This is a genomic window from Deltaproteobacteria bacterium (assembly GCA_016235345.1).
Classification (GTDB): domain Bacteria; phylum Desulfobacterota; class Desulfobacteria; order Desulfobacterales; family Desulfatibacillaceae; genus JACRLG01.
Genome location: JACRLG010000007.1, coordinates 173,015 through 261,074 on the forward strand (window position 1 = coordinate 173,015; position 88,060 = coordinate 261,074).

The window sequence follows — 88,060 nt, forward strand, 5'->3', positions numbered from 1 at the left end:
CTTGTGATCTGCCTTTGCGTGGCGGGATGAAAAAAGTACAAACTTTAAGGAATCACAAAATTTTCAGTAGGTTTGGTGGGTTAAGCGCGGTCGCGCAGGTTCACCAAACATCTTTTTTAGGACCTCCCTTTTAAATTACCTTGGATTTTACCTGAGGGTTTTACTTCATGAGCAATTTTGTACATCTCCACGTTCATACCGAATACAGCCTGCTGGACGGGGCCATAAGGCTCGGTCCGCTAATGAAAAGGGTGAAGGCCCTGGGCATGGATTCCGTGGCCATTACCGACCACGGCTCCATGTACGGCATCGTGGAGTTTTACGAGAAGGCGAAAAAGGAGGGCATAAAGCCCATAATCGGATGCGAGTTTTACGTGGCAAGGGAGAGCCGCCGCGACAGGATACCCAACGAGAAAAACTTCCACATGGTCTTGCTGGCAAGGGACCGCGAGGGCTACGAGAACCTGTGCTATCTCGCCTCCATCGCCTGGCTCGAGGGACATTACTACAAGCCCCGTATAGACAGGGAAGTCCTCGAAAGCCACGCGGGCGGCCTCACCTGCCTCACGGCCTGCCTCCAGGGTGAGATTCCCCAGCTCATAGGGGCCGGAAGGCTGGATGACGCCGACAGGGCGGCCCTCTGGTACAAGGAGCTTTTCGGGGCCGATCATTTTTTCCTGGAGATTCAGAACAACGGAATCCCGGAGCAGGAAAAGCTCAACCGGGCGCTCATCGAAATGGGCCGCCGCCTGGATATCGGCCTTGTGGCCACCAACGACTGCCATTACCTGGCCGCAGAGGACGCCGAAGCCCACGAGGTGCTGCTCTGCGTGGGCACCAAGACCACCATGAACGATCCCAACCGGTTCAGGTTTTCCACCACCGAGCTTTATCTCAAAAGCCCGCAGGAAATGGAGAGCTACTTCAAAGACGTTCCCGAAGCCATTTCAAACACGAAGCGCATAGCCGACTCCGTGACCCTGGAACTCGATCTCGGAAACCACTACCTGCCGGTTTTCCCGGTTCCCGAGGGCGAGACCCAGGCCGGCCTTTTCGAGAAGAACGCGCGCGCGGGCCTTGAAAAACGGCTGGCCCAGGCGCGGGCCTTGAACCGCCCGCTGGATGAAGCCGCATACCGCAAGCGCCTTGATTACGAAATAGGCGTAATAAAGGACATGGAGTTTCCGGGATACTTTCTCATCGTGGCCGACTTCATAGGCTGGGCCAAGGCAAACGACATACCGGTGGGGCCGGGGCGCGGCTCGGCGGCGGGAAGCCTCGTGGCATGGTCCCTTGAGATAACCGACCTAAACCCCATGGCCTACGGGCTTCTGTTCGAGAGGTTCCTGAATCCGGGCCGCAAGAGCCTTCCGGATATCGACGTGGATTTCTGCACCGAAAACCGGCACCGGGTCATTGAGTACGTGCGGCAAAAATACGGCGAAGACAGGGTGGCCCAGATAATCACCTTCGGAAGCATGAAGGCCAAGGCCGCCATACGCGACGTCGGCAGGGCTCTGGGCATCCCGCTATCCGAGGTTGACGTAATAGCCAAGTTGGTGCCCGAAGGCCCCAAAGTGAATCTTGCCGAGGCCATTGAAAAGGAGCCTCGAATCAAGGCCCTCGCAGGCGCCGACCCAAGGATCGAAAAGCTCCTGAAATACGCCCTCCTGCTGGAAAACATGCCCCGGCATTCCTCGGTGCACGCGGCGGGCGTGGTGATCTCCGACCACAGGCCCCTTAAGAGCCATCTGCCCCTGGCACGGCCCGGAGACAGCGAAACCGTCACCCAGTTTGAAATGGGCTACGTGGAAAAAATAGGGCTGGTGAAGTTCGACTTCCTGGCCCTCAGAAACCTCACCGTGATAGCGGCCACCCTGCGCCTCATAAGGGAGCAGGGCAAGACCCCGCCGGACCTTTCCATCCTCGATTTCGACGACAAGGACACATACCGCCTGATACAGAAGGGCGACACCACGGGCGTTTTCCAGCTTGAATCGAGCGGCATGAAAAACATGCTGGTGAGATTGAAGCCCGAAAACTTCAACGACATCATTGCCGCAGTGGCCCTCTACCGGCCCGGCCCTTTGGGCAGCGGCATGGTGGAAAATTACATCGCGGGCAAGCACGGGGAAATGAAGGTCACCTACCTTTTCCCCGAACTCGAACCCATCCTTAAAGAAACCTTCGGCATAATCCTCTACCAGGAACAGGTCATGCAGATCGCCGTGGCCCTGGCCAGGTTCAGCCTGGGCGAAGCCGACAACTTGAGAAAGGCCATGGGGAAGAAAATCCCCGAAATCATGGCCAAGCAGAAGGTGCGCTTCCTGGAGGGAACCGACGAGGCCAGCTTCGATCACAAGATGTCGTCCACCCTTTTCGATCTCATGGCCCAGTTCGCCGAATACGGGTTCAACAAGAGCCACAGCGCCACCTACGCGGTGGTCACCTACCAGACCGCCTATCTCAAGGCCCACTACCCCGTGGAGTTCATGGCGGCGCTTTTGACCTCGGAATCGGGCAACACCGACGGCGTGGTGAAGTTCCTGGCCGAGTGCAAGGTCTGCGACGTCACAGTCGCCCCCCCTGACATCAACCACGGGGCCAAGGATTTTTCGGTGTCCGGCGGACGCATCCTCTTCGGCCTTGCTGCGGTGAAAAACGTGGGCGAGGGCGCGGTGGAGTCAATACTCGAAAGCCGCAAAAGCGGCCCGTTCAAGGACATTTTCGATTTCTGCGAGCGTGTGGATACCAGGAAGGTCAACAAGAGGGTCCTGGAAGCACTGGTGAAATGCGGGGCCTTCGATTCCCTGCACGCCAACCGGGCGGCCCTGTTCGACTCCCTGGATGCGGCGGTGGAGCACGGCCAGCGGGTTCAGAAGGAAAAGAACGACCCCCAGATGAGCCTTTTCGACATGCTTTCGCCCAAGGACGCCCAGGCCTTCAAGCCCTCGCTCTCGAAAATCGGCGAGTGGCCCAAAGACCTCCTCCTGGCCTACGAAAAAGAGGCCCTGGGGCTTTTCGTCTCAGGCCACCCCCTGGACGCCCATGCGGAAATCCTCGACCAGTTCACCGACGCCGACACCCTAAGCCTCAAGGACAGCCAGGACGGAGCCATGGTGCGCATCGGCGGGCTCATCCGCTCGGTCAAGCACCACACCACCAAGAAGGGCGACCCCATGGCCTTCGTCACCCTGGAGGACTTCAAGGGCGCGGTGGAAATGGTGGTCTTTCCCCAGTCATACGCAGCCGCAGGACCGCTCCTGGTCCCGGAGACCCCCGTAATCGTCCAGGCCCTGGTCCAGAAGGAAAAGGAGGATGACGCGGCCAAGCTCATCTTGGACCTTGAGCGCGGAAGCAAAATGGTGGCCATGGAAGACGCCGAAAACACATGGACCTCGGCTGTCCACATCCACGCCGACCTTTCAGCCACCGACAGAACCGCCCTGGAAAGCCTGAAATCGATTCTCGTCCGTTACCCCGGAGTCCGCACCTGCCACCTGCACCTCAAAGCCAGGAGGAACGAGCTTGTCATGGAGCTTCCGCCCTCCTTCCGGGTGAACCCGGACCGCCCCCTCAAAAAGGCGGTGAACGACCTTCTGGGCTTTTCCGCCTTCCGCCTGAGCTGCGAGCCCGCCAAGGCCCTTGAGAGAAAATCCAACGGTTTCCGAAACAAGAAAAAGCTGCACTGAGAGGATAGTCGGCAGTGGGCAGGGAAAGGCTGGTAACTCTTTCCGCAATATGGAAATGGACGAAATAAAGGAACAGTTGAAGCGCCTCACCCAGGGGCCCGGCGTCTATCTCATGAAGGACGAAGCCGGAACGGTGATCTACGTGGGAAAGGCCGTGAACCTGAAACGCCGGGTTTCCAGCTATTTTTTGAAAACCCGGCGGGACTTCAAAACCGCGACCCTGTCGTCCAAGATCGCAAGTTTCGACACCATCGTCACCGCCTCGGAAAAAGAGGCCATAATCCTCGAACACCTCCAGGTCAAAAAGCATAACCCCCGGTACAACATCCAGTTGAAGGACGGCAAGCTCTACCCCTCGCTCCGCATCAACGTGAACACCGCGTTTCCGCGGATAGAGGTGGTTCGCAAGGTGAAAAAGGACGGCGCGCTCTATTTCGGCCCCTACGCCGCAGCCGGGGCCGCGCGGGAAACCCTGTGGCTCCTTAAAAAGACCTTCCCCCTGCGCCTTTGCAAGGGCGACAACCCGCCAAAACGCAGTAGGCCGTGCATAAATTTCCAGATGGGACGCTGCCTTGGCCCCTGCTGCAACAAGGTGGACCCGGCCCTTTACAGGGAAATGGTGGACCAGGTGGTGCTCTTTCTGAAGGGCAGAACCGACGATCTGATAGTTCAAGTGAAGCGCCGCATGATGGAGGCGGCGGAGGCCCAGGATTTCGAGCGGGCCGCCGTGCTCCGGGACCGCATGTTCGCCCTTTCCCAGACCGTGGAAAAGCAGAGCGTGGTGAACCCGGACTTCGTGGACCGGGACGTGTTCGGTCTGGCCATGCGCCCGGGGCTTCTCATGATCTCCATACTTTTCGTGCGGGGCGGGGTTCTCACCGGAAGCCGGAACGAGCCGTTCACCGAGATTCTGGGGGACGAGCCCGAAGCCCTGGCCTCCTTCATCAGCCGCTACTACGGCGGCGAGGTCTTCATTCCCAAGGAAATTCTTGTACCGGTGGAGATGGAGGGCGCGGATTCGCTTTCCGAGTGGCTTTCGGACGGAAAGGGCGAGAAGGTCGCCATCCATTTTCCCCAGCGGGGTGAAAAGGTCCGGCTTCTGGCTATAGCCAGGGCCAACGCCGACGAGGCCCTGGCCCGTCACGAATCCGGGGCCGAGGAGGAGGAGCGCCTGCTTGAAAGGCTGCAAAAGCGCCTCCGCATGGACAGGATTCCGCGCAGGATTGAGTGTTACGACATCTCCCACACAGCAGGCGTTAAAACGGTGGCCTCGATGGTGGTGTTTTCGGGGGTGAGGCCCGAAAAAGGGTCGTACCGGAGATTCAACATCCGTACTGTTGAAGGCCCGGACGACTACGCTTCCATGAAGGAGGTCATAACCCGGAGGTTTACCGGAAAGGAAAAGGACCTGGTCCCGGACCTGGTTCTTGTGGACGGAGGCAGGGGCCAGCTTTCCATGGCGACGGCGGCGGTGGGGGAACTTGGCCTTTCGGGCGGCTTCGCCCTTGCCGGAATCGCCAAGAAGGATGAAAAACGGGGCGAGACATCGGATAAAGTCTATCTTCCGGGCCAGGCCAACCCGGTGATTTTCGGCAGGGACGCAGACCTTCTGCTAATGCTTGAGCGGGTGCGGGACGAGGCCCACCGCTTCGCCATCACCGGGCACAGAAAAAGCCGGGGGGCGGAAATAAGGCGCTCGGTGCTGGACGACGTTCCAGGTATCGGCGAAAAGCGCAAAAAGGCCCTTTTGAAGCACTTCGGAAGCGTCAAGCGCATAATCGCGGCAAGCGCCGAAGACGTGGCCAAGGCCCCCGGCATGACCCGCGCCCTGGCCGAAACAGTCCTTGCCGCACTTCAAAACAACGCTGCAAAAAAGCAGTAACCGCTTACCCGCCGAATCGCTTCCTATTTCTTCTGAACAGCCCTCGTTTTTTTTCTCATCCTGATGTTCAGCATTTCCACGAAGGTTGAAAAGGCCATTGCGAAATAGAGGTAGCCCTTGCTGATGTGGAACTCCAGGCCCTCGGCCATGAGAGCCGTGCCGATGAGAAGCAGGAAGGCCAGCGCCAGTATTTTTATGGTGGGGTGGCTTTCCACGAAATTGGCCAGGGGCCCGGAAAGGAACATCATCACGATAACAGCCGTGATTATGGCCCCGGCCATGACGAAGATTTTATTGGAAAGCCCCACTGCGGTGATCACGGAATCCAGCGAAAAGACGATATCGAGGATCATGATCTGGGTGACCACCCCTGAAAACGAGACCTTGGGCAAGGTTGAAGAACCCGGTATGTGATGCGGGTCTCCCTCCACGTTCTTGTGTATCTCCACGGTGCTCTTGGCCAGAAGGAACAGGCCGCCAGCAAGCAGGATGATGTCCCGGCCCGAAATATCCATGCCCAGGACCGAAAAAAACGGTGCGGTGAGCTTCATGATAAGCGAAAGGGAGAACAGAAGGCCGATCCGGGTTACCATGGCCAGCGCAAGCCCCACGGTGCGGGCCTTGGCGCGTTTTTCCTCCGGCAGGCGGCTGGCCAGGATGGCGATGAAAATTATGTTGTCTATGCCTAAAACGATTTCGAGAACCGTGAGAGTTAAAAAGGCAAAAAAGATATCGGGCGAAAAAATGGCTTCCATCAATTCCTCTCCGTCTGTTTTTTATCAATGAGGTCGCGGGCCGTTGCGATGTCCCGGTGAATGCCTGTGTCGGTGGGCGACAAAAGGGCGGCCCTCGAAAAGGCGGTCAGGGCCTCTTTGGGCCGACCGAGTTTCATGAGTATGCGCCCCAAGTCGCGCTGGGCTTCCGGGTTTTCGGGAAAATCCAGCGCTGCTTTGCCGAAAATTTCAAAAGCCCTGTCATAGAGGCCCCGTGCGGCAAGCATGGAGCCCAGGCCGAGCCTTGCGTCAATGTCGGTTGGGCTTAAGGCCGCCGCTTTTTGAAGTTCTTCGCCTGCCTTTTCGAACTGCTTCATCCGTGAAAGGGCCAGAGCCAGATTTTTGTGTACGGCGGTCCTTTCGGGCGCAAGGAAAACCGCGCTGTAAGCGCCGGGAGCCGATCTGGCCTTTAAGGCCAGCGCCTCCTTTTCCATTAGCCCCAGAGCCTTCCTGTACTCCACTATGGCCTCCAGGTTGCGGCCCTGGGTCGTTAAGGCCACGGCGAGGCTGTTTACGGCGTCGGCGTTTTTCGGATCGAGCGAAACCGCCTTGCGAAGGCGGCTCACCGCTCCCACGGTATCACCGGAGTGGAGCAGGGCGTTACCCAACTGGGAAAGGGCCTCGGAGTTCCCCGGCTGGTCCGAAACCGCCTTTTCCAGAACAATGGCGGCTTCCTTCGCCTTGCCCTGCTGAAGGAGCACGATCCCCAGGTTGATCCTGGCCTGGACGAATCCCGGCGCGACTTTGAGCGCTTCCCGAAACATGGCCACCGCGTCCGAGAAAAGGCCCTTGCCCAGTTGGAGCGTGCCAAGGTTGTTCAGGGCCTTGGCGAAATAGGGGTTCCAGGCCAGGGCCTTTCTGAAATGAAGCTCGGCCTCCCTCATGCGCCCAAGGTCCATGAGGGCGAGCCCTAAGTCGTTGTGGGCGAACACGTAGTCATCCCTTATTGCAAGGGCGCGGCGGAACATGGCGAGCGCGTCCTCGGTGCGGCCCATTTCCCTGTACGCGAGCCCCATGTTGTAGGGGGCGTCCATCAGCGAGTTGTCGGTGGCCATGGCCTGGGCGAACCTTGAAATGGCCTCCCTGGTTTTTCCCCTTTTCATCAGGGCGATGCCAAGGTTGTTGTGGGCGATTGCGTCGTTAGGCGCTTTTTTTGCGGCGTCCTGCCAAAGGGCCAAGTCATCGGCCCACACCTGGTTTCGCATGAAGGCGGAAAAACCCAGAAGAAGCGAAAGCACCGTGAGAATCGCCGTGGCCCGCCGTGGAAATTTCGAAAAGATCCATGAAGCGAAAACAAGGCAGAGGAAAATCATGGGCAGATAGGCACGGTGCTCGAAAACCATGTGCAGGGGAAGAACCGAGGACTCTATGGCAAGGTTCCCGAAATACATGAAAACGGCGAAAACCAGCACGGGCCGCTTTCCCCTGGCCTTTACGGCGTAAACGAAAATTCCGGCCAGGGCAAGGATGGCCGCAATCGTTGACGGATGTGAAAAAAGGCCGGTGGAAACCGTCACGTCGTGGCCAAGGCTAAGAAGATCGGGCAGTGGAAGAAGAAAAAGGCCCAGGTACAGGAACACCACCCTGGCCTCGGTGAGAAGGCGCTGATAGCAGGTGACGGGGGCGATGTTCTTGTAATCGTGAATTATGGTTGCAAGGGGCCGGCCCTCCACCCAGACGGCCAGGGCCACAGCGGCCAGGAAGGCCGTGAGGATGATTTCCATTCGGCGCGTGCTGGCCTTTAAAGGGCCTGCCTGCGGCCTTTTGAGGGCCATGTAGATGGCCACTGGAGCCAGAACGGCCCAGGCTGCGAAAAGTCCCGGATGGACCTGTCCTCTCCCCACAACGGCGGCGGCAGCCGCAGTCATGAGCAGTATCCCCCAGGCGATGGGCATTGACTGGGCCGCCAGCCATTTTTCGTCGGCGCGCCTGAAAAAAAGGCACTCGTATAAAAGGATGAAAAAGGGCAGGGTGGCCGCGTTTTCCTTGGACAGAAAGGCGGCAAGGCCAGCCGCTGCGCATCCCGCGTAAAGAAACGTCCGTCCGGTTCCTGGCCCTTTCGTCCTTGCCCCGGCGAAAAGGAAGAGGGACAGGATGAAGAACATGCCGCACATGGCGTTGGCCCGCTGGGAGATATAGCTCACGGACTGGGTGGCGAGCGGATGGCACAGGAAAAGGAGCGCCGCGAAAAAGGCGGCCTTTCCGGCGTTTTTGCCGTAACCCGCTAAAACGAGGGTTCTGTTTGCCAGGAAAAGGAAAAAAAAGGCCGCAAGCGCGTGAATCGTCGTGTTCACCGCGTGAAAGCCCGCAGTGTCGTAGCCGTTTGCCAGGTGGTTTAACGCGAAACTGAGCGTGGTGAGGGGCCGCCCGGATGTCGCGGCGGCAAGGACTCCGCGTAAGGAAAGGCTCTCAAGGGCGATATTGGGGTTGTCCAGTATGAAGTAGATGTCGTCGAATACGAAGGGGCCTTTTAACGACGGGAAATAGAGCAGAAAGGCGACGGCCAGGAAAAGCGCGAGAATCCCGGCTGCCGTTTTCCGGGAAAAGGCGGCCTCGACGGCGGGCTCAGGATTCATGGGCCGGTTCCCGGTGAAAGCAGTCGCCGTGGATCACCCTTTCGACGCTTCCGTCGGAAAGGCGGAGGATTAGCGCGCCGTCCTCGTCAACGTCAAGGGCGGTTCCGGTCAGGGTAATCGATGTGGTGGAAATGGTCACCTCCCGGCCCGGTGTAAGGGAAAGGGCCTTCCAGCGGGCCATGACGCCCTTGTCTTCAATGCGGGCGAAGCCTCTTTCAAATTCATCCAGAAAAGCCTTCAGAACTTCCATCGTGTCGATCTCGCGGCCCAGAAGAAGCCTCAGGGACGTGGATTCGGCAAGGGCTGCTGTGGGGTCGTTGTTCACGTTGACGCCGATTCCTATATTCAGGAAGGATACCTCGTCTCCCTCTGCGGAAAGCTCCGAGAGCATTCCGGAGATTTTTTTCCCCTCGGCCAAAAGATCGTTGGGCCACTTGACCGAAGCATTCACGCCGAATTTTTCGCGCAGCACGGTGCAAAGGGCGAAGGAGGCGGTGAAAAGAACAAGGTGGGCCTTCGATACCGGAAGCAGGGGCCGGGTGACCAGGGTGAAGTAAAGGCCGCCGTCGCGCGATTCCCAGGTCCGGGCGAGCCTGCCCCTGCCCTTGGTCTGACGCCTGGCCACAACAATGCTCATGTGGGGTGCGCCGCTCTTGGCGAGGCTTCGTGCCTCGTCCATGGTGGAGCCGGTCTCGTCGAAAATTTGCGCCAGCCCCGACCATTTGCCCAGCACGCCTGAGCCGTCAGGGTCCGGGTGGCTCAGGGAGGGCTTGCCGGGGATCGGGGTTTCCTGCGCTGCTGTTGTCTGCTTTTCGATCATCAGTCCCGTTGGCAGTTCGCTTTTCAGGGGGTGAGGGCTGAGATTTCAAGGCCCCCGCAAAGGCGGCCCTCAAGGGGGGCGATGGCCTTTTCAAAGGCGTCCTTGCCCGTGGGGGCGCTTCTCCTGATTTTGCCGTCGGCGAGTATTATGCCGAGCTCCCAGGTGCGAGCCTTGGGGTTGGCCAGCTGTTTCACGGATTTTTTTATGGACTCGCAGGGCCAGGATTCCTGGCGGGCCGGAAAATGGTAGTGCAGGATGACGTTTTTGCCGTCCGTTTCAAGGGCGTAAAAACGGGCGAAGGTCATGTTCCACCCTCCTAAAACGAAGCTCAACAGGATGGCCCCTCCCAGGAATTTGCCGGTGCGGGGTCGCGGTCCCCATTCACGGAACTGGGCACGGCGCATGTTGGGATAGCGGCAGATGAGATAGGCCATTGCGGCGAAAACCGTTCCCAGTCCGGCCACCAGCATGAACAGGTTGAAGCCTTTGGAGAAGAATGAAAAATAAACTGGCGCCAAGGTTCCACCTCAACCGCTGTAAGTAAAGGAGACAAGGACCGCCGTGGCTGCGGTATAAAGGCAGGCGAGCTGCCAGCGCCTTTTTGGGGGTCGGCTGAAGACCCGCCCGTACGATAGGCCGATGACGGTTCCAGAGGCGTAGCCGAAAAAATGCGCCGCAAGGTCGGCCTTGGGGCTGTTTCCCAAAAGGGCCAGAAAGAGAATCCCCACCCCAAGGACCATCCAGGCCGAAGGGTTTTTGGGACTGAAGGGCAGGCCCGGAGGCCCCAGCCGGAAGCCGCCCAGAAGCCCTATGGCCCCGAAAACGGCGGTGGACGCCCCGCCCGAAAGGTGGTTTCCGCCGTAGACAAGGGCTGTTAAAAAGTTGCCGGAAACGCCGGTCAGAAGAATCAGAAGCCAGCCCGCGCCATAGCCCGCGCCCTGGCACACTGCGGTTCCGAAAACCAGGAAACCCGCCATGTTGCCGATAAGGTGCAAAAAATCCCCGTGAAGAAATAGCGCGGTTACGCAACGCCACCATTCGCCGCCAAGGATGAGGCCCGCGTCCGCTCCGAATCTGAAAAGCTGCGAAAGGTTTTCGTCAAAGGGACCAAGTGCCGCGTAAAAGGCGGCGAGCACCGCCGCCGCCGCGAAGCCCGAATGGCCGGTGGGCGCTTCCACGGCCTCGATTTGAGGGAGCCTCGGGTTTTCCTTCCTGAAGGCCGCTATTTCCGACTGAGCCCGGTCAAGATCGGCCTCCTCAACCAGAATTTTCCAGCCTCCCTCGCTTTTTTTAAGCCTGTAGGCGATGCCTGCGGCGGCCAGCACCAGGGCGTAGGTGTTGGCCCGCTTTTTTTTGAAGGTTCCGGCAAGGGGTGTTTTGCCGGATTCCGTCATTTGAGAAACCGCGCCAGGGCCTTGGCGAACTCTGCGGGCTTTTCCAGGGCCATCATGTGACCGGCCCCTTCGATTATAACAAGTTCGGCGCGGGCTATACCTTCGGCCAGGAATTTCCCGTACTTGACCGAGGTCAGCACGTCCGCGCCGCCCGAAACCACCAGGCAGGGGACTGAAATCTTTCCCAGTTCCTTCATAACGTCGAACTTGTCGCAGGCGGTGAAATCGGCGATGGAGACGGAGGGATCGGTTCTCTCCCCCACCGCCCGCATGGCGGCCTTGGCTTCTTCCGGGGCGTCCGCGCTGAAAATCACCGAGTCCATCATGGCTATCGCGCCCTTGGGGTCTTTGTTCAAGGCCTCGAAAATCATGGGGTTCACGCGAAGTTTTGCGCCGGTGCCCACCAGGATCAGCCCTGAAAGCCAGGAAGGGGCGGCGATTCCTATTGTAAGGGCGATGCCCCCCCCAAGGCTGTGCCCGGCCACATAAACATTTTCAAGGCCGAGCACCTTGATGAGGGCCGTCACAACGGCGGCGTACTCCGAAACGTCGCTCCTCGCGTTTCCGCCGGATCCGCCGTGGCCCGGAAGATCGACGGAATAAATGTTCGCCCCCGTTGTTTCCAGTTTCGCAAGGGGCCAGCAGGTGGAGTCGCCGCCCGATCCGTGGATCAGCACCAGGTTTTTTGAGGAACCCTTATCCGTATGGTCGTAGTGAATTTTTTCGCCGCTGATTTCGATGTGGGGCATCTTTTTTCTCCTGTGGCGGACGGATCAGTCTTGGTGGGTGGGAAACAGGATATAGCGCAGCCATGTTTTGATGGAGTTGTTCTTGTGCGCGTCCTTGTCGGCAAGCTCAAGCATCCACTTGGTTTCCTCGTAATTGGCGAAAATGGCCCCCCGGCCCTTGACCGGTTCATTGGGGTCCAGCTCCCTTACCGCCACGGCGGGGTTTCCCGCCGCTATGGTGTTGGCCGGGATGTCCCTGGTCACCACGCTGCCCGCGCCAATTATGGAGTTTTCCCCGATGGAGACCCCCTTGCACACTATGGCGTGGTCCCCCACCCATACGTTGTCGCCTATCTCCACCGGCGCGGTCTTGCCCACCGGAAGGCAGCGGTCGTGAATTCCGTGCCAGTCCGAATCCGTGACGTACGACCCGTGGGCCAGCATCACCCCGTGGCCCATCTTGATCCTGGTGGCCGCGTGAATGCGCACGCCGGGGCAGATGAGGGCGTAATCACCTATTTCCACGATGCCCTTGCCCGCCCATTTTTCGGCCTTCTCGGCCTCGTCCATGGCGGTTTTGCCGTTGTTTTTCCCGGCGTTCTGTATGATCTCGGAAAGGTCTGCAAGATCGGCCTGGGCCCAGGATATGATGTTCACCCTGGCGTCCGGGGCGGCTATTATCATCGCGTAATCGCCCACCCGTACGGAGTAGCCGAAAACGTTGACGTTCCATGGCCTGATGACGGCGGGGCTTTTTCCGAGGTACTGAAACTGGGGCCGGAGCCTCTTATCTGTGTACCAGTCGGCATAACGCAGTTGAAGCTGTTTTACGAAGTACGGCCTATGGTCCTTACGCAAGGATCGATCTCTCCTGCTTTATATTGAAGCCCGCCGGATGGCCGGGCTGAAAGAAGCCGCGTGACGCCGGTCACCCGGCAGCAATTCTTTCCCGCTGGCTGGAAAGCCCCGCGTCCCCCCTGGGGATTTCCCAGAAAGCGTGGGAGAACACGTCGGAACCCGCAGTCCAGCCGTAGAGGGCGTCCCCGGCCAGGATGACTGCAGCGGTGGTCCAGCTCGTGCGCTCCTCCGGCCAGATCACGGAATCGGGCACGGTGAGCCCGGTCCAGTAGAATCCGTCCTCGTAGCGGCTGCCCCTTATCCATGAGAATATCAGCTCTGCCTCCTCGTGGCGGCCTGCGGCGGTGAGGGCCAGGACCAGCTCCGAGCTTTCGGCCATGGTGACCCAGGGACGGTCGGAAACGCAGCGCGATCCCCAGTTGGGCACCACGAAGGCGTCCCAGTGGCCGTCGAAGCGGTCGTGGGCCTCGGCTCCCGTGACCGCGCCGCAGAGGATGGGGTAATACCAGTCCATGGAGTAGCGGCTCTTGGTTTCATCGAAGAGGTGCGCCCTGTGCCTTATTGCCTTCCCCAGCTTCCTTAGCGCGAACTCCCACTGGGGACGGGTCTTTTTAAGGCGGGCCGCGATGGCCAGGGCGCAGCGGATGGATAGATATATGGAGGACGAACCCGTCAGAAGCGCCACCTTGTCCACCACGCCCTTTTCGTCCATGCTCCAGTAAATCTGGCCGTCCGGGGCCTGGAGGCTCACGGCGAAATCCACCGCCCGGCTCACGCAGGGCCACATACGCTCCAGAAAGGATTGGTCGCCCGTTACCAGGAAGTGATGGAAAACCCCCACCGCCACGTAGGCCGTCATGTTGGCGTCCTTGCGGCGGTCGTCCGGCTGGCCGTCCTTGAAGGAGGCCCAGAAAGCGCCGTCTTCGAGCTGGATGTCGCAGAGCCATCCGTAGGCATGCCGGGCCTCGCGGTCAAAGCCCGCCACGGAAAGCCCCATGGCGCTTTCCACGTGGTCCCAGGGGTCTGTCTTACCGCCCTCGGACCAGGGGATTTCCCCGCTTGGGCGCTGGATGCTCAGTATTGCGCGGGCCATTTGCTCCACCTCGATGGTCTCGAAGCGGGGGGTTGGGTCGGGTTTATGTTTCATGTCCGTTTTTTTTCCTTAGGTACAGGACCATGCTTTTTGCCGCAACAGGGGCAAGGAGTTTTTCCGTGAATACGAGAAAAGGCGGCTGCCTTATGGTGTACCAGTCCAAAAACTTTCGGTATTGTTGTGTTAAGCGCGAAAAAGCTGCGTCTCGCCCGGAAAGGCAGCAGAGCCACCAGTAGGGCGTGTGCAGGCCGTGGGCGAGCGTGAGCCTTTCAAGCCGGAAACCCGCGTCCCCGCAGAGCCTTAAAAGATCGCGCTTGCGGTATATCCTTATGTGTCCCTCGGAAAGGGCCTCGTAGCCGCCGGGAAAAAGTTTGAAGCAGACCCTTTCGGGAAAACTTCTCGGAACCGACAGGGCCAGTATCCCTCCGGGCGCGAGAACCCGGAAAAATTCCGAAAGGGCCTTTTTATCGTCCGGCACGTGCTCCAGAACCTCGGAGCAGATGACTGCGTCGAAGCTGTTATCACGAAAGGGCAGGGCGCAGGCGTCGGCCCTCACCAGATGGGCGCTCCCCTTGCCGTGTATGCCCTGGTTGATCATTGAAAAGAGCATGTACCGGGCGCAGCGCAGGCGGTACTCGTCCATGTCCGTGGCCACCAGAAACACCCGGTCGTAATGGAAGGCCTCCCAGCTGTGCCGTCCGAAACCGCAGCCCACGTCCAGAACCCGCGAGCCCGGTTTCAGGTTCAATCGTTTGATGTCTATGGTCAGCAAGTTCAAATCCGCGTGAAAATTCAACCCGTCAAGAACCCCTAACAGTCCGGGCCCGCCAATGGCGGCCATATCAGGGCTGAAAGAGCGCCTGAACCGCGACTCATATCATGACGCAATGCATTAGTAAAGCCGGTGACGGGCAAATTCAACCGGCATTGATTCACAGGCGTTCATAATTGTGTTGACAGATGCCGATGGTTCTGTCTTAATAGCCCCGGTGGAATCGTTCTTGGAAGAAAACGAGTTAATCGTAGGCTCCGGAATTTTTTCGGAGCCTTTTTTTATTGCACAACGAGGAATAAAGCACTTCATGGATTTTAAGGATTTCAATCTCAACCCCGCCATTGCCGCCGGTATCGCGGCAGCCGGTTACAAAACCCCAACACCGATACAGTCGGAGGCCATCCCCACAGTAATGTCGGGCCTTGACCTCATGGGCCTCGCCCAAACGGGTACGGGCAAGACCGCCGCCTTCGTGCTTCCCATATTGCACGCCCTGATGCAGGGCAGCCGCAACCGGCCCAGGGCCCTCATCATTTCCCCCACCAGGGAACTTGCCGAGCAGACCCATCAGGCCATCGAAGTACTTGGAAGAAATACCCGCCTTCACTCCGTGACGGTTTACGGAGGAGTCAGCATCAACACCCAGATCACCAAGCTAAGGCGCGGACCCGAAATCATCGTGGCCTGCCCCGGACGACTCCTGGACCATGTGGGCCGCCGCACGGTGGACCTTTCGAACGTGGATTTCCTGGTCATCGACGAGGCCGACCAGATGTTTGACATGGGCTTTCTGCCCGACATAAGGCGGATTCTGCAGCAGGTGCCCAAGAAGCGCCAGACCATGCTTTTTTCGGCCACCATGTCCCCGGAGATCAAGCGCCTTGCCCAGGATGTTCTCGTTAAGCCGGTAACGGTCAAGGTGGGCGACACGGCCCCTGCGGATACCGTAAGCCACGCCCGTTACCCGGTCAGCCCGAACCGGAAAACCCCCCTTCTCCTGGAGCTTCTGCGCCATTCGGACATGGGCTCGGTTCTGGTGTTCACCCGCACCAAGCATCGCGCCAAGCGCCTTGGTGAAGCCCTGGCAAGGGCAGGGCACAGGTCCACCTCCATTCAGGGGAATCTTTCCCAGTCCCAGCGCCAGGTTGCAATGGACGGCTTCCGTTCGGGCAGGTACCGCATTCTGGTGGCCACCGACATCGCGGCCAGGGGCATAGACGTGAACGGCATAAGCCACGTCATCAATTACGACATCCCGGCCACCCCGGAAGCCTACATACACCGCATAGGCCGCACCGGCAGGGCAACCTGCACCGGCGACGCCTTCACCCTGGTCACCTCCGAGGACGCCTCGATGGTGAGGGCCATTTCAAAGATTCTGGACTACCAGATAGAGCGCCGCACCCTGCCCGGTTTCGACTACAAGGCCTCCGTGCGTGATGACGACGTGCCGCCCATCCCGCAGGCGCGCAAGCCCTACAGCCCCTCGTCCCGGAAACCCGCTTTTGCGGCGTCCGAACGCGCGTTCCAGCCAAGGGCCGAGCACGTGTTCCAGCAGAAGTCGGAGCGCCCGTCCCAGCCGAGGGCGGAGAACGCTTTCCAACCCAGGGCCGAGCGTCCTTCCCAGCAGAATCGCTTCTCAGCCGGAGAGCCGGGACGCCGGAAACCCGTTCGCCAGCATGCGGGGCGGGACTTCATGCAGAAATATTGATGGCTTGACGGCACTTGATGTCACTATGGCGGGAGCAGGCGAAATGGCGTGCTCCCGCTTTTTTTTCGTGCGGTGTCGCCGGAAACCCGGCAAGGCGCTCCCATAGATTTTTTCAATCGGCCCGGCTTGTTCCATATGGCCAGCCTGTCCTGTTGCCTGGCCTTTTTCTCGCCTGCGAATTTCAGGAATTGCGGTTTTTGCCACAGCCGCCGTACAAGAATTGATCGTCCGGTTTATTTGTCTTTGACGCACCTTCCGTTTCCGTGCTATCAAAAATTTTTGATCAGGAGGAAGGTGTTATGGGGATCATTTCCAATGCAGTTCTTGTGGGGGACGTTCTGGGGGACGCGGCTCAAAGCTCGCCCGACGCCACCGCTTATATTCATAATGGCCGGGAAATCCGTTTCAGAGAGATGGACCTGGCGTCCGATCGTGTGGCCACAGCCCTTTTGAAGCTCGGAGTGGAAAGGGGCGACAGGGTGGCGGTGCTGGCCTTAAACCAGCCGGAATGGCTGATGGTCTATTTCGGCGCAGCCAAAATCGGCGCGGTGACGGTGGGGCTTTCGGTGCGCTACAGGCCCACCGAGCTGACCAAGCTTCTTGAGCAGTGCCGGGCCAAGGTCGTGGTGAGCCTGGACCGGTACGATCACACCAATTACATCGAATTTTTCGATTCCATTTCCGATTCGCTTCCCAGAAAGCCCCTGCTTTTTTTCATCAACCCGCCGAAAAGCGAGGCGCGCAGATCCTTCGACGTTCTTCTGGGGCACGAAGTCGAACCGGCCCTCTTGGCTGCCGCCAAAGACAACCTGGAGCCGGACGACGATCTTTTGCTTTGCTTCACTTCCGGCACAACAGGCGTTCCCAAGGGGGCGGTGCTCACCCACAGGAGCCACCTCGCTTCGGCCCGTTCCCAGGCCCGTCACATGCGCATTGGGGAAAGGGACCGGATCATGACCCTTGCCCCCTTGAATCACGTGGGCGGAATCACCATCAGCGTAATGGTGGCGCTTCTTGGAAGGGCCTCGTGCATGCTGCTTCCGAGATTCACCCCGGAGGACGCCATCCGCGAGGCTTCAATCTGGAAGCCCACGGTGTTTTTCGGCTTTCCCACCATGCACATCATGCTTTTCCTGCACGAGCAGTTCGCTGGCCTGGACACCAGGAGCTTCCGGGTGGTGGTGACGGGCGGCTCTGCGGCCACGCTCGATCTTGTGCGGCGGCTCAAGGACGCCTACCAGTCGGCCACCATAATGAACCTCTACGGCCTTACCGAAACCTGCGGCGCAGCGGTCATGAGCCCCTGGAACTGCGACATGGTGACCATCTCGCGCACCGTGGGAAAGCCCCTGGAGGGTTTTTCCGTAAAGGTGATCGATTTTGCCGACAACCCGGTATCTACGGGCGAAATAGGCGAGATATGCATAAAGGGCCCCGCCGTGGTGGCTGGTTATTTCAGAAGGCCGGAAGAGTCACGCGCTACCTTTGACCAGGACGGCTGGCTAAGAACAGGTGACATGGGATACCTGGACGAGGAGGGCTTCATCGTTCTTCTGGGAAGAAAAAACGAGATGTACATCCAGGAGGGCTTCAACGTCTATCCCGTCGAGGTGGAGGACTGCCTTGCCAGCCACCCCAAGGTGGAGATGGCGGCGGGCATCGGCATCCCCGACCCGGTTCTGGGCGAGGTGGGCCGCTACTACGTCGTTCCCAAGCCCGGCGAGGATATCGACGAGGACGAGCTTTGGGACCAGTGCGTGATGCACCTTGCCGACTTCAAGAGGCCCAAGCAGATAGTCATCCGCCAGGAGCTTCCCTTCACGGCCACCGGCAAGATCAACAAGTCCATTCTTCGCAAGGAATTCGAGGAAAACGGCAAGTAAGCCGGAAGCCGGAAATTTTCGATTTTACTGCCGGGCCGGGGGAAGCGCCATTCCTCCGGCCCGGTTTGTTTCGATCAGAACCGGACCTCCCTCAGGTTTCGTTCCGGTATGCGCCCGAAAATCACCGCAACCTTAAGCCCCCCGTGGAACACATGCTTTACGGAAAGGCCGTGGGTCCAGGGCATCTTGGCCAGAATATCCTCGTGGGGCGTGATGATGCCAAGCCCGAAACCGGCCCACAACTTCCCAAGCCGCTCCCCTGCCTCGGCGAGAAATGTTCGCGCCGATTCAACCGTGCCCATGCGTTTTCCGTAGGGCGGGTTCAGCACCACCACGCCCTTTTCATCCGTAAACCTTCGGGGGTCGAGGGACAGAAAATCCGCCCGGCCCACGAAAACCGCGTCATCAAGGCCAAGGCCGGAAAGACGCCTGGAAAGGGATTCCAGGACCTTTTGGTCCCTGTCCGTGGAGATGATCTGAGGCGCTTCAAAGGTTGTGGATTGTTCCAGGCGGGTTTTTTTGATGTGATCGAAGGTGGAGGCGGAAAAGGCGGGCCATCTTGAAAACGCGAAATTCCGGTTCATGCCGCAGGGCATGTTTTTGGCGATAAAGGCCGCCTCTGTGGCGAAATTGCCAGATCCGCAAAGAGGGTCGAACAGGGGCATGGATCCGTCGTAGCCCGCAAGGCGCAGAATGGCCGCAGCAAGGGTTTCACGCAGGGGGGCGCGACCGGAAAGCGAGTGATATCCGCGCCTGTGCAGAAGCTCGCCGGATGAATCAAGGGAAACAGTGAACCGGTCCTCGTAGACCCGCGCAAAAACCGCCTGAACCGGAGCATCGGAAGTTTGCCCGCTTTCGTCCGAATCGATTTCGGCATCTTCGGCCATCACCACCATAAGGCCCGCCATGCGCTCGGAAATGGCCCCGTAGATGCGTTGGGCAACGGCGTCCTTGTGGTAGAGCCTCGATGAATGGGAACTCACCTTGAAGGAAACCTGACCATCGGCAGGCAGGTAAAGTTCCCAGGGGATTTCGGCGATTTTTTTTTCAAGGCGGGGAAAGTCGCGGGCCTCGAAGGAATCGATCCGCATCAGAATTCGGCTTGCCGTGGAAAGGCAGAGGTTGGCGGTATAGAGATCAGGGAGCTTTCCCGAAAAAACAACCCCGCCGGGCACTGCCTTGGGCCTGACGTCGTCAAGCCCAAGGCAGCGGATTTCGGCCTCGCACACGTCTTCAAGGCCCGGAGTCGTCACCGCGAAAAATTCATGCGTCCGGGCCTTTACGTGGCGCTTCACCCTCTTGTCGAGCATTCGGGAGTCATCCCTTCAGGGCGTTCAAGCGCTCGATTATTTTGGGCACAACCTTGGCCACGTCGCCGACGATTCCATAATCCGCAAACTTGAAGATGTCTGCGTTGGCGTCTTTGTTTATGGCGATTATGGTCTTGGCCCCGCTCATTCCGGCGGTGTGCTGAACCGTGCCGCTTATTCCGCAGGCGATGTAGAGGCTTGGGCGGATGGTTTTTCCGGTCTGGCCCACCTGGCTATCGTGGGAAATCCAGCCGGCTTCAACCGCAGGCCTTGTCCCTGCGACTTCCGCTTCCATAAGCTTCGCCATTTCGCAGACCATGTCGAAGCCTTCCCTGCTTCCGGCTCCCATGCCGATGCCCACCACCTTTTCGGCCTCCAAGAGGTTTCCGCCCTCGCTTTCGCGGAGTTTGCTTTCAAGCACCCTCACCTTGGGGGAAACGGAGGAAAGATCGACTCCGAGGTTTTTTATCTCGCCAATGCGGGCGGGGTCGGGGTCGGGAAGGGGCATGACTCCGGGGCGCACCGTGCTCATCTGGGGACGGTGATCCGGGCAGATGATGGTGGCCATGACGTTTCCGCCGAAGGCGGGCCTTGTGGACACCAGGAGCCGCTTTTCAAGGTCGACGTCCAGGTGCGTGCAGTCGGCGGTGCAGCCGCCCGTGAGCCGGAACGAGAGGGTGGGGGCCAGGTCGCGCCCCACCGGGGAGGCTCCCACCAGGAGTATCTCCGGCTTTTCGTCGAGGGCCGCTTCGGCGATGATTTTCGCGTAAAGCTCGGTGGAGTATTCCGCAAGTTTGGGGTCATCCGCCATAAGGACCCGGTCAGCGCCGCTGGCAATGGCGTCCTTAGCAAGGGCTTCGACCCCGCTTCCCAGGACCAGGGCGGTTAAGGGAACTTCCAGCTTGCCCGCCAGCTCGCGGCCTATTCCAAGAAGCTCGAAGGAAACCCGCGCAGGCTTTCCCTTGTATTGTTCGATAAAAACCCAGACGCCGCGCCAGGCGTTTACATCAACTTTCGATCCCATCGGTCATCCCCTAGAGATAGTAGAGTTCCTTCAATTTCGCCACCAGCTTGTCCGCCGCCTCGTCAACGGTTCCCGCAAGAATCTCCACCTGCCCGCGCGTCACCTTGGGCGAGAAAATCTTTCGAAGCCTCGTGGGGGAACCCTTCAGGCCGCAGAACTCCTCCTCTGCGCCGATTTTTTCCGCCTTCCATACGGGGATGTCCTTTTCGCAGGCTTCCAGAACGCAGTCCATGGGGGCGACCCTTGGCTCGTTGGCCTCCTTTTCCACGGTGATGACGGCGGGAAGGTCGGCTTCCAGAACCCTTTCCACGTCGCCCAACTTCTGCTTGATGCGGACAACAGAGCCTTCCACGTCAACTGAAAGGGCATAGGAGAGGATGGGAAGCGAGAGGGCCTCGGCCACTTCCGGCCCCACCTGGGCGGTGTTGCCGTCCATGGCCTCGACTCCCAGAAGAACCAGGTCCGCGCCGCCGAGCTTTTTGATGGCAAGGGCCAGGGTATAGGAGGTGGCCCAGCAGTCGGCCCCGGCGAAGTTCTTGTCGGAAAGCTGCACGGCCTCGTCAGCGCCCATGCCCAGGGCTTCCCGAAGGGATTCCTCCACCTGGGGAGGCCCCATGCTGATCACCGTCACCTTGCCGCCGTGCTTTTCCTTCAGCACCAGGGCGGCTTCTATGGCGTTCTTGTCGTTCACGTTTATGATGCTGGGAAGCCCGGACCGCATGAGGTTTCCGGTCTCCGGGTCCCATTTGACTTCCTTCACGTTGGGGACTTGTTTGATGCAGACGATGATGTTCAACTTCCACCTTCCTTGATAACTATTGACGGGAGCGCCATAAGCCCTGAGGGCTTTTCGGGTTCGCACCAGGCAAACGTAGGTTGGGTGTATCCGGGCCGAAGGCCCGGATACACCCAACAATTGCGGAATAACAAGATGTTGGGTGAACCCGCTCTTCGAGCGGAACCACCCAACCTACGTTAGGATAGTTGCCGGGGTAACACAAACAAAATCAGGACATTAACAGAGCCATTCCAACTATCGTTTTGTTTATCTCGGTTGAAGAGGCAACCACTCCCGCGTGGGCCGCCATGCGGTAGAGCTTCTCCACCTTGTACTCCTTGGAATAGCCGTAGGAGCCGTGAACCTGCATGGCCATGCGGGCCACTTCCTGCATCATGGGGGAAACGAAAATCTTCAAGCCTGCGGAATCCACCTCGAAGCGCTCGCCCTCGTCCTGGATGGTGACGGTCTTGTAGACAAGCTGGCGGCAGGCTTCGATCTTCATCTTCATTTCGGCGAACATCCAGTAAAAGCCCTGCATGTAGGCCATGGGCTGGCCGCCCACTATGCGTTCTTTGGAGTATTTCAGGGATTCATCCAGGGCCGCCTGTCCGCCGCCCACCATTGACGCGGCCTGCTGAATGCGCTCGCCAGCGATCCACCGAAGAAGGATGTTGAAGCCCTTGCCCTGGACCCCCAGGATGTTCTCCTTGGGCACGCGAACGTCTTTGAGGAAAACGTCGCAGGTGTCGGCGTTATCGAGGCCCATGAACTCGTAGTGCTTGGAAAAGGTCATGCCGGGCGATGTCTTGTCCACGATGAAGGCGGTGCAGTTCTTGCGCGGGTCGGTGCAGGAGAGGTCCTTGCAGTAGAAGATGCCGTAGCCGGGCTTATTTGCCATGCTGATGAAGCGCTTGGTGCCGTTTAGGATGAAAAAGTCGCCGTCCGGCTCCGCTGTGGTCTGGAGCATGGTGGGGTCCGAGCCCGTGGCGGGCTCGGTGAAGGCCGTGGTGGCCCAGGCCGTGCCGTCGCACAGTGGCGGAAGGAACTTTTTTTTCTGCTCCTCGGTGGCGTAGTGATGGATGGACTCCGCCACCGAGATGTTCATGATGAGGGGCAGGAAGCTGGTGGAGCCTGTCTTGCCGAACTCCTCGCACATCAGGACGCAGTTAAGGTTCGATGAGCCAAGCCCGCCGTATTCCTTGGGAATGGTCATGCCCAGCATCCGGGCCTTGGCGAAGGTCTGCATCAAATCCGCCGGGTAGTCCTTGATTTCCGCCATCTTTGCGTCGATCTTGGGAATTTCCCGGTCGCAGAATTCCTTGGCGGTCTTCTGGATCATCTTGTTGGCTGCCGAGAGCTTGAAATCCATGATCTGTCCTTTCGTGATGGTTGTCTTTTACACTTATGTTTAAAGTCACGCTTTAACTTAAATCGTAAATCCCGCACAGTAGGCCGATCACAAGCGATGAAGTGCAAGGAAAACGAGCCGGGCGCGGGCGTAAGCGTATCGCGATACGTGCGCACCGCGCCCGGCGAAGTTTGACACAGCAATTCGCGCTTGTGGGCGGTCTCTCATTTGCCTTTGAAGACTGGGGTACGTTTCTGCATGAAGGCCGTCACCGCCTCCATCAGGTCCTCGGAGGGAAGGTTGGCCGCGTTTTTCTGGGCCACGTAAGCGAGGCTGGCCGGGACCCCGTAGTCTTTCGTGAAATTGGCAACGTCCTTCACTCCCTGCACCGTAAGCGGAGGAAGCGCGGCGATTTCGGCGGCGAGCTTTCCGGCTTCGGGGAAAAGGGCTTCCTTGTCTGGAAGAACCCTTGTGACGAAACCCATCTGCAGGGCCTCGTCGGCGAAGAAATCCCGGCCCGTGAGGGCGAGCTCCCGGTACCAGCCCTGGCCCACTATGGCGGGAAGCCTTTGAAGGGTGCCCAGGTCGGCGATTATGGCAAGTTTCGTCTCGCGGATGGAAAAGACGGCGTCTTTTGTGCAGAGCCTTATGTCGCAGGCCGCCAGAAGGTCGATGCCGCCGCCTATGCAATGGCTGTGAACCGCCGCGATGAAGGGTTTTAGTGAGCGCTCGATGACGTTGTTGGAGTTTTGAAGGGCAAGGATGCCCTTCCTGAGCTTCTCCCGCGCGTCCGGGCCGCCGCCTTCCATTAAAAGCGCCCCGGCCCAGGTGAGATCAAGCCCTGCGGTGAAGCTCTTGCCGTCGCCCTTGATCACCGCCACCCGGATTTCCGGGTCCTTGTCAACAAGGCCAACGACCTCCACAAGACCTTCAAAGAAGTCGCCGTCCATCACGTTTCTCTTGTCGGGCCGGGCAAGGCTTATGAAGCCCACTCCGTCTTTTACCTCTAAAGTGAAGCGGTCACGTATGTTCATTGCTGCTCCTTGTATTTTCAGCTGGCGAGCCTTTTTACCACCGCCTCGGCCTCAGCCATCATTCTGTCGAAAAGCTCCCTGATGGGGGGGATGTCATGGGTTAAGCCCAGGCACTGGCCGGCCGAGACTATGCCCATGTCAACCTCGCCGTTGTCATACATTTTCTTGGCGTTTTCGCCCTTTATGACCTCGTATATCTCCAGGAATTCGGCCTTGGCCTCTTCGAGTTCTGCGCATTTTTTGGCCGCCGCATTGGCGTAAACCCGATGTGTTGCGCCGATCGAGCGCATGATCAGCATGGTATCGAGTTCCGTTGCCGAAAGAAGAGCCTTTTTCAGGTCGAGATGGAGGGGAGCCTCTTTCGTGACCAGAAGCCTTGTCCCCATGATCACGGCCTCGGCCCCAAGGGCCATCAGCGCAGCGATTCCGCGCCCGTCCGCAACCCCGCCGCCGCCGATCACGGGCAGCTTCACCGCGTCCACCACCGCAGGCACCAGAACCATGGTGCCTATGTCGAGCTTTCCGGTGGCTCCGCCGTTTTCGTAGCCAACAACCGTTATGATGTCGGCTCCAAGCTCCTGAACCTTCAGTGCGTAGCGCACGCCAACGCACTTGTGAATCCAGGTCATGTCGTGTGCCTTGAAACGGCCTATGAGCTCTACCGGTGCGTGGTGGCCGGAGGTCTCTACGATTTTGAGGCCCCTCTTTTCCATGACGTCGAGGTACTCGTTGTTGTCTATGGCTCGCATGGCGGGAAAGAGGTTGATGTTGACGCCAAAGGGCTTGTCCGTGAGATCGAGAATTTTATCAACGGCCTCGGCGAATTTCTCCTTGGTGTCGTAGGTGGCCGAGGACAGAATCCCAAGCCCTCCTGCGGCGGACATGGCCGCGACGAATTCTGCGGTGGAAATCCACATCATCGCCCCGCCCACGATGGGGTAGCGGATGCCCAGCTTTTCGGTGACCCTGGTCTTGAACATGGCGCACTCCCTGGCATTTGGTGAATTATGCGAACGCCCGCTTTTTTATGATGAAGCCCTCATTACTTTCCCAAAAGTTCCGGGTAAAGTCAAGAAAGCACGAGTTGGTGGAAAAATAAGTCATCGACAGGCTTTTGGGGAATTTCCGGAAAATCAGAAAAGGAGGGGGAACACCACTGCGTAGGCCAGGGCCGGAAGGAGGTTCCCGGTGCGTATCCGCTTGATGTCCAACAGAATGAGGCCGATTCCCATTATGAGCACCCCGCCCGTGGCGGCTATGGAGGCCAGTATCACCGGGTTCTGGGCGAATTTGAGCCAGGAGGCGGCAAGGGTGATGCCGCCCTGGACCAGGAGCACCGAAAGCGCCGAGAAGATGACGCCCACGCCAAGGGTGGAGGCCAGTGCTATGGAGGCCACGCCGTCTAAGAGGGACTTGATGTAAAGGGTGGATGCGTCACCGGAAAGGCCGTCCGTGAGGCAGCCCAGGATGGCCATGGGGCCGGTGAGATAGAGCACCGAGGCGGTGACGAAGCCCTCCACGAAGCGGGGCGAGCTTGATTTGAGCGACCTTTTGAGCCGCCCGGCAAGCCGCTCCATGTGCTGCTCGATGCATAAAAGCTCGCCCGTGAGCCCGCCCAGAATCACGCATCCGGCGGCCATGAGGGCGTTGGCGCTTTTGCCGTCCACAAGGCACATGCGGATGCCGAAGAAAAAGGTGACAAGGCCCAGGGACTGCATCAGGATGTCTTTGACCCGCGCGGGCATCCTTTTTCCCACGGTGAGGCCGATGAGGCTTCCCAAAAGCACCGTTCCGGTGTTGACCAGTGTTCCTGTCAAGATTTCATTCTTTCGGCGTTCATGCCTGTTCGGGAAGTATCCGCACCACTTTTCGGCCTTTTTCGCCCGTTGCGATCGAAAGGCGGCCCTGGGCGAAGAGGTTTATGCACTCGGGGTAAAGCTCCCACTCAAGGGCCAGGCCCTTTTTTTTCACGGCCTCCAGGGTGTCGGAGGGCTCTATGGGAAAGGCTCGCTGGCCGATTATGGGGCCGGTGTCCTCGCCGTAATCCACGAAATGCACCGTGCATCCGCCCACCTTGCAGCCGTGGCAAAAGGTGTCGCCGTAGCCGTCCGTGCCCGGAAAGGCCGGAAGAAGGGCCGGGTGGATATTCATGATCCGGGGAAGAAGCGGGTCGGTGTTCACCCGGTCTATGAACCAGGGCGACAGGATGCGCATGAATCCGGCCAGTATGAGAAGGTCGAAGGGGTAGGCGGCCATCGTATGAAAAAGCTCCGCCTCACAGGCCTGCCGCACCCTGTCCGAAAAAGACGGAGAACCCGACCTTCTGGCGGCGGGGTTTGCCGCTGATTTTTCGATCCGGGCGGCTCCGGGTGCGGTTGCGGCGTATATCCCCCTGGCGGACGGTGCGAGGGAGGATATGGACTGGGCGCTGGGAGGGGGAGGATGATGGCTTGCCTCGGCCTTCATCCTGGCCCGGATATCGGCGTAATCCACGACAAAGGTGGGTATCCCCGATTTTTCGGCGCGGGAAAGGCCGAAAGCCGCCGGGTTGTCCGAGCCGACAAAGACCACCCTGCCCGGAATCCGCCCGTCGGCGCAGGCGTCCAGCACGGCCTGGAGGTTGGTGCCGCCGCCTGAAACGAGAGCGCCGATGCGGAGGGGCGATTGAATCATAAAAATCAGCTTTCCGGCAGAGTCAATGCCGTCACCCGGCAAGGTTCTTTTCGGCAAAATCCCAGTTTACAAGGTGGTCCAGCCAGGCCGCAGCGTAATCGGCCCTTTTGTCCTGGTAGTCCAGGTAGTAGGCGTGCTCCCAGACGTCCAGGCAAAGGAGCGGGACGGCCGATGACGTGACCGGGGTGTCGGCGTTTTGGGTCTTCGCCACCACGAGTTTTCCACCGTCGTTTACAAGCCACACCCAGCCGCTTCCGAACACCGATGAGGCCGCGTCCAGGAAGGCCTTTCTGAAGGCATCTTGGCTACCGAAGGACTTGTCGATGGCCTTTTTTACGGCCCCGCCCGGAACGCCCCCGCCTTTCGGCTTCATGGAAAGCCAGAAAAAGGCGTGGTTATTCGCCTGGGCCGCGTTGTTGAAGATGGCCGCCGCCCTGGGGTCCTTGTGGGATTTCCTGATGATGGCCAAAATATCCATTTCGGAATATTCCGTGCCCTTGATCAGTTCCCCAAGTTTTTTGACGTAGTTTGCGTGATGGCGGCCATGATGAAAATTGAGGGTCTTCTCGCTCATGAACGGGGCAAGGGCGTTCGCGGGGTAGGGCAGGGGGGGCAGGGCCAGGGACGAAAGCGCCTCTTCCGCCCCCTTTTTCCCGCATCCCGAAAAAAGCGCGGTTCCGCCCCCGGCGGCCAGGACCAGGGCTCCGGCCATCGCCGCCTTTACGAAGGCCCGGCGCGATTCAGCAAAAGGCTCATCCTTCATTGCTTTTCCCTTTCCGGTTTTCCGTCAGACCGCCAGATAAGGCTCTCATTGTCGCTTCATTTGCCTTGGGGGGGCGAGACCGGAAGTTGTTTCACCGCCGGGAAAAAAATGTCGCCCTGGACCTCCACCCGCAGGGACTGGCAGGTTTTGCTGTCCGTGTCGAGGTAGATTGAGCCGAAATACCCGCCCTTGGAGGGCCACAGGTTTTCGATGGTGAGCACCCAGCCGTTGGGGGTCTTTTCCAGGGCGTGCCTGAACTGGCTCGTGTTCAGAGGTACCTGCCGTGTGCCCTTTATCCTGAACGGATACTTGGGATTGGGCGCGATGGTGACCTTCTGGATCATTTTCTGGCCCGCCGGGCCGCTGAACCTTACGAATTTCGGGCTTATGGTGGCGCAGACGTCCACCGGGCCCTCCATGTAAAGGGTCGTTTCCCTGTTTTTGGGGTCGTTGGTCTTGACCACCACCGCCTTGTTCATGCGCATGCCACCGTAACCGAGCGTTTCCACCGACAATGTTATGGTTCCCTCGCCGCCGGGAGGGATGCTCCTCGAATAAGAGGAGGCAGTGCAGCCTCAGGCGGTTTTTACCTGCTCGATGATAAGCTCTGCAGCTCCCCTGTTGCGGACGGGAAAGGTGTGCTTCACCTTTTCCCCCTCAATGGCCGTGGTCCACGAGTATTTTACATGGCCGAATTCCGCCTTGGGGGTTCCGGGCCCGGCCAGGGCCGCTCCCTGGTCCTCCGGGGCCGCTGCGCCTATCAGGAAGGCCAGCGCGGCCAGTGCAAGGCAGCCGTAACAGAATGTTTTGATCTTCCTCATGTTTTGGCCTCTGCGAATGTTTGTGTTGTGCGTGAATAAGGTCGTTATGGAGCCGAGTTCACATATGCAAAATAGTAATCATCATAGGGGCTTGTCAAGGACGCCGATGATCTTAGCAAAAACGGACGATTTTCAAGGCCGCGTCGGTTCACCGCCCGGCCACAACACCTCGCGCCGGAATCCCCCGGTTATGGTGTCAACAAGGCAGAAGCCCGCTTGTTCGTCCTTCCCCATTATCTCGCCGGGGTTGAGAAGGAGCGTTCCGCCCTCCTTGCGGGAGAAATGCTGATGGGTGTGGCCGTAGCACACCAGCCGGTATTTCCCTTCGGAAAAAAGCCCCAAGGCGGTTTCCCGGTAATGGGTGAAGGCCGCCGCAAATCCGTTTCCATCGTCGATTCTGCCCCACTCGCCGTGAAAGGTGATGTTGTGAAACTTTGTGAGGGAAAATTTGGTGAGCAGAAACCGGTCGCCGTCGTTGTTGCCGAAAACAGCGTGAACCGGCAGGCCCGATCCTGCCAGAATCGGCAGCATGAAGGGGGCCACCAGGTCGCCGCAGTGGATTATCATGCCAGCGCCCTTTTCCACGGCTGCGGATACGGCTCTTTTCAGGTTTTCCATGTGATCGTGGCTGTCGCTCATGACCGCTATGATCATAGCCTGACTCCTCCGGCTGCTACCTGCGCCTTGACCGTTTCCTGGCCTTTTTCGATTTCTTTGCAGATTTTTTTACGGATTTCCTTACCGGCTTTTTGACTGACTTTTTGGCCGGTTTCTTGGGCGTCCCAAGGGCTTTTCCCGCCTTGTCCGACTGGTTCGGATCGGGTATCACAAGTATCATGGCGGACTGGTCGTTTACAAGCCAGCTTGCGGCCATGCCGGAAATTTCCTGGGCGCTTATGGACTCGTAGTCGGTGAGGATGGTGCGGCTCCAGTCGATCTGCTCCGGGTGGCGGCCCGACCCGGACAGCACCGTGCCGAGCCAGTAAGAGTTGGTGCGCAGGGTCTCCTTAACCTCGGTCACGGAGGGAGCCACGGCCCTTTGAAGCTCATCCTCCGTAACCCCGTCCTTTCTCAGTTCCTCGGCTATGGCCTTCACTTCTTCCGCCATCTGCCGGGCCTTTTCCCCATCCACCCGGACAATGGCCGACAGGTAGCCGTAATCCTTGTATGCCCGGCTTGCCATGTTCCACGCGCCGGGGGAGTACGTGGCCCCCATCTTCTCCCTTATCCGCTCCCTTATGCGGTCGGTGAAGATGTCGCCCAGAATGTTCAGCCTCCTGGTGCGACCTATCTCCCACACGTCCGAGGTGGGGTAGGCCACCATGCAGAGGCCGGTTTCTATGGATGTATCCACCATGACCACATGCTCGCCCCCCTTGGGGAAGGTGAGAGCCCTGGAACGGGCCGGTCCAGGAAGGCCGGGGCGGGCGGGGAGGTTCCCCAGAAAGCGCCTGGCAAGGGTAAGCACGGTTTCCGGGTCGAAATCACCCACCACCGAAAGCTCCAGGGGTTCGGCGGCAAGGGCGGGAGCGATCCACTGCTTTACGTCGTCAAGCGTAAGACCCATGAATACTTCCCTGTCGGGAAGCCCGAAACGTTCGTCGCCGCCCGCCAGAAAACGAAGGCCGGAAAGCTGGAGGGCCCCGTCCGTCTTGTGGGCAAGGGAGATATAGGTCTGATCGAAGCGCTCCTGCGCCCTGTCATACGACTTTTCGCTGAAGGCCGGAGCCGCGATCTGGGCGTAGAGAAGCTGGAAGGCCGTTTCAAGGTCCTTGGGAATGGCGGAGCCCTGGAAGGAGAAATCATCCTCGTTGACGGAAAAGCTTAAAGACACGTTTTTCCCGGCAAGGGCCTTTTTGAGGTCCTCCCCGGAGAGATCGCCCACGCCGGAATCGTTTATCACCGAGGCGGCCAGGGTGCCGAGGCCCGGTTTGTCTTCCGGGCAATCGGCCCTGCCCGACCCGAATCTTAGGGTGAAAATGATTTCGTTGGCCTTGAAGTCCGTGGGCTTCAGGTTGACCCGGACCCCGTTTTCAAGAAGCACGCGAGTGACCCCTATATCGGCAAGGTCCTCCCTTTCGACCACTGCGCACGGCGCGGCGGGGTCGGGCAGAAAGGGAAACACGGGCTTCACCTCTTTTTTGGGCCTGGCGACCCTGCGCCTCTTGGCGGCCAGGTAGGCGGTCTTAACGTCCTTGGAGCCGCGCGGAAGAGGGGTGTTCCCGGTAACCTGGACCAGCCTGTTTTTCGGGGACCAGGATTTTTTATAGGCTTCCCAGAGCATCTTAGGTGTTGCGCCCTGTATCACCGGCGCGAAAAGGCGCATCTTGTCGGAGGCCGCCAGAAACACCTTGTCGTCGTTCAGCTCGTCTATGATCTCCCCCGCAAGGGCGGTGGAGTTTCGGGTTCCGGCCTTGAGCACCTCGGCTTCAAGGCGGGTCAGGTAGTCCTTGCGCACCCTTTCGGCTTCATCCTCGGAAAAGCCGAACTTGAGCGCCCGGCGAAGGGTCTCGTCGATCAGAAAAAGCGCCTTCTTCCAGTTTTCCGGGCTCGCCTTGGCTGTCACGTTTGAAAAGGACACCGTGTTCAGGAAAACCCCGCTGGTGGCGTAAGCCGCAGTGAACGGGCAGCCCGGCTCCTCCTTCAGGGCCGCCAGGCGGTTAAACACCACGGTGTCGGCCATGTCCCGGAGCAGGTACTCGGTCTGGAGGGCTAAGCTGTCGGGCCGGGCGGGCTTCTGGTCCATCGCCTCGATTACGATTTCTGTGTTTCCGGCCTCTTTTTCGTAATGGTGAAAAAACTTGTCGCCTAAGTGATGAACCCGTCCCACATAAGGCTCCGGCAGGGCCGCGCTGCGGGCGGAAATGCCCTCGAACTGTTTTTTGATGAGTATTTTGGCCGCTTCCGGGTCAAAATCGCCCACCATGATGACCGCCATCTTTTCCGGGCGGTACCACTGGTCGTAGAAACCCTTCAGAAGGGCCTGGTCGGCCTTTTGGATGACTTCCTCGACGCCTATGGGCATCCTCCCGGCGGCCAGTGTTTTAGGCATGAGAAAGCCGATCTGCTCCAGAAAGGTGCGGTAGGTTACCGAGTCGCGCTCCTTTTTTTCCGAAAGGATCACGCCTCGTTCCCGGTCGATCTCCGAAGGGGGCAGGAGCGCGCCAGCCGCGTAGTCGGCGATGACTGTAAGGCCGTCCTCGATGCGTTTTTCGGATCCGTCGGGCAGGATCACGTGATAGACGGTTTCGTTGAAACCCGTGTGGGCGTTGACGTCCGGGCCGTAGGCCATGCCTATGGACTGGAAGTAGCGGATCATCTCCCCCGGAGGATAGTGGGTGGTGCCGTTGAAGAGCATGTGCTCAAGGTAATGGGCCGCGCCCCGCTGGCCTTCCTCTTCGTACAGGGAGCCGGCCTGGACGTTCAGGAATACGGCCACCCTGTCCTTGGGCTCGGTGTTTTTGAGAAGTACGTACCGGAACCCATTGGCCAGGCGTCCGTAAATCACCGCCGGGTCCGGGGGAAGATCGCTTGTTTCGTGGGGCCATGCGGGCGTTGCGAATACCTTGGGCGGAACCTGGTATGCGTTTGCCGGGGCCTTGCGTGCCTTCCGGGTCCTGGCGTGGGCGTCGGGGCTCAAAAGGAGAAGGGAGGCAAGCAAAGCGGCAAGTAACACCGCGATTCCGAATATGGCCCGGGGGGCGGAGGGTCTCATTATGGTGATGCCTTTCATCGGGAAAGCCTTGCGGAAACCGATGGAAACCGTGTGAGGTCGGTGTGCGGGTAGAACTTGGCCGCCGAGAAACGGTTCATGAATTCCTGGTTCACGTTAAGCTCGATGTAGGTGATTTTTCGGGCCACCTCGTTCACCCGGCTCATGGCCTTAGGGGATGAAAGCACCAGGGCCGCGCCCTTAAGGCTGGTGTTTCCCACAGCCTTGTACACCGAAAGGGGAAGGTCCGGGATCATGCCTATGGCGATGGCCGAAACGGGCCTGATGTTGCTTCCGAAGGTTCCGGCCACCAGGAAGGACTCCAGGTCGGAAAACGGAAGGCCCACGGTGCGCATGATGGTGACAAGAATCGTGTACATGGCCGCCTTGCTGCGGGTGAGGCTGTCCACGTCCGGCTGGGTGAAGCACAGGGCGCGGCCCGTGGCTGATTCGTGCGCCGGAACTAAACGATAGGCGGGCAGCCCGTCCTCTTCCACCAGGTTTTCCCCGCAGGCGTCGGGCGCGAACTTGCCCCGAAGGTCTATGCGCCCGGTGAGAAAAAGGGCGGCTGCAAGATCGATCACCCCGGACCCGCAAATGCCGGTGGGCGGAAGGCCGCCTATGGTCTTGTACGCGAGTTCCCCGGTCAGGGGGGCGAAATCCACGTATTCGATGGCTCCGGGAGCTGCCGTCGAGCCCATTTTGGACACCCCGCCCTCAAGGGCGGGGCCTGCGGCCCCGGCGCAGCCCACCATCCAGTCGGCGCATCCCACTATGACCTCTGCGTTGGTGCCTACGTCGGCCATCATCACGGGCCTTTTCGACTCGTGGATGCCGGTGGCGAGAATCCCCGAAACAAGGTCGCCCCCGAAATAGCTTCCCACGTTGGGGAACACGAAAACGCGGGCGTTGGCCGCAAGATCGAGCCCAAGGTCGGCGGCCTTGAACGTTCCGGGCCTGTTCACCACCGGTATGTAGGGCTCCCTGATGAGGTTTTTGGGATTAAGCCCCAAAAAAAGGTGGGTCATCACGGTGTTGCCCGCCAGGGCCGCGCAAAAGATGCGGCTTGAATCGCTTCCCGCCTTTCGGGCCAGTTCCGTCGCCTGCGCGCTTATGGCCTCCGTAACCAGGCCTTGCAGGCGCTCCGATCCCTCCGGGCTTTCCGCGTAATGGACCCTTGCCAGAACGTCCGGTCCGGCCTCTGTCTGGGGATTGTCGAAGGAGGTTTCGGCCAGTTCCAGGCCCGTTTCAAGGTCGATGAGGCTCATGACGATGCGGGTGGTGCCGAGGTCCACCGCAAGCCCAAGGGCCGGTTCGGGATCGTCGGGCGGCAGAACGGCCACAAGCTCTATTCCTGCTCCGTTCGGGAAAAGGACGGCCTTTGCCGAGAATCCGCAATCCCTGAGCGTCTGCGAAAGCCCATGAAGGGCGTGAAGTCCGCAGGTTACGGGCCTTTTGTCGAACCCTTCGGCAAGGACCGCCGCCATTCTTTCAAAGTCGGCGGTGTTGTCGCCGGGGCCGGGCGGGACAAGGTTCACCCGGCGGACCCAGCCGCTGTTTTCAGATATTTTTTCGTAAGGCATATAAGGCGGTTTCCAGGGTCATGGAGGCGGTGCCAGCCTGTCTAAAAACGCGAACTGCTTTGTTGCGCTTCAAAGCCAATTCCGTCACGTACCTAAGTACTCGTGACTCTTGGCTTTTAGCGCGCCGTGTTCATCGCCAATATTCAGACTGGTATCCAGGCTTTGCATCTTGCCTTTTTCAACAGGCTGCTAAGAAACCCCGCTCCAGTGGTTTTTGGGGCAAAACGGGCGCAGGCTTTCGTAAAGGGCGATCCCTGCGGCGGTGGAAAGGTTCAGGCTTCTTATCTCCCCGCTTATGGGGATGGAAAAAACCTGTTCACCATACCGGTTTGTGATCCCTGAATCAAGCCCTGCGGTTTCCGAGCCGAAAACCAGGAAGATGCGCCCGTCCTTTTCCATGTCCCAGAAGGAGCGGCTGCCCAGCTTGGAAAAAATCCGCACCTCGGTTGTCTTTACGGCCATGCCCCGTTCCAGTTCCTCGAAGGATTCCCATACTTTAAGGTTCACCTTCGGCCAGTAGTCCAGGCCAGCTCGTTTCACCTGTTTTTCATCGAGGGAAAAGCCAAGGGGCCGCACCAGGTGAAGGCAGGCCCCGACCGCTAAACAGGTGCGGCCAATGTTGCCCGTGTTCCAGTGGATTTCGGGTTTCACCAGTACAAGGTGCCGTTCAGGGATCATAATATTACTGAGAGCAGGGTTTAATTCCATTTTTCGAAATCCCAAAAACGGCGGAGGAGCAGGCTTCCGGCATTTCGCCCCTCGGCCAGGTTTCCTTAAAAACGGAAAAGAACCATGCTCCGCTTAATATAAGTTCGGCAGGCAATCGAAGGCAGGGCCGTGAAGGGCCGGTTCCGCTTGGAAGAATAAACCTTTTGCCCTTTTCGCGCAAGAAGCGCTTATGGTGGAAAGGCGTGACCGGTGCCGGATGAACCGCAAATCTGAAGCCCTCTTTTACTGCCCGTGAAATCGGCCCAGGGGATGCTGAAGGCTTGAGAAGAGTTCGGCTGCGGCCTTCACCATGTTTAGCCGCACCGGGTCGAAGGCGTCGGTAAGGAACCGGTTTTCCAGGTAAAGCGCGCCTTTTTTCCAGTCCGTTTCAAGAGGGCCGCACAGGATCGAGCGGGCTTTCGCGGAACCCGATCTCCTGTATTTATGAGGCAGGTCGGCTTTTGAAAGATCGGGCACCAGCACCCAGTCGGAAAGGCTTATTGCCTTTCGGGCGAAAAAGCGGTCCGGCTCCTCGGCGGTTATCGAATCATATTTTTCTTCATCCGCGCCTTCCCCCCTCCACAGGGCCTTCACGGCCAGCGCCCTGTGATCCCTTATAAAAATCACCCCCGCGCTTGCGCCTGCCAGCGGGCAGATGAGCCTCAAAAACACATCCGCCCGATTCTGCGGGGGAGCGGCTTTCAGTTTTTCCTTAAGGCCGGCCAGAACCCTTGTGGTGTCGGCCAGCCCGGACAGGGAAGGGCGCTCGCTGCGCAACGGCGATTCCGCCATTCGCCCGCCGGGTCGCAGAAAAAGCGCGCCGTACTTTTCATCCAGGCTTTTCACCTTGGCCTTTGCCCCCCAGGCCGCGTAGGCGCTCCGGGCCTGGGCCATCAGCCTTGTTCCTTCGCCTATTTCATCATTTATGAGGCAAAACTTGGCGAAAAGCTCAAGGCCAAGGGCCTCGAAGTTCATGAAACCGTTCTCCTTGGCGCTTTCGACGGCTCTTGCGTACAATCGGCGGGCTTCGCCGTTACGCCCTTTTACCCGAGCCATCTCGGCGTTTACAAGGTCGATTTTATGGCTGTTGTTCGGGGGGCAGTTTTTCGCCCAGCCCGAAAGACGCGCGATTTTTTGGTTCAGGCGCTTTCTGTCCGCAAAAGGCTCAGGCGAAGCGAGCATGGAAAGGCAGTCGAGCAGCTCGGTTACCGGAAGTGCCTGTGTTCCCACCATGCCGTTTGGGTATTTATCCAGACTCCTGCCGCAAGCGGCGGCGCTTTCATAATTTCCAAACAGATAATCAATCAGAAGCTTGTTCGCGTAAAATATGCAGAGGGCTATTTCTTCTCCGGCTTCAAGGAGTTTGCTTTCCTCGTCCGGATTCCCGCAGGCTTTCCTTTCCTCGCAAATTTCCTTTTCCGAAGCACCGTTAAGGGCCATAACGCATAAAATGTCCATATCCAGATGGAGGCACCACTTTTCCTGGCCCATTGCCTTGACCTCATCCCGCAGCTTGCGCATTTGTCGGTCCACCTCGGAAAGCGCAATACCGGCGTAGAAAAGCTGGTAACATTTTACCCATGCACCCATGGTTCCCCAGTAAAAGTTGCCTGCCCTCATACCGGTATCGTAGGCTTGCGCAAGCCCGGTGTAACTTTCCCGTAAGTGCTGCTTCCATGGTTTTATAATGGAATTTACAATGCACAAAGTGGTTGCTTCGGATTGATGCCCCGGCCACCGCTTTTGTAATTTTTCGGCCAGAAGCCCTAATTCGTATGATTCCCCGGCCTTGCCCACCTGGCCCAGCATAAGGGCGTAACCGGCAAGAGCCGCAGCTGCCTGCGGGCACAGTCTGCCTCTGGAAAGCAGGGCGACTTGCTGCAAACCCGCTGCTACTGTCAGGTTGGGTCTCAAGCCGAAAGCCGAAAGCCCCAAATCAAGAGAGATGGACATGGCAAGCGCCTTGCGAGCCGGACCCTTATCGGGCCGGGTAAGGAGTTTGTTCCATTTTCGCCTTGGAAGGGCCAGCCTGGCCTTCAAATAATAATATAACAGATGCGCTTTCCCTGGGTTTGCAGGCATCTTGATCCCAAGCGTCCGGAGTGCTTTAAGCCCAGTCTCGATGGCCTCGGCCTGTCGGTTTTGGGCCACCAGGGCAAGAAAGGCCACCCAAAGGGCCTTGGCCAGGTCCATGTCGCTTCTGGCCTCTTTGATGATTATGGCTGAAAGCCTGGACGCCACATCCTTGTCGGCTACTAGATAGGCGGCCTCGGCTGCTGCCGTATATATTTCAAGAGTGGTTTTGTAATGCTTTTTCCAGGCGTTTTCGGGCAAAAAGGAAATGGCCGCCGAAAGGTAGCGCCATGCGGGGCCGAAGGCGGCGGCTTCCCGTGCGAGGCGTCCTGCTTCGAGGTTTTTCAGAGCCGCGTCCATGCGCTCTTTTTCACCGGTCAGAAGGCCCGCCGAAAGATTTACGTGGTCAGCGGCGAAATAGGCTGCTGAAGCCGGGTCCAGGCCTGGAATATCAAGCCTTGAAAGGGCAAGGTGCATGGCGGCGGCCCTGCCTGGAGGCAGAAGGGAGTATGCTTCCTCGCGCACGTGGTCGTGGGAAAAGTCGTACCAGTATCCGCCCGCCATGCCGCTGACCGGCCTTACAAGCTCCCTTGCCGCCGCTTCGGCCAGATGCTCCGTCACCATTCCTGGGGGCTTGTCCAAAAGGAGCGCCACGGTTCCCGGACTGAAGACGTTTCCCACGGCAGCCGCGACGCAGAGCATTTCCCGGCATCTTTCAGAAAGGGAAAGTATCTGGCGTCGAAGGATTGCCCTCTGATCGGGCAACGCAACCCGATTTCCGGCCTTTTGGGCGTTGAAGGAAAATCGTTTGAGCCCGTGATCGAAGAAAAGACATCCGTCCTCCACAAAGGAGTGAAGAAGCTCCCTTGCGTAAAAGGGATTTCCTGAAGTGCATGAAAAAACATGCTCCAGAAGTTCCCGGCCTTTGGGCGGAGCGCCTCCGCAGATTTCCTCAATATATGACGCAAGACTTTCCCTTCCAAGAGGGGCGAGGTTGAAGGCCCTGCAGTTTTTCCCCTGCCGAAGGCAGGCCGCAATTATTTCATGCAAGGGGCTCTCCGGGGCGATCTCGTTGTCGCGGAAGGCTCCAAGCAGGAGAAAACGCCCAGAAATGGAGCCCGTGGCCGCCTGGGCAAGAAAAGAGAGGGTGGATTGGTCGGCCCATTGAAGGTCATCCAGGAAAAGCACAAGGCCATCTTTCTCGGCTATTGCGGAAAAGAACCTTGAAAGGGCCAGAAAAAACCTGCCCTGGGCCTCCCTTGGCGGGAAATCCGGCAGGGCTTCCGCCTCGCCGAAGAGAAATGCCGCCTCAGGGGCAAGGTCCGCGATGATCCGGCCAAGACCGCCCATGGCCCGGCCCAGCCTTGCCATCCAGTCTTTTTTTCGGCTTTCGTCCTCCCAGTTGATGGATATGGCCCAGGCCGAGACAGCCTGGCAGATGCCGGCATAAGGCCGGTTGTCGGTCACCGGCTCGAACTTGCCGGACAGGAGCGCCATTTTATGCGCTGCGATCAGCGAAAATGTTTCGGAGACAAGGACGGTCTTTCCCACTCCCGGAAGGCCCGACACGAAACACGCCCCGTGTCCGCCTCTGGCAGCCTTTTCAACGGCCCTTGATAGGCCCCGTATTTCGTCGTCTCTTCCAACCAGCCTTCCGGGTGGCCTCAGAACCGGGCACACATCGTGCCTTCCGGGCGCAAAAGAAGCAATTTTTCCGCTTTCCCGCAATTTATCAAGGCAGGTCTGAATATCCGCCGAAAGCCCACCGATGGTCTGGTATCTCTCGTCCGGCTCCTTGGCCAGGCATTTTTCCACCACTGCGGCAATGGCGGGAATTACCTTCAAGCCCTCGCTTTTCAATTTCGGCTGGCCCGTAAGATGAAAGGCCATGATGTCATGGGAGCTTTCACTTTCGCACACCGGGCGGCCCGCAAGCATTTCAAAAAAGATGCAGCCCAAGGCGTAGATGTCCGTGCGCCCGTCCATGAGCCGGTTGATCATGCCGGTCTGTTCCGGGGCCAAGCAGCACAGTCCGCCCTCCCTTATGCGCAGGTCGAAGGCTCCCCGCGCCTTGCTGAAAAACGGCGACGCATGGACCAGGCCTATGAGGCATGATTTGAAACTGGCTGAGTTTATTAAAAGATTGTCCGGGGTGAGGAACTGGTGGATCAGGCCTTTGAGATGCAGCCTCTCCACTTGTGCGCAGATTTCAGCGGCAACCCGCAGGAAACGTTTCGGCTCGGCGAACGACAGGGGCTCGTGGCGGGAAAGCGGCATGGCTCCGGTGTCGGCCAGCACGAGAACGGGCACGCCGTTCCACGTTTCAAGGCATGGCGGGTCCCCGGCCCCATCTGCGCCCAAATCCTTCAATATACCGTATTCCCCCTCCCAGGCGCTTTTGGCCGCCGGGTCGCCGGGGTCACGGGCGATCTTCAAAAGAACCGCGCTCATGCGGCTGGCCGAGCGGGCCCGCGCCAGCACGGCCTTGGGCTGGGTCCATAAGGCTTCAACATCCGAGTAGTCGGGATCGAAAACAAAATTCCGGGTCATACCGCCGAAGCCTCCATGGCTATGCGCCGTCTGTAAGGGAAATCACGAAAAACGGGCGGTCAGCCGGTATCCGGCCAATAAGACCTGCAAGGCGACAATCCATATTACCGGGAGCGCAATTTATTTTCATTTTTCGTTTTTCGAAAATGACGGGGGGAAGAAGACCTGCGCCTTTCTTCCCTTTGCCGGATTCCTTGAAAATTGGAAAAGAACCATGCTCCGCTTAATATCGAAAACACCGGTCATCCCATGAATAATCGAAACTTATCTTAAACATTCAGCAATTCAAATATTCAAGCAAATCTTGAGATGGATATGAAGATTTGTTTGATTTTTGGGCAGGAAAACGGAGCGTCCGCTTGCAAGGTTCGGGAAGCGGCAGAACCCTTAAACGGACCGGCCCGTGCCGGTAATTTTCCGACACGGGCAGAACCGGATTTTGCGGGTTGCTGTAAGGCGTTGCCGGGCGGCGGCCGCCTCTCGTCAGGTGGGCGAGCCTTCCAGAAAAGGCCTTATGATGAAGTAGACAGCCAGGAACCCGACAAGGATTCCGGCGGCTTTTCGGAACCACATTCCTCCCTGGTGAAAAGTATTGCTTTCTAGTATCCGGCGAACCAGGGCCGCGCTGGACCCGGCCACGGCTATGGGTATGCAGTGTCCTATGCCGAAAAGAACGATGTAGAGGAGGCCCGTTGCGATCTTCTGCTGGATGGTGATTACCGCAAGAATGGGCGCGATGAATCCGAAGGTGCAGGAGCCGGAAAGAACCCCGTAGGCAAGGCCTAAGATGAAGGCCCCTTTCACTCCCTTCACCCGCAGTTTTGATATGGGGCCGCCCGACATGGAGCATGCCTTTACGCCCAGCATGTCCAAGGCCACCCACATCAGAAGCATTCCCACCGGAATGGTCCAGTATGGGCTCACGTCCCCCATCATGCGGCCAAGAAGGGAGCAGACCACCCCAAGCGCCGCAATGGTGATGAACAGGCCCAGGGTGAACGCCACGGCGTATTTGGCCGCGCTTCTGGCCTCGAGGAGTTTTTCCTGGCCCGCCACGTAGCCGACGATTAGCGGTATGGAGGCCATGTGGCAGGGCGAGAGCATCACGCTTATCATGCCCCATATAAGGCAGCCCACGGCGGCAATCGCCACGCCCCCGCTCATCCACTGGTTGACCGCGAGAAAGAGATCGTCAAGCATTTAAACCTCTTTCTATTTGGCTGGTTTTTTGGAGGGCGGCGCGGGAATTCCCAGTTTTTTCAGGGTTTCCATAATGCTCGCCTTGTCCATGAAGCCCATGTGGCGGCTCACCTCTTTTCCTTTTTTATCGTAGAAAATCTGGGTGGGTATTCCACTTATTCCGAACCTGGCCGCCTGATCCCTGTTTTCCCACACGTCGATGAAAATGATGGACGCCCGGCCTGCGTATTCCTTTTCAAGCTCTTTGATTATGGGGGCCATCATCCTGCACGGGATGCACTTTTTGGCCCCAAGGTCCAGCATTGTCACCATGCCGGGCGTGGGAACGGGAGGAATCGTTTCAGAGCCTTCCTCTGCTTGCAAGGCGGTTAAGGCCAGTATCGAAAAAATGACCGCCGCAAGGACCGGAATGATTCTTTTCATGTGTTTTTCCTTGTGTTTCAGCTTGTTGCCTTGTTCCACGGGCTCTCCGGCATCAGTAGACCAGTGAAGCGGAGGCCGTAAGTATCTCTTGATTGAGCGCTGCGGCGGCGGTCAGCTCAACGCCGTCAATCAGCTGGTCCTCTTCGATTTTGCGGGCCTTGATGCAGGGTACGCAGACCAGTATCCTTCCTCCTGCCTCACGAAATCCTTCCATCAGATCGCCCAAAGGGGCGAGATTCGCCGCGAACACGTGTCCGGCGTAGCCTTTTTGGGCCAGATAGACCCCGTTTCCCTGCAATACGATCACCGGCTTGACGTCCATTGCAAGCCCGGCTGTCGCCATGACAAAAGGGAGGGTTGCGCGCTCGGTGTCTTCTCCGGCGTGGGTGACGAAATAAACGATCTTGTTTTCCTTTTCCATGAGGCCCTCCTTTTTAAGGTTTGCACGTAACGTGGCAGACGCCGGTGGGGGTTTCCACGGTGAATGGAAAGTACTTCCGCTTGAACCAGAGGGCGGCGTTGACCAGGGTTATCAGGACCGGCACCTCCACAAGGGGGCCTATTACCGCCGCGAAGGCCTGGCCGGAATCGAGCCCGAAAACCGCCACCGCCACCGCTATGGCAAGCTCGAAGTTGTTGGACGCGGCAGTAAAGGAAAGGGTGGCGCTCTGCTCGTAGGTTGCCCCCGCCTTCATGGATAAAACAAAGGAGGCGAAAAACATGATAACGAAATAAATGCACAGGGGAACAGCTATGCGCAGCACGTCCAGGGGAAGGCGCACGATGTATTCGCCCTTTAGGGAAAACATCACAAGAATCGTGAACAGAAGGGCGATCAAGGTTATCGGGCTTATTTTCGGAAGGAATTTTTCCTCGTAGCGTTTCTCCCCCACGGTTTTGAGGCCGATGACGCGGGAAAGGACGCCTGCGATGAAGGGAATGCCCAGGTAGATGAAAACGCTCTCGGCGATCTGGCCCATCGAAATATCCACCCTCATGCCGGACAAACCAAGCCAGCCGGGGGCGACGGTGATGAAAAACCAGGCGTAGACCGAGAAGAAAAGGACCTGGAAAATGGAGTTGAAGGCGACAAGCCCCGCGCAGTATTCGCGGTCCCCGCTTGCAAGGTCGTTCCACACTATGACCATTGCTATGCACCGGGCAAGGCCTATCATTATGAGCCCCACCATGTACTCCTGATGCCCGGACAAAAAGGCCACGGCCAGAAAAAACATGAGGATGGGGCCGATTATCCAGTTCTGGACCAGGGACAGGGCCAGTACCTTCACGTCCCGGAACACGTTGCCGAGCTTTTCGTACTTCACCTTTGCCAAGGGCGGATACATCATAAGTATAAGGCCGACAGCGATGGGGACATTGGTGGTTCCCACCGAAAAGCGGTTGATGACATCCTTTATCCCCGGAAAGAGCCAGCCCCCGCCAACGCCGATGAACATGGCGAGAAATATCCACAAGGTCAGGAACCGGTCCAGGAAGGAGAGTTTTTTTATCGCGGCGTCGCCCATTAGAGCCCCCGTAATAATTGGTTGTCAGGCTTCGAGATCGAATCCCGCCAGATAATCCTGGAGTTTGCGCCTGTTTTCTTCTGTCATTTCCGGGCAGGATTCGATGCCCCTGCCGCCGTCTCGCACCTGGGCCGCAAACACCATGCAGGTTGGAAGTCCGCACTTTTTGCAGTTGGTCTTGGGCAGAAGCCTTAAAATTTCCATGAGAAGCGGCTTGACCTTGCCCGTGAAGCATGGGGTGATGGAATCCCGCTTTTCCCAGGCATCGTTGATCTCGTTTTTGAGCCACGAAAGGACCCTGTCGGCCTCGTTCTCGTCCGCCAGGGCGTTGATGGCGATTTCGTTCGCGCCAACCTTGATGATCCTGCCCTGATGGTGAAACATCACGAAAGGCGGGTCTGCGCAAAACTGGCTTCCGCCCAGCACTGCGTTCAAGTAGGGCAGGGCCTCGCCCACGTCCTCGTTAAGGTGCGCCACGCAGTGAACCGACTCGAAGGACGGGTTGCATTCGGCCCGGAAGATTTCCTTGGTGTAACCGGTTAAAAGCATGTTCACCGCCTTTTCGAAAACCCGAATCAGGTATTATTTAAGCCAGCCCTTCACCTCGTCCTTTTTCGGAACCTTGCCCACGCATTTGACTTGGCCGTTCACCACCACCGAAGGGGTGCCGAACACCCCGAACTTGCTTATTTCAAGCAGGTCGGTCACCTTTTCGATTTTTGCGTCAACCTTGGATTCGGCAACGGCCTCACGCACGATTTCCTCGGTCTTTTTGCACTTGGCGCAGCCAGGACCCAACACCTTGATTTCCATGTAATAATTTCCTTTTCAGAACAAAAAGTTGAAAAGATAGCCCACAAGCAGAATCCCTGTGCCCACCACCCCCACGAAGACGCCTATCAGGCGCGGTTTCAACACTTTGCGGAGTATGATGATCTCCGGCAGCGAAAGGGCGATCACAGCCATCATGAAGGCCAGCACGGTTCCCAGGGCCGCCCCTTTTCCAAGCAGGGCCTGTACTATGGGGATGATGCCCGCCGCGTTGGAGTACATGGGAATGCCGATTAAAACCGACAGGGGCACAGACCACCAGGCTGATTTGCCCATGAAGGAGGCCATGAAGCCTTCGGGAACGTACCCGTGGATACCTGCCCCGACGGCGATTCCAAGCATGACCCAGGGCCAGACCCTGCCCACGATGTCGCGCACAGCGTCAAGGCCATACCGGATGCGGTCGGCCCAACCCATTGGGCCTTCATCAATGCCGAGGCTTCCTGACTGAATCTGGAAAACCCAGTCTTCCAGGTGTTTTTCCATTTTGAGCCGCCCGATCACCCAGCCCGCGACAATTGCAATGGCGAGGCCGGTGCCCATGTAAATGGCGGCCACCTTCCAGCCGAAGAGCCCGTAGAGAAGAACCACGGCGATTTCGTTGACCATGGGCGCGGATATCAGAAAGGAGAAGGTGACGCCCAAAGGTACTCCGGTTGTGACAAAGCCCAGAAAAAGCGGAACCGCCGAGCAGGAGCAGAAGGGGGTGACTATTCCAAGAAAGGCCGCCAGCACGTTTCCCACGGACTCGCGCTTCCCGGCCAGAATGGCGCGGGTGCGCTCCGGGGTGAAAAAGCTCCGCACGATTCCCACGCCGAAAACCACCAGGGTGAGCAGCATCAGCACCTTGGGGGTTTCAAACACGAAAAAACTGATGGCACTTCCCAGATGGCTGTTTGGCGCAAAACCGGCGACACCGGCCAAAATCCCGGTGAAAAAATCCGCAGCAGGGGCAAGGTTTCTGTAAACCAGGAACCAAGCCACAAGGGCTGCCATGCTTCCTGCAATGTAAACTACAAGGCCGGGCCGACCTGTTTTGACAGGTTCGTCGGGGTCGCTGGCGGCCTTTTTTTCTGTTGCGCAGGCGCATTCCATGCCGGTGGGTTCCATTCGCGTTCTCCTCCAAAAGAGCCGGTTTGCCCGGCAACCTTTTTTATAGTTCGGAATATGGCGATATAGCTCGCCAAAAATTTTTTTGTTCACCTGTTTCTGGAGCAGATATCCTCCCGGCGTATTCCGGGAAGGCGCGCCACAACACCCCTTACGCCGGGGTCGTCATCGAGCCAGTGGCGCAGGTTGCCCAAGAGGCTCGAAGCATAAGGGTTTTGAGCGCCGTCCGCCAGGGAGTAATTCACCCACAGGCCCTCCTTGCTGAAATTGACCAGTCCGGCGTCCTCAAGTATCTGAAGGTGCTTGCTGGCCGTGGACTGTGCGATTCCGAGCGCCTCCTGAATTTCGCACACGCACATCACGCGCTTTTGGAGCATCTTCAACATTTTGACCCGGCTTGGGTCTGAAAGGGCCTTCATTACCTTTACAAATGCTTTCATGGCGTCCTCCATATCGCTGATTTGGAATATATTCCCGGCGAGTCACGCTGTCAACAGTTTTTTGCCCAAAAACGCCGACCCTGAAAATCTTTGACGTGAGGGGAGAGAGCATCTTTTTGCCGGAGTCCGGTTATCGGGCAGGAATTGGCTTTTTAAGGCTATACGACATTTTGTCCTTCTTGATACAGGAAAATGTTTGACACGATTAGTGTATCCGGTTTACTATAATAAAAGGACGCCATGTCGGGCTCGATGATCCTGCCTGTATCGCTGTCGGACGCTCCACATATAAGGATATCCGGCCCGTTTCAAAATCGGGGCCGGCGGGCGAAGGAGGCTTTTCATGGGAAAAAAACTCACTGTCAAAACTCTTATGACGGCTTTTTGTCTTTTGGCCGCCTGCATCCTCGCAACCCTTGCCTTTGCCGCCTCTTCCATCGTAACGCCCAAGCCTTGCGAACTCGTTGCGAACCGCAACAATTTTCCGGTAAGGGTGGGGGTCGAAGGCGCGGAAAAGGGCGCCCAATATTGGGCGGCCATAGCCACCGTCCAGACCGACAGCCGGGCGTGGGCGGAAACACTGGAGCTTTTCGAAAGGCTGAAGAAAAACCCCAAGGATAAAGGCGTCAGAAGCTCCCTGGAAAAGGCGGTCAAAGCCTGGAAGCCTGTCCAGTTCTGGCCCAAGTTTCTGGTGTCGAAATCGCCCCACACCTACAGGCTCTACGATGGCGGGCAGAACCCCCTAAGCGGCGTCGAGCCTCAGCCAATGCTGATTCTCGTAGTAAAGGTGGATCAAAATCTTCATGAAAGAATAAAGGCATGGTTCCGCGACGGGGAGAAAAACAAATGGCCCGGCTTCAGCGCGGACGACTTCGCCGCCCAATATGAAATCGTCGCCAGGACCGAGATATTTTTACCCTGAATTTCTGGGCCGTTACGCAGGTTTCCGTCACTTGGTCCAGTCCACGAGGCCCCAATAGGCGGTTCCCAGAACCAGCGCGCCGAAGGCTATGCGGTACCAGGCAAAGGCCGAAAAATCGTGCTTCGATATGTAGCGCAAAAGCCCGCGAACGGCCACTATGGCGCAGACGAAGCTCATGATAAAGCCCACGGCCAGAAGGCCCGCCATGTCCGAATCCAGGACCGCCCGGTGTTTGTAAAGGTCGTATACGGCGGCTGCCGAAAGGGTGGGGATGGCCAGGAAAAATGAGAACTCCGTGGCGGCCCTGCGCGAAAGCCCGAAAAGAAGGCCGCCTATTATTGTGGAGGCCGAGCGGCTCATTCCGGGGATGAGGGCGAAACACTGGGCTATGCCTACAAGAAGGGCGTCCCTCACCGACATCGAATCAACTTCCGAAACCCTCACCGTGTGCCTGCGGCGCTCCACCCACAGAATCACGAGCCCCCCGAATATGAAGGCCCCGGCCACGGGACCCGGAAAAAAGAGATGAGCCTTTATGGCGCTTCCGGCCAGAAGCCCGATCACCGCAGCCGGAAGAAAGGCCACGAAAAGATTTAAGGTGAAAAGCTGCGCTCCTTTTTCCCTTAAAAGCCCCCCGGCCACGCCGCAGAGTTTCACCCGGTATTCCCAGCAAACCGCAAGAATCGCCCCAAGTTGTATGAATATCTCGAAAACGTCCCTCTGGTCCTTTTCCAGGAAATCCAGAAGCGAGCCTGTGATGATGAGGTGTCCGGTGCTGGAGATGGGCAGAAATTCGGTGAGCCCCTCCACAACGCCCATGATGAGGGCCTTTAAAAGAAGAATGATATCCATTAAAAATCGGTTCCTTATCCGAGATGGTTCAGAATATCCTTGACGCCGATGAGGCTTTCCACGTGGAAATCCGCAACAAGGACGGGGTTCCTGTAGGCCACGAAGGGGACCCTGGCCGCGTGGCTGGCAAGCTCGTCCATCTCCGTGTCACCAATATATATTGCGCGCTCCGGGCCCAGGCCGAAGTGATCCAGAACTTTTTCAATGGGGTCGGGAAAGGGCTTGGGCCGGGGAACGTGAAGGGAGGTCACCACAAAGTCGAAGGAGCCGTCAAGGCCGTGTTCTGAAAGCACCCGGTTCATGGTGTCGCTGCGGTTGGTTGCGATGGCGGTATAGTAATCGGGGCGGATGATGGACAGAAGCTCCATCAGGGTGGGCTCGATCCGCATGAGCCCTATGAAGCGCGAATAGCCGATTTTCCGCCTCAGGGCCTGGGCGCGGAAAAGCTCGTCCGGATCCGGAAAAAGATTCTCCATGGTCTGGTCGGCGGTGGCCATGTGGGCGAAATTGAACTGCTCCGGCGTCATGGGGCTTTTGCCCATGTGGGCCAGGATCGCGTTGTAAAAGGCGGTGTTGGCCTCGGTGGAATCGAACATCACGCCGTCGCAGTCGAACACCACGGCCTTTATTTTTGATGCAGGAGCCATTGTCTTTCCTGTTTCCGAAAAGGCTTGTGAACGCAAGTTGAAACCCGTTCCGTCTTACTTCTTCAGCCGTCCAAAAACAAAGCATTTCTTGAGACCCCGAAAAAGCGAAAGGCGGAAGGACACGGTTTTTCGCCGCATCCCTCCGCCTTTTGGCCGCAATTTTTTACGAGCCAGCAGCCTGTTGAAAAATTCAATTTTGACAGGCTGATGAAAAACGATGAGCCGTGAAGGCGGTGCGAAAATCCAATGAGTCAAGCGTACCCGCCCAAGAAATCACGGAGTTCTTGGGCTAATTCAAAATTGTTCGTACGTGACGGAATTGGCTTTGAAGCGCGAACACTGCCGGATCGCGTTTTTCGACAGCCGTCTATGATGCTCTTCTGCCGTGCCTGGTGGTCAGTACATAGCCGAATTTTTTGGATTTGCCCGGTTCCAGGCCCACAACGTATTTCACGGTGTCCTTGTCCACTTTTTGGTGCGTGACTTCCTTGTCCGTATCTTTCACGGTCCAGTCGTTGGTGGAAAAGTTGCGGGTGATCTCGACCTTTACCGGGATGTCGCGGGTGTTTACGACCTCGATCTCGAAGGTTCTCACCTCGTCCCAGCCCACCGGGTTGTTCTGTGTGTCGAAGAGGAATTTCTCGGTTTTGAATTCCATCAGAACAGGCTTTACAAGCACGTTTTCAGCAGGCCCAAGGGACAGCTCGGCGTCCTGCTCCACCGGGATGTACTTGAAGGACGAGCTTCCCTCGTAGGCGAGATTGGCCTTTTCATCCAGGGCGCGGAAAACCTTGATGGTTCCGTCCGGGATGGGTGTCATGCCCAGCTTGTGCTCCCTGTCGTTTTTAAACTTGAGAAACCTTATGACCGATCCGCCGTAGCGCTCCTCCTCGTACTTGTAGAGGCTGACCACCGGCACACCCTGGGCCTCGAAACTGGGCATGAGCTTGCTCCAGCCCGTGGGTATGGTGTCCCGGCCCTCGATTGTATAGAGGTAATACTCGGAGACGCCCTCCTTTTCGATCTCCCTTGGCCTGGACCAGCCGGATTCGGCCACGGCCATGTCCATGGCCTCGGTCATTGCGGCCTTGGCCTGCCGGGCCGCTCCGGCAAAGCGGGGGGCTGGCAGGGGAGGGGCGGCAGGCCCTTCTGGCCTGCCGTAGGGGGCCTCCCTGCGGGCAAGGTCCACTATCCGGTCCACCAGGGAGATGGTCCCCACAACGAGCCTTACCTGGGCGTTTTCGTAGTCTTCGCCGCTTGCGTTCTCCACCCTCACGTTGCCGGAAAGCAGCATGGTCTTTTCGTCGGCTGAAAGGGTTGCGGTGTAGAAGGCCCGCCAGGAAAGGCCGCTTGTGAGATAAGTCAGCTCCATTGGAACGTCGCCGGAAATCCGGCTCTCCAGCCGCCAGATGCCCGCGTTCTGGATTCTTGGGGGATATTCCAGGCCCAACACGCTTATCTTGTCGGCGAATTTTTTGGGGTACATCTCAAGGCTCGTGGGGTCAATCAGGGTGTTGGCCCAGGCGAACTGAAGGGCGTTTTCCCCGGTTTTGAAGGTGAGCCCGCGTGCCTCTCGCACGAAGGTGAGATCGGCTGAATTGTAGATGGTGAGCTGGACCGAGTCGCGGTCTGGCAGGGTGACCAAGTCCACCTTGGCGAAGGCGGGCGGCGTGCCGACAGCAAGAATTATAAGGATCGACGCGAATTTTTTCAGCATGGAGGCCCCCCGATCATTCCCGGATGTTTCTTCTGTGATAGTGCATGGAAAGCTCCTGTTTTGAGCGGGGAGCGAGCTTCACCGAAAATTCCAGGGTTTCGGAATCCTTTTTCACGTATTCCATGTTGCAGGCTTCCATGTCCCACTGGCCGGGGATGTGCTGTATGAGGGTTAGGACGGCGGGCCGGTCCTTGAAATTTTCCACCTTCGCGGTGACGATTTCATCGGTGTCGTAGAGCACTACCCTGCCGGAGCTGTTCCTTCTAATATTTACCCGCTCCTCCTTCATCTTGCGCTGTGTGACCACCACGTCCCGGCTCTGGCCCACGTTGACTTCCATGCGCTTGCCCACCGGAACGAAGCCGGATTCGTCCTCGCCAAGAAACATGGCGCTTCCCTTGGGATCGATCTGAAAAACCCGGACCTTGCCCGCGTCTAAGGGGCCAAGCCCAAGGCCCGCCGCCTGAGTGTTTTCAAGGCGGTAGCTCACCGGGATACCCACATTTGCTTCCTCCTTTTCCGGGTCCCAGGGAAGATTGGCGGAATCGAAGGTCCATACCTTGACCACCGGCAGGGCGGCCTTTTCCATGACCAGCCTCTGAAGGGTCTCCTCGTGGCCTATGGAGCGGGTGAAGGCGGGCCTGCCCGGAAGCGCCACGGTGGCGGACGCGAAATCCTCGCCCGAAAAATTGCGGACAACCGCGTACTCGGAAAGGGTCATGCGGGCCTCATCTGCGTCCAGCACGCCCTTGTAGACGGCGAGCCTGTCGATTAAGGCGAGAAGGTAGCTTATGCGGACCGTGGCCTCGGAGGGGGCGTCCGCCCACACATCCCATATAAGTGCGTTTTCGCCTGGCGGGTAGCTCACCGAAATGAGCCTTACGCCGGATTTGGGGGAAATGACCGCAAGCCTGATGGAATCTGCGTCAACGAATACGCCCTTCCAGGCGAAGTCCACGCGGTTTGCGCCCTTCCGCAGAGTCAAAACCCGGTCTTCCTGGATGAGGGTGGCGATAGGGTTATCCATGCGGATCATGGTCCGCCCGCGTTCGGGAAGGGTGGTGAGCTTGGTGCGGGCGTAAGCCGGATGGGCCGTGCAAAGGACGAGGGCCGCGAGCGCCGCTGTCATCATAAATGTCTTGCGCATTTTTCGGACCTTTGAAGTAGTTTCCCGTGAAGTATTGGGTTGTTAGGCAAGGGCATAACAGCCTGTTGAAAAACTCAAATTTGACAGGCTGATGAAAAACGATGAGCCGCAAGGCGTGCGAAAAGCCAATGAGTCAAGCGTACCCGCCCAAGAAATCGCAGAGTTCTTGGGCTAAATCAGTATGTTCGTACGTGACGGAATTGGCTTTGAAGCACGAACACTGCCGGGTCGCGTTTTTCGGCAGCCTGATAAAAAGAAACAGCCGGAAACACCTCCCCCTTGCCGGGGTTGTGCTCGGCTTCTGGTGAATCACGTTTCCTAAAAACGCACTATATGGCCACCACCGAATTTTCCGAGCCGGTGAACGGGCTTGGAACGTAGCGGTCGGCCTCCCAGTCGTTTTCCCACACGTCGCCGTTTATGAGATAGCGGTACTGGTACTCCCGGCCCGACTGAAGCTCCAGGGTCACCTTGAAAGACCCGTCCCTGCCTTTTTTCATGGGAGTTGCGGTGATGTCCCAGTCGTTCATCTCGCCCACCAGATTGACGCTTTTCGCCATTTCTGCGGCGGCTGTGGGAAGGATGAAGGTGATCTTGCAGGTGCCCTTTTTTTTGAGGTACTGCTTGATTACGCTCATATATGGCCTCCTTTTGGCGGTACTTGCCTGTGTAGAGCCTTAAGGGAAATGGCGTTTTTGGCGCGGAGCCGTTTGAAAGAGCGTTTTGAAGGGCGTTTCATGTGCCGGGCCTCCCGAAGGAAGCGCCGCTAATGCTGGGTTCCGGGGCTTTCCATGCGGATGGAAAGGTTGATGTCGCCTTTTTTGGGGCCTGATTCCAGCTTGCGCTTGGCCAGAACGATTCCGGTGCCCCAGAACATGACGAAATGCGAGAAGAATTGGAGCTTGTTGAGCCGCTGGCCCACTTCCACGCCCACCACGTAGTCTGCGTCCTTGGCCGGGACCGAGACGTGTATCTTGTTGCTGGTCTGGGCCGTAACTTCCAGTTCTATGGGCTTTCCGGACTTGGGGCCGGATTCGGGTGTGATTTCTAAGGAGCAGATTTCGATCTGGTCCTCGCCCGCAGCCTCTTCGGCGGCCGCTTCAGCCGCAAGCTGAATGGCGCTGGGCGCGGCCTTCAGGCCGGTAACCTCTCCGGCATCCGGCTCGTAAACGGGTTCGGGCGCTTCCCTTCTGGGAAGAACCACGTTCACGCCCTTTTTGCGCATGAGGTCTTCAAAGAAGGCCGCCATGCCTTCCAGCTGTTCGTTGGAGAACATTTCGGAGCGCAGCCACTGCCTGTACTGGTCTATGGCGGCGTCCACCGAGGAAATGGCTATGTGGCACTTCAGAATGTTTTTCGCGGCCTGGATTCTAAGGGTTTCGTCGGAAAGAAGGCGCTGGAACTCGGCCAGGGCGCGGTCGAACTGCCTCATCTGGGCAAGGGCGATGGCCCCCTTGAAGGCGTTGGCGGCCTTTTCCTTCTCGTCCCCGCCCGCCGTGAAAAAGCCTTTGACCAGGTCCTGAACATTGGCCGAGGCCACCTGTTCGGGGCCCAGGGCCTCTTCGAGGTCTGAAGCCTCCCTGTCGACGGCTTTGATTTTTTTCTGGATGGCGTCTAAAAGCTGGTCGCGGTTTTTTATGTTGGGGTTTTGCTCAAGAAGACCGGTTACTTCAATATACTTGTCCCGCGCCTCCTCCAGGAGGCCCTGCTGCCTGTATATTTCCGCCTCCTTGAAAAGCGTTTGTATGCGGGTTCTCAAATCCATCAAAAATGGCCCGTGGTCTTTTCAAGTTTAGCCGCGCCACCCGGCGGAGAGGTGAGAATGGAAAAAAGGCGGCAAGCGCTTTCGGTCCTTGAATATGGAGGAAGGCTGTGTGATCGAAAGGAAGCCATCTTTTTCCACGCCGATTTCATATAACACGGATCATGGCTAAAATCCAACTTTTATCACCCAGCCCCGAAACCAGGATCGCCGCGATGCGATTTGGCGTCGGTCTGCCACGAACGCCAACCCTGCCTCCTCATTGGCTTTTCGCGCCGCATGGCATTTTTGCCAAAGCGTAAAAGTAGCCTTTCAGCGGGATGAAAGCCCCGGAAAACGTCTGCAAAACCACTTATTGCCTGACTTTATAGAAAAGCAGGGGGTAATGTCAATAATTCCAGCACAGTCTTAAGAGCCTACCCATAAATAATATTTGCATCCGATTGAGGATTCTCCCGGCAAGCTTTGTTGCGCCCTTATGGAATACAATAAGTATTACTCAGTCGCGCGCCTTGCTTTCCGGGCGAATCTTCAATCCCGGTGCGACAATCTTATTTACGGACATGCTCTAACAGCCTGTTGAAAAAGGCTTGATATGAAGCCTGGATACCAGTCTGAATATTGGCGATGAAGTGCAAGTGGTGCGAAAAGCCAAGAGTCACGCGTACCCGCCCAAGAAAGCGCAGAGTTCTTGGGCTAAATCAAGATGTTCGTACGTGAAGGAATTGGCTTTGAAGCACGGGCACTGTCAATTCGCGTTTTTATACAGGCTGCTAAGGAAAGTTTGCGCCGGATATCCGGTAAACCGTGACGGTTTCGTTTACCCCCTTGAATTGAACGTCTTCCATCTGCTCCGAACTGACGCAGCTTTCGACTTTTTCTATGGTGTGGCGGGTGGTGAGTATCTGGCCCGGCTCGGCGTGGGCGCAGAGACGGCGCGCCAGGTTCACCGCAGTGCCGATAACCGTGTATTCGTAACGCGAGGCGCTGCCAACGTTTCCCGCCACAACGAGCCCGGTGTTTATTCCTATGCCCAGGCCCAGGCCTCCGAAAAACGGCGAGCGCCTTGTGAATTTTTCCTTTAAGCTCTCGAAATAGGTCATCATTTCAAGGGCCGTTTTTACGCCGTTGACCGCTGCGTTTTCAAGAGGAAAGGGAGCGCCGAAAAAGGCCATGACCTCATCGCCAATGAACTTGTCTATGCTCCCCTCGTTTTCGAAAACAGCCTTGTTCATCACCGAGTAGAACTCGTCCAGAAAACCCATGATGAGTTCGGGATCGGTCATGGAAAGCATGGCCGAAAAGCCCCTTATGTCGGAAAAAAGAACCGTGAGATCGACCTTTTCCCGCATTATGTTGGGGCTTCCGCCGTCTCCCACCTTCTCCATGAGCTTCTGTACCACTAGGGGGGAGTGAAGCTGGCCCAGCATGGTCTGAAGCTGAATCCTCCTGCTCTTTTCCTTTAAAAGCAGCGAATTGTGAATGGCCACGGCGGCGTTGTTGGCGAATATGGTGATGAGCTTGAGATCGCTTTCCTCAAACCTCCGTCCGGGGTTCATGAGGTTTACGTTCAAGACGCCTATGCTCTTGTCTGCAAGTTTTAAGGGCACGCATAGGGACGAGCTTATGGGGGCATTTTTCTGGGTCAGGCCGGGAAACCTGGCGGAATCAACCTGGCCGTTCAACAGGAGCGGCTGGCCGTTTTGGGCCACCCATCCGCTGATACCCTTGCCCATGGCGATTCTGGCGTTCTTGGCGTATTCGGAGCCCAAGCCGTAGCAACTTTCGGTGGTGAGCGTCTGTCCGGCCTCGTCGAGAAGCATGATGGAGCTTCTGTCCGCGTGGAAGCAGGCCAGCATTTCCCTTGTTATGATGTCCAGGATGTTCGGCAACTGTTGCTGGCTGTTGATGCTGGAACTGACTTCCAGGAGGGAGCTAAGTATTTCAACGTCGCGTATGAGCTTTTCGCTTTCGCGCCGCTCCTGTTCCACGGCAACGAGGTACATCCTTATTTTGCGCTGGGTGATTATCACGTATGCGCAGAAAAGAAGAACAAGAATGGTTACCGAAACGGTATAGACGTAGAAATCTTTTGAAAGCGTGGCGACTTCGGAATTGCTTATGATGGCGTCGTAGGAGATGCTGAGAAGTACAAGGGTCAAATACAAAATGATGGCTATGGCGATGAGGAGAAGCTGCCAGTTCTTGCTTTCCGGCACAATATGACTGTTTTTGTCGGGTTTCATGCCGTATGGAAAATCCCTGCATTATTCGTGGCGCGCCGGAGAGAGCGTTTCCGGGAAGGCCTTTTCGGGCCGCTTTTCATAAACCTGCCCGGCCAGCAGACGCCTTGCGGATTGATTTCGACGGGCCTTGCGCTAAGCCCTCACGGGGAAACGATGAACATTTTCATCGAGGTTTCCATAAAAAATAACATTTATCATACGAAGATGAAAAAAGGTAGATTTTTTTGTAATGCCACCGGGGGAATAAGGCTGCGAAGTTTGGGGGCCTTGCCATGAGAACCGGAAAGCGCCTCCCGTGGTTTCAATCGAAGGATTGCAGAACGCGCGCGAAATTGGCCACAAGAAAGGGGTCGAACTGGGAGCCTGTCCTGTTCTGGATGAGTTTTAGGGCCGAGGCTATGGGGTGGGCCGGGCGGTATGGTTTTCTGGTTCGCAGGGAGTCGTAGGCGTCGGCCAGGCCCACCATCTGGCTTACCGCGTGAGGGTGGGAGATGCGGCGCTGGCGTGGGTAGCCGCGTTCCCCCCTGTAGTGGACGTGGTGCTCGTAAGCGGCCACCACGGCGATGGGCGGAATTTTCGGGTTCTGGATCAGAATCTGCGCCCCGAAAAGCGAGTGCTGGGCCATCAGGACTTTCTCCTCGGCGGAAAGGGGAAGGGCCTTGTTCAGGAGGGCCGGTTCTATGGCGCATTTTCCCACGTCGTGCAAAAGCCCGGCCACAACTATGTCTTTTGCAAGTCCTTCGGGCGCGCCCAGCATCCGGGCCTGGGCCGCGCACAGAAGGGCCACGTTCACGCTGTGCTTGTAGGAAAGCTCGTCATGGTTCTTGAGCGGCCACAGGGCCTCCATTACATAGGAATACTTGAGAAAATAGTTGATGAAATTCATGAGGGTCTCCTGCATGGAGACCCTCTCGGAAATGGACGTTGACGCAAGGGTGCGCACCGCGTCCCTGGCGCGGCCCAGAAGGGCGGCGTCGAGCTGCTCCAGGCGCTTTCCCGCACCGGGCGCCCCGGAACTTTTAAGATCGTCAACCTGTTCCTGGGTGACCGCTCCAGAGGCCAGGAGGTTCACTATGGTGTGGTGGGAAAGCTTGATCTTGCCCACGGCCCCGGTGGTGAGCCTTCCGAAATGGATGTGAGGGGAAGCCTTTATCACCCGCCTCTCCGCCGGTCGGCCCTTTTCGTCCTGGCCCATCATGTTCAGTATGAAAATCTTGAGTTCGTCCGCCGTCATGCCCTTAATCAGCGTCAGTTTGCCGATTCCCAGGGAATGCATGAATCCGCCCAGCTTGGTGAACTGAACCCCGTAGCGGTTCATGGGTTTTCCGTCGAACAGAATCTCCTTTTCAAGACACATGAAGGAAACTTCCCTGGCGAATCCGAAAGCCTGGGCGGCCTTTTTTTCCGTAAGGGTTATGGCGCGGTTGAACTGGGAATGGGTGGGCGAGTAGATGAGGGTGTTCCGGAGGGAAGCCATGAGAAGCGAGGCCAGGGCGATAACCGCCTCGTCCAGGGTTTCGGGGCGCTTTTTCCCGGCTTCCTCGATGTCCAGGTCAAAACTCTGTATCTGGGATACATCCATGATGGCGCGCCTTTTTACGCTTCTGTTTCCGGGCCGCCCGGAGCCTTTCAGGCTTTTTGGACGGAAATCTTCTGCATGAGGTTTTCGCAGATATTGGCTATGGCAAGGTCGCCGCTCTTCAGCCCGATTTCCACGAAAGGCCTTGTTTTCTCAGGGTCGTAGCCCTCCAGGGACTTGAATATGTCCAGCTTGATCTTCTCGAATTCCTTGGAGTTGAAGAATTTTTTTGAAGAAACGAGTTTGAGCAGCTCCGGCAGTGCTTCCTGGGAGCCTATGAAGGAAAGCGCCTTGATGGCGGCCTTCTTTTTCGCCACGCCGTAGCCCAGGGCCAGAAGCCGACTGTCTTTCACCACTGCAAGCAGGGCGGAGATGACCTTGGGGTCCTGGATCATGCCTGCCACGTTCACCGCGCCCAGGGCAAAATCAGGGTCCGGGTCGGCCATGGCCGCCACTATGTGTTCGGCGGCCTTGGGGTGCCCAAGGACGGTGAGGCTTGATAGCGCGTCCACCCTGACCCTCGCGTCCGGGTGTTCCAGAAGGTCCTCCACCAGGGTACGGGCCCCCTTGTCCCGCGCCTTCCGCACCACGCCCATGAGGGCAAGCAGGGCTTCAGGTCGTTTTTCCTCCACCATCACGGCCAGTATGGCGTCCCTGGTCTGCCAGTAATTTTCGGCAACGAATTCCACAAGAACCCGGCGGGCCGCTTCGTCGGCTTCATCACACAGGGAATTGATCATGCATTCCGCGCTCTGGCTGGACAGCTCCCGGAGGATATCGGCCAGCTCCTCCGATTTTCCGGTCCTCTTGTCCCTTATCGCTAGTGCGATTGCGCTCAGGTTTTCGGGGGTTTTAAGCTCCGCCCTGGCCTTGCGGCACATTTCCGCCTTTTCGGCGGTTTTCGCTCCCTGTTCCATCAGGGCCAGCTCGTTCCAGATGTAAATCAACTGGTCGAACCGGCCATCCAGAAGGGTCCGGGCCAGGATGACCGACAGGCTCTCGCAGCAGACCTCTGCAAAATCCGCGTCTTCGCTTTCTTCCAGAAGGTCCAGCAGGGTTTTGGTTAAATGCCCGGAAATGGCATCGGTTGAAAATTCTGCTTCAAGGCCCTTTTCCGTGCGGCTTTCAACCCTTTTGTCCTTTATAAGCCCGGTGACTTCGTTGAAAAGCCTGACAGCCAGCTTTTTGCGGTCGTCCGGGTACGCCCTTGGGCGGAAGCCCGTTGTGGTCAGAAAGGCCAGGCTTATCTGGGAAAAAAGGTGTTCCTCGTCCTCGTTCATCTCCCCGGCAAGGTCCTCCTGCAGGTCGGCATGAACGTCGGCAGAGGCGAGCCGATCCAGAAGGGAGAGCATCCTGGTGTCGATTCTCATGCCCCATCGGTTGATGTCCTCCAAGGCTTCCAGGAGGATTTTGGCTGGAGGCGTATCGAAAATAGCGGGGGTGACGTTGCGGCCCCTTGAGGAGAACTCGAAATCCTTGCTTAAAAGCTCGCCCCGCAACTCCGCGTTCAGGTTCGCCACAAGGCCTAAGAAACTTTCCTTTACGTGGGTGTCCTTCACCTGGTCCAGGACTGCGTCGGAAACTCCCAGGTTTCTTATGTAGTCAGCCGCAGCCCTGTCGTAGGAGACCTTCTTGCTGGCGCGTTTTTCCATCTGGTTCAGAAACTGGGCGAGAAGGACCGGATCGACGTTGGTCAGTTCTATGCCGTCATCCTCTTCCGTGAGCCCTTCCTCCGCCCCCTTTTCCAAGAGGGCCCTGATGTAGTTCTGCCAGGACGCCCCGGAGCTTCCCTCGCACAGGAGCTGTTCGTCGAGGTCAACCTCGGTCTCTTCGGAAAACTCGAACTGGCTTACATCCAGGATGGAAAGGGAGATGTACCTCACTCCCATGCGGTTAAGGGCGTCGACGATCTTTTCCCCGCGTTCGATGCAAAGGGGGTCGCCGGAAAGAACCCGGCACAGGAGATGAATCTCCTCGCTGTTGACGCCCGGACTGAAACTGATCTGGTAGATCGAGTGCTCGTGAAGATGGGCGGCCAGCTCCTGAAAAATGGGGTTGGTGCGCGGCAGCTCCCATTCGCCCAGGATGAGGCTGTCACGGGTCACGGCAAGGGTAAGGGCCGGGTGATAGGCGAAGTGCTTTTCCATGAAGCGGGTTATGCGCGAAAGGGAGGCTTCGAGCTGGGGATGGCCGCGCGGATACAGGACCGTGTTTTTCCGCACCACGTTCAACTGCATCAGGATGTCGGAGACGAGTTTTAAATCGAAGCTGTCCTGGGCGTCAATGTGGGAACCGATGTCAGGGACCATGACGCCTCGCGTGGCAGATGGCCCGCAGCCGGGAGCCTTTCAGCGTCTCCGGCGGAGCCAGGGAAGGTTTTGCGCAACCGTGTCGCAAGGTTGTTGAAGCGCATCGGCCACGGAAAAAGAGGCGGATCGACCCGATACTTAAAACCGGTTTCCGAGCGCCTTTATTTTAAAGCGTTCCGGTGCGGCTTTTAAAGGTTACACCTGTTTAATATAGTCCGCATCGATTATTAATGTCAACGACGGGGAAACGCCAAGGGGAAGTTTTGGGGGATAAATTTCCGTGTACAAGGCGTCCGGAAACGAGGGTAAAGATCAAGGCTCGCCACTGTAAGGCCCCGCCACCCGGACACCTTCCAGGAAGAGCGAAACCCCGCCGTCTTCTTCGGTTTCGAGGAGCGCCTTTGAGGCGCTTCCGCCAGCAAGTGCAGGGTGGGCGCTTCTTAAAGCCAGAAAATCTGCGGATTCGAGAAAGAGCTTCAACGCCTCGATTTTTTCTTCGATGTCGAAAATATCTTCGTCACGGGCCTTGAAGGCCGTCATTATGGAAGTCTCGTAGGCTGTTTTTGCAGCGCTTTGAACGCAGAGGGAGGATACATCGAGAGGAATTTTCATGGGCCGGGCCTTTCGGGAAGCCTGATCATGATGCCCAACCCCCCGATTTTCCCGTGTAAATCATTATCGGCCATGGAGCTTCCTCCAATAGTGCTCATACGACAAAATTTACATGGCCCATGCCGTAAACCTTGTCAAGCCATTTCCATGATTTTTTTAAGGGAAATGGATGGGGTGGTTGTTTCAGGATTTTTAATTTTGGATAAATTGCCAGGAACTGAAGGGATGAGGGCGGTAAGAATTATTCGGAATGTTGCGATCAATCGTTAAAAAGCCACAGGCCTCCCCGATTTTTCGGGTCGGCCTGTGGCGCATCAGCTGGATTCAGTAAGCAGACGGCCATGCAATGGATTGGCCGGTTGGAATTTTCGGCTCATCCCTTTTGATATGTATCAGTTTCCGGCGTAGCCCATCTCGTGCCTGAGCCAGGCCTTCACCGTTTCCGTGGGGGCTGATACTCCCCGCGTTTTGCCGCCTTCGATCTCGTAGGCTTTCGCCACGTATTCGGGAAGGGGCATCTGCAAAAGCTCCTCGGTGTCCTCGGAATTCCGCTTTATGAGCACGGCCTTGGGTTTCTCGCCCCAGGTGTCCACCACGAAATACACCGAAAAATCGCTCTTGCTCCTGACGGGCGAGTGCGCACCATGCCAGTTGTTGTTGCCCCACTCAAGATAAAGGGTCACGGCCTCTTCGGGGGTTAAGTCCCAGTCTATCGGAAGTTCGCTGTATTTGAGCAATTCGGCCATTGCCTCCTCCTTTTGGTTAATGGTTATAATAATAATAATCCTTCCTAAAATTTTGTCAAGCAAAACCTCCGAAAAAATTCGCCTGATTTTTTATATGGTTCGGGAAACAGGGCTGTACCGCATTTGTCGGTCCTGGAACGGCGGGCGGCCGGGAACGGGGGACGATGAAACTAATCCGAATTGAGAGCCTCGCGCACTTTTTCGTAAAGGCCCTTTGGGTTGAAGGGTTTCTGAAGAAAATGCATTCCCTCTTCCAGAACGCCGTGGTGGGCGATGACGTTGGCCGTATAGCCCGACATGAACAGGCGTTTCATCTTCGGGTAGAGGGACAGCAGGTTTTTGGCCAGATCGCGCCCGTTCATTTCCGGCATCACCACGTCGGTCATCAAAAGGTGTATCTCGCCATGATTCTCCCTTGCAATGCGGATGGCCTCCACCGGGGTGGAGGCCGCCAGAACCCTGTAGCCCTGCCTTTTCAGCATCTTTGTGGTGGATTCGAGGATTATCGGCTCGTCTTCCACAACAAGTATGGTTTCGTGGCCGGGCGAAGAGGGCTTTGCTGCGTCTGTTCCCGCCGGATGCTCGGCCTTGGCCTCGTGCCGGGGCAGGTAGATTCTGAAGGTGGATCCATGGCCCGGTTCGCTGTAGACGTTTATGTAGCCGTCGTTCTGCTTCACGATGCCGTAAACCGTGGCCAGGCCGAGTCCGGTGCCTTTTCCCACTTCCTTGGTGGTGAAAAACGGCTCGAATATCTTGGCCGCCGTTTCCCTGTCCATGCCGCAGCCGTTGTCGCTGACAGCCAGCATGACGTAATCGCCCGGAACGGACCCGGCGTGACCCGCGCAGTAGGTTTCATCAAAGACGGCGTTGTCCGTCTCGATGGTCACCTTGCCCGAAGCCCCCATGGCGTCCTTGGCGTTGATGCACAAGTTGGCGAGAAGCTGGTCGATCTGGGCCGGGTCGATCTTGACCGTCCCCAGGTTCTTGCCGGGCAGCCATGCCAGATCGATGTCCTCGCCGATGATCCGACGCAGCATCTTGAGCATTCCCTCCACGGTCTCGTTCAGGTCGAGCATCCTTGGGGCCACGGTCTGTTGGCGGGCGAAGCCAAGAAGCTGCCGGGTCAGCTCGGCTGATCTCTCTGTGGCCTTCTTGATCTGGAGAAGGTCGCCGTGTATCGGATGGGCTGGGTCCACCTGTTCCAGGGCCATTTCCGTGTAACCCAGAATTCCACCCAGCATGTTGTTGAAATCGTGGGCCACGCCGCCCGCAAGGCGTCCCACCGACTCCATTTTCTGGGCCTGGTTCAACTGTTCCTGGAGCTTTTGCCGCTCCTCCCCGGCCCGTTTACGTTCGGTCATGTCGCGGCAAATGCTCATAACCACTGACTGCCCGTCCCAGGTTATCATTTGCGCGTTGGCTTCTATGGGAATGGTCGAGCCGTCCTTTCGCACGTGAACGGATTCGAACGAGTGATGGCCGTGTTCGATCAACATGGCAATCCTTTGCGGAACATATTGGGCCTGTTCCGGAGAGTCTATCCTGCCCACATCCATGGCCATCAGCTCATCATGAGTGTAGCCGAGCATTTTGCTGGCTGCAGGATTTACCGCAAGCATTCGAAGGAACAGGTCGTGTATGAAAATTGCGTCGGCTGCGCTGTCAAACAAAATCCTGTGCTTTTGTTCACTCTTCTGCAAAGCCGCCAGCGCCTTGTTGCGATCCTCGATGAAGCGGGCCTGTTGCACGTTCTGGTAGGCAATGGAAGAAAGCTGGCTGGCCAGGGTGAACAGGGCCTGCGACACTTTCTCGAACTGGTCGCGGTTCATGGCGGGCACTTCGAGAAAGGCCTCCACCATCGTCTCTTCGTCTACGCCTATCTTTCTGGCATAGGCCCGCATCTTTTCCGTGGACTGGGTTTCGTCCCGGACCTGTCCTATAAGCCAGTTGGCTATGTGCCGCCCGCCAACGGTGATTCCCGCCCCCGCGTCCCAAAGCCCGCCGCTGAGGCAGGGCTGTATTGTGGGGCCTTCCAGGCAGGCGCGGCCTATAACCGCGTCGGAGTGATAACAGTTGGCGAGGCCTTTTTCGGTCTTGCGAATTATATCCGAGCAGAGCCGGCAGAAGTTGCTTGGAGCGGTTATCGGCCTTCCGTCCGTGTGGGTGATGATGGAGGCCACGCCGGTCGCATACGCGAATTCGTCCTGAAGCCTTTGAATGTCCTTAAGGTTGAACATGTCTTCGAAGGCGATGCCTTCAGGGCTGTCCAGTGGACGGACCAGAGCCACCATCCTCTTTTCCAGAGCCTCTTCCACCAGCTTCCTCTCGGTTATGTCGCGGCTGACGCCCAATATGGAAGATGGCCTGCCGTGCGAGTCGCGCAGCACGTTAGTCACGGTATCGGCCCAGAAGGTGCTCCCGTCCTTGCGGTAGAATTCCAGCTCGGCGCAAACGGTGATATCCGCCGAAGGGTCGTTCAGGCGTTCCGGCGTCATGTGCTCGGCAATAAGAGCCGTTATTTTGGCGAGGGAATCGGGCGTCAGATGGCGTTCAAGCGGCATTCCGGCCAGTTCGGCAAGGGTGTAGCCCCGCGTTCGTATGACCGAGGGCGAAATCCAGGTGGTGCGGAAATCCAGGTCCATGAGCCACACCGTATCCCGCATGTTGTCGGTGATGACCTTCATCTCCTGGGATCGAGCCCGCAATTCCTCCTCTGTGCGCATTCGTTCCGTGATGTCCCGGACGTTGGCCACAAAGCCGCCCACCGAAGGCTCGGCCTCGAAATTCTGTCCGACGGCCTCGAGATGTACCCACCCCCTGGTTTTATGGATGTGCCGGTATTGTACGGTGACGAGTTTTTCGGGGTGCTCCACCGCTTCGTTCCAGGCGTTAGATATTTTTTCCATATCGTCCGGATGGATGATCTCGGCAAGGGACTTGCCCATAAGTTCGGACGCGGCGAATCCGGTGATTCTCTCAGCCGAAGGGCTTACGTACCTTTGGGTTCCGTCGGAATCGATTATCACGAGGATGTCCGAGGAGTTTTTGACGAGAAGGCGCAGGCGGTCCTCGCTTTCCTTGAGCGCTCCCACGGCCTGTTTGTATTGGGTGATGTCGAGAATGACTCCGTTCCAGATGATGCTCTCGTCCGGGAGGAGCCTGGGGCTGGATGAGCAGAAAACCCAGATTGTCTGTCCGTTCGGCTTTATGACCCTCATTTCCTGGGTCCAGCGCTCCAGGTTTTTCGTGGCCTCGGTCACCGATGCGAAATAACCCGGAAGGTCGTCCGGGTGGATGTGCCCAATCACCCAGTCAGGGTCGCATATAAAGGAAAAGGGCACGTCGAAGAGTTTTTCCGCCGCAGGGCTCAAGTACGGAAAACTCTGGGTTCCGTCCGGTTTCTGAAGATACTGGTAAACGGCGCCCGGTATGTTGGCCGCTATGTCGCTTAAGTTGAGGTCGCCCTGTACGGACATCAACCATTCGGCGCTTTCGGGCGGGGCGGGGTGCATCTGATCTATCAGCCTAAGTGCCCAGTCGGCTCCAACGGCTGCGGCCTGGTCCCCGATGGCCGCGATAAGCCTCCGCAGCTCCGCATTTTCACGCCTGAGGGAATCGATATCGTCAGGACCGTGGATCATTACAAATATCCTTTGGCATTATATCCAATAGTCAAAACCGGAAAGAACCGCCCTGATTTTATATGTTCTCGAAAAGCATGGCAAGGTTTACCCCGCGCCCCGTTGGCGAATGCATGGCGCGTCTTTACAATATCGCCGGGAGCGTAAGGGGTTTCCATTTTCCGCTTTATGGAAAACGGTGGAAAAGGTGGGTCGCAGCGCTTTTCCCGCCCCCGGCTTTCCCTGAAAAAGGAAAGACCATGCTTCGCTTGATAACATATTGTATAATGGCAGGTGAAAGGAAGCATTTTTGAAGGGTCGTCAGATTTTATTCTTCAAAAATCAGGCGGAGCATGTTTTTTGATCTTTGCTGCTGGGGGACACAAGACAACAATAAGCTATGACGAGGCCACGGGCCGCACCATCGCCTGCGACGCCGACTTCTCCCTTGCGTCCGAGGCCGTCACCGGTATATACAATAAGGTACTTGCGCGAAACTACGACTCCACCCCCGGCGTGAAGGGCCGCATGAATCAGGTCTCGTGGAACATCGGCGGCACCGCAGATCCGGGCAATCCCTGTTATTCCAATGGGTTGAACCAAACACCACCACCGTCAAGCCCGAAGCTCGCTTATAATTGCCTCATGGCGTGAACAGCGGCTCCCAGGGCCCCGACAAGCTGCGGGTCCACGGACAGCGGCGTGAATTTTATGCCCAAAATGGCCTCAAGCTGCTTCACCACCGAAGGGTTCTTGGCCACCCCGCCGGTAATGGCGAATCCGGGCGCCAGCCTAACCTTTCCCGCAAGATCGGCCACCCTTTTGGCAACTGCCTGGTTTATGGCAAAGGCGATGTCCGGGGTTTTTTTTCTGCGGTAGATGTGAAAATTGACCTCCTCTTCCATGAATATGCTGCACCGGTTGTTGATGGAAAAAGGACCCTTCGATTTTTGGGCGATTCTCCCAAGATCGGTGAGGTCAAGGCCAACCGCGTCGGCGAGGATTTCCAGGCTGCGGCCCGTACCCGCCGCGCACTTGTCGTTCATGGCAAATTCCTGGGTCAGGCCGTTTTCGTCCACCCGCAAGACCTTGCAGTCCTGGCCGCCTATGTCTATCACCGTGCGGATGGCGGGGGCGGCGAAAAAGGCTCCAAGGCCGTGGCAGGAGATTTCGCTCAAGTTGATTTTTGCGAAGGGGATGGAGAAGCGCCCGTAACCGGTGGCGCAGCAGAGAGCGATGTCGCCATGGGCGAGGCCCGCGAGCTTCAAAGCCTCGCCCATGACGGTTTCGGCGGATTCCAGCGCTGTGGGCCGGACCGGGATGATCCTGGCCGAAAGGATTTTTCCGTCCCTCAAAATCACAGCTTCCGCCGTGAGGGAGCCTACGTCACATCCTGCTGTAATTATCATGGGGCCATCTTATTCCCCAAGCATGGCCTTTTGCAAATACCTTAGCTTCTTTTTCGGGAGAATTCCGAAAACCGCCGTAAGATGCTGGGCGTCGCGGAAGCGCTTTTCCTGGCCGAAGTCCTTCATGTAGCCCACTCCGCCCAGGGCCTGGATTCCGTCCGTTGTGACCTCGATTGCGCTTTCGGCGCAGTGCAGGAAGGCTGCAAGGCAGGCGGAGCCTTTGCGCGAATCACCGGAATCAAACAGGCGGCAGGCTTCGGTCACCGCCATTTCGGAGATCCTGGATTTCTGGGCCATGCCACCAAGGATCATCTGCATCTCGCTCCACCTTATGATGGGCTTTCCGCCCTGGAAGCGTTTTTTGGCGTAATCCAGGGCCTCTTTCACGCTGCCCTTCATAATGCCCGAAAGAACGGACGCTGCCGCAAGATGCATCCTCCCTGCAACCGAGGCGAAGATTTCCCCCGCCTTGCCGGGCTGGCCCAAAAACCGGGCCTTGGCGTTTTTGAATTCCAGATCGTATGCCGGGCAGGCGTGGACTCCAAGGCTGAAAACCGGCTCGGAGACGGAGATGCCTGCGGGTTCGACTTCGGCGAGGAAGAAGGCGAGCTCCTTTTTTTCGACGAGGGCCGGGACAAGAACCCGTTTTGCCAGCCCGCCCAAGACCACGTAGGGGGATTTTCCGTTCAGCAGCCAGTCGTTGCCGTCCTTTTTCGCGTAAAGGGCAGGGGGCGTTTCGGAAGGGTCGCAGAAGACCTGCGAGCCGATCAGGATACCCGCGTAATTTTCCGCGCCCGCCGCGATGCCTTTTAAAAGCTCCGTCTCGCCCGCTTCGAGAAGAAGGTTTTGGGCGAAGGCGTTTGAAAGGATTATCGCGGCTAACGAGGCGTCATCTTTGGCGATATTTTCCAGAAGCGAGCACAGGGGGGATAACCTTTCTCCGAAACCCTCCATGTCTTCGGGAAGGGCCGCGTGGAAGAAGCCAAGATCAAATGCCTGGGCCAAAGCGTCGGTGAAAAGCGGGCCGAAGGGGAAATTATCCGATTCCTCCCGATTGGGGGCCAGAATTTTTGATGCGAAATCAGCGCCCGCCTTGGCCAGAAGGGCCAGTTCCTTTTCGTTTTTACCCTTCATGCCGCTCCTCCTTCTTTTTCCTCGAACACGCAGGCGTCCTTGCACCCGCAGGCGATGAGGCACTTGAAGAGATTCAAACGATTCAACTGGTTGGTGCCCTCGTAAATCTGGAGGAGTTTTGCGTCCCGAAGGATTTTTTCCGCGCCCCGGTCCTGGCGCACTCCCGCCCCGCCCATGAGCATCAGGGCCATCTGGCAGTTTTTTACCCCGTAATCGGTTCCGGTGAACTTTGCCGCCGACGCAAGGCCGCTTGTGCGGCACTGGTGGCAGACGCTCTGGTCGTTGAACATTCGCTCGCGCATGAACTCGGTGGCCCCCGGCTTTCCGAGAAAGGAGCCGAAGAGTTTCTGCGACAAAAATGCGGGAGTTCTTCTCATTATTGAAAACATCGGCTCGAAATGCAGGTCCTTGTAAAGGCCCCAGAGGCTGTTGGCGTAGTTGGTCTCGGTGTAGACAAGGCGCGACAGGGTGACGTTCTTGTGCATTTCGGCCAGCCAGCTTTGAACCCACTCGTGGTTGACGTAAAGCTCGCCGTCCACCACGGTTTCCGAGGCGAATTTGAAGGCGGCTTCGTACGCCCCGCGAGCGGCCCCGGTCCCGAAGGCCCCCACTGCGGCCCGGGAAGGGGAAACCACGTAGTCGATCATCTGCTGGGTCATTTCCTTTTGGCTTCGGGAGAACTTCTGCTTCACCCTGTTGTCCAGGGCAACGTATTCATCCGGCACGAAGCAGTCGTCGAAAAGAAGCTCGGATGCCGGGCAGGCCCGCTGGCCCATCTTCTTTTCGTGGCGACCGAAGGAAAAGCCCTTAAGGCCGTTGGGGATGGACATCATCACGGCGCTTTCGGACGGCTTTTTAAGGTCGGTGTAGGTGATTAGCATGTGCCATTTCGACAGATGCCCGTTGGATATGAAGACCTTGGAGCCGTTTACGATGTAGCCGCCCTCGACTCTTTTGGCGAAGCAGCCCAGCTTGGCCTTGTCAACGAGGTCCACCTCCTCCACGTCCGTGCCAGCTCCCGGCTCGGTGATGGCGAGGGTGATGAGGCAGGGGTCCCCGTTTTTCCGGCCAAGAACGGTTTCCCGGCAGAGCTTCTGCATGATCCTCATGTTGCCGGATGCCGTGAGGGTTCCGAAACCAAGGTAGTGCACACCTATGAGGTTGGCCATGGCAAGGCAGACCGAGCCGATTTCCTCCATGGCGTAGGAGAGGGAGGAAAAGTTATAGCCCCCGCCGCCCATGGCCTTGGGGAGCCACATGGTGTAAAAACCCCAGTCGTTGGCCTTTTTCACGAAGTCCCAGTCAAGGTAATCCGGGTCCTCGTGGAGCTTTTTGTCTATTTCAAGGGCGCGGGGCCTCACCACCTCGTCGCAGAACTTGCGGCACAGGGCGATCACCTCGCGGGTCTGGCCTATCATGCCGCGCGCCAGCTTCGGCCCGGCGTGAAGGCTTGCGGCCATTTCCTCGAAGGCTGGCGAGCGTTCTGAGAAGGCCTTGATTTCAGATGATGAGATTTTCAAGAGACTTCTCCTTTCAGGTCCGTTTCGCGGTCTGGGAATCGTAGGTGTCCTTTGTAACTCCCGCCGTTTCCAGTTCCTTTTTTATGATCCTGTGGGTCTGGGTCATGGGAAACTCGTCAACGAAGCGGATGTAACGGGGTATGGCGTATCTGGCCAGCTTGTCGTTGAGCCACGAGCGAAGCTCCGCCGGATCGATGGTTTTTCCCGGCATCATTTTGATTGAGGCCATGATTTCGTCCTCGGCCAGTTCGGAGGGGACCGCGTAAACCGCCGCGTCCTCAATGTCCGGGTGGGATACGATGACGTGCTCCACTTCATAAGCGGACACGTTCTCCCCGCCCTTGCGCATGGACTCGGTGTCCCGGCCCACGAAGTAGAGGTAGCCGTCGGAATCCTTGCGCACGATGTCTCCGGTGTACATGAATCCGCCATGGACCTTCTTTTTGGTGGCCTCGTCGTTTTTGTAGTAGCGGACCGAGCTTTTCTTGTCACCAACCTTGAAAATGAGCTGGCCCGGAGTGTCGGGCGGAACGTCGTTTCCGTTTTCGTCTATCACCCGTGCGCTTCCCGGAGGCCCAAGGGGCTTTCCAAGGCTGCCCACGGGCGCGGTGCCAAGGTTCAAAATTCCCTTTCCGCCCGAATCCACGGCTCCGTAGCCCTCGTAGATGGTGACGTTGAAGCGCTTCTCGAAGGCCTCCCACATGTCCGCCGGGCAGGCCGCCGAAAGCACGCAGCGCACCTTGTGGGTCTTTTCGTTGGGGCGAACGGGCTGCTTCATCAAAATGGGAACAAGGGAGCCTATGGTGTTGAAGAGGGTTACGTTGTAGCTGTTGATGTCGTCCCAGAAGCGGCTGGCCGAAAACTTCCGGGAAAGAACCACGGTTGCGCCCTGGGCCATTGAAAGGGTGACCGTCAGAAAGAGCGCGTTTCCGTGGCAGAGGGCGAGCGCCGTGTAGTAAACGTCGGAAGGTTTCACCAGAAGGCCGCCCATGAGGCCTAAAAGCTTCACCCGGCTCCTGTTGTAGGTGTAGACCACCCCCTTGGGGCGGCCCGTGGTTCCCGACGTGTAGATGAGCAGGATCATGTCCTCCGGATTGTATCCCACGCCCGGATTTTTTGGAGGAAAGGCCCGGAAGCCCGACAGGGGCAGGGCGGTTTCGGGGATCGCAAATCCGTGCGATTCCTCCTCGATGTCGTCCACGATTACGGTTTTGAGGCGTTCGGGCTTTTGGGGTATCTTCTCGAAAACGTCCAGAAGCTCGGCGTCTATGGCCAGCATTTCAACATCGCTGTGATCGAGTATGTAGGCCAGTCCGTCGCCCTTAAGCTCGCTGTTGATGGGGACCACGTACATCCCTATTTTTTGCGCACCGAAGAAGATGTCCAGAAACCTTGGGGAATTGCGCATGAACATGCCGATTCCCTTGCCCCTGCCTCCCCCCAGGGAAAGCAGGAAATTGGCTGCCCGGTTGGCGTTCTCGTCCATCTGGCGGTAGGTGAAGACCTCGTCCTTGAAGAGAATGAATTTCTTGTCGGGAATCCGCGCGGCCTTTTCCTCCAGAAGCGCGGCCCAACTCATGTCCTCTATGGCCCCTTTTGCCATGCCCTTGAGATTCTTCAACAGCGTGCCCCGATGGAGTTCGTCGGCAAAAAACCGGGAAACGGCGCAAAGGCCCCGCCCTGCAAACTTCGCCCGGTTGACGGAAAACGCCATTTTCTGCGCCCTTGTGACGGCCATTTTTGATTTCCTCCCTTAAAGGCAAAAGAGCCTCCGGCGGCCGGGGGAGCTGCGCGCCCCCGGACCCCCTTTTATTTTACGGCGTATGTGCTGCGCACACACGCAGCAGTTTTTTAACGCAGGCACTATAAAGTTAAGCGAATTCGCATAATTACGGGCAACTTTACCTAAAAGTGACGTGCGAATTCAGAGGATCGCGCTTTTCAGGCCCTCTGGGGAGCCTCTAAAATATGAACGCACATAGCCGCTTCTTCCGCGCCCAAGGCACCGCCGCCGTTTTCGCCCATGGCGAGCCTTGCGTTTTCAACCTGGCGTTTTCCGGCCTCTCCCCTTAGCTGGGTGGTGAGCTCGTGAATCTGGGCCAGGCCGGAGGCCCCCACGGGATGGCCCCGGCTGATGAGACCGCCCGAAGTGTTGATGGGAAGCCTTCCGCCTATGCGGGAAGCGCCTGATTCCGCGAAACGCCCGCCTTCGCCGATGGGGCAGAAGCCAAGGTTCTCGGCCTGCCGAAGCTCGCCGTAGGCGGTGGCGTCGTGGACCTCGGCGCAGCTTAATTCGTTGGGGCCGATCCCGGCGCGCTCATAGGCAATGCGGCTTAGGCGCTCGCCGATTTCGGGCACGTCGAAACCAAAGGGCCGGTCAGCGCCGGAGCCCAAAACCGAGGCCCGAACCTTCACCGCCCTGCTCGAAAGGCCGAGCTTTTTCACCATGGCCCCTGTGCAGACGATGGCCGAGGCAGCACCGTCGCCGATGGGGGCGCACATGGAGCGGGTGAGGGGAAAGCTCACTATGCGGTCCGCGAGAACGGACTCCACCGGCACCGCGAAGCGGTACTGGGCGTTGGGGTTCAAGGTGCTGTGAAAGTGATTCTTGGAGGCCACCAGGGCCAGCTGTTCCACCGTGGAGCCGTAGCGCTTCATGTGCTGGCGGGCCGCGAAGCCGTAAACATCCATGAAGGGCGAGTGGTCGCCGCCGCCGAGCTTCGCCAGCTGCTTCACCTTGTCGTAGCCTATTGCCTCGCCCAGCTTGATGGCCACAACCAATTGATCCCTTGTGTCTTTTATGCGGTCCCTTATACGGTCCTGGATGTGTTTGGGCTTCTTCTTGGTGCCGTTTTCCGAAGGCTTCGAGTACTTGGCAAGAAAGTCCTGCATGGCTTTTTTGTCTTCATCAGTCATCTTGAAGCCGGACAGGTTTTTTACGATCTCGGCGCAGTTTTCTATGTCTATGCCCCCCAGGAAACCCGCCATCACGGCGGTGCGGTTCCTGTTGTAGAGCTTTTCCGCGCCCACGGCCATGGTGATGTCGTAAAAACCCCCGGCCACCCCCATGCACGCGGAGTGAAAGGCGGTTGAACCGCCGGCGCAGGCGTTTTCAACGTTGGTTATGGGAATTTTTTCGATTCCCATGTGGCGGGTGGCAACTTGGCCCCTTATGCAGGACTGGCCGGAATCGCCCCAGCCGGAGTTGGCGAACCACATGGCCTCGATGTCGCGCTTTTCCAGGCCGGCGTCTTTAAGGCATCCCGTGATGGTGGCGGCGGCAAGGTCCTTTATGCTCTTATCGAGGTACTTGCCGAACTTGATGGTGTCCACGCCGATTATGTAAACGTCTCGCATTTGGCCTCCCTTGGAATGTTTGAGGATTGCATTTTTATCTTGACGGATTAAACCGAGATGCGTTATTGGTTTAACCAAAGTTGACAATAACCTGAACCGAAAGTCAAGAAAAAATTTTACATGAGTCAAATTCCAAGATATGAGACAGTGGTGAACACCTTGGCGAGGCTCATATTCACGGGCCACATCGCTCCTGGGACAAAGCTGCCCACAGAACGGGCGCTCGCTTCCGAAATGGACATCGACCGGACTTCCCTGCGTCTGGCCTTGAAGCAGCTGGAGAACCTGGGCGCGCTGGACATCCGTCCCGGCGACGGAATCTATGCAAGGGACTTCATGGAAGGGGCGGGCCTCGACTTTCTGAAGCTCGTTTTTTCCCTGGAGGAGGGCGAGGGCGGTGGGCCTTTCGAGGTGGACGCCTACACCATCGACGAGGTGTGGGAGTTCTGGTGCGGATTTTTCCCCATGATGCTGAAAAACGTTATAGGAAAATTTTCCCCAAGGGACGTCAAAAGGCTTCTGGACCTTGTGGACGAGGAGATGAAGTGCGTCAACTGTCCCGAAAGGATAATCGAGCTCAATCTCGCCCAGGAGGACCTTGTGGCGGCGGCCACGAAAAACATCGTCTTCATCCTTTTTTCCAACGTGAGCCGCCCCATAAGAAAAAGGATGCTGAAACTTTTCGCGGACCAGTCGGACCCGGAGGTCCTTTCGCGCCACATAGAGCTGAAGCGGGTCTTTCTGGAGGAATTCCTGAACAGCCCCGAAAAGATGATCCCCCTGGCCGCAGCCTATGAAGACGTTCTGATGAGCCATCTTGCCATGATGCGCAAAAGGCGGATGAACGGCACCGGCTCAGAGAAACTAGCGGAAAGCTTCAGCCACGACATACGGGAGACAATTCCATGAGCTACGAAGGCAAGGACCTGCCCGCCAGCAGCGGGAAAGGAGGATGCGTGGAAAAGGATGAAGTTCTCTCCCCCCTGGGGACCTACACCGAGAAAATGCCGCCCAACGCCGTGGAAAAGGTCATTTTCGAGCGGCGAAGCATACGGGCCTTCAAAAAAGAGCCACTGCCCGATTCCATGATCCGCCGGATTCTGGAGGCCGGGCGTTTCGCGCCCTCCGCCGGAAACAGCCAGCCCTGGAAATTCGTGGTGGTGAACAACCCTGAGATCATCGCGGAGCTTGAGGAGGACGCCAAGCGCATGGCCCGCATCCTCATGTGGTTCATCGATCCCACCCGCACCGCCATGCGCCGGAAATTCCTCACTCCCTTCACCCGCGCCATCATAAGAATGCGGCCCAACGAGCTTCACCCGGTTCCGTTTTCGCTCATAAAGCTCATCGCCGACGGCAAGGCCCCGGTTTTCCACAACGCGCCCACTCTGATCCTTCTTTTGGAGGACCGGCGCGGGGTCTCCTGCCCGCCCTTGGATATCGGCATCTGCGGCCAGAACATGGTTCTTGCGGCCCATTCAATGGGAGCCGGAACCTGCTGGCTGGGCATGATAAAGCTTTGCATGTATTATCCAAAGTGGCGGAAATTTTTCGGCGTGAAATATCCCTACCATCTTAACGACTGCCTGGCGGTTGGCTGGCAGAAGGGGAAGCTGGACGGCGTGGTGAAACGGGAAATGCAACTCGTGAACTGGTTCGACAGGGGTAGCAGAACCCCCCGCGTGGAAAGGCAGGGTGAATGATATGGCGTATATGAAATTTTCCGACATGTTCATCGTGCCCGATTACACCGACCCAAGCCAGATGGTCTCCGGGACCCTGGATTTCGACGATGAAAAATGCGTGCGTTGCCGCCTGTGCACGGTAATCTGCCCGGCGCGCTCGATAGGCATGGACAACGCGGTGAAGGGGATGAAGAAGCCCCTGCCGCATTTGCAGGACATAGTGGAGGGGGTCTCAGGCTGTGTAGCCTGCGGCTGCTGCTGCGCCGCCTGCCCGGAAGGGGCCATATCGGTAACGGGCGGATTTTACGCCACCCGCTACTACACCCGCCTTCATCAGGCGAAAGAGCTTAGTTTTCCGATGATGTATTGATATAGGTTGAGGAAAGCGCATAATATTCGGTAGGTTGGGTGGTTCCTGGCCGAAAGGCCAGGGTTCACCCAACATTTCGCGGCTGTCGGGCTGATATGTTGGGTGAACCCGCACTTCGTGCGGAACCACCCAACCTACTTTTTTTACTGCGTTTCCGGGTCAAACCGCAATAGCGCTTTTACTCTTCGGGTTTTGAATCAGGATTCCACTCAAAGGCCAGGCTGTCTTTTTTTTTGGAGTTGCAGTCCTTGCAGCAGGCGACGATGTTGGTTTTTTCCGATTTACCCCCAAGGGCCAGGGGAACCACGTGGTCCATGGTGATTTCTTCGGGCGGAAAATGGTTGCCGCAGTAGTGGCATATTCCCCGATTCACAAGGTTCTTCCACCAACGGCTTGCCCTTAGCTCGCGGGCCTTGCCTTTTTCAAAGCGCAGTTCGCTTCCGTCGTCGGCGAACCTGGAATAAGCCTCGCCGCGCTTCAATTCCCCCGCTTTTCTTCTCTCGTTTCTGGACATGTCGGTTATTTTAGGCCCCCTATCCAGGCCCGCACGTTTTTTCCCAGGATTTTGTAATAGCCCGTCGATCCGCCAAGGCCCCTGCGCCCGAAAAACCAGTTGACCTCCAGAAATAGCGGCCCGCCTCCGTTTTCGGGAAAAATGAGATCGAAACCGGCAAGATCGATGCCGGTTTTTCCGCACAAATCCCGCACAAGCCTCTCCGCCTGGGCCACGAGTTGCGGATCGGCCTCAAAATCGATTTCCGCCCCCCGGGAAAGCCCCCCCATCAAAGGCTCGCCGGGCCGCCCCACCCGCCAGTAGGATACAAGCTGGCGATGGATCACCGTGACTCTTAAGCTCCGGGAGCCGCATGGAACGTATTCCTGGAGGATAAAGCCGAAATCGCCGCCTTTTTCCGCTTCACAGGCTCTTCTGAGGGCTTCGCCGAGGCCGGTTTGATCCCGGATCAGCCTGACGCCGCTGCCTTCGCCGCCCCAGTCGTTTTTGAACACGAAGGGAAAGCCGAAAGGAGGCGCTTTGCCTTCATCATCAAAAGCGCTTACGGACCTGTAGGCCCTGGTGGACGGAAAGGGCGCGGAAAAATCCGCAAACATTTCAGCTTGGCCGGTTTTTCCGGGATAGCGGAACCTTGCGTCGTAATTCGGAAAGACCTGCGGGGCGTTTTCCCGCGCCATCCTGTAAAGCGTTTCCCGGCATCCCTGGGGCAGGAGCACGGCCCGCGCTTCTTTTATGGCGGCAAGCTCGGCCTCGCCGGGGTCGCGCCCGGCGCAGATGATGTTTTTGTCGCCGACGATCAAGGGGTGAAAAGACAGAATCATGTGGATGTCTCGTAACAGCCCGTTGAAAAAGGCCGGATTAAAGCCTGGGTAAAAACGATGAAATGCAAGGCGCGCAAAAAGCCAATGAGTAAGCATACTTAGGTACGTGACGGAATTGGCTTTGAAGCGCAACGCAAAAGTATCGCGTTTTTAGACAGGCTGGTATCCCAGGCGGCGCAGGGCCTTGGGGTCCGTGGTCCAGTTCTTCTCCACCCGGACGAAGAGCTCCAGGTAGATTTTCACCCCCATCATCCTTTCAAGATCCTTGCGGGCGAGTGTGCCGATTTTTTTCAGCATGGCCCCGGCTTTTCCTATGATGATACCCTTCTGGGAATCCTTTTCAACGTGGATCACCGCGTGGATCCGCACCATGCCGTCGTCCTCGGACTCCAGGAAATTTTCCACGGTGACAGCGCAGGTGTAGGGAATCTCCTGGCCCGTGAGGCGGAAGACCTTCTCGCGCACCAGTTCCGCCGCCAGAAAGCGCTCGGTCATGTCCGTGAGCGCGTCTTCTGGAAAGTAGGGGGGGCCCTCGGGCAGAAGCTCGGCCATGCATTTCACCAGCTTTTCCACCTGGGAGCCGGTGCGGGCCGAAACTGGAACAAGGGCGGTAAAGTCCATCACCTTGTTCCAGGTGTCCAGCATGGGAAGAAGGATTTCCTTTTCCACAAGGTCAATTTTGTTCAGGGCCAGCACCACGGGTTTCGTGCGGCTTTTTACGCGGGAAAGGACCATCTCCTCGGATTCCGGGTTGGGCTTTGACGCATCCACCACCCATAAAACCACGTCGGCGTCGGTGAGAGTGGCCGAGGCCACGTCCACCATGTAGCGGTTCAAGGGGTTTTTGGCCGGATGGATGCCCGGTGTGTCCAGAAAGACCATCTGGGCGTTTTCAAGATGAAGCACGCCCTGGACCCGGTTTCGGGTGGTCTGGGGCTTGTCGCTCGTGATGGAAACCTTCTCGCCCAGAATCCTGTTCAGAAGCGTCGATTTTCCCACGTTGGGCGCGCCTGCTATGGCTACGAACCCGGATTTGAATGACATATGGTGGAACCTTTCAAAAATCTGCAAAAGAAGGCAAAAGACGAAAAATACACCCGCAGGGTATAGGTTGAGCGGGCAGGGGAAATCAACCGGTTCGATCAGGGCATGTCGGGTCGGGCTTTACGGCCTGGGGCCGGAATCGGTCGCCTTTGGGGACAGTGCGGCAATTTTCGCCCACAACGCATCCCGGCCAAGCCTTGTTTTGGTGGAGAAAAGGAGCGCCGATTCCCGTGAAACGCCCAAGGTCTCCACGGTGAGCTTGAGGGACGCCTGGGCCTCGCGCTGATTGACCTTGTCTGCCTTGGTGACAACCACCACGCATCCCAGCCTTCGCGCCCTGCACAGGGCCAGAAGCTGGGCTTCCTCCTCTTCGGGCCGCCTTCTTACGTCGACAAGCATCACCATCAGAGCCAGTGTCGGCCTTTGGCTGACGTAGCCTCCGATCATGGGCCCCCACTGGGCACGCATGGCCTTGGAAACCCTGGCGTAGCCGTAGCCCGGAAGATCGACGAAATACCACTCGTTGTTTATTTCAAAAAAATTGATCTCCTGGGTCCGTCCGGGGGTGTTGCTGGTTTTCACCAGCTTTTTCCGGTTTACGAGGCAGTTTATAAGGGACGATTTTCCCACGTTGCTGCGCCCCGCAAAGGCCACCTCCGGCGGCCCCAGCGGGGGATAATCTGCGGGTTTCACCGCCCCACGCATGAATTCAGCCGATTTTATGATCAAAACTTCCTCACTGTTGTGCGAGTTTTTCCCTCAGCTCGCGCTTTAAGGTCTTGCCTGCGGCGGATACCGGAACCGGGCCGAAGAAGACCTCCCTCAGCTTCTTGTATGCCGCCACCCTGGTGTTGACGAAGTCCATGATCTCGGCCTCCGTGGCCTCCTGGCCGCCCCTTAGCTGGATAAAGGCCACCGGAAGCTCGCCCGCCTTGTCGTCCAGCTTTCCCACCACCGCGCACAGCTCCACCGCCGGATGGGTGTACAAGACCTCCTCGATCTCGCGGGGATAGACGTTGTAGCCCTTGTAGAGTATGAGGTCCTTCTTGCGGTCCGTGATGTAGAAATAGCCGTCCTCGTCCACCCGGCCTATGTCGCCGGTGTAGAGCCAGCCGTCCTTCAACACCTCCGCCGTGGCGTCCGGGCGGTTCCAGTAGCCCCTCATCACCTGGGGCCCCTTTATGATAAGCTCCCCTTCCTGGCCCGGGGCAAGCTCGGTGCCTGAAACCGGGTCCACCACCCGGACCTCGGTGTCGAAAACCGGCAGGCCCACCGAGCCCGGCCTTATGCCGTCCCGGCTGGGCGGGTTGGCGCAGGCACCCATGGTGCATTCGGTCAGGCCGTAAGCCTCTATCACAACCCCCGAAAACGCGGACAGCAGCCGGTCCAGAACGGCGTGGGGCAAAGGCGCCGCACCGGAGGCCGCGATCTTTATACCCGATAAATCGTATTTTGCAAAATCCGGAAGCTCACAAAGGGGAACATACAGCTGCGGCGCGCCTCCCAGGGTGGTTGCCCCGTATTTTCCTATGGCCGTGGCATACTCCACCGGGTCGAAACGCGGGAAAACTATCATGGTGTTGCCCGAAGCCACCATGTTGTTGAGATAACCTATGGTTCCCATGGCGTGGAACCAGGGAACCACCACCAGCGAGACTTCCTGGTCGCGGGCCGTAAGGCGGTCCTTCTTGGGGTCCACTCCTTCGGGGTAGACAAGGTCCCAGCCGCCGTCCTTTTCCTCGATCTGAGCGCCGTTGAACCAAAGGCCGAACTGCATGGCGTTCACAACCACGTTACTGTGGGTGAGCATGACCCCCTTGGAAACCCCCGTGGTGCCGCCTGTGTAGGCAAGATGGGCCAGGTCCTTGTCCGGGTCGATTTCGACATCCGGGGCCTTAGGCTGGTTCTGCGCCAGAATCGAAACGAACTCGACGGTGTCCGGCACCGGGAATTTGCCCAGAGGTTTCAGGGGCTGGATCACGGCGCTGTAGCAGTCGGCGATGGATGTGGTTATTATGTTCTTCACCGGGGTTTCGGGTATGACCGAGGCTATCCCCGGATAGATGAGATCGAGGCTGATAAGGGTTTCGGCCCCGGAGTCGTTGAGTTGATGGATGATTTCCCTTGGAGACAGCAGGGGGCTTAGGGGCGTGAAGGTGGCCCCGGTCTTCAAGGCCCCGTAGTAGGCTATGGCGAACTGCGGGCAGTTGGGAAGATGGATGGCCACCCGGCTGCCCTTCCCGACCCCCATTCCGGAAAGGCCCGCCGCGAACCTGTCTGCAAGGTCCTTCAATTGGCTGAAGGTAAGCTCCATGCCGCCGAAAATAAGCGCGAGCCTGTCGGGAACTCTTTCCGCAGTCTGGTCCAGAATGCGGAAAACCGGAGTTTTCGGGTAGTTGATGCTTTTGGGCCAGTCCTTGGGCCAGCTTCTGAAATTTTTCGCCATGACTCCCCCCTTGTTACATGTTAAGAACCTGCCGCGATGATGGAAACGATCCGTCAAACAGGACATCACTAGGCGAAACCGGCCATAAGGCGCGGTTGTTTTGCCGATCCTGTAACAGGCGCGCATTGTTTTCGGGGAATATGTTTCATTATAGCACACCGCGCAAAGCATCGCAAGGCGGGCGGAAGGGGGGACGAGGACCTTGACTGATCGGACGGGAATCGAACGAATCATGCCTGATATTAAGCGGAGCATGGTTCTTTTCCTTTTTTAAGGAATCCGGCAAAGGGAAGAAATGCCCCGGTCTTCCTCCCCAGCCATTTTCGGGAAAACGAAAAATGGAAAATTGCGCTTCCGGTAATATTGTGAATATCGCCCCCAACAAGTGGCTGGTCTTTTCCCTGGTTTCGGTGGGGATTTTCATGTCCACCCTGGACGGCTCCATCGTGAACATCGCCGTTCCCACCATCATGGGGGATTTTGCCACCGACATGGCCAGGGTAAGGTGGGTGGTGATAAGCTACCTTCTTGCGGTTTCGTCCCTTCTGCTGCCTTTTGGCAGGCTTTCGGACATAAAGGGGCGGCGGCTGGTATATTTTTTCGGGACCCTGATTTTTACGGCGGGATCGTTTGCCTGCGGCACGGCCATGACGATAAACTGGCTTACCGCAAGCAGGGTGTTTCAGGCCGTGGGCGCGGCAATGATACTTTCGTGCTCTCCGGCTTTGGTGGTGGACGTTTTCCCGGCATCCGAACGGGGCAGGGGGATGGGGCTCATCGGAATGGTGGTGGCCTCCGGACTCACCGTGGGGCCTGCCCTGGGCGGACTCATACTTGAGCACTTCTCGTGGCGCATGGTCTTTTTCGTCAACGTGCCGGTGGGGATATTGGCCATTGTCGCCACGTTTTTCATTCTCAAGAGGGAAACCGGGCATCTGGCCGACGAGCCGTTCGATTTTTTGGGAGCGATCCTCCTGGCGGGAACCTTCATCGGGTTATTGATGCTTATCTCCGTTTCGGGCAATTTGAGGCACAAGCTTCCGGCTGCTTTTCTTTTTCTGGGAGGGGCATCGCTTCTGGTGCTGGCGGAAAAACGGACCAGCCACCCGATAATCGACCCGTCGCTTTTCAAAATCAGGCTTTTTTCAGCGAGCATAGCCGCCGCCGTCACCATGTTCGCGGCCCTGGCCTGCGTAATTTTTCTGATGCCCTTTTTCCTGGAAAATCCCGGTGGGCTCACTTCAAAACAGGCCGGACAGCTTCTTGTGGCCCCGTTTTTCATGCTCTTTGCCTTATCGCCGTTGTCCGGCATCGCCTCGGACAGGATGGGCTCCAGGGTTCTGTCCACGGCGGGGATGGCCATCCTGTCCCTTGCCCTGGTGTCCCTGGCCTTTCTGAAACCCGATTCCGGCAGGCTTTCCGTTTTTCTGAGGCTGGCCCTGGTGGGCGTGGGCGTGGCCATCTTCAGCTCGCCCAACAGCGCGGCGGCCATGACCGTGGTTCCCATGAAAAGAAGGGGCGTGGCAGCGGCCACCCTGGCCACGGCCCGAAACCTGGGCATGGTGAGCGGCGTGGCCCTTGCGAGCGCCTTTTTCAACGATAGGTTTTACCAACTGGCGGGGAGCAATTTTTCGGTTTACGCCAAGGCCCTGGAAAGGCCCTTCATGACCGCGTTTTCGTTGACCATGACGGTGGGAGCCCTGGTTGCCCTTGCGGGGGCCGCCATTTCTTCGGTGCGCGGAGGGGAGGCCGCCCGCCGGGACGGGGGAGGCGGGAAAATCAGCTGAACACTATGCGAAGGATTTCGTCCTTGAGCTCAATCTGCTTAATTTTTTCCGGATGCTTGCGCATGAGAAGGCGGCCCACCTTGTACATGAAGTCCACCGCCTTTTCATCGTAAAAGGAGATGTCGACCCCTTCCTCCTCCTCCTGGCCCGCAAAGCAGAAGGTGCCGTCATCGGTCATTTCTATGCCCAGCTCGCGCACCACCATCTTGTGGCCTATGAAAAACTCGTCCTCGCCGTCGTTGTAGGACGAAAGGGCCTTTTGCTCCATGTAGGCGTAAATCTTCCTTAAGACGTCGTTCTTGTCCAGGGCGCGGGATTTGCCGGTGTCGTTCATTGCAGCCTTCCTCGATGAAAGTTTTCCCGATGATGACCTTGACTCTAACCCAAGTCCGCCAAAATTGAAAGACGCTTGTGGTAAATACCGTTTCATGAACCGTCTTCCGGGCGGATTCATGGTGTTTGACCGCCACGGGAAAGGGTCTTAAGCCCCTGCTTGAAAACCCGGTCCGGGTGGGGTATTCAGTAAGATCATCCCCGAAGAAGGAGGTTTCCCCATAGTGGAACAGCCCGCTTTTTCCCAAGGCGAGACCGTGTCCGGCCTTCGCGTCCGCCTGGCCCTGGCCGTCCTGGTTCTCGTTGTTTTCATGGCCTATTCCAACAGCTTCAAAGGCCCCTTCATACTGGACGACGCGGCCAACATCCTCGAAAACCGCACCATAAGGAGCATTTGGCCGGTTTGGGACGTTTTTTCCGGGCCAAGGGGACATGCCCTGGCCGGGCGGCCCGTGATCAACCTCTCCCTTGCCGTGAATTACGCAATAAGCGGCTACGAGGTGTGGAGCTACCACGCTTTTAATCTTCTGTTCCACCTTCTTTCGGCCCTGCTTCTTTTCGGGATAGTGAGGCGGACTCTCATTTCCCCCGCAGTTCCCGCGAGATTTAAGGCGGCGTCCACCCCGGCGGCGCTTTTTTGCGCGCTTTTCTGGGCGGCCCACCCCCTTTGCACCCAGGCCGTGACCTACGTGATCCAGCGGTGCGAATCCCTGATGGGGCTTTTTTTCCTCCTGGTTCTCTACGCGGCCATAAGGGGATGGAGGCAGGGGGCGTCCCGGTGGTGGCAGGTCCTGGCCGGAGTGGCCATGATTTTCGGGGTCGGGTCCAAGGAGGTGATAGTGGCCGCGCCGCTATTGGTTCTCTGCTACGACTTCATCTTCGTCCACGGAAAGGGCCGGGGCGGGCGGATTTTGAAGGACGGCGCGGTGCTTTACGCCGGGCTCGGCATGGGGCTCGTTCTGCTGTTTTTCCTGGTTTCGAGAGGAGCGGTTGCGGCCACGGTTGCCTCGGACATAGACCGGCTGAGGTGGCCCTATCTGGTCACCCAGGCCGGGGTGATAGTCCATTACCTTTTGCTTTCCTTCTGGCCCGCCTCCCTTTCCATGGATTACGGCTGGCCCTTTGCGGACCTGTCCCGGGTATGGCGGGAGGGCCTTCTTCTCGCGGCGCTGTTCTGCGCCACCCTGTGCGGGCTGGTGAAGCGCCGCCCCTGGGCCTTTCCGGGAGCCTGGTTTTTTCTCACCCTTGCTCCGTCCTCCAGCTTAAAACCCCAGTTGGACCCGGCTTTCGAGTACCGCATGTACCTTCCCCTGGCGGCAGTGGCCGTGGCCGTGGTGATGGCGTCCCTCTGGGCGGGCTTCCGGGTTTTCTCGAAAAGGCCGAAGGCGGGTTTCGCGCTCCTGGTTTCGGCTTTTTTTCTGGCTTCCTCGATATCCTGCGCCCTGGCGGTGGCCACCATGAGGCGGAACGAGGTTTACTCCAGCGCCGAGCGCCTTTGGGCCGACACGATAAAAAAATCCCCGGAAAGCGCCAGGGCCTGGTTCGCCCTGGCGACGGCATACGAGGCCGGCGGCAAGACCGGTCTTGCGAAAAAGTATTACCGGGAGGCGATCTCCCGCACGCCGCACGATCCCAAGCCATACAACAACCTTGGCCTTTTGCTGTTGAAGGAGGGAAAAACCGACGAGGCCATAGCTCTTTTTAAAGAGGCCCTTGCCGTTGAGCCAAGGTTTGACCGGGCCTACGTGAATCTTGGCGAGGCTCTCATGCAAAAGGGCCTTGGCGAAGAGGCCCGCAGGATTTTGGAGGAAGGCATGAGGCTTTCGCCGGATTCGGCCCATGCAAGGCTCAACATGGGCCTGTCCCTCATGCGGGAAAAACTGGTGGCCGAAGGGGAGGCCCTCTGCCGCGAGGCCCTGAAAATGGAACCCGGTCTCGCCGAGGGCCGTTACAATTTCGCCCTTGAGCTTATGTCCCTTGGTCGAAAGGCGGAAGGCGCGGAGGAACTGAAACTTGCAGTGGCCTCTAAACCCGATTTTTTCGAGGCCCTGGTGAACCTGGGCGCGGTCCTCATCGAGCAAGACCGCCTGGAGGAGGCCACGGGCCATCTTGAAAGGGCCGCAGGCTTAAAGCCGGATTCGCCGGAAGCGAGGTTCAACCTGGGCAACGCCCTGGCTTCCAGGGGCTTTTGGAGCCAGGCCCTGCCTCATTATGAAAAGGCGCGGCGTCTCATGCCCCGGAACGCGTTAATCCGCGTCAACCTGGGCGTCACCCTGGCGAACCTGGGCCGAAAGGACGAGGCCCGGAAGGAGTTTGCCGAAGCCCTTGATCTGGAGCCTCAAAATCGGAACATAAGGGAGATAATGGAAAAGGTGCTTTAGCCCGTATTTAGTGCCTGCCCATAAAGACTAACTCACTATTATAAAAAGAAAATCACGCAGATTAGGGTGGACTTTTCATGCAGCAGAATTCGTCACCCTTGTAATCGGGAGAAGTGACAAGACCGGCCAGGGCCAAGTCTAAACCCGTCGAATTTGACGGGTTTAAAACACGCCGGGTTCAATGTTTTGAGCGTCAATTCAGCATTATTACAGATAGTTATGTATGTGAGGAACCAAAGGGGCGGGCAAATGTCAAAAAAAATCGTACCATCAAACGGAGCCCACAAGTCGCCTTTCGAGCAAATTAGGCATGTTAACGAAGCAGGCGTTGACTATTGGGAAAGCCGCGACCTTGCTGAAGCATTGGGCTATACCCAGTATCGAAACTTCGAGTCGGTGATCGAAAGGGCCCGGCTGGCGTGCTTTAACAGCGGTTTTTGGGCAACATCGCCTTATGGCCCAGATAGTAAGGTCATGTGCAGCCTGAGAACGCTTTAACCTCGATTTTCCTTTTCGAGGTTTTTCAGACGCTTGACGACAGCAGTCTCCATATCGCCGTTCTTCTTGAGCCAGCAGTGTTATCTTTACTTATTGTCAGTAGTACCGCACCTTCGCATATTCAGATTGTTTAGTGCAAGACCTTTTTATATTTCATGCACGTTTTTTCTGTTTAAAGCACGATTTGGGTTGTTTTCGTACATTTTGAATATGTGCTTGACAGGACCGCTGTATATTGTGTAGTGTGGCTGCTTAGTTGAACGGCCCTCCCCGCCGCGAAGAACGTGGGGAGGGCCGTTTTCTTTTGGCGGCTCTTCCCGTTTCGTCGCGGAGGGCGCGCCATGCTTGGGTTTCCGTCGTTTCAAGGGTGTTTCTGCCTCAAAAAATCGCTTTTTTTCTGCCTCGCCGCAATCTCCATTTTTCTGCTGTTCGATTCGCCCCTTGTTCTTGCCGGTGACAACGGCTGGAAAATGCAGGACTCCGTGACCCTCTCCAAGGGGACCGGCGAGTCCTACACCACCGTCTGCGCCGCAGGATCGAGCTACGATGCAGTATCCCGCGCCATCCCCTATTCCCACGGGCTTTTCGCCGTCGCGCTTTCCGTTACCGGAAGCGGCACCGCAAAGGTGACCTACGAGGTCTCGCCGGACTGGCGCACGAGGGCGGGTACGTGAACGATCCGGCTGATCCGGGCGGGGAAACCCGGTTTGGAATCAGCAGGCGCGCCTATCCGAACGAGGACATCAAGGCGCTTACGCGGGAGCGGGCCGCCGAAATCTATTACCGCGACTACTGAAAGGCTCCCCGGTTCGACCGTCTGAAAAACGACGATCTCGCGGCCAAGCTCTTCGACCTGGGTGTAAACACCGGGACCGGAAACGCCGTGATGTTCCTCCAGGGGGCCTTGACCCTTCTTGGCCTCCGCACCCCGGCGGACGGCGCGATGGGTCCGCAAACCATAGGTTACGTCAATTCCTGGCGGCACCAGGGGGCCTTGCTCATGGCGGTGAAGTATTTGGCGGCGGATAGATATGTGAGGCTTGGGAAACCGAGGTTTTTGGCGGGTTGGCTGGCGAGGTTGGAAAACTGATAGAAATGGCAAGGCAAGAAATCAATCTGATTCCCTATGACATGGCCGGTCTTTAAAAACAGAATCAGTTCATACTTGCCCCTGGGACAAGATTTCCAGATCAACCCGGCTAATTATCGTAACCTTCTTTCCCTCCATAGAAATATTGCCTTCCTCCGCCATTTTTGCAAACACCCTGGAAAGAGTTTCCGGGCTGGTGCCAAGAAGATGCGAGAGCTGCTCCTTTGAAATGGGCAGGGTTACAGTTTCGGAGCCTTCCTGTTCTTTTGCCAGAAGCAGGAGGTATCCGGCCAGCCGCTCCGGGACCTCCTTCAAGGCTATGTTTTCAAGCTGGCGGACCAGTTCCCGGTGACGCCGGGCAATGAAGGACAGCATCTTCATGGGAAGCGTGGGGACCTCGGATACAAGCCTAAGAAAAGCCTGCCTGGGAAAAAAAAGACAAGTACATTTTGAAAGGGCCTGGGCCGTGGCCGGATAAGCGTCCCCATGGTATAGCGCAAGCTGGCCGAAGGGCTCTCCTGGCTCAAGAACGTAGAGTATCTGCTCTTTTCCCCTTGCGGAAACCTTGGTGATTTTCACCTGGCCCCCGGCCACCACGTAGAAACCCTCGCAATACTCGCCCTCGAAAAATATCACGCCAGCCTTTTGGAAATCCCTTTTCACCGCGATTTCCGAAAGAAGCCTCGTTTCCGGCTCAGTAAGGCCACTGAACATGGGAATGGAAGCCGTGAGTGCTAATAGATCATCCATTTAGGCATTCTCAGTTTTGATAGAAAAGAAAGGCCGGGCAGCCCGAGCTTTGTCTTTTCAAGGTTATCACCGACAGGAAGGGCTTGAAAGGAATTTTTCGGAAACTCGATTTTCTTGATCTATATCAAGGAAAATCGGAAATGTTTTTATTACCCTGGCAATCAATGGAGCCGGGATTCCCGGCCGGACTTTCAAAAAAAGGTAGGGTAAAATGAAAAACAATAAGATAATGGCCATAGGAATCGTCATTGCTGCGGCGATTTTCATCAACATGACGGTTGCGGGCAAAGCATTCGCCCATTGCGACACTTTGGACGGCCCAGTGGTAATTGACGCCAAGGCTGCCCTTGCCTCGGGAGACGTGAAACCGGTCCTAAAATGGGTAGGCGCGGAGGACGAAAAGGAGATCAGGGAAATTTTCGCCAAGACGCTCAAAGCCAGGAAACAGGGGGCGGAGGCCAAAGAGCTTGCCGAAATGTACTTTTTCGAGACCCTTGTCCGCGTTCACAGGGCTGGCGAAGGATTTCCCTATAAAGGGCTCAAGCCCGCAGGCACGGACCCCGGCCCAGCCGTGAAAGCGGCGGACAAAGCCATTGAAACCGGGTCTGTTGAAGGCCTTGCGGAAGATTTATCGTCAGAGGTGAAGGAAAGCATCAAAAGGCGCTTCAACCGGGTTATCGAGATCAAGAAGCACGCGGCGGAAAGCGTGGCGGACGGAAGGGAGTTCGTTGAGGCGTACGTGTCCTACGTCCACTACGTGGAAAATCTCCACGGGATGGTGTCGGGACCTTCCGGGCATCATGGCAGCGAACAAGAAAAGGGGCCTGAAGCTTCCCATGCGCATTGATTTCATTCTTTAATGGAGGAATGAACCATGAAACACCTGAACATCATCGAGGCCGGGGATTTTTCCGAAAAGGGGTTCAAGAAGCTTCTCGTGCACGACTCCCCCTATTTCAAGATCATAAACTTCAACTTCAAGGCCGGGCAGACCATGCCCATCCACTCCCATGACATTGAAGGGGAGCTTTCCATCCTGATTCTTGAAGGCAGCGGCTCGTATCTCGGCTCGGAGGGAAAAACGCTTCCCGCCCGAACTGGCGACATTCTCGTATGCGGTATTGTGGATCCTCACGGACTTAGCGCGGAAACCGACATGCGCGTTCTGGTGACCATAGCCCCTCCCATCTGAAAGAGCTTTCAAGCCGGGGGGCAGGCCTTGCCCCCCGAATCGGGGATCGGAAATAATTCTCAGCGGAGGCTTAAAAAAATGGCGACCGGAAAACAATGCGGCCTTTTGGGGTCATTGTCCGTTGAGATGTCCGACGAGGACGTTTTCGCGGCAATGAAGGCCATAAACGGGTATCTCGACATAACCCCGGCGGACTTTCTGGAGGTTTACCGGGCGGCCTTCCGACATGCCGTGGAAAGGCTCTCCAGCCTTGTGAAGGCCCGCGACATAATGACCGAAAAAGTAGTGGCGGTTAAAGCCGGAACCCCCCTTGCCGAAACGGCCAAAATCATGGAGGAGGCCAATATCTCCGGAGTTCCCGTGGTGGATGAGGGCCGGAAGGTGATAGGCATCATCTCCGAAAAGGATTTCCTGTTGAGGATGAGAGGGCGTCTTTCGGGGTCATTCATGGGAGTGATCGCCGAATGCCTTTCAAACCGTGGATGCATCGCGGTACCCATAAGAGGAAAAACTGCTGCGGACATAATGACGAAGCCCGTAATAACAGCTTTTGCGGAGGATAACGTGTCGGCTCTTTCCCAAAAGCTTGCGGCTCACGGCATTAACCGAATACCCGTTACGGATGCTTTGGGCGAACTTATCGGAATAGTGACCCGGAAAGACATCGTTGATTCTTATTGCGCCCGCATGTTCTGAAAGGCTATTTTAATGGCATATTTTTCTAAAATGAAGGGCAGCACGAAAAGGCCCCCCAAGGTCAATCTTACGGAGATGGCGTGGTCCTTTTTCGGATCGTTCATTGGCATCGGGGTGGTTGCGTTTATCAATTACCGCACCTTTGCGGGCACCGAATTTATAATGATAATAGGCTCCTTTGGAGCTTCGGCGGTTCTTATATACGGAGCCGTAAGAAGCCCTTTGGCCCAGCCAAGGAATCTTGTGGGCGGCCACATATTGTCCGCCCTTATAGGAGTTTCTGCCTACAAGCTATTGAACGGCCAGATTTGGCTGGCTTCGGCCCTGGCGGTTTCGGCCTCCATTTTTCTGATGCACGCCACGGGGACCCTTCATCCTCCCGGAGGAGCCACTGCCCTTATAGCCGTAACAGGAGGCCCAAAAATTTGCGGCCTTGGATATTTCTACGTTCTCATGCCCGTGGGATTAGGGGTGCTTGTAATGCTCATGATCGCCCTTGCCGTGAACAACATTCCCAAAAGCAGGCGTTACCCGGAATTCTGGCTTTAGTGCGGGTTTTGCAGTAAACTGCAAAATTGAACTATTTGAAAATATTCGTAACCCCTATAGAGCGCCCCACGAAAGGAAACCGAGCCATGAAACCGAGAGGCCCTTTGATGATAGAACACAGGCTGATCGAGAGGATGCTAAAGTCGGTGGTGGAAAAAATTCCGTCGATAAAAGAATCGGGCAAGGCTGATCCGGTTTTCATAGACACCGTTGTGGATTTCGTGCGCACCTACGCAGACCGCACCCATCACGGCAAGGAAGAGGACATTCTTTTCAAGGCCTTGGTGAAAAAGAAAATGTCCGATTCCGACCGCGCTTTGATGCTTGAATTGGTGGAAGATCACAAATACGGCAGAAGCGTCGTAAAAACCATCGTTTCCGCTAAGGACGAATATGTGGCGGGAGACGTGAAGGCGATAGGCGTTTTAATCGAGAATCTCGAGGCCCTGGCAGAATTTTACCCTAAGCACATAATAAAGGAAGACAAGGTTTTCTTTCCTTCAACGGAAAACCTTTTCAGCAAAGAGGAGCAGGACGCCATGCTGGCCCAATTTTGGGAGTTCGACAGAAATATGATCCATGAAAAATACTATAAGGTAGTCGAGGATATGAAAGCCTCGGGAACGAAATGAAGCGGCCCGGCTCTTTGGTCTGGGCGTTAACTGGGGGACCGGAAACGCCTTGAAGTTCCTCCAGGGGGCCTTGACCCTCTTGGGCCTCCGCACACCGGCTGACGGCGTAATGGGTCCGCAAACTAGGGCCTACGCAAACTCCTGGCGTCACCAGGACGCCTTGCTCATGGCGGTGAAGTATCTGGCAGCGGATCGTTATGTGCGGCTTGGGAAGCCAAGGTTTCTGGCAGGGTGGTTGGCGAGGTCGGGGGAATAAAAATTGGGACCATTGTTAAACAGTTCCCTTTTACACGCCCGCCACAAAGCTACCGGGTCATCGAGCGCCGCGCAGTGCGCAAGGAAACCGGCGTCACGAGCGATCAGACGATCATGCTGGACGGCCCGAAATCGGCGGACTGCCCGATCCCTCTGCGCCGCGTGGGCTACCGGGACCCGCAGACCGGCAAACACTACGTTTTCCTTACCAATATTTTCCGCCTTTGCGCCAAAACCGTGGCGGACATTTACAAACAACGCTGGCAGGTGGAACTTTTCTTCAAGTGGATCAAGCAGAACCTTCGCATCAAAAGCTTTCTCGGAACCAGTAAAAACACGGTTCTGACGCAAATATGGATAGCAATGATCACGATCCTGCTGCTGGCCTACTACAAATGGCGCGCCAAACTCGGCCACTCCATCACCGAGATACTCAAGCTCTTGCAACTGACACTGTTTGAACGCCGGAACCTCTATGAACTTTTCGAGCCGCCGCCGGTTCGACAAAGCATGGCAACCAACGGACAATTATCCTTTAATTTCAGTAGCTTTTAACCGGACAGCAGTGCGATGGAATACTCGAAAGCCAGAAAATTTGCCAAAACGCCGACCGGTTGAAACAGGTGGTATGGATACCAGGTCACCTTGTCGGTCATTCGGAACACGCCGTAGTTTACATCCGGGTCTTTGCCGACGATATTGGTGAAGGCGTGGTGTAAACCATTGTGTTCCTTTTTCCAGAGGTCTCCGCTGATGACGTTGTCCCACTCATAAGTCTTGGAATCAAATTTTGGATCATTCATCCAGTCATACTGGCCATGGAGAACATTGTGTCCGATCTCCATGTTTTCAAGAATGAAATGCCCGGAAAGGTTAAGCACCCCCAAACTCCAACTGACAGGGTCCAGGCTGAAATGGATCAAAAGCCTTCCTGTGATTTCAAGATACCGCGAGACCTTGGATAACATATTGATATAGTCTGCGTCCTCTTGGCCGAGTTGGGACGATATTTCATCGTGCAGGGCGATCATCTCTTTTCTGAAAGATATGAGCTGGCTTTCGGACAATTCCTTCATTTTCGTATCCTATGAGTGGATTCTTCTTAGCCCTGACGGTGGTTGAGTTTTCCAATCGGCTACTTACTGTACTTTAGCTGGAAAAGTGCATGTGCCAAGGCCGGATTTCCCGACATGCTTTTCCACGAGGTAGCGTCAAGAATTTTTCGCACATTTGAAAATTGCATCGACCCTCAAGCTGGCCGGTTGACATTTCCAGGTTGAGGTTTTGACCTCCTTTGAGTAAAAGGCAAATACCCGCTCGGAGGATAGGGCAACGCTGGGGAG

The 88,060-nt window shown here is 57.3% G+C and carries 79 protein-coding genes; 21 read left to right on the plus strand and 58 right to left on the minus strand.

Going from position 1 to position 88,060, the window contains the following annotated elements; genetic code table 11:
* The first annotated feature begins 167 nt into the window (after window positions 1-167).
* The gene (dnaE, locus tag HZB23_04135) at window positions 168-3,692 is read left to right on the plus strand and encodes a DNA polymerase III subunit alpha (protein ID MBI5843842.1); all 3,525 of its coding nucleotides are present in this window, start codon (window positions 168-170) and stop codon (window positions 3,690-3,692) included.
* A gap of 55 nt (window positions 3,693-3,747) precedes the next feature.
* The gene (gene uvrC, locus HZB23_04140) at window positions 3,748-5,574 is read left to right on the plus strand and encodes an excinuclease ABC subunit UvrC (GenBank protein MBI5843843.1); all 1,827 of its coding nucleotides are present in this window, start codon (window positions 3,748-3,750) and stop codon (window positions 5,572-5,574) included.
* Between the two features lie 23 nt (window positions 5,575-5,597).
* Here the strand turns inward: uvrC and HZB23_04145 are convergent, their stop codons facing one another.
* From HZB23_04145 to HZB23_04185, 9 genes are all read right to left on the minus strand, one after another.
* Window positions 5,598-6,329, minus strand: coding sequence for a TerC family protein (locus tag HZB23_04145; protein MBI5843844.1), 732 nt, complete (start codon window positions 6,327-6,329; stop codon window positions 5,598-5,600).
* Window positions 6,329-8,923 (minus strand): tetratricopeptide repeat protein, encoded by a 2,595-nt coding sequence (locus HZB23_04150; GenBank protein MBI5843845.1) that lies wholly within the window; start codon window positions 8,921-8,923, stop codon window positions 6,329-6,331. Before HZB23_04150 ends, HZB23_04145 begins: the two co-directional genes overlap by 1 nt.
* Window positions 8,913-9,743 carry a biotin--[acetyl-CoA-carboxylase] ligase gene (locus tag HZB23_04155; protein MBI5843846.1) on the minus strand — a complete coding sequence of 277 codons (831 nt, stop codon included), beginning with the start codon at window positions 9,741-9,743 and terminating at the stop codon, window positions 8,913-8,915. The genes HZB23_04150 and HZB23_04155 overlap by 11 nt, the downstream gene beginning before the upstream one ends.
* 23 nt (window positions 9,744-9,766) lie before the next feature.
* Window positions 9,767-10,261, minus strand: a complete 495-nt coding sequence (locus HZB23_04160) for a hypothetical protein (protein ID MBI5843847.1) — start codon at window positions 10,259-10,261, stop codon at window positions 9,767-9,769.
* 9 nt (window positions 10,262-10,270) lie between these two features.
* A complete protein-coding gene (locus HZB23_04165; protein ID MBI5843848.1) occupies window positions 10,271-11,137 on the minus strand; it encodes a rhomboid family intramembrane serine protease in 867 nt (288 codons plus the stop codon).
* The gene (locus HZB23_04170) at window positions 11,134-11,886 is read right to left on the minus strand and encodes an alpha/beta hydrolase (protein ID MBI5843849.1); all 753 of its coding nucleotides are present in this window, start codon (window positions 11,884-11,886) and stop codon (window positions 11,134-11,136) included. The genes HZB23_04165 and HZB23_04170 overlap by 4 nt, the downstream gene beginning before the upstream one ends.
* 24 nt (window positions 11,887-11,910) lie before the next feature.
* On the minus strand, window positions 11,911-12,723 hold the full coding sequence (locus HZB23_04175; GenBank protein ID MBI5843850.1) for an acyltransferase: 813 nt from the start codon (window positions 12,721-12,723) through the stop codon (window positions 11,911-11,913).
* A gap of 70 nt (window positions 12,724-12,793) precedes the next feature.
* The gene (locus HZB23_04180) at window positions 12,794-13,870 is read right to left on the minus strand and encodes a phenyltransferase domain-containing protein (protein ID MBI5843851.1); all 1,077 of its coding nucleotides are present in this window, start codon (window positions 13,868-13,870) and stop codon (window positions 12,794-12,796) included.
* Complete coding sequence (locus HZB23_04185; protein MBI5843852.1) at window positions 13,860-14,588, minus strand: class I SAM-dependent methyltransferase; 729 nt, start codon at window positions 14,586-14,588, stop codon at window positions 13,860-13,862. Before HZB23_04185 ends, HZB23_04180 begins: the two co-directional genes overlap by 11 nt.
* Window positions 14,589-14,898: 310 nt before the next feature.
* On the opposite strand from HZB23_04185, the gene HZB23_04190 reads away from it, so the two are divergent.
* Together HZB23_04190 and HZB23_04195 are read left to right on the plus strand one after the other, a co-directional pair.
* A complete protein-coding gene (locus HZB23_04190; protein MBI5843853.1) occupies window positions 14,899-16,302 on the plus strand; it encodes a DEAD/DEAH box helicase in 1,404 nt (467 codons plus the stop codon).
* A 299-nt stretch (window positions 16,303-16,601) separates the two neighbouring features.
* Complete coding sequence (locus HZB23_04195) at window positions 16,602-18,185, plus strand: acyl--CoA ligase (GenBank protein ID MBI5843854.1); 1,584 nt, start codon at window positions 16,602-16,604, stop codon at window positions 18,183-18,185.
* A gap of 74 nt (window positions 18,186-18,259) precedes the next feature.
* Here HZB23_04195 and HZB23_04200 read toward each other — a convergent pair whose 3' ends face one another.
* From HZB23_04200 to HZB23_04315, 24 genes are all read right to left on the minus strand, one after another.
* Window positions 18,260-19,495, minus strand: a complete 1,236-nt coding sequence (locus HZB23_04200) for a hypothetical protein (GenBank protein MBI5843855.1) — start codon at window positions 19,493-19,495, stop codon at window positions 18,260-18,262.
* A 7-nt stretch (window positions 19,496-19,502) separates the two neighbouring features.
* Window positions 19,503-20,519, minus strand: coding sequence for an electron transfer flavoprotein subunit alpha/FixB family protein (locus HZB23_04205; GenBank protein ID MBI5843856.1), 1,017 nt, complete (start codon window positions 20,517-20,519; stop codon window positions 19,503-19,505).
* Between the two features lie 10 nt (window positions 20,520-20,529).
* Entirely contained in the window at window positions 20,530-21,315 is a 786-nt protein-coding gene (locus HZB23_04210; GenBank protein ID MBI5843857.1) for an electron transfer flavoprotein subunit beta/FixA family protein, read from the minus strand.
* A gap of 211 nt (window positions 21,316-21,526) precedes the next feature.
* Window positions 21,527-22,669, minus strand: a complete 1,143-nt coding sequence (locus HZB23_04215) for an acyl-CoA/acyl-ACP dehydrogenase (protein MBI5843858.1) — start codon at window positions 22,667-22,669, stop codon at window positions 21,527-21,529.
* A gap of 203 nt (window positions 22,670-22,872) precedes the next feature.
* Complete coding sequence (locus HZB23_04220; protein MBI5843859.1) at window positions 22,873-23,682, minus strand: enoyl-CoA hydratase/isomerase family protein; 810 nt, start codon at window positions 23,680-23,682, stop codon at window positions 22,873-22,875.
* 17 nt (window positions 23,683-23,699) lie between these two features.
* Window positions 23,700-24,662: a nitronate monooxygenase gene (locus HZB23_04225; GenBank protein MBI5843860.1), complete on the minus strand. Its 963-nt coding sequence runs from the start codon at window positions 24,660-24,662 to the stop codon at window positions 23,700-23,702.
* Window positions 24,663-24,815: 153 nt separating this feature from the next.
* Window positions 24,816-25,499 carry a DUF554 domain-containing protein gene (locus HZB23_04230; GenBank protein MBI5843861.1) on the minus strand — a complete coding sequence of 228 codons (684 nt, stop codon included), beginning with the start codon at window positions 25,497-25,499 and terminating at the stop codon, window positions 24,816-24,818.
* A 19-nt stretch (window positions 25,500-25,518) separates the two neighbouring features.
* On the minus strand, window positions 25,519-26,352 hold the full coding sequence (gene purN / locus HZB23_04235) for a phosphoribosylglycinamide formyltransferase (GenBank protein ID MBI5843862.1): 834 nt from the start codon (window positions 26,350-26,352) through the stop codon (window positions 25,519-25,521).
* A 34-nt stretch (window positions 26,353-26,386) separates the two neighbouring features.
* A complete protein-coding gene (locus HZB23_04240; GenBank protein ID MBI5843863.1) occupies window positions 26,387-27,067 on the minus strand; it encodes a superoxide dismutase in 681 nt (226 codons plus the stop codon).
* Window positions 27,068-27,174: 107 nt separating this feature from the next.
* Window positions 27,175-27,597: a hypothetical protein gene (locus HZB23_04245; GenBank protein MBI5843864.1), complete on the minus strand. Its 423-nt coding sequence runs from the start codon at window positions 27,595-27,597 to the stop codon at window positions 27,175-27,177.
* Between the two features lie 96 nt (window positions 27,598-27,693).
* On the minus strand, window positions 27,694-27,939 hold the full coding sequence (locus HZB23_04250; protein ID MBI5843865.1) for a hypothetical protein: 246 nt from the start codon (window positions 27,937-27,939) through the stop codon (window positions 27,694-27,696).
* A 132-nt stretch (window positions 27,940-28,071) separates the two neighbouring features.
* The gene (locus HZB23_04255; GenBank protein ID MBI5843866.1) at window positions 28,072-28,593 is read right to left on the minus strand and encodes a YfcE family phosphodiesterase; all 522 of its coding nucleotides are present in this window, start codon (window positions 28,591-28,593) and stop codon (window positions 28,072-28,074) included.
* A 19-nt stretch (window positions 28,594-28,612) separates the two neighbouring features.
* Entirely contained in the window at window positions 28,613-31,654 is a 3,042-nt protein-coding gene (locus HZB23_04260; GenBank protein ID MBI5843867.1) for an insulinase family protein, read from the minus strand.
* A gap of 14 nt (window positions 31,655-31,668) precedes the next feature.
* Complete coding sequence (locus tag HZB23_04265) at window positions 31,669-33,234, minus strand: DUF4445 domain-containing protein (protein ID MBI5843868.1); 1,566 nt, start codon at window positions 33,232-33,234, stop codon at window positions 31,669-31,671.
* 189 nt (window positions 33,235-33,423) lie between these two features.
* On the minus strand, window positions 33,424-33,912 hold the full coding sequence (locus HZB23_04270) for a tRNA (cytidine(34)-2'-O)-methyltransferase (GenBank protein MBI5843869.1): 489 nt from the start codon (window positions 33,910-33,912) through the stop codon (window positions 33,424-33,426).
* Between the two features lie 273 nt (window positions 33,913-34,185).
* A complete protein-coding gene (locus HZB23_04275) occupies window positions 34,186-38,565 on the minus strand; it encodes an AAA family ATPase (protein MBI5843870.1) in 4,380 nt (1,459 codons plus the stop codon).
* Between the two features lie 483 nt (window positions 38,566-39,048).
* The gene (locus tag HZB23_04280) at window positions 39,049-39,765 is read right to left on the minus strand and encodes a cytochrome C biosynthesis protein (protein ID MBI5843871.1); all 717 of its coding nucleotides are present in this window, start codon (window positions 39,763-39,765) and stop codon (window positions 39,049-39,051) included.
* Between the two features lie 12 nt (window positions 39,766-39,777).
* Window positions 39,778-40,188: a thioredoxin family protein gene (locus HZB23_04285; GenBank protein ID MBI5843872.1), complete on the minus strand. Its 411-nt coding sequence runs from the start codon at window positions 40,186-40,188 to the stop codon at window positions 39,778-39,780.
* Window positions 40,189-40,240: 52 nt separating this feature from the next.
* Entirely contained in the window at window positions 40,241-40,609 is a 369-nt protein-coding gene (locus HZB23_04290) for a DsrE family protein (protein ID MBI5843873.1), read from the minus strand.
* 13 nt (window positions 40,610-40,622) lie between these two features.
* On the minus strand, window positions 40,623-41,699 hold the full coding sequence (arsB, locus tag HZB23_04295) for an ACR3 family arsenite efflux transporter (GenBank protein ID MBI5843874.1): 1,077 nt from the start codon (window positions 41,697-41,699) through the stop codon (window positions 40,623-40,625).
* 39 nt (window positions 41,700-41,738) lie between these two features.
* Window positions 41,739-42,263, minus strand: a complete 525-nt coding sequence (locus HZB23_04300) for a Fe-S cluster protein (GenBank protein ID MBI5843875.1) — start codon at window positions 42,261-42,263, stop codon at window positions 41,739-41,741.
* Window positions 42,264-42,296: 33 nt separating this feature from the next.
* Complete coding sequence (locus tag HZB23_04305; GenBank protein ID MBI5843876.1) at window positions 42,297-42,527, minus strand: TM0996/MTH895 family glutaredoxin-like protein; 231 nt, start codon at window positions 42,525-42,527, stop codon at window positions 42,297-42,299.
* Window positions 42,528-42,542: 15 nt separating this feature from the next.
* Complete coding sequence (locus HZB23_04310; protein ID MBI5843877.1) at window positions 42,543-43,655, minus strand: permease; 1,113 nt, start codon at window positions 43,653-43,655, stop codon at window positions 42,543-42,545.
* A gap of 89 nt (window positions 43,656-43,744) precedes the next feature.
* Entirely contained in the window at window positions 43,745-44,095 is a 351-nt protein-coding gene (locus HZB23_04315; protein MBI5843878.1) for a winged helix-turn-helix transcriptional regulator, read from the minus strand.
* 343 nt (window positions 44,096-44,438) lie between these two features.
* On the opposite strand from HZB23_04315, the gene HZB23_04320 reads away from it, so the two are divergent.
* Window positions 44,439-45,017, plus strand: a complete 579-nt coding sequence (locus HZB23_04320; GenBank protein ID MBI5843879.1) for a hypothetical protein — start codon at window positions 44,439-44,441, stop codon at window positions 45,015-45,017.
* 27 nt (window positions 45,018-45,044) lie between these two features.
* Here the strand turns inward: HZB23_04320 and HZB23_04325 are convergent, their stop codons facing one another.
* The 12 genes from HZB23_04325 to HZB23_04380 all read right to left on the minus strand — a co-directional run bounded on the left by HZB23_04325 (window position 45,045) and on the right by HZB23_04380 (window position 62,275).
* A complete protein-coding gene (locus HZB23_04325; GenBank protein MBI5843880.1) occupies window positions 45,045-45,869 on the minus strand; it encodes an undecaprenyl-diphosphate phosphatase in 825 nt (274 codons plus the stop codon).
* 14 nt (window positions 45,870-45,883) lie between these two features.
* Window positions 45,884-46,516: an HAD hydrolase-like protein gene (locus HZB23_04330; protein MBI5843881.1), complete on the minus strand. Its 633-nt coding sequence runs from the start codon at window positions 46,514-46,516 to the stop codon at window positions 45,884-45,886.
* 367 nt (window positions 46,517-46,883) lie between these two features.
* Window positions 46,884-48,233: a DUF4139 domain-containing protein gene (locus HZB23_04335; GenBank protein ID MBI5843882.1), complete on the minus strand. Its 1,350-nt coding sequence runs from the start codon at window positions 48,231-48,233 to the stop codon at window positions 46,884-46,886.
* 13 nt (window positions 48,234-48,246) lie between these two features.
* Entirely contained in the window at window positions 48,247-49,380 is a 1,134-nt protein-coding gene (locus HZB23_04340) for a hypothetical protein (protein MBI5843883.1), read from the minus strand.
* Window positions 49,381-49,709: 329 nt separating this feature from the next.
* On the minus strand, window positions 49,710-50,018 hold the full coding sequence (locus HZB23_04345) for an isoamylase early set domain-containing protein (protein ID MBI5843884.1): 309 nt from the start codon (window positions 50,016-50,018) through the stop codon (window positions 49,710-49,712).
* Between the two features lie 128 nt (window positions 50,019-50,146).
* The gene (locus HZB23_04350) at window positions 50,147-51,145 is read right to left on the minus strand and encodes a hypothetical protein (GenBank protein MBI5843885.1); all 999 of its coding nucleotides are present in this window, start codon (window positions 51,143-51,145) and stop codon (window positions 50,147-50,149) included.
* Between the two features lie 770 nt (window positions 51,146-51,915).
* Window positions 51,916-53,388 carry a GAF domain-containing protein gene (locus HZB23_04355; protein MBI5843886.1) on the minus strand — a complete coding sequence of 491 codons (1,473 nt, stop codon included), beginning with the start codon at window positions 53,386-53,388 and terminating at the stop codon, window positions 51,916-51,918.
* Window positions 53,389-53,689: 301 nt separating this feature from the next.
* The gene (locus tag HZB23_04360; GenBank protein ID MBI5843887.1) at window positions 53,690-54,970 is read right to left on the minus strand and encodes an HD domain-containing protein; all 1,281 of its coding nucleotides are present in this window, start codon (window positions 54,968-54,970) and stop codon (window positions 53,690-53,692) included.
* 47 nt (window positions 54,971-55,017) lie between these two features.
* Window positions 55,018-57,276 carry a HEAT repeat domain-containing protein gene (locus HZB23_04365; protein ID MBI5843888.1) on the minus strand — a complete coding sequence of 753 codons (2,259 nt, stop codon included), beginning with the start codon at window positions 57,274-57,276 and terminating at the stop codon, window positions 55,018-55,020.
* A gap of 312 nt (window positions 57,277-57,588) precedes the next feature.
* Window positions 57,589-57,888, minus strand: a complete 300-nt coding sequence (locus HZB23_04370; GenBank protein MBI5843889.1) for a hypothetical protein — start codon at window positions 57,886-57,888, stop codon at window positions 57,589-57,591.
* Between the two features lie 392 nt (window positions 57,889-58,280).
* Window positions 58,281-58,634, minus strand: coding sequence for a hypothetical protein (locus HZB23_04375; GenBank protein ID MBI5843890.1), 354 nt, complete (start codon window positions 58,632-58,634; stop codon window positions 58,281-58,283).
* A 170-nt stretch (window positions 58,635-58,804) separates the two neighbouring features.
* Window positions 58,805-62,275: a PAS domain S-box protein gene (locus HZB23_04380; protein MBI5843891.1), complete on the minus strand. Its 3,471-nt coding sequence runs from the start codon at window positions 62,273-62,275 to the stop codon at window positions 58,805-58,807.
* 339 nt (window positions 62,276-62,614) lie between these two features.
* Here HZB23_04380 and HZB23_04385 point away from each other — a divergent pair, with 339 nt between their 5' ends.
* Window positions 62,615-62,908 (plus strand): hypothetical protein, encoded by a 294-nt coding sequence (locus tag HZB23_04385; protein MBI5843892.1) that lies wholly within the window; start codon window positions 62,615-62,617, stop codon window positions 62,906-62,908.
* Here the strand turns inward: HZB23_04385 and HZB23_04390 are convergent.
* From HZB23_04390 to HZB23_04410, 5 genes are all read right to left on the minus strand, one after another.
* Window positions 62,887-63,660, minus strand: a complete 774-nt coding sequence (locus tag HZB23_04390) for a 2-hydroxyglutaryl-CoA dehydratase (protein MBI5843893.1) — start codon at window positions 63,658-63,660, stop codon at window positions 62,887-62,889. The two genes, HZB23_04385 and HZB23_04390, sit on opposite strands and share 22 nt — an antisense overlap.
* A gap of 12 nt (window positions 63,661-63,672) precedes the next feature.
* Window positions 63,673-64,797 (minus strand): acyl-CoA dehydrogenase family protein, encoded by a 1,125-nt coding sequence (locus tag HZB23_04395; GenBank protein MBI5843894.1) that lies wholly within the window; start codon window positions 64,795-64,797, stop codon window positions 63,673-63,675.
* Complete coding sequence (locus HZB23_04400) at window positions 64,794-66,257, minus strand: acyl-CoA/acyl-ACP dehydrogenase (protein ID MBI5843895.1); 1,464 nt, start codon at window positions 66,255-66,257, stop codon at window positions 64,794-64,796. Before HZB23_04400 ends, HZB23_04395 begins: the two co-directional genes overlap by 4 nt.
* Window positions 66,258-66,330: 73 nt before the next feature.
* On the minus strand, window positions 66,331-68,031 hold the full coding sequence (locus HZB23_04405; GenBank protein ID MBI5843896.1) for an AMP-binding protein: 1,701 nt from the start codon (window positions 68,029-68,031) through the stop codon (window positions 66,331-66,333).
* Between the two features lie 227 nt (window positions 68,032-68,258).
* The gene (locus HZB23_04410; GenBank protein MBI5843897.1) at window positions 68,259-69,674 is read right to left on the minus strand and encodes a thiolase family protein; all 1,416 of its coding nucleotides are present in this window, start codon (window positions 69,672-69,674) and stop codon (window positions 68,259-68,261) included.
* A gap of 120 nt (window positions 69,675-69,794) precedes the next feature.
* Between HZB23_04410 and HZB23_04415 the strand changes: the two genes are divergently transcribed.
* The 3 genes from HZB23_04415 to HZB23_04425 are packed head-to-tail and all read left to right on the plus strand — an operon-like array spanning window position 69,795 to window position 71,729.
* Window positions 69,795-70,583, plus strand: a complete 789-nt coding sequence (locus HZB23_04415) for a FadR family transcriptional regulator (GenBank protein MBI5843898.1) — start codon at window positions 69,795-69,797, stop codon at window positions 70,581-70,583.
* Complete coding sequence (locus HZB23_04420; GenBank protein ID MBI5843899.1) at window positions 70,580-71,377, plus strand: nitroreductase family protein; 798 nt, start codon at window positions 70,580-70,582, stop codon at window positions 71,375-71,377. The genes HZB23_04415 and HZB23_04420 overlap by 4 nt, the downstream gene beginning before the upstream one ends.
* Window position 71,378: 1 nt before the next feature.
* Window positions 71,379-71,729, plus strand: a complete 351-nt coding sequence (locus HZB23_04425; GenBank protein MBI5843900.1) for a 4Fe-4S binding protein — start codon at window positions 71,379-71,381, stop codon at window positions 71,727-71,729.
* A 178-nt stretch (window positions 71,730-71,907) separates the two neighbouring features.
* Here the strand turns inward: HZB23_04425 and HZB23_04430 are convergent, their stop codons facing one another.
* The 5 genes from HZB23_04430 to HZB23_04450 all read right to left on the minus strand — a co-directional run bounded on the left by HZB23_04430 (window position 71,908) and on the right by HZB23_04450 (window position 76,554).
* Window positions 71,908-72,243, minus strand: a complete 336-nt coding sequence (locus HZB23_04430) for an HNH endonuclease (GenBank protein ID MBI5843901.1) — start codon at window positions 72,241-72,243, stop codon at window positions 71,908-71,910.
* 5 nt (window positions 72,244-72,248) lie between these two features.
* Window positions 72,249-73,064, minus strand: coding sequence for a glutathione synthase (locus tag HZB23_04435; protein ID MBI5843902.1), 816 nt, complete (start codon window positions 73,062-73,064; stop codon window positions 72,249-72,251).
* 150 nt (window positions 73,065-73,214) lie between these two features.
* Window positions 73,215-74,108 carry a GTPase Era gene (era, locus tag HZB23_04440; protein MBI5843903.1) on the minus strand — a complete coding sequence of 298 codons (894 nt, stop codon included), beginning with the start codon at window positions 74,106-74,108 and terminating at the stop codon, window positions 73,215-73,217.
* Window positions 74,109-74,228: 120 nt separating this feature from the next.
* Complete coding sequence (locus HZB23_04445) at window positions 74,229-74,837, minus strand: YihA family ribosome biogenesis GTP-binding protein (GenBank protein ID MBI5843904.1); 609 nt, start codon at window positions 74,835-74,837, stop codon at window positions 74,229-74,231.
* 7 nt (window positions 74,838-74,844) lie between these two features.
* Entirely contained in the window at window positions 74,845-76,554 is a 1,710-nt protein-coding gene (locus HZB23_04450) for a long-chain fatty acid--CoA ligase (GenBank protein MBI5843905.1), read from the minus strand.
* Window positions 76,555-76,892: 338 nt separating this feature from the next.
* On the opposite strand from HZB23_04450, the gene HZB23_04455 reads away from it, so the two are divergent.
* Window positions 76,893-78,341: a DHA2 family efflux MFS transporter permease subunit gene (locus HZB23_04455; GenBank protein ID MBI5843906.1), complete on the plus strand. Its 1,449-nt coding sequence runs from the start codon at window positions 76,893-76,895 to the stop codon at window positions 78,339-78,341.
* Here HZB23_04455 and HZB23_04460 read toward each other — a convergent pair.
* Complete coding sequence (locus tag HZB23_04460) at window positions 78,334-78,675, minus strand: hypothetical protein (GenBank protein MBI5843907.1); 342 nt, start codon at window positions 78,673-78,675, stop codon at window positions 78,334-78,336. The two genes, HZB23_04455 and HZB23_04460, sit on opposite strands and share 8 nt — an antisense overlap.
* A gap of 223 nt (window positions 78,676-78,898) precedes the next feature.
* Between HZB23_04460 and HZB23_04465 the strand changes: the two genes are divergently transcribed.
* The 4 genes from HZB23_04465 to HZB23_04480 all read left to right on the plus strand — a co-directional run bounded on the left by HZB23_04465 (window position 78,899) and on the right by HZB23_04480 (window position 82,643).
* On the plus strand, window positions 78,899-81,055 hold the full coding sequence (locus HZB23_04465; GenBank protein ID MBI5843908.1) for a tetratricopeptide repeat protein: 2,157 nt from the start codon (window positions 78,899-78,901) through the stop codon (window positions 81,053-81,055).
* An 839-nt stretch (window positions 81,056-81,894) separates the two neighbouring features.
* Entirely contained in the window at window positions 81,895-82,227 is a 333-nt protein-coding gene (locus HZB23_04470) for a hypothetical protein (GenBank protein ID MBI5843909.1), read from the plus strand.
* Window positions 82,203-82,349, plus strand: coding sequence for a hypothetical protein (locus HZB23_04475; protein MBI5843910.1), 147 nt, complete (start codon window positions 82,203-82,205; stop codon window positions 82,347-82,349). Before HZB23_04470 ends, HZB23_04475 begins: the two co-directional genes overlap by 25 nt.
* An 87-nt stretch (window positions 82,350-82,436) precedes the next feature.
* A complete protein-coding gene (locus HZB23_04480; protein MBI5843911.1) occupies window positions 82,437-82,643 on the plus strand; it encodes a hypothetical protein in 207 nt (68 codons plus the stop codon).
* Between the two features lie 69 nt (window positions 82,644-82,712).
* Here the strand turns inward: HZB23_04480 and HZB23_04485 are convergent, their stop codons facing one another.
* Window positions 82,713-83,393 (minus strand): Crp/Fnr family transcriptional regulator, encoded by a 681-nt coding sequence (locus HZB23_04485; GenBank protein MBI5843912.1) that lies wholly within the window; start codon window positions 83,391-83,393, stop codon window positions 82,713-82,715.
* A gap of 211 nt (window positions 83,394-83,604) precedes the next feature.
* Between HZB23_04485 and HZB23_04490 the strand changes: the two genes are divergently transcribed.
* The 7 genes from HZB23_04490 to HZB23_04520 all read left to right on the plus strand — a co-directional run bounded on the left by HZB23_04490 (window position 83,605) and on the right by HZB23_04520 (window position 87,272).
* Window positions 83,605-84,240 carry a hypothetical protein gene (locus HZB23_04490; protein ID MBI5843913.1) on the plus strand — a complete coding sequence of 212 codons (636 nt, stop codon included), beginning with the start codon at window positions 83,605-83,607 and terminating at the stop codon, window positions 84,238-84,240.
* Between the two features lie 27 nt (window positions 84,241-84,267).
* On the plus strand, window positions 84,268-84,585 hold the full coding sequence (locus tag HZB23_04495; protein ID MBI5843914.1) for a cupin: 318 nt from the start codon (window positions 84,268-84,270) through the stop codon (window positions 84,583-84,585).
* Window positions 84,586-84,663: 78 nt separating this feature from the next.
* Entirely contained in the window at window positions 84,664-85,281 is a 618-nt protein-coding gene (locus tag HZB23_04500) for a CBS domain-containing protein (protein ID MBI5843915.1), read from the plus strand.
* Between the two features lie 12 nt (window positions 85,282-85,293).
* Complete coding sequence (locus HZB23_04505) at window positions 85,294-85,830, plus strand: HPP family protein (protein MBI5843916.1); 537 nt, start codon at window positions 85,294-85,296, stop codon at window positions 85,828-85,830.
* An 86-nt stretch (window positions 85,831-85,916) separates the two neighbouring features.
* Complete coding sequence (locus HZB23_04510; protein MBI5843917.1) at window positions 85,917-86,462, plus strand: hemerythrin domain-containing protein; 546 nt, start codon at window positions 85,917-85,919, stop codon at window positions 86,460-86,462.
* Between the two features lie 79 nt (window positions 86,463-86,541).
* A complete protein-coding gene (locus tag HZB23_04515; protein MBI5843918.1) occupies window positions 86,542-86,718 on the plus strand; it encodes a hypothetical protein in 177 nt (58 codons plus the stop codon).
* Window positions 86,694-87,272, plus strand: coding sequence for a transposase (locus HZB23_04520; protein ID MBI5843919.1), 579 nt, complete (start codon window positions 86,694-86,696; stop codon window positions 87,270-87,272). The genes HZB23_04515 and HZB23_04520 overlap by 25 nt, the downstream gene beginning before the upstream one ends.
* On the opposite strand, the gene HZB23_04525 is transcribed toward HZB23_04520, so the two are convergent.
* Window positions 87,269-87,793, minus strand: coding sequence for a fatty acid desaturase (locus HZB23_04525; GenBank protein ID MBI5843920.1), 525 nt, complete (start codon window positions 87,791-87,793; stop codon window positions 87,269-87,271). The genes HZB23_04520 and HZB23_04525 overlap by 4 nt on opposite strands.
* Window positions 87,794-88,060 lie beyond the last annotated feature (267 nt).

What these genes read in the sequence shown, in the direction of transcription:
- HZB23_04215 (MBI5843858.1), bottom strand. Translation starts at nt 22,669, where the DNA reads ATGGATTTCAAGCTCTCGGCAGCCAACAAGATGATCCAGAAGACCGCC.
- HZB23_04330 (MBI5843881.1), bottom strand. Translation starts at nt 46,516, where the DNA reads ATGGCTCCTGCATCAAAAATAAAGGCCGTGGTGTTCGACTGCGACGGC.
- HZB23_04350 (MBI5843885.1), bottom strand. Translation starts at nt 51,145, where the DNA reads ATGGATTTGAGAACCCGCATACAAACGCTTTTCAAGGAGGCGGAAATA.
- era (MBI5843903.1), bottom strand. Translation starts at nt 74,108, where the DNA reads ATGTCATTCAAATCCGGGTTCGTAGCCATAGCAGGCGCGCCCAACGTG.
- HZB23_04245 (MBI5843864.1), bottom strand. Translation starts at nt 27,597, where the DNA reads ATGAACAAGGCGGTGGTGGTCAAGACCAACGACCCCAAAAACAGGGAA.
- HZB23_04510 (MBI5843917.1), top strand. Translation starts at nt 85,917, where the DNA reads ATGAAACCGAGAGGCCCTTTGATGATAGAACACAGGCTGATCGAGAGG.
- HZB23_04150 (MBI5843845.1), bottom strand. Translation starts at nt 8,923, where the DNA reads ATGAATCCTGAGCCCGCCGTCGAGGCCGCCTTTTCCCGGAAAACGGCA.
- HZB23_04435 (MBI5843902.1), bottom strand. Translation starts at nt 73,064, where the DNA reads ATGATTCTGTCTTTTCACCCCTTGATCGTCGGCGACAAAAACATCATC.
- HZB23_04320 (MBI5843879.1), top strand. Translation starts at nt 44,439, where the DNA reads ATGGGAAAAAAACTCACTGTCAAAACTCTTATGACGGCTTTTTGTCTT.
- HZB23_04145 (MBI5843844.1), bottom strand. Translation starts at nt 6,329, where the DNA reads ATGGAAGCCATTTTTTCGCCCGATATCTTTTTTGCCTTTTTAACTCTC.
- HZB23_04400 (MBI5843895.1), bottom strand. Translation starts at nt 66,257, where the DNA reads ATGGCCGCAAGCCTTCACGCCGGGCCGAAGCTGGCGCGCGGCATGATA.
- HZB23_04460 (MBI5843907.1), bottom strand. Translation starts at nt 78,675, where the DNA reads ATGAACGACACCGGCAAATCCCGCGCCCTGGACAAGAACGACGTCTTA.
- HZB23_04340 (MBI5843883.1), bottom strand. Translation starts at nt 49,380, where the DNA reads ATGCGCAAGACATTTATGATGACAGCGGCGCTCGCGGCCCTCGTCCTT.
- HZB23_04200 (MBI5843855.1), bottom strand. Translation starts at nt 19,495, where the DNA reads ATGCTCGACAAGAGGGTGAAGCGCCACGTAAAGGCCCGGACGCATGAA.
- HZB23_04410 (MBI5843897.1), bottom strand. Translation starts at nt 69,674, where the DNA reads ATGCGAGACGTTTACATAATCGGCGTGGACACCATCAAGTTCGGCAAG.
- HZB23_04405 (MBI5843896.1), bottom strand. Translation starts at nt 68,031, where the DNA reads ATGGCGTTTTCCGTCAACCGGGCGAAGTTTGCAGGGCGGGGCCTTTGC.
- HZB23_04155 (MBI5843846.1), bottom strand. Translation starts at nt 9,743, where the DNA reads ATGATCGAAAAGCAGACAACAGCAGCGCAGGAAACCCCGATCCCCGGC.
- HZB23_04455 (MBI5843906.1), top strand. Translation starts at nt 76,893, where the DNA reads ATGGAAAATTGCGCTTCCGGTAATATTGTGAATATCGCCCCCAACAAG.
- HZB23_04270 (MBI5843869.1), bottom strand. Translation starts at nt 33,912, where the DNA reads ATGATCCCTGAACGGCACCTTGTACTGGTGAAACCCGAAATCCACTGG.
- HZB23_04395 (MBI5843894.1), bottom strand. Translation starts at nt 64,797, where the DNA reads ATGAAGGGTAAAAACGAAAAGGAACTGGCCCTTCTGGCCAAGGCGGGC.
- HZB23_04380 (MBI5843891.1), bottom strand. Translation starts at nt 62,275, where the DNA reads ATGATCCACGGTCCTGACGATATCGATTCCCTCAGGCGTGAAAATGCG.
- HZB23_04260 (MBI5843867.1), bottom strand. Translation starts at nt 31,654, where the DNA reads ATGAGACCCTCCGCCCCCCGGGCCATATTCGGAATCGCGGTGTTACTT.
- HZB23_04285 (MBI5843872.1), bottom strand. Translation starts at nt 40,188, where the DNA reads ATGAAAAGAATCATTCCGGTCCTTGCGGCGGTCATTTTTTCGATACTG.
- HZB23_04305 (MBI5843876.1), bottom strand. Translation starts at nt 42,527, where the DNA reads ATGGAAATCAAGGTGTTGGGTCCTGGCTGCGCCAAGTGCAAAAAGACC.
- HZB23_04365 (MBI5843888.1), bottom strand. Translation starts at nt 57,276, where the DNA reads ATGGTCCCTGACATCGGTTCCCACATTGACGCCCAGGACAGCTTCGAT.
- HZB23_04345 (MBI5843884.1), bottom strand. Translation starts at nt 50,018, where the DNA reads ATGAGCGTAATCAAGCAGTACCTCAAAAAAAAGGGCACCTGCAAGATC.
- HZB23_04500 (MBI5843915.1), top strand. Translation starts at nt 84,664, where the DNA reads ATGGCGACCGGAAAACAATGCGGCCTTTTGGGGTCATTGTCCGTTGAG.
- HZB23_04220 (MBI5843859.1), bottom strand. Translation starts at nt 23,682, where the DNA reads ATGAACATACGTGACCGCTTCACTTTAGAGGTAAAAGACGGAGTGGGC.
- HZB23_04190 (MBI5843853.1), top strand. Translation starts at nt 14,899, where the DNA reads ATGGATTTTAAGGATTTCAATCTCAACCCCGCCATTGCCGCCGGTATC.
- HZB23_04525 (MBI5843920.1), bottom strand. Translation starts at nt 87,793, where the DNA reads ATGAAGGAATTGTCCGAAAGCCAGCTCATATCTTTCAGAAAAGAGATG.
- HZB23_04490 (MBI5843913.1), top strand. Translation starts at nt 83,605, where the DNA reads ATGAAAAACAATAAGATAATGGCCATAGGAATCGTCATTGCTGCGGCG.
- HZB23_04370 (MBI5843889.1), bottom strand. Translation starts at nt 57,888, where the DNA reads ATGAAAATTCCTCTCGATGTATCCTCCCTCTGCGTTCAAAGCGCTGCA.
- HZB23_04485 (MBI5843912.1), bottom strand. Translation starts at nt 83,393, where the DNA reads ATGGATGATCTATTAGCACTCACGGCTTCCATTCCCATGTTCAGTGGC.
- HZB23_04470 (MBI5843909.1), top strand. Translation starts at nt 81,895, where the DNA reads ATGCTTGGGTTTCCGTCGTTTCAAGGGTGTTTCTGCCTCAAAAAATCG.
- HZB23_04425 (MBI5843900.1), top strand. Translation starts at nt 71,379, where the DNA reads ATGGCGTATATGAAATTTTCCGACATGTTCATCGTGCCCGATTACACC.
- HZB23_04290 (MBI5843873.1), bottom strand. Translation starts at nt 40,609, where the DNA reads ATGGAAAAGGAAAACAAGATCGTTTATTTCGTCACCCACGCCGGAGAA.
- HZB23_04300 (MBI5843875.1), bottom strand. Translation starts at nt 42,263, where the DNA reads ATGCTTTTAACCGGTTACACCAAGGAAATCTTCCGGGCCGAATGCAAC.
- HZB23_04495 (MBI5843914.1), top strand. Translation starts at nt 84,268, where the DNA reads ATGAAACACCTGAACATCATCGAGGCCGGGGATTTTTCCGAAAAGGGG.
- dnaE (MBI5843842.1), top strand. Translation starts at nt 168, where the DNA reads ATGAGCAATTTTGTACATCTCCACGTTCATACCGAATACAGCCTGCTG.
- HZB23_04355 (MBI5843886.1), bottom strand. Translation starts at nt 53,388, where the DNA reads ATGAAACCCGACAAAAACAGTCATATTGTGCCGGAAAGCAAGAACTGG.
- HZB23_04180 (MBI5843851.1), bottom strand. Translation starts at nt 13,870, where the DNA reads ATGAAACATAAACCCGACCCAACCCCCCGCTTCGAGACCATCGAGGTG.
- HZB23_04315 (MBI5843878.1), bottom strand. Translation starts at nt 44,095, where the DNA reads ATGAAAGCATTTGTAAAGGTAATGAAGGCCCTTTCAGACCCAAGCCGG.
- HZB23_04335 (MBI5843882.1), bottom strand. Translation starts at nt 48,233, where the DNA reads ATGCTGAAAAAATTCGCGTCGATCCTTATAATTCTTGCTGTCGGCACG.
- HZB23_04505 (MBI5843916.1), top strand. Translation starts at nt 85,294, where the DNA reads ATGGCATATTTTTCTAAAATGAAGGGCAGCACGAAAAGGCCCCCCAAG.
- HZB23_04250 (MBI5843865.1), bottom strand. Translation starts at nt 27,939, where the DNA reads ATGAGGAAGATCAAAACATTCTGTTACGGCTGCCTTGCACTGGCCGCG.
- HZB23_04450 (MBI5843905.1), bottom strand. Translation starts at nt 76,554, where the DNA reads ATGGCGAAAAATTTCAGAAGCTGGCCCAAGGACTGGCCCAAAAGCATC.
- HZB23_04170 (MBI5843849.1), bottom strand. Translation starts at nt 11,886, where the DNA reads ATGCCCCACATCGAAATCAGCGGCGAAAAAATTCACTACGACCATACG.
- HZB23_04255 (MBI5843866.1), bottom strand. Translation starts at nt 28,593, where the DNA reads ATGATCATAGCGGTCATGAGCGACAGCCACGATCACATGGAAAACCTG.
- HZB23_04420 (MBI5843899.1), top strand. Translation starts at nt 70,580, where the DNA reads ATGAGCTACGAAGGCAAGGACCTGCCCGCCAGCAGCGGGAAAGGAGGA.
- HZB23_04375 (MBI5843890.1), bottom strand. Translation starts at nt 58,634, where the DNA reads ATGGCCGAATTGCTCAAATACAGCGAACTTCCGATAGACTGGGACTTA.
- HZB23_04310 (MBI5843877.1), bottom strand. Translation starts at nt 43,655, where the DNA reads ATGGAACCCACCGGCATGGAATGCGCCTGCGCAACAGAAAAAAAGGCC.
- uvrC (MBI5843843.1), top strand. Translation starts at nt 3,748, where the DNA reads ATGGACGAAATAAAGGAACAGTTGAAGCGCCTCACCCAGGGGCCCGGC.
- HZB23_04240 (MBI5843863.1), bottom strand. Translation starts at nt 27,067, where the DNA reads ATGGCCGGAGCCCTGGTCCTGGCCGCCGGGGGCGGAACCGCGCTTTTT.
- HZB23_04360 (MBI5843887.1), bottom strand. Translation starts at nt 54,970, where the DNA reads ATGGATGTATCCCAGATACAGAGTTTTGACCTGGACATCGAGGAAGCC.
- HZB23_04195 (MBI5843854.1), top strand. Translation starts at nt 16,602, where the DNA reads ATGGGGATCATTTCCAATGCAGTTCTTGTGGGGGACGTTCTGGGGGAC.
- HZB23_04265 (MBI5843868.1), bottom strand. Translation starts at nt 33,234, where the DNA reads ATGCCTTACGAAAAAATATCTGAAAACAGCGGCTGGGTCCGCCGGGTG.
- HZB23_04225 (MBI5843860.1), bottom strand. Translation starts at nt 24,662, where the DNA reads ATGTTCAAGACCAGGGTCACCGAAAAGCTGGGCATCCGCTACCCCATC.
- HZB23_04275 (MBI5843870.1), bottom strand. Translation starts at nt 38,565, where the DNA reads ATGACCCGGAATTTTGTTTTCGATCCCGACTACTCGGATGTTGAAGCC.
- HZB23_04280 (MBI5843871.1), bottom strand. Translation starts at nt 39,765, where the DNA reads ATGCTTGACGATCTCTTTCTCGCGGTCAACCAGTGGATGAGCGGGGGC.
- HZB23_04415 (MBI5843898.1), top strand. Translation starts at nt 69,795, where the DNA reads ATGAGTCAAATTCCAAGATATGAGACAGTGGTGAACACCTTGGCGAGG.
- HZB23_04430 (MBI5843901.1), bottom strand. Translation starts at nt 72,243, where the DNA reads ATGTCCAGAAACGAGAGAAGAAAAGCGGGGGAATTGAAGCGCGGCGAG.
- HZB23_04165 (MBI5843848.1), bottom strand. Translation starts at nt 11,137, where the DNA reads ATGACGGAATCCGGCAAAACACCCCTTGCCGGAACCTTCAAAAAAAAG.
- HZB23_04205 (MBI5843856.1), bottom strand. Translation starts at nt 20,519, where the DNA reads ATGGGATCGAAAGTTGATGTAAACGCCTGGCGCGGCGTCTGGGTTTTT.
- HZB23_04325 (MBI5843880.1), bottom strand. Translation starts at nt 45,869, where the DNA reads ATGGATATCATTCTTCTTTTAAAGGCCCTCATCATGGGCGTTGTGGAG.